Annotated in this window: 108 protein-coding genes, 5 tRNA genes and 2 pseudogenes (1 of these 115 running past the window's edge); 63 read left to right on the top strand and 52 right to left on the bottom strand. The window is 55.5% G+C overall.

Annotation, left to right across the window (positions count from 1 at the left end):
- The 5 genes from IM265_RS18685 to IM265_RS18705 form a co-directional block, all read right to left on the bottom strand.
- Positions 1–311: GTP-binding protein (locus IM265_RS18685; RefSeq protein WP_020686859.1), on the bottom strand; the 311-nt coding region annotated here is incomplete at its 3' end.
- Between the two features lie 118 nt (positions 312–429).
- Positions 430–505: transfer RNA gene (locus tag IM265_RS18690), tRNA-Thr, on the bottom strand.
- A gap of 6 nt (positions 506–511) precedes the next feature.
- A tRNA-Gly gene (locus IM265_RS18695) sits at positions 512–586 on the bottom strand.
- Positions 587–703: 117 nt separating this feature from the next.
- Positions 704–788, bottom strand: a tRNA-Tyr gene (locus IM265_RS18700).
- Between the two features lie 8 nt (positions 789–796).
- A tRNA-Thr gene (locus tag IM265_RS18705) sits at positions 797–872 on the bottom strand.
- 317 nt (positions 873–1189) lie between these two features.
- Here IM265_RS18705 and coaA point away from each other — a divergent pair.
- Positions 1190–2140, top strand: coding sequence for a type I pantothenate kinase (gene coaA, locus IM265_RS18710; RefSeq protein ID WP_032644951.1), 951 nt, complete (start codon positions 1190–1192; stop codon positions 2138–2140).
- 44 nt (positions 2141–2184) lie between these two features.
- Here the strand turns inward: coaA and dppF are convergent, their stop codons facing one another.
- The 9 genes from dppF to IM265_RS18755 form a co-directional block, all read right to left on the bottom strand.
- The gene (dppF, locus tag IM265_RS18715; protein ID WP_028015094.1) at positions 2185–3198 is read right to left on the bottom strand and encodes a dipeptide ABC transporter ATP-binding subunit DppF; all 1014 of its coding nucleotides are present in this window, start codon (positions 3196–3198) and stop codon (positions 2185–2187) included.
- Positions 3195–4178 (bottom strand): dipeptide ABC transporter ATP-binding protein, encoded by a 984-nt coding sequence (gene dppD, locus IM265_RS18720; protein WP_041911597.1) that lies wholly within the window; start codon positions 4176–4178, stop codon positions 3195–3197. The genes dppF and dppD overlap by 4 nt, the downstream gene beginning before the upstream one ends.
- A 10-nt stretch (positions 4179–4188) precedes the next feature.
- The gene (dppC, locus tag IM265_RS18725; RefSeq protein WP_028015093.1) at positions 4189–5091 is read right to left on the bottom strand and encodes a dipeptide ABC transporter permease DppC; all 903 of its coding nucleotides are present in this window, start codon (positions 5089–5091) and stop codon (positions 4189–4191) included.
- Between the two features lie 9 nt (positions 5092–5100).
- Positions 5101–6120: a dipeptide ABC transporter permease DppB gene (dppB, locus tag IM265_RS18730; protein WP_193031602.1), complete on the bottom strand. Its 1020-nt coding sequence runs from the start codon at positions 6118–6120 to the stop codon at positions 5101–5103.
- A 177-nt stretch (positions 6121–6297) separates the two neighbouring features.
- Positions 6298–7905: a dipeptide ABC transporter periplasmic-binding protein DppA gene (gene dppA, locus IM265_RS18735; RefSeq protein WP_028015091.1), complete on the bottom strand. Its 1608-nt coding sequence runs from the start codon at positions 7903–7905 to the stop codon at positions 6298–6300.
- 620 nt (positions 7906–8525) lie between these two features.
- Positions 8526–8602 (bottom strand) — tRNA-Pro (locus IM265_RS18740).
- Between the two features lie 91 nt (positions 8603–8693).
- Positions 8694–10388, bottom strand: coding sequence for a kdo(2)-lipid A phosphoethanolamine 7''-transferase (gene eptB / locus IM265_RS18745; RefSeq protein ID WP_063943229.1), 1695 nt, complete (start codon positions 10386–10388; stop codon positions 8694–8696).
- A 238-nt stretch (positions 10389–10626) separates the two neighbouring features.
- Positions 10627–11829, bottom strand: coding sequence for an MFS transporter (locus tag IM265_RS18750; protein WP_028015089.1), 1203 nt, complete (start codon positions 11827–11829; stop codon positions 10627–10629).
- Positions 11830–12065: 236 nt separating this feature from the next.
- Positions 12066–12608, bottom strand: a complete 543-nt coding sequence (locus IM265_RS18755) for a lipase (RefSeq protein ID WP_193031600.1) — start codon at positions 12606–12608, stop codon at positions 12066–12068.
- Between the two features lie 160 nt (positions 12609–12768).
- On the opposite strand from IM265_RS18755, the gene tag reads away from it, so the two are divergent.
- On the top strand, positions 12769–13350 hold the full coding sequence (gene tag, locus IM265_RS18760) for a DNA-3-methyladenine glycosylase I (RefSeq protein WP_193031598.1): 582 nt from the start codon (positions 12769–12771) through the stop codon (positions 13348–13350).
- Positions 13328–13774 (top strand): N-acetyltransferase, encoded by a 447-nt coding sequence (locus IM265_RS18765; protein WP_028015086.1) that lies wholly within the window; start codon positions 13328–13330, stop codon positions 13772–13774. Before tag ends, IM265_RS18765 begins: the two co-directional genes overlap by 23 nt.
- Here IM265_RS18765 and IM265_RS18770 read toward each other — a convergent pair.
- Complete coding sequence (locus IM265_RS18770) at positions 13737–16016, bottom strand: molybdopterin guanine dinucleotide-containing S/N-oxide reductase (protein WP_234424141.1); 2280 nt, start codon at positions 16014–16016, stop codon at positions 13737–13739. The genes IM265_RS18765 and IM265_RS18770 overlap by 38 nt on opposite strands.
- 211 nt (positions 16017–16227) lie before the next feature.
- Here IM265_RS18770 and IM265_RS18775 point away from each other — a divergent pair, with 211 nt between their 5' ends.
- From IM265_RS18775 to ghrB, 6 genes are all read left to right on the top strand, one after another.
- Entirely contained in the window at positions 16228–16890 is a 663-nt protein-coding gene (locus tag IM265_RS18775; RefSeq protein ID WP_008502762.1) for an OmpA family lipoprotein, read from the top strand.
- Between the two features lie 114 nt (positions 16891–17004).
- Entirely contained in the window at positions 17005–18021 is a 1017-nt protein-coding gene (locus IM265_RS18780; protein ID WP_028015084.1) for a LacI family DNA-binding transcriptional regulator, read from the top strand.
- 103 nt (positions 18022–18124) lie between these two features.
- On the top strand, positions 18125–18874 hold the full coding sequence (locus IM265_RS18785) for a sugar phosphate isomerase/epimerase (RefSeq protein ID WP_193031595.1): 750 nt from the start codon (positions 18125–18127) through the stop codon (positions 18872–18874).
- A gap of 3 nt (positions 18875–18877) precedes the next feature.
- The gene (locus tag IM265_RS18790) at positions 18878–19816 is read left to right on the top strand and encodes a sugar kinase (RefSeq protein ID WP_193031593.1); all 939 of its coding nucleotides are present in this window, start codon (positions 18878–18880) and stop codon (positions 19814–19816) included.
- Between the two features lie 117 nt (positions 19817–19933).
- Positions 19934–21214, top strand: a complete 1281-nt coding sequence (locus tag IM265_RS18795) for an MFS transporter (RefSeq protein ID WP_028015081.1) — start codon at positions 19934–19936, stop codon at positions 21212–21214.
- Positions 21215–21240: 26 nt separating this feature from the next.
- Positions 21241–22215: a glyoxylate/hydroxypyruvate reductase GhrB gene (ghrB, locus tag IM265_RS18800; protein WP_047366950.1), complete on the top strand. Its 975-nt coding sequence runs from the start codon at positions 21241–21243 to the stop codon at positions 22213–22215.
- Positions 22216–22273: 58 nt separating this feature from the next.
- On the opposite strand, the gene cspA is transcribed toward ghrB, so the two are convergent.
- Together cspA and IM265_RS18810 are read right to left on the bottom strand one after the other, a co-directional pair.
- Positions 22274–22486 carry an RNA chaperone/antiterminator CspA gene (gene cspA, locus IM265_RS18805; RefSeq protein WP_003860775.1) on the bottom strand — a complete coding sequence of 71 codons (213 nt, stop codon included), beginning with the start codon at positions 22484–22486 and terminating at the stop codon, positions 22274–22276.
- Positions 22487–22733: 247 nt separating this feature from the next.
- On the bottom strand, positions 22734–23444 hold the full coding sequence (locus IM265_RS18810) for a DUF3053 domain-containing protein (RefSeq protein ID WP_045260020.1): 711 nt from the start codon (positions 23442–23444) through the stop codon (positions 22734–22736).
- 331 nt (positions 23445–23775) lie between these two features.
- Between IM265_RS18810 and IM265_RS18815 the strand changes: the two genes are divergently transcribed.
- On the top strand, positions 23776–24063 hold the full coding sequence (locus IM265_RS18815; RefSeq protein ID WP_028015078.1) for an HTH-type transcriptional regulator: 288 nt from the start codon (positions 23776–23778) through the stop codon (positions 24061–24063).
- A gap of 38 nt (positions 24064–24101) precedes the next feature.
- Here the strand turns inward: IM265_RS18815 and IM265_RS18820 are convergent, their stop codons facing one another.
- Positions 24102–25721 (bottom strand): ABC-F family ATP-binding cassette domain-containing protein, encoded by a 1620-nt coding sequence (locus tag IM265_RS18820; protein ID WP_193031591.1) that lies wholly within the window; start codon positions 25719–25721, stop codon positions 24102–24104.
- 795 nt (positions 25722–26516) lie between these two features.
- Between IM265_RS18820 and IM265_RS22215 the strand changes: the two are divergent.
- Both IM265_RS22215 and IM265_RS18830 read left to right on the top strand, forming a co-directional pair.
- A pseudogene (locus IM265_RS22215) lies at positions 26517–26741 on the top strand (hypothetical protein); the annotation flags it as partial.
- Positions 26702–27079 (top strand): hypothetical protein, encoded by a 378-nt coding sequence (locus IM265_RS18830; RefSeq protein WP_301538619.1) that lies wholly within the window; start codon positions 26702–26704, stop codon positions 27077–27079. The pseudogene IM265_RS22215 and the gene IM265_RS18830, both read left to right, overlap by 40 nt.
- 93 nt (positions 27080–27172) lie before the next feature.
- Here IM265_RS18830 and glyS read toward each other — a convergent pair whose 3' ends face one another.
- The 3 genes from glyS to IM265_RS18845 form a co-directional block, all read right to left on the bottom strand.
- The gene (glyS, locus tag IM265_RS18835) at positions 27173–29242 is read right to left on the bottom strand and encodes a glycine--tRNA ligase subunit beta (protein ID WP_028015075.1); all 2070 of its coding nucleotides are present in this window, start codon (positions 29240–29242) and stop codon (positions 27173–27175) included.
- 9 nt (positions 29243–29251) lie between these two features.
- On the bottom strand, positions 29252–30163 hold the full coding sequence (gene glyQ, locus IM265_RS18840) for a glycine--tRNA ligase subunit alpha (RefSeq protein ID WP_003860141.1): 912 nt from the start codon (positions 30161–30163) through the stop codon (positions 29252–29254).
- 160 nt (positions 30164–30323) lie between these two features.
- Positions 30324–30629, bottom strand: coding sequence for a YsaB family lipoprotein (locus IM265_RS18845; RefSeq protein WP_028015074.1), 306 nt, complete (start codon positions 30627–30629; stop codon positions 30324–30326).
- 182 nt (positions 30630–30811) lie between these two features.
- Here IM265_RS18845 and IM265_RS18850 point away from each other — a divergent pair, with 182 nt between their 5' ends.
- On the top strand, positions 30812–31807 hold the full coding sequence (locus IM265_RS18850; protein ID WP_126300638.1) for an acyltransferase: 996 nt from the start codon (positions 30812–30814) through the stop codon (positions 31805–31807).
- Here the strand turns inward: IM265_RS18850 and IM265_RS18855 are convergent.
- The 4 genes from IM265_RS18855 to xylA all read right to left on the bottom strand — a co-directional run bounded on the left by IM265_RS18855 (position 31800) and on the right by xylA (position 36201).
- Positions 31800–32720 carry a GlxA family transcriptional regulator gene (locus tag IM265_RS18855; protein WP_045260023.1) on the bottom strand — a complete coding sequence of 307 codons (921 nt, stop codon included), beginning with the start codon at positions 32718–32720 and terminating at the stop codon, positions 31800–31802. The two genes, IM265_RS18850 and IM265_RS18855, sit on opposite strands and share 8 nt — an antisense overlap.
- Positions 32720–33259, bottom strand: a complete 540-nt coding sequence (locus IM265_RS18860) for an isochorismatase family protein (RefSeq protein WP_193031589.1) — start codon at positions 33257–33259, stop codon at positions 32720–32722. The genes IM265_RS18855 and IM265_RS18860 overlap by 1 nt, the downstream gene beginning before the upstream one ends.
- Positions 33260–33362: 103 nt before the next feature.
- Positions 33363–34817, bottom strand: a complete 1455-nt coding sequence (xylB, locus tag IM265_RS18865; protein WP_063437286.1) for a xylulokinase — start codon at positions 34815–34817, stop codon at positions 33363–33365.
- A gap of 61 nt (positions 34818–34878) precedes the next feature.
- Positions 34879–36201: a xylose isomerase gene (xylA, locus tag IM265_RS18870; RefSeq protein ID WP_193031586.1), complete on the bottom strand. Its 1323-nt coding sequence runs from the start codon at positions 36199–36201 to the stop codon at positions 34879–34881.
- A 371-nt stretch (positions 36202–36572) separates the two neighbouring features.
- Between xylA and xylF the strand changes: the two genes are divergently transcribed.
- The 4 genes from xylF to xylR all read left to right on the top strand — a co-directional run bounded on the left by xylF (position 36573) and on the right by xylR (position 41550).
- Positions 36573–37565 carry a D-xylose ABC transporter substrate-binding protein gene (xylF, locus tag IM265_RS18875; RefSeq protein ID WP_041911619.1) on the top strand — a complete coding sequence of 331 codons (993 nt, stop codon included), beginning with the start codon at positions 36573–36575 and terminating at the stop codon, positions 37563–37565.
- Positions 37566–37637: 72 nt separating this feature from the next.
- A complete protein-coding gene (locus IM265_RS18880; protein ID WP_182035305.1) occupies positions 37638–39179 on the top strand; it encodes a xylose ABC transporter ATP-binding protein in 1542 nt (513 codons plus the stop codon).
- Positions 39157–40338 (top strand): xylose ABC transporter permease XylH, encoded by a 1182-nt coding sequence (gene xylH / locus IM265_RS18885; RefSeq protein WP_193031584.1) that lies wholly within the window; start codon positions 39157–39159, stop codon positions 40336–40338. Before IM265_RS18880 ends, xylH begins: the two co-directional genes overlap by 23 nt.
- Positions 40339–40371: 33 nt before the next feature.
- Positions 40372–41550, top strand: coding sequence for a D-xylose utilization transcriptional activator XylR (gene xylR / locus IM265_RS18890; protein WP_182035309.1), 1179 nt, complete (start codon positions 40372–40374; stop codon positions 41548–41550).
- Positions 41551–41589: 39 nt separating this feature from the next.
- On the opposite strand, the gene IM265_RS18895 is transcribed toward xylR, so the two are convergent.
- The gene (locus tag IM265_RS18895) at positions 41590–42414 is read right to left on the bottom strand and encodes a protein bax (RefSeq protein WP_032644950.1); all 825 of its coding nucleotides are present in this window, start codon (positions 42412–42414) and stop codon (positions 41590–41592) included.
- Between the two features lie 314 nt (positions 42415–42728).
- Here IM265_RS18895 and IM265_RS18900 point away from each other — a divergent pair, with 314 nt between their 5' ends.
- The 7 genes and pseudogenes from IM265_RS18900 to IM265_RS18930 all read left to right on the top strand — a co-directional run bounded on the left by IM265_RS18900 (position 42729) and on the right by IM265_RS18930 (position 51039).
- Positions 42729–44759 carry an alpha-amylase gene (locus IM265_RS18900; RefSeq protein WP_193031582.1) on the top strand — a complete coding sequence of 677 codons (2031 nt, stop codon included), beginning with the start codon at positions 42729–42731 and terminating at the stop codon, positions 44757–44759.
- Positions 44760–44959: 200 nt separating this feature from the next.
- Positions 44960–46216 (top strand): valine--pyruvate transaminase, encoded by a 1257-nt coding sequence (gene avtA / locus IM265_RS18905; RefSeq protein WP_182035313.1) that lies wholly within the window; start codon positions 44960–44962, stop codon positions 46214–46216.
- A gap of 462 nt (positions 46217–46678) precedes the next feature.
- A complete protein-coding gene (locus tag IM265_RS22220; protein ID WP_193031579.1) occupies positions 46679–46921 on the top strand; it encodes a hypothetical protein in 243 nt (80 codons plus the stop codon).
- Positions 46918–47760, top strand: a complete 843-nt coding sequence (locus IM265_RS18915) for a collagen-like triple helix repeat-containing protein (protein ID WP_182035317.1) — start codon at positions 46918–46920, stop codon at positions 47758–47760. The genes IM265_RS22220 and IM265_RS18915 overlap by 4 nt, the downstream gene beginning before the upstream one ends.
- Before the next feature lie 90 nt (positions 47761–47850).
- Complete coding sequence (locus IM265_RS18920) at positions 47851–49569, top strand: ShlB/FhaC/HecB family hemolysin secretion/activation protein (protein WP_182035319.1); 1719 nt, start codon at positions 47851–47853, stop codon at positions 49567–49569.
- 44 nt (positions 49570–49613) lie between these two features.
- Positions 49614–49750: pseudogene (locus tag IM265_RS18925) on the top strand (class II aldolase/adducin family protein); the annotation flags it as partial.
- A 212-nt stretch (positions 49751–49962) separates the two neighbouring features.
- The gene (locus tag IM265_RS18930) at positions 49963–51039 is read left to right on the top strand and encodes a type I restriction endonuclease (protein ID WP_182035321.1); all 1077 of its coding nucleotides are present in this window, start codon (positions 49963–49965) and stop codon (positions 51037–51039) included.
- Positions 51040–51042: 3 nt separating this feature from the next.
- Here IM265_RS18930 and IM265_RS18935 read toward each other — a convergent pair whose 3' ends face one another.
- The 3 genes from IM265_RS18935 to IM265_RS18945 form a co-directional block, all read right to left on the bottom strand.
- Positions 51043–51450 (bottom strand): type II toxin-antitoxin system HicB family antitoxin, encoded by a 408-nt coding sequence (locus IM265_RS18935; RefSeq protein ID WP_193031577.1) that lies wholly within the window; start codon positions 51448–51450, stop codon positions 51043–51045.
- Between the two features lie 14 nt (positions 51451–51464).
- On the bottom strand, positions 51465–51650 hold the full coding sequence (locus IM265_RS18940; RefSeq protein ID WP_063943254.1) for a type II toxin-antitoxin system HicA family toxin: 186 nt from the start codon (positions 51648–51650) through the stop codon (positions 51465–51467).
- Positions 51651–51859: 209 nt separating this feature from the next.
- Complete coding sequence (locus IM265_RS18945; RefSeq protein WP_028015056.1) at positions 51860–52600, bottom strand: MipA/OmpV family protein; 741 nt, start codon at positions 52598–52600, stop codon at positions 51860–51862.
- Positions 52601–52717: 117 nt separating this feature from the next.
- On the opposite strand from IM265_RS18945, the gene IM265_RS18950 reads away from it, so the two are divergent.
- Positions 52718–53683, top strand: coding sequence for a LysR family transcriptional regulator (locus tag IM265_RS18950; protein ID WP_065365927.1), 966 nt, complete (start codon positions 52718–52720; stop codon positions 53681–53683).
- On the opposite strand, the gene aldB is transcribed toward IM265_RS18950, so the two are convergent.
- Positions 53680–55218 (bottom strand): aldehyde dehydrogenase AldB, encoded by a 1539-nt coding sequence (gene aldB / locus IM265_RS18955; protein ID WP_041911639.1) that lies wholly within the window; start codon positions 55216–55218, stop codon positions 53680–53682. The genes IM265_RS18950 and aldB overlap by 4 nt on opposite strands.
- Before the next feature lie 165 nt (positions 55219–55383).
- Here aldB and IM265_RS18960 point away from each other — a divergent pair, with 165 nt between their 5' ends.
- Positions 55384–56268, top strand: a complete 885-nt coding sequence (locus IM265_RS18960) for an ROK family protein (protein WP_193031575.1) — start codon at positions 55384–55386, stop codon at positions 56266–56268.
- Between the two features lie 3 nt (positions 56269–56271).
- Here IM265_RS18960 and selB read toward each other — a convergent pair whose 3' ends face one another.
- From selB to IM265_RS18985, 5 genes are all read right to left on the bottom strand, one after another.
- Positions 56272–58110 (bottom strand): selenocysteine-specific translation elongation factor, encoded by a 1839-nt coding sequence (gene selB, locus IM265_RS18965; RefSeq protein ID WP_193031573.1) that lies wholly within the window; start codon positions 58108–58110, stop codon positions 56272–56274.
- Complete coding sequence (gene selA / locus IM265_RS18970; protein ID WP_193031571.1) at positions 58107–59492, bottom strand: L-seryl-tRNA(Sec) selenium transferase; 1386 nt, start codon at positions 59490–59492, stop codon at positions 58107–58109. Before selA ends, selB begins: the two co-directional genes overlap by 4 nt.
- Positions 59493–59595: 103 nt before the next feature.
- Positions 59596–60204 carry a glutathione S-transferase gene (locus IM265_RS18975; protein WP_045630259.1) on the bottom strand — a complete coding sequence of 203 codons (609 nt, stop codon included), beginning with the start codon at positions 60202–60204 and terminating at the stop codon, positions 59596–59598.
- Positions 60205–60294: 90 nt separating this feature from the next.
- Positions 60295–61431 (bottom strand): HlyD family secretion protein, encoded by a 1137-nt coding sequence (locus IM265_RS18980; protein WP_028015049.1) that lies wholly within the window; start codon positions 61429–61431, stop codon positions 60295–60297.
- 2 nt (positions 61432–61433) lie between these two features.
- The gene (locus IM265_RS18985) at positions 61434–61790 is read right to left on the bottom strand and encodes a DUF3302 domain-containing protein (RefSeq protein WP_028015048.1); all 357 of its coding nucleotides are present in this window, start codon (positions 61788–61790) and stop codon (positions 61434–61436) included.
- 634 nt (positions 61791–62424) lie between these two features.
- On the opposite strand from IM265_RS18985, the gene IM265_RS18990 reads away from it, so the two are divergent.
- From IM265_RS18990 to trmL, 9 genes are all read left to right on the top strand, one after another.
- On the top strand, positions 62425–64332 hold the full coding sequence (locus tag IM265_RS18990; protein WP_028015047.1) for a PTS mannitol transporter subunit IICBA: 1908 nt from the start codon (positions 62425–62427) through the stop codon (positions 64330–64332).
- A gap of 102 nt (positions 64333–64434) precedes the next feature.
- Entirely contained in the window at positions 64435–65583 is a 1149-nt protein-coding gene (gene mtlD, locus IM265_RS18995) for a mannitol-1-phosphate 5-dehydrogenase (RefSeq protein ID WP_032644949.1), read from the top strand.
- On the top strand, positions 65580–66170 hold the full coding sequence (mtlR, locus tag IM265_RS19000; protein WP_028015045.1) for a mannitol operon repressor MtlR: 591 nt from the start codon (positions 65580–65582) through the stop codon (positions 66168–66170). The genes mtlD and mtlR overlap by 4 nt, the downstream gene beginning before the upstream one ends.
- 57 nt (positions 66171–66227) lie before the next feature.
- Complete coding sequence (locus IM265_RS19005) at positions 66228–66590, top strand: YibL family ribosome-associated protein (RefSeq protein ID WP_028015044.1); 363 nt, start codon at positions 66228–66230, stop codon at positions 66588–66590.
- Between the two features lie 271 nt (positions 66591–66861).
- On the top strand, positions 66862–68517 hold the full coding sequence (lldP, locus tag IM265_RS19010; protein WP_045630254.1) for an L-lactate permease: 1656 nt from the start codon (positions 66862–66864) through the stop codon (positions 68515–68517).
- Positions 68514–69287 carry a transcriptional regulator LldR gene (gene lldR, locus IM265_RS19015; protein WP_047366928.1) on the top strand — a complete coding sequence of 258 codons (774 nt, stop codon included), beginning with the start codon at positions 68514–68516 and terminating at the stop codon, positions 69285–69287. Before lldP ends, lldR begins: the two co-directional genes overlap by 4 nt.
- Positions 69284–70471 (top strand): FMN-dependent L-lactate dehydrogenase LldD, encoded by a 1188-nt coding sequence (lldD, locus tag IM265_RS19020; RefSeq protein WP_047363326.1) that lies wholly within the window; start codon positions 69284–69286, stop codon positions 70469–70471. Before lldR ends, lldD begins: the two co-directional genes overlap by 4 nt.
- Before the next feature lie 180 nt (positions 70472–70651).
- Positions 70652–71992, top strand: a complete 1341-nt coding sequence (locus IM265_RS19025; RefSeq protein WP_193031569.1) for an aromatic acid/H+ symport family MFS transporter — start codon at positions 70652–70654, stop codon at positions 71990–71992.
- A gap of 46 nt (positions 71993–72038) precedes the next feature.
- Positions 72039–72512, top strand: coding sequence for a tRNA (uridine(34)/cytosine(34)/5-carboxymethylaminomethyluridine(34)-2'-O)-methyltransferase TrmL (gene trmL, locus IM265_RS19030; protein ID WP_193031567.1), 474 nt, complete (start codon positions 72039–72041; stop codon positions 72510–72512).
- On the opposite strand, the gene cysE is transcribed toward trmL, so the two are convergent.
- From cysE to IM265_RS19055, 5 genes are all read right to left on the bottom strand, one after another.
- The gene (cysE, locus tag IM265_RS19035) at positions 72509–73330 is read right to left on the bottom strand and encodes a serine O-acetyltransferase (RefSeq protein ID WP_008502718.1); all 822 of its coding nucleotides are present in this window, start codon (positions 73328–73330) and stop codon (positions 72509–72511) included. The genes trmL and cysE overlap by 4 nt on opposite strands.
- Positions 73331–73404: 74 nt before the next feature.
- Entirely contained in the window at positions 73405–74424 is a 1020-nt protein-coding gene (gene gpsA, locus IM265_RS19040) for an NAD(P)H-dependent glycerol-3-phosphate dehydrogenase (protein ID WP_045630251.1), read from the bottom strand.
- The gene (gene secB / locus IM265_RS19045; protein ID WP_003860835.1) at positions 74424–74891 is read right to left on the bottom strand and encodes a protein-export chaperone SecB; all 468 of its coding nucleotides are present in this window, start codon (positions 74889–74891) and stop codon (positions 74424–74426) included. The genes gpsA and secB overlap by 1 nt, the downstream gene beginning before the upstream one ends.
- A 32-nt stretch (positions 74892–74923) precedes the next feature.
- A complete protein-coding gene (gene grxC / locus IM265_RS19050) occupies positions 74924–75175 on the bottom strand; it encodes a glutaredoxin 3 (RefSeq protein ID WP_028015037.1) in 252 nt (83 codons plus the stop codon).
- An 11-nt stretch (positions 75176–75186) separates the two neighbouring features.
- Positions 75187–75618, bottom strand: coding sequence for a rhodanese-like domain-containing protein (locus IM265_RS19055; RefSeq protein ID WP_014882007.1), 432 nt, complete (start codon positions 75616–75618; stop codon positions 75187–75189).
- 246 nt (positions 75619–75864) lie between these two features.
- On the opposite strand from IM265_RS19055, the gene gpmM reads away from it, so the two are divergent.
- The 3 genes from gpmM to IM265_RS19070 are packed head-to-tail and all read left to right on the top strand — an operon-like array spanning position 75865 to position 79638.
- On the top strand, positions 75865–77409 hold the full coding sequence (gene gpmM / locus IM265_RS19060) for a 2,3-bisphosphoglycerate-independent phosphoglycerate mutase (RefSeq protein WP_193031565.1): 1545 nt from the start codon (positions 75865–75867) through the stop codon (positions 77407–77409).
- Positions 77410–77442: 33 nt separating this feature from the next.
- Complete coding sequence (gene envC, locus IM265_RS19065; RefSeq protein WP_231940812.1) at positions 77443–78702, top strand: murein hydrolase activator EnvC; 1260 nt, start codon at positions 77443–77445, stop codon at positions 78700–78702.
- A gap of 3 nt (positions 78703–78705) precedes the next feature.
- Positions 78706–79638: a divergent polysaccharide deacetylase family protein gene (locus IM265_RS19070; RefSeq protein WP_074147980.1), complete on the top strand. Its 933-nt coding sequence runs from the start codon at positions 78706–78708 to the stop codon at positions 79636–79638.
- A 3-nt stretch (positions 79639–79641) separates the two neighbouring features.
- Here IM265_RS19070 and IM265_RS19075 read toward each other — a convergent pair whose 3' ends face one another.
- On the bottom strand, positions 79642–80442 hold the full coding sequence (locus IM265_RS19075; RefSeq protein ID WP_126818399.1) for a glycosyltransferase family 2 protein: 801 nt from the start codon (positions 80440–80442) through the stop codon (positions 79642–79644).
- A gap of 205 nt (positions 80443–80647) precedes the next feature.
- Here IM265_RS19075 and IM265_RS19080 point away from each other — a divergent pair, with 205 nt between their 5' ends.
- Both IM265_RS19080 and IM265_RS19085 read left to right on the top strand, forming a co-directional pair.
- Positions 80648–81853: a glycosyltransferase gene (locus IM265_RS19080; protein ID WP_193031563.1), complete on the top strand. Its 1206-nt coding sequence runs from the start codon at positions 80648–80650 to the stop codon at positions 81851–81853.
- Between the two features lie 15 nt (positions 81854–81868).
- Positions 81869–82783 carry a hypothetical protein gene (locus IM265_RS19085; protein ID WP_045260055.1) on the top strand — a complete coding sequence of 305 codons (915 nt, stop codon included), beginning with the start codon at positions 81869–81871 and terminating at the stop codon, positions 82781–82783.
- 26 nt (positions 82784–82809) lie between these two features.
- Here the strand turns inward: IM265_RS19085 and tdh are convergent, their stop codons facing one another.
- Both tdh and kbl read right to left on the bottom strand, forming a co-directional pair.
- Positions 82810–83838, bottom strand: coding sequence for an L-threonine 3-dehydrogenase (tdh, locus tag IM265_RS19090; RefSeq protein ID WP_006812404.1), 1029 nt, complete (start codon positions 83836–83838; stop codon positions 82810–82812).
- A 9-nt stretch (positions 83839–83847) separates the two neighbouring features.
- Positions 83848–85044 carry a glycine C-acetyltransferase gene (gene kbl / locus IM265_RS19095; RefSeq protein WP_045260056.1) on the bottom strand — a complete coding sequence of 399 codons (1197 nt, stop codon included), beginning with the start codon at positions 85042–85044 and terminating at the stop codon, positions 83848–83850.
- 215 nt (positions 85045–85259) lie between these two features.
- On the opposite strand from kbl, the gene rfaD reads away from it, so the two are divergent.
- The 6 genes from rfaD to IM265_RS19125 are packed head-to-tail and all read left to right on the top strand — an operon-like array spanning position 85260 to position 91448.
- The gene (gene rfaD, locus IM265_RS19100; RefSeq protein WP_041911658.1) at positions 85260–86192 is read left to right on the top strand and encodes an ADP-glyceromanno-heptose 6-epimerase; all 933 of its coding nucleotides are present in this window, start codon (positions 85260–85262) and stop codon (positions 86190–86192) included.
- A gap of 2 nt (positions 86193–86194) precedes the next feature.
- Positions 86195–87241, top strand: coding sequence for an ADP-heptose--LPS heptosyltransferase RfaF (rfaF, locus tag IM265_RS19105; RefSeq protein ID WP_193031561.1), 1047 nt, complete (start codon positions 86195–86197; stop codon positions 87239–87241).
- Between the two features lie 3 nt (positions 87242–87244).
- Complete coding sequence (gene rfaC / locus IM265_RS19110; RefSeq protein ID WP_047366919.1) at positions 87245–88228, top strand: lipopolysaccharide heptosyltransferase RfaC; 984 nt, start codon at positions 87245–87247, stop codon at positions 88226–88228.
- A 3-nt stretch (positions 88229–88231) separates the two neighbouring features.
- Positions 88232–89332 (top strand): glycosyltransferase family 9 protein, encoded by a 1101-nt coding sequence (locus tag IM265_RS19115; RefSeq protein WP_049137160.1) that lies wholly within the window; start codon positions 88232–88234, stop codon positions 89330–89332.
- A gap of 5 nt (positions 89333–89337) precedes the next feature.
- Positions 89338–90246 carry a glycosyltransferase family 2 protein gene (locus IM265_RS19120; RefSeq protein ID WP_193031559.1) on the top strand — a complete coding sequence of 303 codons (909 nt, stop codon included), beginning with the start codon at positions 89338–89340 and terminating at the stop codon, positions 90244–90246.
- On the top strand, positions 90234–91448 hold the full coding sequence (locus IM265_RS19125) for an O-antigen ligase (RefSeq protein ID WP_136344054.1): 1215 nt from the start codon (positions 90234–90236) through the stop codon (positions 91446–91448). The genes IM265_RS19120 and IM265_RS19125 overlap by 13 nt, the downstream gene beginning before the upstream one ends.
- 24 nt (positions 91449–91472) lie before the next feature.
- On the opposite strand, the gene IM265_RS19130 is transcribed toward IM265_RS19125, so the two are convergent.
- Complete coding sequence (locus IM265_RS19130; RefSeq protein ID WP_193031557.1) at positions 91473–92429, bottom strand: polysaccharide deacetylase family protein; 957 nt, start codon at positions 92427–92429, stop codon at positions 91473–91475.
- Positions 92430–92579: 150 nt separating this feature from the next.
- On the opposite strand from IM265_RS19130, the gene rfaQ reads away from it, so the two are divergent.
- From rfaQ to coaD, 7 genes are all read left to right on the top strand, one after another.
- Positions 92580–93650 (top strand): putative lipopolysaccharide heptosyltransferase III, encoded by a 1071-nt coding sequence (gene rfaQ / locus IM265_RS19135; protein ID WP_193031555.1) that lies wholly within the window; start codon positions 92580–92582, stop codon positions 93648–93650.
- The gene (locus IM265_RS19140; protein ID WP_041911666.1) at positions 93647–94774 is read left to right on the top strand and encodes a glycosyltransferase family 4 protein; all 1128 of its coding nucleotides are present in this window, start codon (positions 93647–93649) and stop codon (positions 94772–94774) included. The genes rfaQ and IM265_RS19140 overlap by 4 nt, the downstream gene beginning before the upstream one ends.
- Positions 94775–94776: 2 nt before the next feature.
- A complete protein-coding gene (locus IM265_RS19145) occupies positions 94777–95877 on the top strand; it encodes a glycosyltransferase (protein ID WP_041911667.1) in 1101 nt (366 codons plus the stop codon).
- 11 nt (positions 95878–95888) lie between these two features.
- Positions 95889–96878: a glycosyltransferase gene (locus IM265_RS19150; RefSeq protein WP_193031553.1), complete on the top strand. Its 990-nt coding sequence runs from the start codon at positions 95889–95891 to the stop codon at positions 96876–96878.
- Positions 96879–96944: 66 nt separating this feature from the next.
- On the top strand, positions 96945–98219 hold the full coding sequence (gene waaA / locus IM265_RS19155; protein WP_028015020.1) for a lipid IV(A) 3-deoxy-D-manno-octulosonic acid transferase: 1275 nt from the start codon (positions 96945–96947) through the stop codon (positions 98217–98219).
- Positions 98219–98989 carry a glycosyltransferase family 2 protein gene (locus tag IM265_RS19160; protein ID WP_193031551.1) on the top strand — a complete coding sequence of 257 codons (771 nt, stop codon included), beginning with the start codon at positions 98219–98221 and terminating at the stop codon, positions 98987–98989. The genes waaA and IM265_RS19160 overlap by 1 nt, the downstream gene beginning before the upstream one ends.
- A 3-nt stretch (positions 98990–98992) precedes the next feature.
- The gene (gene coaD / locus IM265_RS19165; protein WP_025758454.1) at positions 98993–99472 is read left to right on the top strand and encodes a pantetheine-phosphate adenylyltransferase; all 480 of its coding nucleotides are present in this window, start codon (positions 98993–98995) and stop codon (positions 99470–99472) included.
- A gap of 2 nt (positions 99473–99474) precedes the next feature.
- On the opposite strand, the gene mutM is transcribed toward coaD, so the two are convergent.
- From mutM to radC, 4 genes are all read right to left on the bottom strand, one after another.
- A complete protein-coding gene (gene mutM, locus IM265_RS19170; protein WP_028015018.1) occupies positions 99475–100284 on the bottom strand; it encodes a bifunctional DNA-formamidopyrimidine glycosylase/DNA-(apurinic or apyrimidinic site) lyase in 810 nt (269 codons plus the stop codon).
- 72 nt (positions 100285–100356) lie between these two features.
- Positions 100357–100524 (bottom strand): 50S ribosomal protein L33, encoded by a 168-nt coding sequence (gene rpmG / locus IM265_RS19175; protein ID WP_003024094.1) that lies wholly within the window; start codon positions 100522–100524, stop codon positions 100357–100359.
- A gap of 22 nt (positions 100525–100546) precedes the next feature.
- Positions 100547–100783, bottom strand: coding sequence for a 50S ribosomal protein L28 (gene rpmB, locus IM265_RS19180; RefSeq protein ID WP_002436699.1), 237 nt, complete (start codon positions 100781–100783; stop codon positions 100547–100549).
- Between the two features lie 218 nt (positions 100784–101001).
- The gene (gene radC, locus IM265_RS19185; protein ID WP_028015017.1) at positions 101002–101667 is read right to left on the bottom strand and encodes a DNA repair protein RadC; all 666 of its coding nucleotides are present in this window, start codon (positions 101665–101667) and stop codon (positions 101002–101004) included.
- Positions 101668–101841: 174 nt separating this feature from the next.
- Between radC and coaBC the strand changes: the two genes are divergently transcribed.
- The 3 genes from coaBC (at position 101842) to slmA (ending at position 104204) form a co-directional block, all read left to right on the top strand.
- Positions 101842–103053: a bifunctional phosphopantothenoylcysteine decarboxylase/phosphopantothenate--cysteine ligase CoaBC gene (gene coaBC, locus IM265_RS19190; RefSeq protein WP_028015016.1), complete on the top strand. Its 1212-nt coding sequence runs from the start codon at positions 101842–101844 to the stop codon at positions 103051–103053.
- Positions 103031–103489: a dUTP diphosphatase gene (gene dut, locus IM265_RS19195; protein ID WP_015570042.1), complete on the top strand. Its 459-nt coding sequence runs from the start codon at positions 103031–103033 to the stop codon at positions 103487–103489. Before coaBC ends, dut begins: the two co-directional genes overlap by 23 nt.
- Positions 103490–103607: 118 nt before the next feature.
- Complete coding sequence (gene slmA, locus IM265_RS19200) at positions 103608–104204, top strand: nucleoid occlusion factor SlmA (protein WP_028015015.1); 597 nt, start codon at positions 103608–103610, stop codon at positions 104202–104204.
- Positions 104205–104245: 41 nt separating this feature from the next.
- Here the strand turns inward: slmA and pyrE are convergent, their stop codons facing one another.
- The gene (pyrE, locus tag IM265_RS19205) at positions 104246–104887 is read right to left on the bottom strand and encodes an orotate phosphoribosyltransferase (RefSeq protein WP_193031549.1); all 642 of its coding nucleotides are present in this window, start codon (positions 104885–104887) and stop codon (positions 104246–104248) included.
- Positions 104888–104955: 68 nt separating this feature from the next.
- Positions 104956–105672 carry a ribonuclease PH gene (gene rph, locus IM265_RS19210; RefSeq protein WP_010426431.1) on the bottom strand — a complete coding sequence of 239 codons (717 nt, stop codon included), beginning with the start codon at positions 105670–105672 and terminating at the stop codon, positions 104956–104958.
- Positions 105673–105797: 125 nt separating this feature from the next.
- Here rph and IM265_RS19215 point away from each other — a divergent pair, with 125 nt between their 5' ends.
- Positions 105798–106661 (top strand): YicC/YloC family endoribonuclease, encoded by an 864-nt coding sequence (locus tag IM265_RS19215; RefSeq protein WP_193031547.1) that lies wholly within the window; start codon positions 105798–105800, stop codon positions 106659–106661.
- A 206-nt stretch (positions 106662–106867) separates the two neighbouring features.
- Positions 106868–107485, top strand: coding sequence for a trimeric intracellular cation channel family protein (locus IM265_RS19220; RefSeq protein WP_023334014.1), 618 nt, complete (start codon positions 106868–106870; stop codon positions 107483–107485).
- A 2-nt stretch (positions 107486–107487) separates the two neighbouring features.
- Here IM265_RS19220 and ligB read toward each other — a convergent pair whose 3' ends face one another.
- Positions 107488–109158 (bottom strand): NAD-dependent DNA ligase LigB, encoded by a 1671-nt coding sequence (ligB, locus tag IM265_RS19225; protein ID WP_193031545.1) that lies wholly within the window; start codon positions 109156–109158, stop codon positions 107488–107490.
- 251 nt (positions 109159–109409) lie between these two features.
- Here ligB and gmk point away from each other — a divergent pair, with 251 nt between their 5' ends.
- From gmk to recG, 5 genes are read left to right on the top strand one after another with little or no spacing between them, the layout of a single operon-like run.
- Positions 109410–110033, top strand: a complete 624-nt coding sequence (gene gmk, locus IM265_RS19230; RefSeq protein ID WP_010426438.1) for a guanylate kinase — start codon at positions 109410–109412, stop codon at positions 110031–110033.
- Positions 110034–110087: 54 nt separating this feature from the next.
- Complete coding sequence (rpoZ, locus tag IM265_RS19235; protein ID WP_000135058.1) at positions 110088–110363, top strand: DNA-directed RNA polymerase subunit omega; 276 nt, start codon at positions 110088–110090, stop codon at positions 110361–110363.
- Between the two features lie 19 nt (positions 110364–110382).
- Positions 110383–112497 (top strand): bifunctional GTP diphosphokinase/guanosine-3',5'-bis pyrophosphate 3'-pyrophosphohydrolase, encoded by a 2115-nt coding sequence (spoT, locus tag IM265_RS19240; RefSeq protein WP_045630233.1) that lies wholly within the window; start codon positions 110383–110385, stop codon positions 112495–112497.
- Between the two features lie 4 nt (positions 112498–112501).
- The gene (gene trmH / locus IM265_RS19245; RefSeq protein ID WP_028015010.1) at positions 112502–113191 is read left to right on the top strand and encodes a tRNA (guanosine(18)-2'-O)-methyltransferase TrmH; all 690 of its coding nucleotides are present in this window, start codon (positions 112502–112504) and stop codon (positions 113189–113191) included.
- Between the two features lie 3 nt (positions 113192–113194).
- Positions 113195–115276, top strand: a complete 2082-nt coding sequence (gene recG / locus IM265_RS19250) for an ATP-dependent DNA helicase RecG (RefSeq protein WP_048958508.1) — start codon at positions 113195–113197, stop codon at positions 115274–115276.
- Between the two features lie 2 nt (positions 115277–115278).
- Here recG and gltS read toward each other — a convergent pair whose 3' ends face one another.
- Positions 115279–115343, bottom strand: the 3' end of a protein-coding gene (gltS, locus tag IM265_RS19255; RefSeq protein ID WP_047366905.1) for a sodium/glutamate symporter. Its footprint extends 1138 nt past the window's final position; the window shows 65 of its 1203 coding nt (coding positions 1139–1203); its start codon lies beyond the right edge, outside the window — the gene reads right to left on this strand; its stop codon occupies positions 115279–115281.

Here is a 115343-nt window from a genome sequence, read left to right on the forward strand (position 1 = left end):
AGGATCGCGCCGTCCATCTGAGCAGCACCGGTGATCATGTTTTTAACATAGTCGGCGTGGCCTGGGCAGTCTACGTGTGCGTAGTGGCGAGTCGGGGTGTCGTACTCAACGTGAGAGGTGTTGATGGTGATACCACGAGCTTTTTCTTCTGGTGCGTTATCGATCTGGTCGAATGCACGAGCAGAACCACCGTAGGTTTTAGCCAGAACGGTAGTGATTGCAGCGGTCAGCGTTGTTTTACCATGGTCAACGTGGCCGATAGTACCGACGTTAACGTGCGGTTTTGTACGTTCAAACTTTTCTTTAGACATCGATTGTCCCTCTAAGACACGGATAAATCGGTGATATCACCACATCAACCAGGCGAAATGCCTGAATTGTTGAATACAGTAAAATTGAAACAGAGAGAAACGGGAAGGAGAAGTGAAGTGGTGCTGATACCCAGAGTCGAACTGGGGACCTCACCCTTACCAAGGGTGCGCTCTACCAACTGAGCCATATCAGCACGTATTGGAGCGGGCAGCGGGAATCGAACCCGCATCATCAGCTTGGAAGGCTGAGGTAATAGCCATTATACGATGCCCGCATCCTGAAACTCGGCTACCCAGTTCTTTCTGTAACAAAAAAAGAGATTTCTCTCTTTTTCAGTTTGAGCTGGCTAATTTTTCCAACCAGCTCCGGCGGCATTTACGCTGCCAGAAAGTGGTGGTGGGGGAAGGATTCGAACCTTCGAAGTCTGTGACGGCAGATTTACAGTCTGCTCCCTTTGGCCGCTCGGGAACCCCACCGGACTTGATGGTGCCGACTACCGGAATCGAACTGGTGACCTACTGATTACAAGTCAGTTGCTCTACCTACTGAGCTAAGTCGGCATCAAGTAGCGCGCATTCTATGGATACCTGCGCGGTCATGCAACTAAAAATTTGCATAAAACGTTCTTTCGCTCACATTTTATGCGAACGCAGCGCTAAGCGATGTAAAAGTAGCCATTCCGGGTCAAATAATCAACATACAGGCATGATTTACATCGCATACACCGTAGCGTGACGGCTTCCGCGTAACGCAGCGCTTTCCATCTTTTTTCTTATTATTCCCGCCATCTGGTGTTAACCTCCTGCCCATTGTCCAAAATTAACTGTGTGATGAGCCACGTCCCGGCAGCATAGCGCTGGCTCACTGAAGCATGCTTATGAGCAAAAAAGAGCAAACGTTAATGACGCCTTATCTTCACTTTAACCGCAGCCAGTGGGCTGCCCTGCGTGATTCCGTCCCTATGACGCTGACGGAAGGTGAAATCGCACGGTTAAAAGGGATAAACGAAGATCTGTCCCTGGAAGAGGTGGCAGAAATTTATCTCCCCCTCTCTCGCTTGCTTAACTTCTATATCAGCTCCAACCTGCGCCGTCAGGCGGTGCTGGAGCAGTTCCTCGGAACCAATGGTCAGCGCATTCCTTATATCATTAGTATTGCGGGCAGCGTGGCCGTGGGTAAAAGCACTACCGCACGCGTGCTGCAGGCGCTGCTGAGCCGCTGGCCGGAACACCGCAGCGTTGAGTTGATCACCACCGACGGCTTCCTGCACCCGAACGAGGTCTTAAAAGAACGCGGGCTGATGAAGAAGAAGGGCTTCCCGCTCTCTTATGATATGCACCGTCTGGTAAAATTTGTCTCTGACCTGAAATCTGGCGTGCCGCACGTCACGGCGCCGGTCTATTCACACCTGATTTACGACCGCATCCCGGATGGGGATAAAACGGTAGTCCAGCCGGATATTCTGATCCTTGAAGGTTTGAACGTGCTGCAAAGCGGCATGGACTATCCTCATGACCCGCATCATGTGTTCGTTTCGGATTTCGTCGATTTCTCTATTTATGTTGATGCGCCGGAAGATCTGCTGCAGAACTGGTATATCAACCGCTTCCTGAAGTTCCGCGAAGGGGCATTCACCGACCCGGACTCCTATTTCCACCACTACGCCCAGCTTTCTGAAGAAGAGGCGATTAATGTGGCCAGAGGGCTGTGGAATGAGATCAACTACGTGAACCTCAAAGAGAACATCCTCCCGACGCGCGAGCGTGCGAGCCTGATCCTCACCAAGAGCGAGAAGCACGCCGTCGACCAGATTCGCCTGCGAAAATAGTCAGGCAGACATAAAAAAACCGGCTTAGCGCCGGTTTTTTTTCGTTATGCGTGCGGCTTCTCGCCATTTTCATCCTGATCGACCGCAAAGCAGGCGACCAGCTGACCGCCATAATCCTTCAGCTGCGGCTGAAGCTGGGTGCACGGGCCAAAGCGGCGGCTGCAGCGCGCGTTGAAGGCACACCCCGGCGGCGGATTCAGCGGACTTGGCAGTTCACCCGTCAGCTTAATGCGCTCGCGACGATCGTCCGGGTTCAGACGCGGCGTCGCAGACAGCAGCGCCTGGGTGTACGGATGACGAGGATTACTAAAGATCTGCTCTTTGGTCCCCTTCTCCACGCAGCGCCCCAGATACATCACCATCACTTCATCGGCAATATGCTCTACCACCGACAGGTCGTGAGAGATGAACACATAAGACAGCCCCAGATCCTGCTGGAGATCCATCATCAGGTTCAGCACCTGCGCGCGCACGGACACGTCGAGCGCCGACACCGGCTCATCGGCAATCACCACGTCCGGGTCAAGCATCAGACCGCGTGCGATGGCGATACGCTGACGCTGGCCGCCGGAGAACATATGCGGGTAGCGGTCGTAATGCTCGGTTTTGAGGCCGACCTTCGCCATCATCGCCAGCGCTTTTTCACGGCGCTGCTCTTTGCTCAGATTGCTGTTAATCAGCAGGGGCTCTTCCAGGATCTGTCCCACTTTTTTACGCGGGTTCAAAGAACCGTACGGGTTCTGGAACACAATCTGGATTTTCTGGCGGCGCAGCTTCTGCGCCTGCGGGTCATGCTTGAGCAGATCCTGGCCCTGATAATAAAGCTCACCGCCGGTCGGGACTTCAATCATCGTCAGCAGACGGCCCAGCGTCGATTTCCCGCAACCTGACTCCCCCACCACCGCCAGCGTTTTACCGCGTTCGAGGGTAAATGACACGCCGTCCAGCGCTTTCACCAGGCGCTCAGGGGCAAAAATCCCCTTTTTCACCGGGTAGTGTTTTTTCAGGTCGATGGCCTGCAACAGCGGCTGCTGCGTGGTGGCCTGTTGCGTACTCATAGTGTTGGCCTCCCGGCATCATCGAGTGGGTAGTGGCATTTTGACTGTCGACCGTCGGCCAGCAGATTCAGCTCTGGCTCCTCAACGCGGCATTTGTCCGTGGCATACGGGCAGCGCGGATTAAGCAGACAGCCCTGCGGACGGTCGTACTTGCCCGGAACCACGCCCGGCAGCGACGCCAGACGCGCTTTGTCCTGAGCAAACTCCGGCAGCGCGCGCAGCAGTGCCTGCGTATACGGATGACGCGGCGCGCGGAAGATATCGTGCGAATTTCCGGTCTCAACCACCTGGCCCGCGTACATCACGATGATCTTGTGTGCCGCTTCGGCCACCAGCGCCAGATCGTGCGTAATCAGCACCAGCGCCATGTTCTCTTTCTGCTGCAACTCCAGCAGTAGCTCGATGATTTGCGCCTGAATGGTCACATCCAGCGCCGTTGTCGGTTCATCCGCAATCAGCAGCTTTGGTCGACAGGCAATCGCCATGGCGATCATCACGCGCTGGCTCATCCCACCGGAAAGCTGGTGCGGGTATACGTCCAGCCGCGATGCCGGGTCAGGAATACCCACCTGGTTCAGCAGGTCGATCGCGCGCTGGCGACGGGTTTTCTTGTTACCACCCTGGTGCACCTTAATCGCTTCCATAATCTGGAAGCCGACCGTGTAGCACGGGTTCAGGCTGGTCATCGGGTCCTGGAAGATCATCGCCACTTCGGCGCCCACCAGCTGGCGGCGCTGTTTCTCAGAAATGCGCTTAAGGTCCTGACCGTTGAACTGCAGGTTTTCCGCCATCACGCGGCCCGGGTAATCAATCAGCCCCATGATTGCCAGTGAACTCACCGACTTACCGGAACCGGACTCCCCGACGATACCAACCACTTCGCCCTGATTGACGCTGTAGCTGATGCGGTCCACGGCGCGAAACGGGGTGCCTTCGTCGCCGAAGTGCACCGATAATTTATCTACATTTAATAACGCCATCTCGTGCCTCTTACTGCTTCAGTTTGGGATCAAGCGCATCACGCAGGCCATCACCCATCAGGTTAAATGCCAGCACCGTCAGCAGGATTGCCAGACCCGGGAAGGTGACAACCCACCAGGCGCTTTGTGCGAACTGCAACACGTCGGAGAGCATGGTGCCCCACTCCGGTGTTGGCGGCTGCGCACCCATGCCCAGGAAGCCAAGAGCGGCCATATCAAGAATGGCGTTAGAGAAACCGAGCGACGCCTGAACGATCAGCGGCGCAAGGCAGTTAGGGAAGATATTAACGAACATCTGGCGCATCGCACCGGCACCCGCCACGCGAGAGGCGGTGACGTAGTCGCGGTTCACTTCCACCAGCACCGCCGCGCGTGTTAATCGCACGTAGTGAGGAAGCGCCACGAAGGTCAGCGCCAGGGCGGCGTTACCGATCGACGGGCCGAAGATCGCCACCAGCACCAGAGCCAGCAGCAGGCTTGGCAGTGCCAGCATGATGTCGACGATACGCATAATGATGTTATCAACGATGCCGCCGAAGTAACCGGCAACCAGGCCGAGGATGATCCCCATAATCAGGGAGAGCACCACCACCAGACAGCCAACCAGCAGCGACAAACGCGCGCCGTACATCAGACGCGACAGCACATCGCGGCCCACATCATCGGTACCCAGCAGGTGCGCCAGGCTACCGCCATCCTGCCATGCAGGAGGTGCCAGCAGCGCATCGCGGAACTGATCCGCCGGGTTATATGGCGCCAGAAAGTTCGCAAACACCGCAATCAGAATCATGATAGCGACATACACCAGCCCGACTACCGCGCCTTTATTGCGCTTGAAGTAGTGCCAGAACTCCTGCAGCGGCGTCATTGGAACCGGTGCAGCAACAGCTTTGTTTTCAGAAACCTGTGACATGATGGCCCCTTACTCCTTATGACGAATACGCGGGTTCACCACGCCGTACAGCAAATCGACCAGCAGGTTGACGAGGATAATCATCGTCGCGACCAGCAGCACCCCACCCTGCACCACCGGATAGTCACGGCGTTGCAGCGCATCAATCAGCCAGCGTCCGAGGCCCGGCCAGGAGAAGATGGTTTCCGTCAGGATCGCCCCCGCCAGCAGCGTACCCACCTGGAGGCCGATAACGGTCACCACCGGCAGCATGGCGTTACGCAGCGCGTGGACGATGATGACGCGCATGCGGGTTAAACCTTTGGCGCGCGCGGTACGGATGTAATCTTCACCCAGCACTTCCAGCATGGAGGAACGGGTCATACGCACGATCACCGCCAGAGGAATGGTGCCCAGTACCATGGCAGGCAGGATCATGTGCGCAACGGCATCAATGAAGTTGCCCTCCTCGCCCCAGATGGCCGTGTCGATCAGCATAAAGCCGGTTAACGGATTGGTATCATCAAGGAAGACCATATCGCTGACGCGTCCGGAGACCGGCGTCAGGTTCAATTGCACCGAGACCAGCATGATCAGCATCATGCCCCACCAGAAGATAGGCATGGAGTAACCGGTCAGCGCCAGACCCACGGCGGTATGGTCGAAAATAGAGCCACGCTTAACGGCAGCCAGTACCCCAACAGGAATACCCACCGCAGTGGCGAAAATCATGGCGCAGATGCCAAGCTCCAGCGTCGCTTTAAAACGCGGCACGAACTCGTCCCACACCGGAAGACGGCTTTTTAACGAAATCCCTAAGTCACCGTGCATCACGCCCCAGATATAGTGGAGGTACTGCTGCCACATCGGCTTATCGAGGCCGAGTTCAGCCAGCAGCTGCGCATGACGTTCAGGGGAGATACCACGCTCGCCCGCCATAATCATTACCGGGTCGCCGGGGATCATATGGACGAAGGCAAAAGTGAGAAGGGTGATACCGATAAACGTCGGGATAACAAGTCCCAGACGTCGGAGGATGAACTGCAACATAACCCGGATTCTCTCTGATGACGCACGGCCAGTGGCGTGACGTCTGTATTGCTCACAAATCTTATTCCCTCCCCTTTCAGAGAGGCAATAAAGCACTGCTGCCGGGTGGCGCTACGCTTCCCCAGCCTACATACCGTAGGCCAGTGCAAGCGCAGCGCCGCCTGGCGTTGCTTTTAATTATTCAACCGATACGTTTTCGAAGTGGTGTTTGCCCAGTGGATCAACCACGTAGCCCTTCACTTCTTTACGCACGGGCTCATACACGGTGGAGTGAGCAACAATCAGCGCCGGAGCCTGATCGTGCATAACAACCTGAGCCTGCTTGTAGAGTTCAATACGTTTGTTGTGATCGTCGGTCGCACGCGCCGGCTGGATCAGGTCTTCAAACGGCTTGTAGCACCAGCGAGAGTAGTTAGAGCCGTCTTTCGCTGCCGCACAGCTGAACAGGGTGGCGAAGAAGTTGTCCGGATCCCCGTTGTCACCGGTCCAGCCCATCATTACCGCCTGGTGCTCACCCGCTTTGGCGCGCTTCAGATACTCGCCCCACTCGTAGGTCACAATCTTGGCCTGAACGCCAATTTTCGCCCAGTCAGCCTGGACCATTTCCGCCATACGGCGTGCGTTCGGGTTGTACGGACGCTGTACCGGCATCGCCCACAGCTCGACGGTAAAGCCTTTATCCTGGCCCGCTTCTTTCAGCAGCGCTTTCGCTTTCTCAGGATCGTAACTGTAGTCCTTAACGTCGTCGTTATAGCCCCACATGGTTGGTGGGATCAGGTTCTTGGCAGCAACGCCCGCGCCCTGGTAAACGGCCTTGATGATCGCTTCTTTGTTCACCGCGTAGGTCAGCGCCTGACGTACTTTGACGTCATCAAACGGTTTCTTCTCGGTGTTGAAGGAGAGATAGCCTACGTTCAGGCCCGCCTGCTCCATCAGGTTGATGTTCTTGTCCTGCTTCATGCGCGCGATGTCTGCCGGGTTCGGGTACGGCATCACCTGGCATTCGTTTTTCTGCAGTTTAGCGTAACGTACGGACGCATCAGGCGTGATGGAGAAGACCAGACGGTCGATCTGCGGCTTGGTGCCCCAGTAGCCCGGGAACGCTTTATACAGAATACGGGAGTCTTTCTGGTACTGCAGCAGCTGGAACGGGCCGGTACCGATTGGGTTCAGGTCCACTTTTTCCGGCGTGCCGGCTTTCAGCATGTTGTCCGCATACTCTTTAGAGAGAATAGAGGCGAAGTCCATGGCCAGGTCAGCCAGGAATGGCGCTTCCGGACGGGTCAGCACGAACTGAACGGTTTTATCATCTACTTTTTTCACTTCGGCGATCAGGTCCGGCAGACCCATCCCTTCGAAGTATTCGTAGCTGCCGCCAGACACTTTGTGGTACGGGTTCTGGGCGTTTTTCTGACGGTCGAAGGAGAACACAACGTCGTCGGCGTTAAAGTCGCGCGTTGGTTTGAATTCTTTGCTGTCCTGCCACTTCACGCCCTGGCGCAGGTGGAAGGTATAGGTTTTGCCGTCTTCGCTGATGTCCCACTTCTCGGCCAGACCCGGAATCACTTCCGTGGTGCCGGTTTTGAATTCAACCAGACGGTTATAGATAGGTACAGAGCTTGCGTCGTAAGTCGTACCAGAGGTAAAGAGCTGTGGGTTAAAGCCTTCCGGCGAGCCTTCAGAACAGTAAACCAGGGTTTTTGCCTGTACGCTTGCTGCCACGGTCATAGCCACCAGGCTCAGACCAAGCTTCAGCATCCCTGACTTCTTCAAGGAAATACTCATTATTCTGCTCCAATGTGATGTTTTGCTTTGTTGTGTTACGCCGCCAGACCTTTATTTATTTTTTACCCGGTCCGGTCGGAGGTGCCCGAAGGCGTTAAAGGGATGGAGAATCCTTTCAGAAGAGCGTTTGAGTTGCAGCGCAGATCGTCCCTGAAATGCCCCTCATGCCCTACAATCTGTCAACAGAATGTGAAAACGTCAATACAGGTGACGGGGATTTGCACCGAGTGTGAGAAACCGCAAACAAAGATTAAAAAAACCCTGAACGCCAGTTTTCAGCAGGGAAATTTATGCTACTCGCCAACTTGCAGCACAAATATCTTCATATTTCGCAACAATCAGTGATTAACTTTTATTCAGAATGGGTAAATTTTCTTGCAGAATGGTGATTATCTGAGCACTAAATACCGCGAACGTTAAAACGCACAGCGAAAAATGCTGAGGTTATCCATAAGCAACGCGAAAAAAGATCAATCTATATATAAAAAAATACAATGGATTATGTCACAAAATCGTTAACAGGCAGGAAGAAGCGGGGATAAGGGGCATTTTACTGAATCAGGATGAGTAAGCCGTTAATGCAAAAAGGGCTAACCTTGCGGTTAGCCCTTTTCAGAATGTGGTCGGCGAGAGAGGATTCGAACCTCCGACCCACTGGTCCCAAACCAGTTGCGCTACCAAGCTGCGCTACTCGCCGAATGCGGAGCGCATCTTACTGCTGAGGTGCGCCCCCGTCAATCCCTTATTTTCAAAAAGCCATTCAACTGGCGATATTCTCGCCAGAGCAGCTACTGCGCGGCTTTTGCGGTGTTATCAGGGAGTTTACACCAGTTGTTGTTTTCGTTAATCCCACCGTTCGGTGAGGTATAGCCGAGGCAACCCATAATGGTGTCGTACAGCTCAACGTGACGACGCGGCACCTTCATTTCCGCCTCTTTCTTAAGCTGCGCAAACATCTTCGCTTTCTCCGGATTTTCAAGATACTTATCCGACATCCACATGATCATCGGCACGCGGAACTGCTCCGGCGGTGCCAGCTTGCGCGGCGTACCGTGCAGGTGCTCTTTCTCATTAATGGACTCACCGTGGTCTGCGGCGTAGATAACAATCGCTTTTTTATCACGCAGCTGGTCAATCACGCGGCTCAGGAAGGTATCCACATACAGAACGGAGTTATCGTAGGCGTTGATCAGCTCCTGCTTGCTGCAGTCTTTATTAATGCCTACGCACTCAGGCTGCCATTTCGCGAAATCGCGCGTGTAACGCTGGTAATAACTGTAATGCGACCCTTTGGTATGCAGAATGACGAGATGTTTGCCCTGCGGGTGATTCTTCAGAGACTGGGACATCTCCTCAAGCAGCAGCATGTCGTCCACGTTTTTCCCGCGGTTGCGAGGCTCGGCACCTATCTGCTCACGATACGCGATGTTATCTGCCAGCGTGTTGGTGTAGAACCACATCTCACTTTGCATGGCGAACAGATCGGAGCTAAATCCAAGCTGCTTCAGCACGGCAAAGACGTTTTGTTCTTTCAGCGTACGTTGCGGGTTATCGCTCGCCCCGCCTTCACGCACAAACATACAGCGCAACGAGAGCTTCGTGGCGGTGTCGCAGGAATAGCCGCGGTAAGCCACCAGATTCTTCTCCTGCTCCAGTTTCGGCGTGGTATCGCGGTCATAACCGAGGATACCCATATGATCCCAGCGCGTCGTTTCACCGATGACAAAGACTACGTAAGTATCATCCAGCCCGTCAGCCGGCGCCTGGTAGGTGAACTTTTTGGTCGGGTTAATCAGCGATTTCACATCGCTGGATTCGTCCGCCTGCGCCCAGGCGTAAAGACCTAACGCGGACAGCCAGTTGGACGGCAGATACGAGTTAGCCACCACGCCGCCATAGCTCGGCATATCCACGCCCGTCGCTTTTTCGATCCGTTTTTGCTGTTTTTCCATCAGGCGAATCGGCGCCCACACCAGCAGGCCCGCCAGCAGAACGACGGCGACGTTGCGGATGCGCTGTCCCCGGGTACGCAGCTGGCGTAACAGGGTATAACGGCAGGTATTACTCCAGATAAAGAAGAGCGGGATCAGGCAGGTCAAAATCGTCCATATGATGAACCCTTGACCCACCACCTCTTTCGAGAGGTCGATGTCCGTGGTCATCACCGAGGCGACAATACCGTAGCCAATGACCACGTTCATGAATGTCATGTAATAGCTTGCGGCGGCAGAGATAATCACCACCAGCGAGGCCAGAATTTGCCATGTACGTCGGCCAAAAAGTGAGAGCAGGCGTAACAGGAAGAAGGTTGCCAGGATAGAGCCAAACACTTCGATGACGGCAAAAATTCCATTTCTTACGCTGAGGTGTTCGAAATAACCTTCCACACGTCTGAACAGTACCGCGCCATTCAGAAACAAACCGATATAGACAGCCAGCATCAGACACAATCTTTGCTGGGTAAGAGACCTAATATATTTCATGCAAACAACCCTGGGGGAAGGGGTATAAAGACCCGCCGAATCTCAGTGAGAAAGCTGACAGAGTAAGTAGATGCGAGCGAAACCGTTATCAGAAACGTCTACAAGCGCGATAAGTAGACCACAGCGGGAAAGAAAAGTGGCAGCAGAGAGTGTGATCGAGGAAATTTTTTACAAAATAACAAGTCCGGAAGTGATGTTGAGATAAAAAAAAGAGGCCCTGAGGCCCCTTTTCATCGAATCATGCATGCGCTTCTTTATACACCTCGCGCTGCGGCTGTCGAATCGTTGTGGACAGCGCTAGCGAGATAATCAGCAAGGCAAATATCACGCAGAAGGTCACGTAGAAGCCACCGAACAGCGAGGCAATCAGCGACCCGCAGATACTGCCGATACCGAAGCCGAGATAAATGACGCCGTAGTTTTTCGCCAGATTGTTCAGGCCGAAGAACTCGCTTACCAGCGACGGGAAAACGGTAATGGTGCCGCCGAAGTTAAAGGCGACGCAGGCAATCGCCGCAAAGAAGGTCGCCTCGTTCAGCGGTGCAAACAGCAGCGCCGCCATGCCCACCAGAGAGATGACCTGCCCCAGCGTAATCACGCGGATGCGGGCGATTTTGTCAGACAGGATACCGAGCACCAGACGACCCGAGAGGTTAGCAATGGAGATGACCGTCACCGCATTCGCCGCCGTCGCGGCATCCAGTTTTACCATCCCCTGCGCGATATCCTTTGCCACACCGATGACATACAGACCGCTCATGCAGGCCGTCAGGAACATCACCGCCAGCATCCAGTACTGCGGTTTACGCATGGACTGCGCGAGGGTGAAATCGTTCTCCACCACGCCGTTAACGGATTTCACTTCCTGCTGCGGGGCATCTTTCATCAGCGTGGCGCCAAACAGAATCATCACCAGGACAATAGCCCCCCAGATCATGAACGTTTTTTCGAGGCCAACGGACGCCAGCAGTTGAGAGTCGATAAATTTAAAGCCAAGGCTGCCCAGGCCATAGGAGCCGATAGCAAACGCGGAGATTAAGCCTTTACGCTCCGGGAACCACTTCACGCAGTTCGACAGCGTCAGCAGGTAACCTGCGCCGTCCGCCAGCCCCACCAGCACGCCGGCGCTCAGCCACAGCATCATCAGGTTGCTGGAATGCGCCGTCAGGAAAAAGCCCAGGCCCAGCAGAATGCCGGAGGCCATGGTCACGCGCTTCACGCCGAAGCGTTCCTGAAGTTTGCCCGCCACGGAAGAGGAAATCGCTAATCCAAGACTCAGTAAGCCGAAGGAGAATGCCACCTGGCTTATCGGCGCGCCGAGCTTATCAGACAAGGCGCTGTTAAACAGACTCCAGGTATAGACCGAACCCAGTGCGAACTGAGTAATGATGGTGCCGAATAGCGTCAGCCAGCGCGTGCGGTTATAGGTTGAGGTGTTCATGGCAGTATCCTGCAAGAGAAATTAAGGAAGTTCGCTGAGGACACGATAAACAAAACCCCAAAACGCCAGGGGTAAAACGGCATGAAATGCAGGAGAAACGGAATGAAATGCCTGGAAGCGGGAATGAACGACCTTGCCGGAGAAGAAAACGTTTAAAGGTGAGTGACCACTATCACCACACCCCTCGCCGTTATTGTATTAAATATGTTACCGCAGCGTTTAAAAAAGTAACAACCCTAAAATTTGGCGCTTAAGCCCAGGGTATACAAATATTCTTCTTCCGACTGCTGGTTGTAGCTGATCTTCGCCCAGGGGTGTAAATCGCCGTACTGGGTATCAACACGCCACCCCAGCGAGTTCACGCTGGCATGCCAGAGGGGTTCGGTAAGCGACTGCGCGGTGGTTGTATCACTAAACGTATTTACCGTTGAGGGTGGAGTGCCCTCTGTGCGCCACGCCATGACCGGCCCGGTTGTGATATGCCCCGCCACGGGAAAATTCCAGCCAACGCTCAGAACGGTATCCGCATCCGAACCGGATGGGTCGTTCAGCGCAAAGCCCGCAGCATTCTGCGAATGGTTAATACGCTCCGCGAGAATATCTTCATAACGAGGTTGGTGATCGGCGTCCCATGTATAGCGTTCTGTCGTATTACTTTGTGCATCTGAAACGATATATTCCTGTTGCCACGCAAAAGCGGTGTTACATATAAGCAGGCAGGCTGAAACGCCCACCAGGCAAGAAGCAGCATGGCGACCACTGATTTTTTTTATCATCATCAAAGCGACTCCAGAAAGAGCCGAGTTCGGCGATATATGTCATTGTTCGAAGAGGTATTGGGGCATATAGCCCTGTATTAACTATTGTCTCTTTAGCAGACACGTCAAGCCGGGCAGATTGAAATTTTTGCGTTTATCGTATCAGGAAGGGAGATGACCTATGCAACGTTGCGGTTGGGTAAGCCAGGATCAGCTTTATATCGATTATCACGACAAGGAATGGGGCATACCGGAAACCGACGGTGAAAAACTGTTTGAAATGATTTGCCTTGAAGGCCAGCAGGCCGGTCTGTCGTGGATCACCGTTCTGAAAAAGCGTGAGAACTACCGCAATGCCTTCCACCGGTTCAATCCGGCTGCGGTGGCCGCCATGACCGACGACGACGTGGAAAGACTGGTTCTGAATCCCGGTATCATCCGCCATCGCGGTAAAATTCAGGCCATTATCGGTAACGCGAGGGCTTATCTGGCGATGGAGCAAAACGGCGAACCCTTCTCAGCATTTGTCTGGTCGTTTGTGGATAACGAGCCGAAGGTGACACGGGCCGCCACGCTTGCAGAGATCCCAACCTCGACCCCTGCCTCGGATGCCCTGTCGAAAGCGCTGAAAAAACGCGGCTTCAAGTTTGTGGGCACCACCATCTGTTACTCCTTTATGCAAGCCTGCGGGCTGGTCAATGACCATATTACGGGCTGCATCTGCCACCCGGAGGGCAACCATGATCCGCAAATGGCACAGTGAGAATACCGCTCAGCTCCTGAGACTGTGGCTTGAGAGCACCACCGAGGCGCATCCGTTTATCGACGCCGACTACTGGAAAGCGAACGAAGCGCTGGTGCGGGATGAATACCTTCCCGCCGCCGAAACCTGGGTCTGGGAGGAGAACGGTACGCCGCGCGGTTTTATCAGCGTCATACAGTCGCAGTTTGTGGGGGCGCTGTTCGTTACGCCAGCGTATATCGGAAAAGGCATCGGGCGCGCGCTGCTGAACCATGTTCAACAGCGCTTCCCGCACTTAACCCTGGAGGTGTATCAGAAAAACGTCCGGGCGGTGAATTTCTACCATGCTCAGGGCTTTCGCATTGAAGACAGCGCCTGGCAGGATGATACCCAGCACCCGACGTGGATCATGAGCTGGCAGGCGGATCAAACGCCGTTAAGGTAAGCTCGGGACCCTCATATTTCTCGACCCAGGCCAGCGCCGTGTTCCCTGCGCAACCATTCCCCAGCTTCGAGCTGGGGAGATCTTTGGTCAGCACGTTAACCGCCCCGTTTTTACAGATCCCACCTTCGGTGGGCTCAAGGTCGGGCCAGGCTCCCTGATGAATACAGATCACGCCTGGCTTAATCCCGTCGCTGACCACCGCCCCTGCCAGCACCTGTCCACGCTGGTTCCAGACGCGCACCACGTCACCGTCCGCAATCCCACGCGCTTTGGCGTCTAAAGTATTCAGCGTAATTGGCTCCCGCCCGGCGACCGCATACTGCTCGCGCAGAGAGGTGTAGTTAAGCTGACTGTGCAGACGATGCGCCGGATGGGCAGACAGAACCTGCAGCTGCTCCGGCTGAGCGTTGCCGTGCCACTCGTCCGGCTCCAGCCACGAAGGGTGTGGCGGACAATCGGCATATCCAAAGCTGGCGATGCGCTCGCTGTAGATCACAATCTTGCCGCTCTCGGTTTTCAGCGGATGGTTTTCCGGGTCGCGACGGAAATCGGCGAAACGGACAAATCGGGCGTTCTGTTCGCTTTCCGGCATTTCGAGAATCTGGTTCGCCTCCCAGAATTCAGCAAATGGCGGAAGCGTCACGCCCTGCGCCGCACCGCGCTGTCCGGCGATCTGGTAGAAACTCTCCAGCCACTGCAGGTCATTTTTCCCTTCGGTAAAGCGTTCGCGACCGCCCGCTTCCCAGAGCTCACTTAGTTCAGCAAACACGTCGAAATCATCACGCGCTTCATCACGCGGGGCCACCACGCGCTTCATCGGCACCATATGCTGGTTGCTGTAATCGCCGGTCATGGTGAGATCGTTACGCTCAAACGACGTGGTCGCCGGCAGCACGATATCGGCATGTTTGGCCGAGGCGGTCCAGAAGCACTCGGAAATCACCACCAGCTCCGGCTTTTGCCAGGCGCGGATCAGGCGATTGGTATCCTGATGGTGCGTGAAGTTTGCCCCGCCCGCCCACCAGACAAACTTAATGTCCGGGAAGTGGCGGTCCAGACCATTATGCTGATAAAAACCGCCCGGGTTTTCCAGGGCTTCAACGATTCTCGCCACCGGGATTTTATCCACGGCATCCACGCCGCCCTGCACCGAGCCTTGCAGGGACGCCAGCACCGCCGCTTTACGCGTTGGGTTACCGCCATTCGCAAAGTGATAGGAAAGACCAAAACCGCCGCCCGGCGTACCAATCTGTCCTAGCATCGCGGCAAGCGTCACCAGCATCCAGTGTTTCTGCTCGCCGAACTGCTGGCGCTGCATCCCCCAGCCGGACATTAACATCGTGGTATTTTTATGGAACAGTGCCGCCAGTTCGCGGATTTTAGCGGCTGGAACGCCACAAATTTCCGCGGCCCACTCTGCCGTTTTCACTACCCCATCAGATTCGCCCGTCAGGTAGTCGGCGAATTTGTCGAAGCCGGAGGTGCACCGGGCGAGGAAATCGCGGTCGTGCCAGCCGTTCTCCACCAGCGTATGGGCGATACCCAGCATCATCGCCACGTCGGTGCCCATATGAGGAGCAATCCACTCGGCGCTGTCGCCGAAGAAATCCATGGTTTCAGAACGCATCGGATCAATGCAGATGATGCGTTTGCCGCTTTTGCGCAGCGCGTCGAAATACCCAATCCCCTGCTCGTCGCTGGCATTCCAGGCAATTTTCAGCGTGTTCAGCGGGTTGGCGCTCCACAGCACCACCACGTCGGTGTGCTGCAGCACCAGCGGCCAGCTGGTCTGCTGCTGGTACACTTCGTTTCCTCCCACGACGTACGGCATGATCGCCTGCGCCGCGCCGGTCGAATAGTCTCCCAGATGACCGGTATAGCCCCCGGCCAGGCTCATGTAGCGCTGCAGCAGGGTCGCGGCCTTGTGCAGCACGCCGTTCGAGCGCCAGCCATAGGAGCCGGCAAAAATGGACGATGGGCCATAGCTGTCGCGAATGCGCTTATGCTGCGTATGGATCAGCGCCAGCGCATCGTCCCAGCTCACGCGAACAAACTCATCCTGACCACGGATCCCCTGCGGCTTATCCGGCGAGGCCAGAAAACCTTTGCGCACCATCGGCCAGCGCACGCGCGTTTTGCTGTGCACCTGATCGCGTACGACGGTCTGTAACGAATTGGGATGTTGTGTTGGCAGTGCCCCACGGGACGACAGAACATTTTCGCCATCGGTTTCGACCAGCATCGGCCCCCAGTGGGCGGCGGTCAGAATGGTTTTTGTTGAGGTGCTCAAGCGTGCGCTCCTGGTTGCGTGCAGGTTTACGGCCTTCTCGTTGAGGCCGTTTATGGTTTGTCACAAATTTCAGAGTCATACCCGGAATTTTCTCCGTATCTGGACGTCATAATCAACTGCCACGCTCGCCGTGGCAAAGAATAAAAAGGATTAAGGAAAGAAGATGAAAAAACGCGTACTCGTTATTGCCGCTCTGGTGAGCGGTGCACTGGCTGTTTCAGGCTGCACAACCAACCCTTACACCGGTGAGCGCGAAGCGGGTAAATCCGGCATCGGCGCAGGTATCGGCTCGCTGGTCGGCGCAGGCGTTGGGGCGCTCTCCTCCTCCAAGAAAGACCGCGGCAAAGGTGCGCTGATTGGCGCAGCGGCAGGTGCGGCGCTGGGCGGCGGCGTCGGTTATTACATGGACGTGCAGGAAGCGAAACTGCGCGACAAAATGAAGGGAACCGGCGTGAGCGTCACCCGCAGCGGCGATAACATCATCCTGAACATGCCGAACAACGTGACCTTTGACAGCAGCAGCGCCACGCTGAAACCTGCGGGCGCGAACACCCTGACCGGCGTGGCGATGGTGCTGAAAGAGTACAACAAGACCGCCGTGAACGTGATTGGCTACACCGACAGCACCGGCAGCCAGGATCTGAACATGCGTCTGTCTCAGCAGCGTGCCGATTCCGTGGCCAGCTCCCTGATAACCCAGGGCGTTGAAGCAAACCGCATCCGCACCAGCGGCATGGGCCCTGCCAACCCTATCGCCAGCAACAGCACGGCGGAAGGTAAAGCGCAAAACCGTCGCGTAGAGATTACGTTGAGCCCGATTCAGTAATCCCCGAGGGATAGGGCCGGGGTGAGAGCAACAGACCGCACACCCCGGCATGAACCACTTGCCATCGTTGATTTTCCCGCTAAGGTATTCTCACTAAATTCAGGGAAATCAGCGATGAGCAAACCAGCCCGGGCCACCATCAGCGACGTGGCGAAAGCCGCCAAAACCGGTAAAACCAGCATTTCGCGCTACCTTAACGGCGAGAAACATCTGCTGTCCGACGCATTGCTGGCGCGTATTGAACAGGCCATTGCCGATCTCGACTATCGTCCCAGCCTGATGGCGCGCGGGCTCAAACGCGGTCGCACCCGTTTGATCGGCCTTATTATCGCCGATATCACCAACCCCTACTCCGTCAACGTCCTCAGCGGTATCGAGGCCGCCTGCCGCGAGAAGGGCTTCACGCCGCTGGTCTGTAATACCAACAACGAAGTCGACCAGGAGCTGCACTACCTCGATCTGCTGCGCAGCTACCAGGTGGAAGGGATTGTGGTTAACGCAGTAGGCATGCGTGAAGAGGGCCTGAACCGCCTGCAGCAGTCCTCTCTGCCAATGGTCCTCATCGACCGTAAAATCCCGGAATTCGCCTGCGATGTCGTCGGGCTGGATAACACCCAGGCAGCCACAACCGCGACCGAGCACCTGATCGAACAGGGCTTCGAAGCGATTCTTTTCCTGAGCGAACCGCTGGGCATGGTAAATACCCGACGCGACCGCCTGGCGGCATTTCGCGCCACGCTTGCGCGTTATCCCGGTGCGATCGCCGAAAATGCCGAAACGCCGCTTCACGAAGCCGACCAGATCGACAACACCCTGCGCCAGTTCCATACCCGCCATCGCGGGATGCGCAAAGCCGTTATCTCCGCCAACGGGGCGTTGACGCTTCAGGTCGCCCGCTCGCTCAAGCGCATTGGCCTGCACTGGGGCAGCGATATCGGTCTGCTGGGCTTTGATGAGCTGGAGTGGGCGGAGCTGGCTGGCGTGGGTATTACGACCCTTAAACAACCCACCTGGCAGATTGGCTATGCCGCTGTAGAACAAGTGATTCGTCGTATTGAAGGCACCCGCGATGCCGTACGCGAGCAGGTCTTCTCCGGCGAGCTGATCGTTCGCGGCTCCACCGCCCGTTAATTCCCCCTTGTGATAGCGATCATAAATTCGACATCCTGATCTTTTCTTTGGAACCGGTTCCATCTAGCGTAATAGTATTGATATGTTGCGATGGAGTCCGAAGATGGGCAGGAAAATCATGGTGGTCACCGCCGCGTACGGCGCGGAACAGGTGCGACAGGCAGGCGGTCAGCGGGCGATGCTCCCCGTTATTGCAGGCGCAGGGGCAGACGGCGTGGAGATCCGCCGCGAACTGTTTAACAGCGAAGAGCTGCTGGCGCTGCCTGCACTGAGCGAATCCATCGAGCTAATGGGTCTGCTGGCGTGCTACTCCGCGCCCGCCGCCCTGTTTATGGCCGACGGCACCCTTAACCCGGACCTGCCCCGCTATCTCTCTGAGGCCAACACCCTTAACGCCCTGTGGCTGAAGGTTTCCCTCGGCCATTTCAGCGACACACATCCTCTCGACGCCCTGCGCGCCCTGCTGAATGCCAGCGGTATGGCGCTTGTTGTGGAGAACGATCAGACCGACTGCGGGCAGCTCGCGCCCATGCGGCGCTTCCAGGCCGCCTGTCGGGAAATGGCGTTGCCCGTCACGCTGACCTTCGACATGGGCAACTGGCTGTGGGTCGGCGACTCCCCCGAAGAAGCCGCACGTCACCTGGCCCCTGCGGTGAGCTATATCCACGTTAAAGCCGCCGTGCCGCATAAAGATAACTTCCGCGCCGTGGCGCCGGACCGCGCAGACGCGCGCTGGCTGGATCTGCTCGGCCAGCTGCCTGCAGGTGCACCGCGTGGTATTGAGTTCCCGCTGGAAGGGGCGGATTTAACCGCCGTTACCCGTCATTACGTCAACCTGCTGCGCGAGGAGTAAATCATGCACAAAACGCTGGATGCCATCACGATCGGCGAGGCTATGGCGATGTTTGTCGCGACCGAAACGGGCGAACTGAGCACGGTTGAGCACTTTATCAAACGCGTAGCGGGCGCAGAGCTGAACGTCGCGACCGGCCTGGCGCGTCTCGGTCTGAACGTCGGCTGGGTCAGCCGCGTGGGGGATGACAGCTTTGGCTATTTCGTTCTCGACTCGCTGAAAAAAGAGAATATTGATGCCGCAGGCGTCACCCTGGACGGACGCTTTCCTACCGGCTTTCAGCTTAAATCTAAAGTCGAAAATGGAACCGATCCCATCGTGGAGTATTTCCGCAAAGGTTCGGCGGCAAGCCATCTCTCAACGGAAGATTACCACGCCGGCTATTTTGCCTCCGCCCGCCATCTGCACCTGAGCGGCGTGGCGGCGGCGCTCTCTGACAGTTCCTATGAACTGCTGGACCATGCGGCAACGACCATGAAGTCGCTGGGCAAAACGATCTCTTTCGATCCGAATTTGCGCCCGGTGCTGTGGAAAAGCGAAGCGGAAATGGTCGAGAAGCTGAACCGCCTTGCGTTCCAGGCGGACTGGGTTCTGCCGGGCCTGAAAGAGGGGATGATTCTGACGGGTGAAAATACGCCGGAAGGCATTGCTGATTTCTATCTGAATCAAGGGGTAAAAGCGGTGGTGCTGAAGACCGGTGCCGATGGTGCATGGTTCAAAACGGCAGACGGCGAACAGGGCGCGGTCGCGGCGGTGAAGGTTGAGAACGTTGTCGACACCGTCGGCGCGGGCGATGGCTTTGCCGTAGGCGTCATTAGCGCCCTGCTGGAAGGCAAACCGCTGCAGCAGGCCGTCGCGCGGGGCAATAAGATTGGCTCGCTGGCGATTCAGGTGCAGGGCGACAGCGAAGGATTGCCAACGCGAGCAGAGCTCGGCGTTTAAATTCCCTCTCCCTGTGGGAGAGGGCCAGGGTGAGGGCAGCATGCCACACCAAATAATTAAGCCACCGTGTACCCTACAGACAACGGCGGTAACAACCTCAACAACAGAGGCAAGCCTATGAACAGTTCGACCAATGCAGTAAAACGCTGGTGGTACATCATGCCAATCGTGTTTATCACGTACAGCCTGGCGTACCTCGATCGTGCCAACTTCAGCTTCGCGTCCGCGGCGGGGATCACCGAAGACCTCGGCATCACCAAAGGTATTTCATCCCTGCTGGGTGCCCTTTTCTTCCTGGGCTACTTCTTCTTCCAGATCCCCGGCGCGATTTACGCGGAACGCCGCAGCGTGCGTAAGCTGATCTTCATCTGTCTGATCCTGTGGGGCGCCTGCGCGTCACTGACCGGCGTGGTGAACAATATTCCTGCCCTGGCCGCCATTCGCTTTATTCTCGGCGTCGTTGAGGCAGCGGTCATGCCGGCGATGCTGATTTACATAAGCAACTGGTTTACCAAATCTGAACGTTCACGCGCGAACACCTTCCTGATCCTCGGTAACCCGGTCACCGTACTGTGGATGTCGGTGGTCTCCGGCTACCTGATCCAGTCCTTCGGCTGGCGCGAGATGTTTATCATCGAAGGGGTACCCGCAATTATCTGGGCATTCTGCTGGTGGGTGCTGGTAAAAGATAAGCCTGCCCAGGCGAAGTGGCTTTCCGAAGATGAAAAAGCCGCGCTGCAGGCGCAACTGGATAAAGAGCAGCAGGGGCTGAAGGCGGTACGCAACTACGGCGAAGCGTTCCGCTCCCGCAACGTTATCCTGCTCTGCGCGCAGTACTTTACCTGGAGTATCGGCGTGTACGGGTTTGTGCTGTGGCTGCCGTCGATTATCCGCAGCGGCGGCGAGAACCTTGGCATGGTGGAAGTGGGCTGGCTCTCTTCCGTACCGTATCTCGCCGCGACCATCGCGATGATCGTTGTCTCCTGGGCGTCGGACAAGCTGCAAAACCGCAAGCTGTTTGTCTGGCCGCTGCTGCTGATTGCCGCTTTCGCCTTCATCGGCTCGTGGGCGGTGGGCGCGAATCACTTCTGGGCCTCTTATACCCTGCTGGTGATTGCCGGTGCCGCCATGTACGCCCCGTACGGTCCGTTTTTTGCCATCATCCCGGAAATGCTGCCGCGTAACGTCGCGGGCGGTGCAATGGCATTGATTAACAGTATGGGCGCTCTGGGGTCGTTCTGCGGATCCTGGTTCGTCGGCTACCTGAACGGTGTGACCGGCAGCCCATCCGCGTCGTACATCTTTATGGGGGTAGCGCTTTTCGCCTCCGTGTGGCTTACTTTGATTGTTAAGCCTGCTAATAATCAACAGCACCTCGTCGGCGCACGCCACGCCTGAATCCTTAAAAATCAACGGAGATTAGCATGAAGCCGTCCGTCATTTTGTATAAAGCTCTGCCGGAAGATCTGCAGAAACGCCTGGAAGAACACTTCACCGTTACGCAGGTGAAGAACCTGAGCCCGGAGACCGTGGCGCAGCACGCCGATGCGTTCGCCAGCGCCGAAGGCCTGCTGGGTTCAAGCGAAAAAGTGGATGTCGCCCTGCTGGAGAAAATGCCGAAGCTTCGTGCTACCTCAACCGTTTCCGTGGGTTATGACAATTTCGACGTGGATGCCCTGAACGCCCGTAAAATCCTGCTGATGCACACGCCGCATGCCCTGACGGAAACCGTGGCAGATACGCTGATGGCGCTGGTGCTCAGCACGGCCCGTCGCGTGGTGGAAGTGGCCGAGCGTGTGAAAGCCGGCGAATGGACGAAAAGCATTGGGCCGGACTGGTTCGGTGTGGATGTGCATGGCAAAACGCTGGGCATCGTGGGTATGGGGCGTATCGGGCTGGCGCTGGCGCAGCGCGCGCATTTCGGCTTCAACATGCCGATTCTGTATAACGCGCGCCGTCATCACAGTGAAGCAGAAGAACGCTTCAACGCGCGTTACTGCGAGCTGGATACGCTGCTGCAGGAAGCCGATTTTGTTTGCCTGATCCTGCCGCTGACGGATGAAACGCGCCATCTGATTGGCAAATCCGCGTTTGAAAAAATGAAGAAGTCCGCCATCTTCATCAACGCGGGTCGCGGCCCGGTGGTGGATGAGCAGGCGCTGATTGAAGCGCTGCAAAACGGCGAGATCCACGCCGCGGGTCTGGACGTGTTTGAGCAGGAGCCGCTTCCGGTGGATTCCCCACTGCTGAGCATGCCAAACGTCGTCGCCCTGCCACACATCGGCTCTGCTACCCACGAGACGCGCTACAATATGGCGGCGACGGCGGTAGATAACCTGATAGCCGCGCTTGCTGGAAAAGTAGACAGGAACTGCGTTAACCCGCAGATCCAACAGTAGAAACGAAAAAACCCGCCAGAAGGCGGGTTTTTGAATTTTGTGCTACTGGGTTGGAAGCTTACAGGCTTACAACGTTACCAGCTGCTGGGCCTTTAGCGCCGCTTTCGATGGTGAAGGAAACTTTCTGACCTTCGTCCAGAGATTTGTAGCCATCGTTCTGGATAGCAGAGAAGTGTACGAACACGTCTTTAGAGCCATCGTCAGGAGTGATGAAGCCGAAACCTTTATCAGCGTTGAACCATTTAACCAGACCAGTCATTTTAGCAGACATAGAAATTACCTTATTAACAAATATATTGTGCCTTCCGGCTTGATGGATTGCGTTACAGATTTTTAAGCGATGAAGGAAGGGTCACTACGAAGGGTATCTATGGATAACAATCTGGACTGCTTTACTAAACTGCTTTAGGTCTGTGTAACAAACCGACGCGAACAGTTATACCGATGTGGTAGAGGAATGACAAGCGTTATTTTCTGAATGCCGAAAAAAAACCCCGCCTGAGGCGGGGTTTTTCGGTTTATTCTGTGGCAGCGACTGCTGCGCCCCACGCCTGGCTAAAGGCCTGGTGCTGGGCGGCCAGCGGCCCAATCAGCGTATTGTACTGACTTGCCTGCTGCGAGGTTGGGAACTGAATGCCGTTGGCAACAAAGCTCACCTGTGTCCCCTGCTGCGAGATGAAATCCCCGACCTGAACCAGCTGCTGAGTGAAGACCTGCGCGGCCGGAATCAGCGGTTGTATCGCTTCAGACGGTTTCGTCACTACTTTCTCATACACTTTATCGAAGACCGGTTTGAGATCCTCGCCCTGCTTCAGCGCAGAACGTGACGCGTCAGCCTGCATTTTCGCATTTTGCAGCTGCTGGCTCAGCACGCCGAGCGCACCGTTGGACTGGCGCAGCGGCTCGCGCTGAGTCATATAATCCTGGGGAACACGGATGGCGTTCACGCTATCCACTACCGGGCGGATACCGGAGTCCATCGCCTGGCTCACCTGCTGTGAATACCCATAAAGAATGGCGTAATCGGACACAAAGGGGCCAAACTGTTTTTTCTGATCCGCAGTCAGCGTCGGCAACCGCTCGCCGCTGCGCATCACTGTATTCTGCAGAAAATCGATAAACGCTTTGCGCTGATCGCCTTCTTTATCAAAACACCCACTCAGGCTAACAACCATCAACAACGCCGCAATAGGCGCAAACCAGCGAGAGCAGGACTTTCCTGTCGCCATTTTATTACTCCTTTCACCCAAAAAAGCGCACACCGGCACACGCGTGCCCGACGCTGACAAGGATAGTCCAGGTCAGCCTTGCAAGATACTCTTTTCATGTAAAACGACTATTGCCGATTTATTTCTTACTATTTACAAAAAAATACCTGGCGAAGCCGACATATGGTTAATCAGGGAATTAGCATAACTATCCAGATAGCTGAATCGCGTAAAGCGATCGTTACCGCACGATTAATCACAGCCGTGACGATCCTTGGTTTGTATTAGGGACTATTCTTAATTGGCTCTCTGATGTTCTTGATCACGATGTGAGATTTAAGAGGAGTTCTCAATGGAATATAAAGATCCTGAGTTTGAGCTGCTGAGCAGTCTGGAACAGATCGTTTTTAAAGATGTACCGCAGGCCATTACCCTGCAACAAAAATCCAATCCCTTTACAGAATATGAGCAATTGCGCAAAGGGACAGGACTGAAAACTGAAGAATTCGCCAGAGCGATGGGTGTCAGCGTGGCTATGGTGCTGGAGTGGGAGTCAAAACGAGAGAAACCCACCCCAACCGAGTTAAAGCTGATGCGCCTGATTCAGGCCAACCCTGCACTCAGCAAACAGATAGCGTAGTAAAGTTTGAACGCCCCCGCCTCTGCGGGGGCTTGTGTTTAAAGGCTCTCGAAACGCCAGCCCGTCTCTTCCCACACCATCTCGTGCGTCAACGTTAACCCTTTTAAAAACGCATCATCGTGTGACACCACCAGCAGCGCGCCGGGGAAACCAGCCAGCGCCGCTTCAATAGCCTGCACTGAGGCCAGATCCAGATGGTTGGTCGGTTCATCCAGCAACAGGAGCTGCGTGGCCTCCCCGCGCCAAAGCACGCAGGCCAGCGCAGCCTTCAAACGCTCACCACCGCTCAGTTCCGCCAGCGGGAGCGAGACTTTGTCGGCCCCCAGCTGAAGCTGGGCTAAACGGGTGCGTAACATACCCTCTTCCAGGGGCGTATTGCCCAGGTTGAGGTGCGTCATGACCGACTGCGACAGATCGAGCCGGGAAAGATGCTGATCGAGATAAGCACAGCTGACCGACACCTTACAGGTTCCTGAGCGTGGACTAATGTCGCCGAGGATGGCTTTCAACAGCGTCGATTTCCCGCAGCCGTTCGGACCTTTTAGCGCCACCCGCATTGGCCCATCCATCCGCCAGCTAAGCGGAGGAACAGGCACATGCGGCAGCACCAGATCTTCCAGCACCAGCACCTGTTTACCTTCCGGGATCTGACTCCCCGGCAGGGTAAACATCACCGGGTTATTTTCTTCAACCCGCTCACGCGCCTTGTTTACCGCGGCATTCAGGGCTTCATTTTGCTCGCTGTGCTGTTTTTTCCAGGCGCCGATACGTTCCTTTGCCGCGCCTTTGTATTTGACGCGTTCAAACGACGCGATATTCAGGGTATCGACGGTGCGTAATGTTTTTGCCGAGCGCCGCTGGCTGTCGTCATGCTCTTTTTGCATACGAGCGCGGGTGCGTTTGCGCTCCGTGGCCGCATGTTCCAGCGCCGCGCGGGCCGCCTGCTGTTCGGCATCGCGCTGGGTTTGATAATCTGCATAATTCCCGCCGTAGCTGCGCAGGCCGCCGCTGCTCAGCTCAAGAATACGCGGCACCTGCGCCAGCAGCTCACGGTCATGGGAGGCGACGAGCACGCCGCCCTGATAACGGGCAAGCTGGTCGTAGAACCACGCCCGTCCTTGTCGATCCAGATGGTTAGTCGGTTCGTCCAGCAGCAGGAAATCCGCTTCAGCCGTAAATGCCCCGCACAGCAGCGCGCGAATACGCTCGCCGCCGCTGAGCTCACCGGCTGGCTTATCTGGATCAAACGGCGGAAGTTTCGCCCGGGCAAACCCCTCGCCCAGACGTTCAGCTAAATCCCAGAATCCATCAAGCATTTCCAGATCGTCAGGCTGGTAATCGCCGCTGTCGATACGCGCTCGCGCCGAAAAGATGGCCTCGTACCCGAGCAGCTCAGCCAGCGTCGTGTGCGGCAAAATGTCCTGCTGCTGAGCCACATAGACGTGTGTTCCGGTACGTTCAATATGCCCGCTTGCAGGCTCATCAAGCCCCGCAAGCAGACGCAGCAGACGCGTTTTCCCGCTGCCGTTACGGCCAACCAGAGCGCACAGAGACGGCTCCAGAGAAAAACTCAGCGGACCAAAAAGGGTATCGCCCGTCGCAAACTGACAGGAGACCTGATGCAAAATAAAAGAAGGGGACTGCGCAAAATGAGCCATAAGCACTCCTGAATGAAATCAAAATATCCCCTGCCCACGCGGTGGCGTTTAGCAAGGATCGAAATTCATCAGTCGTGTTTGTTCATTTTTGGGGGGCGCTCCAGAGCGAGAAATTTAACGGAGATAAGGATAGCGGTAATGGGTTGACCATTTCAAGGTTAAATTTTGGACGATTTGTACTCCCTCTCGCTTTGGGCTGAGGGATCCCCACCAAATATTGCTTGCACAGACGGCCCCCTCTCCCTTGAGGGAGAGGGCTGGGGTGAGGGGAAGCATACGACTCTGGTGGTCATTCCGTTCACTTTATGTTCCTTGCTACTCTGTAACGACAATACCCGTGAACGTGCCAGGGTGGCTCAGTCGCCACCACCCTGGCTACCCGGGCTCCCGGCGGTAAATCGCCGCTACGCGGTACCTTCGGCTTATTCCTTCCGGCTTATCGGGGACGGGCGGAGGTAACATCCCTGTAAAGCCCGCCCTCTCGGCGCATCCATGCGCCTCGCCCCGGCCTGCAGGAAACGCCTCAGCGATTTACAGCCGGACCATAGCGTCGCTGTAAGACCTCTGCCCACAGTATGCTTTTCATTGCGGTAATTTTGCGAGTCTCTTTCCAGAAATGGTAATATCCTCAGTGGCATAGCTCAAATCTATTGCCGCCTGTTTTGATGAGCAGTAAGTTCTCTTTGCACCTGCAAAATCAGGTGCCGGGTTTAGCATCCTGGCTTATCTTATCGGCGGCACATTATGTGCAGCATGCTTTGCTACATCTCAATGGTGGGCTGAGCAGGGGCATCGAAAGATGCGCCGGTATCCGATAAGGCCGGTAATGCTAACTCTGTTCAGTCCACCACCAGCGAAGTTAGCATTTCCGGTGGTCGAAGCTTTATCACTTATCGGAGGCTGCCAATATGGCTACTACCCCAACCCAAGCTCATTCTTTATTCACCCTGCCCTTTAACCACGCCACCGACTTCACCGAACTGGCGGATAACTGCGAACGTTTTACCGACGCACTGGTAGATTGCGAAGAACCCGCCCCAAAAATGGCGCTTTACGGCAGACTTTATGCCTGTCTGAATCTTCTGCAACCCACGCTTCTGGAACCTGTTCCGGACGCTTTAAAAGCCAGCCTGACCGTGAAGGAACTCCCGTCACGCGTTCCGGCTTTCGAACCCGAATGCGATCAGCTGGGGCGCTACTGTCAGGAGCTTACGCAGATGCTGATGAACGGCTCACTGCCGCGACAATCTGAAATCGTGATGGAAGATTTGCTGTGCGAGCTGGTCAGCTACTTTGCTGATACGCTGAAGGCACCGCGCTGGCTGCAGACAGACGAAGGCACAATCGCGATCGGCTAAACCTGCCGGATGGCGCTGCGCTTATCCGGTCTACAAAAGACCCATAAAAAAACCCGCCGAAGCGGGTTTTTAGCATGTGTTACAACGGGCACATTACTGCAACAGCGAAATATCCGCCACGCGCAGGAACAGCTCGCGCAGTTTTTCGAGCATGGAGAGACGGTTAATACGCAGTTCTTTATCTTCTACGTTCACCATCACTTTCTCGAAGAAGGCGTCGATCACGTCACGCAGCTCCGCCAGCTCCACCAGCGCTTCCTGGTAGCGACCTTCCGCGAAGTACGGCTCGAGCTTGTCGCGCAGCACCACAACCTGCATCGCCAGGGCGATCTCTTCCGGCTCTTTCAGCGTCGCGGCGTTTACGCGCTCGTTCAGCGTCTCGTCGGATTTCGCCAGGATGTTGGATACACGCTTGTTGGCCGCCGCCAGAGCAGATGCCGCTTCCAGCGTACGGAAGTGGGAAACCGCCTTCATACGCGCATCGAAATCAGCCGGACGGGTTGGACGACGCGCCAGCACCGCCTGAATGGTGTCGACGGTGTAACCTTCGTCCTGATACCACGCGCGGAAACGGCCGAGCATAAAGTCGATCACGTCATCCACAACGTTCGCGTTGGTCAGCTTGTCGCCGTACAGACGCACCGCTTCTTCGGTCAGGGTCTGCAGATCAAGGTTCAGGTTCTTCTCAACGATGATGCGCAGCACGCCCAGCGCGGCACGACGCAGCGCAAACGGGTCTTTATCGCCTTTAGGATGCTGGCCGATGCCGAAGATACCCGCCAGGGTGTCCATCTTATCGGCAATCGCTACAGCGCAGGCAACCGGGTTGGACGGCAGATCGTCGCCCGCAAAGCGCGGCTGATACTGCTCGTTCAGAGCTACGGCCACGTCTTCCGCTTCGCCATCGTGACGCGCGTAGTGCATGCCCATTACGCCCTGGGTGTCGGTGAATTCGAACACCATGTTGGTCATCAGGTCGCATTTGGAGAGCAGGCCCGCGCGGGTCGCGTGGTTAACGTCGGCACCGATTTCACGGGCGATCCAGCCGGACAGCTCCGCGATACGGTCGGTTTTGTCGCGCAGCGTACCCAGCTGCTGCTGGAACAGCACGGTCTGCAGGCGCGGCAGGTTATCTTCCAGACGCTTTTTACGGTCGGTATTGAAGAAGAACTCGGCATCTGCCAGACGCGGGCGCACCACTTTCTCGTTACCGGAGATAATCTGGCTCGGATCTTTCGATTCGATGTTCGCCACGAAGATGAAGTTTGGCAGCAGCTTGCCGTCGTTGGCGTAAACCGGGAAGTACTTCTGGTCACCCTTCATGGTGTACACCAGCGCTTCTGCCGGAACGGCCAGGAATTTCTCTTCGAATTTCGCGGTCAGCACAACCGGCCATTCCACCAGAGAAGTGACCTCTTCCAGCAGGCTGTCGCTCAGATCGGCATTACCGCCAATCTTACGCGCCGCTTCTTCCGCGTCCGCTTTAATTTTGGCTTTACGCTGTTCGTAGTCGGCAATCACTTTACCGCGTTCCAGCAGGATCTGCGGATACTGGTCGGCATTGTCGATGGTGAACTCTGGCTCGCCCATAAAGCGGTGGCCGCGGATCACGCGATCGGACGCCACGCCCAGAATGGTCGCCGGGATAACGGTGTCGCCCAGCAGCAGGGTCACGGTGTGTACCGGACGCACGAAGTGTACGTCAGACGCGCCCCAGCGCATCAGCTTAGGAATCGGCAGCTTCGCCAGAGAAGTGGCGATCATGTTTGGCAGCAGCGCTTCAGCGCTTTCGCCTTTCACGTGGGCACGGTACAGCAGCCATTCGCCTTTATCGGTGGTCAGACGCTCGGCCTGATCGACGGTGATGCCGCAGCCGCGCGCCCAGCCTTCGGCAGCCTTGCTTGGCTTGCCTTCCGCGTCAAACGCCTGGGCAATCGCCGGGCCACGTTTTTCAACTTCACGATCCGGCTGAGACGCCGCCAGATTTGCCACTTTCAGCGCCAGACGACGCGGTGCAGCAAACCACTCAATTTTACCGTGCGCCAGGCCAGCGTTATCCAGCTCGGCGGTCACGTTCGCAGCAAAAGATTCAGCCAGGCTGCGCAGGGCTTTTGGTGGCAGCTCTTCGGTGCCGATTTCCACCAGGAAAGTTTTCTCAGACATGGCCGCCTCTTATTTGTTTCGGTTGCACATCGGGAAGCCAAGGGCTTCACGGGACGCGTAGTAAGCTTCTGCAACGGCTTTGGTCAGAGTGCGAATACGCAGAATGTAGCGCTGACGTTCAGTCACGGAGATGGCTTTGCGGGCGTCCAGCAGGTTGAAGCTGTGGGCGGCCTTCAGAATACGCTCGTAAGCAGGCAGCGGCAGCGGAGTTTCCAGCGCCAGCAGCTGCTGTGCCTCTTTCTCGTACTGCTCGAAGCAGGTGAACAGGAAGTCCACGTCCGCGTATTCGAAGTTATAGGTGGATTGCTCCACTTCGTTCTGATGGAACACGTCGCCGTAGGTGGTTTTACCCAGCGGGCCGTCGCTCCAGACCAGGTCGTAAACGCTGTCTACGCCCTGAATGTACATGGCCAGACGTTCCAGACCGTAGGTGATTTCACCGGTGATTGGCTTACATTCCAGACCGCCAACCTGCTGGAAGTAGGTGAACTGGGTCACTTCCATGCCGTTCAGCCACACTTCCCAACCGAGACCCCAGGCACCCAGCGTTGGGTTTTCCCAGTTGTCTTCCACGAAACGGATGTCGTGGATGGTTGGATCCATACCCAGCTCTTTCAGCGACCCGAGATACAGTTCCTGAATGTTGTCGGGTGATGGCTTAATCACAACCTGGAACTGATAGTAATGCTGCAGACGGTTCGGGTTTTCACCGTAACGACCATCGGTCGGACGACGGGAAGGCTGCACATACGCGGTCGCCATTGGCTCTGGCCCCAACGCGCGCAGGCTGGTCATCGGGTGTGAAGTGCCGGCGCCGACTTCCATGTCCAAAGGTTGAACAATGGTACAGCCCTGACGAGCCCAGTAATCCTGTAAGGTCAGGATCAGGCCCTGGAAGGTCTTGGTATCAAACTTTTGCATAGTATTTCGTGCTGGATACGTGTGGTTTTAAATGGAAGGGACCAGTATACCCGCTGGCTGCAAGATATACAGTACGAAACGGGGTTGTTTAGGGAAAATTGGGAAATAAGCCTTCCGGCCAGAACGCTGGCGGCGTCTGGTTGTTGATTATGCGAGCAGGCTAGCGCATGGAGAGATGTAAAAACTGACCGTCCGCATCAAACGAGCAGACAAAGCCCTCTTTACGCGCAGTATACCCTCTAAGCTCATAGCTGCCCTGAAAGCGCTCGAATCCGATGACGTTAATTTTCTGAACGTCCGAGTTATAGCGCCGAGCGGCCCGCTCTTTACAGAGCGCTTCCATATTCAGCGAACGCTCCGGGCTTATTTTTCCCTGCTGCGCTTTTTGCACGGGGACTTCCTGTGGCGCACTGCATCCTGCCAGCATCAACAGCAGAAAGAGTGATGCCACACGCTTCATCATCATTTTTATTACCGTCCTGGTCAGCGGCTGTTATTTTTAGTATCAACACTTTTATAGATTAAGGTCTGCCATTCTGCGAATCTCGCGGTCTCCCGGCAAGCCTGCGCATAAAACTCAGAATTTTCCAAACGAAGACTTTTGGACAATGGGAGTCCCACTCACTTTACAGGGAATACGAGGAACTGATGCCGTCAAAAATTAACTGGATTGATAACCTGCGAGGAATAGCGTGTCTGATGGTGGTCATGATCCACACGACGACCTGGTATGTCACGAATGCCCACAGCATCAGCCCCGTTAACTGGGATATTGCCAATATCCTCAACTCCGCGTCGCGCGTCAGCGTGCCGCTGTTTTTTATGATTTCCGGCTTTCTCTTTTTTGGCGAGCGTAGCGCGCAGCCGAGGCACTTCATCCGCATCGCGGCCTGCCTGGGGTTCTACAGCGCCGTTGCCCTGCTCTATATCACCCTGTTTACCTCCATTAACGCCGGGTTATCCCTCAAATATTTGCTGCAAAAACCGGTTTTCTACCACCTGTGGTTCTTCTTCGCCATCATCGTTATCTATCTGGTCTCTCCGCTCATTCAGGTGAAAAACGTCAGCGGGAAAATGCTTCTGGCCCTGATGGTGGTGATTGGCATCGTCGCCAACCCGAACACGGTCTCGCAGAAAATCGATGGTTTCGAATGGTTGCCGGTAAACCTCTATATCAACGGCGACACCTTCTACTACGTGCTTTACGGCATGCTGGGGCGCGCCATCGGGATGATGGACACGCAAAAGCGCGGTCTGAACTGGCTCTGCGGAGCGCTGTTTATCGCCGGCGTGGCGGTGATTTCACGCGGGACGCTACATGAGCTTCAGTGGCGCGGCAATTTTGCCGATACCTGGTATCTGTATTGCGGGCCGATGGTCTTTATCTGTGCCGTATCGCTGCTCACGCTCGTTAAAAACACCTTGAACGCGCGTCCCCTTCCCGTGCTGGGCTTTATCTCGCGGCACTCGCTGGGAATTTACGGTTTTCACGCGCTGGTGATCCACGCCCTGCGAACAAGGGGCGTTGAGCTCAAAAGCTGGCCGGTGCTGGATATCGTCTGGATTTTTGCCGCTACGCTGGTTATCAGCCTGCTGCTGTCGATGCTGCTGCAAAAAATCGACGCGCGCCGCTTCGTCAGCTAACGCTGCGCTGCCGGGCGCGGTGGTACTGGCGCGGGGAGGAGAAGCCTGCCGCCAGCGAGGCCTGTTCCACGCCGCGCCCCTGCATCAGCCACTGCTCCGCCACCGCCAGACGCAGCTGCTCCAGATAATCGCGGACGCTAATCCCTAAATGCGTCTGGAAAAGCCGGGTGAGATGGCGCGGGCTGACGTGCGCCAGTGCGGCGATATCAGGCAAGCTCCACGTTTTTTGCGGCTCGGCGGTGAGCGCATCCTGCGCCCGATGGATCGCCGGATGAAGATGGTTGCGGTAGCGCAGCCACGGTGAAAGCTGGGGATCGTCACCGGAACGGCGGAACCAGACCACCATCTCGCGCGCCACGGCCAGCGCCTTTTCGGGACCGCACAGGCGGTTGATCATATGCAGCGCCAGATCGATGCCCGACGTGATCCCGGCGCTGGTCCAGATATTCTCGTCCTGTACAAAGATGCGGTTTTCTTTAATCGTCGCCGTGGGAGCCACAGTGCGTAAACGGCTGATAACGTCATGGTGGGTTGTGCACTGTTTGTTATTCAGCAGGCCCGATTTCGCCGCCAGCAGTGCACCAGAACAGACGCACATCACCGTGATATCCCGGCGCTGAATGACCGGCTGCAGGCGCATTAGCCAGTGCTGGATCTGCTGCGCCTGCGGCGTTGAGAACTGAACGCGGGAGTCGCTCACCCCCGGCAGGACCAGCAGACTCCCCGGAGGCAGACTTTCCGGCAACGGCTGGATGCCGCCCATCGTCAGGCCTATCGACGTCGGCACGTCCGGTTGCGGCCCAATGTAATGCAGACGAAACGCGTCGCCAGCCAGCACAAAGGTCTCCGCCGGGCCTGACATATCCAGTGCCAGTACCCCGGGTAACATCACGAACCAGACGTCGATGCGCATTACAGTGACTCCAGCGTCTCCGCTACCGTTTTAATTTCGGCAAAACGCCCGGCCAGTACCGTCTCGGTACGATGGCGAATTTCCGCTGCGCTCAGGGTAATGCCCTTGTACATCATGGGAAACGTCAGCGTTGCCTCGCTCACAAACGTCACAGCATAACCCAGATCGGATGCTACCCGAGCGGTGGTTTCACAGCATTGTTCCGTGCGAATGCCGCAGATAATCAGCTGGTTGATATCACGCTCGCGCAGCCAGCGGTCAAGCCCGGTATCCGTGAAGGCATTATGGACGTGTTTCTGGAAAACCACATCCGGGTGATGACGCAAAAAGGCCATCGGTTTGACATAGCCGCTTTGCAGCGTGAAGGGGCCGTCTTCATCCACATGAAAAATATCAACGACAGGAATACCGCGCGCCTGGCAGCCTTCAATCAGCCCCAGCATCGCCTGCTGAAAGGCAGGAATGTCGCCCTCCTGCCAGTAAGGGCGATGATGGAAGGACTGCTGAGTATCAATATTGATGAGTGCAATGCGTGACATGATAAATCTCCTCGCCAGTGGGTGTGTCACCATACTGGCAAGGAAAGAGAGGCACGCACAGACCAAAAAAGGACATCTTCGTGCCTCTGTCGGACAAGCGAGTTTATGACATCAGCGGCAGCAATTGCTGATAGATTTTGCGGAACACCTCGCGCCTTTCGGCATAACGGGCATGTCCTGCCGCGTCAGGCACATGCGCCTGTTCAAGCGTAAGCTGCGGCAGCAGCTGCGAAAGCGGCTTGTCCGGGTTCATAGCGATCTGCGCCAGACGCGCGGCGCCGAGCGCGGGGCCTACATCCCCTCCCGTGCGGAAATCCAGCTGCAACCCGCTGATATCCGCCAGCATCTGTCGCCAGTAAGGGCTTCGCGCGCCGCCGCCAATCAGGGTGACGCTCGCCGGTTTCAGGCCGCAGTCGTGCACCACATCCATTCCGTCGGCCAGCGCATACCCCACACCTTCCAGAACCGCACGCGCCAGCTCTGCCGGGCCGTGCTGATGGGTTAGGCCAAAGAATACCCCTTTCGCTTCCGGGTTGTTGTGCGGCGTACGCTCGCCAGAAAGATAGGGTAAAAACCAGACGGTACTCGCCGCGTCATCCGCCTGCTGCGCCGCCGAAATGAGTGCCGGAACGTCCGCCATGCCGGTAAGCTTCGCCGCCCAGTCCAGGCAGGATGCCGCGCTCAGCATCACCGACATCAAATGCCATTTTCCCGGAAGCGCATGACAGAAACTGTGCACAGCGCTTTCGGGATTGCTGCGATAGCCGTCGCTGACGGCAAAATAGACCCCAGAGGTTCCCAGCGACAGCATCGCCTGCCCCGCCTCAACCATCCCGACACCCACGGCACCCGCCGCGTTATCGCCGCCCCCGGCCACCACCGGTACGGCAGGCATATTCCAGCGTTCCGCAACGTCTGGCAGCAGCGTACCCGTCACCTCACAGCCTTCGAACAGCGCGGGCATATGTTCCCGGGTCAGATGGCAGGCATCCAGCATCGCCTCGCTCCAGTCGCGCTTCGCCACGTCGAGCCACATCGTGCCGGCGGCATCGGACATGTCGCTGGCGAAATCGCCTGTCATGCGAAAACGCAGATAGTCTTTTGGCAACAGGACTTTCGCCACCTGACGGAAAATCTCCGGCTCGTGGCGCTGTACCCACAAAAGTTTTGGTGCGGTGAAGCCCGGCATCATCAGGTTGCCCGTAATCTCGCGGGACGTGGGCACACGCGCTTCAAGGATTGCGCACTCTTCCGCACAGCGGCCATCGTTCCAGAGAATAGCCGGGCGCAGAACGCGATGCTGGCTATCCAGCAACGTTGCACCATGCATTTGTCCGGCAATGCCCAGCGCTTTCACGTCGCGCAGGCTGTGCTGCTCACCTAAGGCTTTCATCGCGCGATCCGTCGCCTGCCACCACTGCTCCGGGTCCTGCTCCGACCACAGCGGATGCGGGCGTGAAACCTGCAGCTTTTCAGTCTGCGTTGCTAACACGTCGCCCTGCTCGCTTAACAGGATGGCTTTCACACCCGATGTGCCAAGATCGATCCCGATATACATTGTGGTGACTCCTTTGACAGAAATGCCCGGTGGCGCTTCCGCTTACCGGGCCTGGATGCTGTTATTTATCGAACAGGTAGTGATTAACCAGGTTTTCCAGCAATTCCTGATGCCCGCTCTGGTGCTGCGGCGCCAGCTGCTGTTGTTCAGCGTACTTCGCGATGTCCGCAAGCGATAACTGACCCTTCAAAATTTGCTGGCCCAGCTCACTGTTCCAGCCGCTGTAGCGCTTCGCCACGCGCTTATCCAGCTCGCCGTCTTCAATCATACGCGCCGCCACTTTCAGCGCCAGCGCCATGGTGTCCATCGCGCCAATGTGGCCGTAGAACAGATCGTATTTGTCGGTGCTCTGGCGACGCACCTTGGCGTCAAAGTTAAGGCCGCCGGTGGTGAAACCGCCCGCTTTGACGATCTCGTACATCACCAGCGCATTCTCTTCCACGCTGTTCGGGAACTGATCGGTATCCCAGCCCAGCTGCGGATCGCCGCGGTTCGCATCTACCGATCCGAAGATGCCCAGCGCAATCGCAGAGGCAATTTCGTGATGGAATGAGTGGCCCGCCAGGGTAGCGTGGTTAGCCTCAATATTCACTTTGATCTCTTTTTCCAGACCAAACTGCTTCAGGAAGCCATACACGGTGGCGACATCATAGTCGTACTGATGCTTGGTTGGTTCCTGCGGTTTAGGCTCGATCAGCAGCGTGCCGCGGAAGCCGATTTTGTGCTTATGGTCGACAACCATCTGCATAAAACGGCCAATCTGCTCGCGCTCCTGGCGCAGGTCGGTATTGAGCAGGGTTTCATAGCCTTCACGGCCGCCCCACAGGACATAGTTTTCGCCGCCCAGCTGATGCGTAGCGTCCATTGCCGTCACCACCTGCGTAGCCGCCCAGCTAAACACTTCCGGATCCGGGTTGGTGGCCGCACCCGCACCGTAGCGTGGGTTGGTGAAGCAGTTTGCCGTACCCCAGAGCAGCTTCACGCCGCTTTGCTGCTGTTTTTCTGCCAGCACGTCCACCATCTGCGCAAAATTGTTCAGGTACTCTTTCAGCGACGCCCCTTCCGGCGATACGTCAACATCATGGAAGCAGTAGTACGGCACGTTCAGCTTGTGGAAGAACTCAAACGCCACATCGGCTTTGCGTTTCGCCAGCTCGATGGCCTCACCCGGCTGTTGCCACGGACGGTCAAAGGAACCCACGCCGAACATATCGGCGCCGTTCCAGCAGAAGGTATGCCAGTAACAGGCGGCAAAGCGCAGATGATCTTCCATGCGCTTACCCAGCACCAGCTCATCCGGATTGTAGTGACGAAATGCTAAAGGATTGGTCGTTTTTGGGCCTTCGTAACGAACGCGATCGAGTTGGTCGAAATAAGCTTGCATATTGAGCTCCATAATCAGGGTATGCGGCGAGTCGTTGATTCAGGAGTAATAGTGAATAGACATTTTGGGTTGCTCAATTACGTTATTTCACACTGCTATTGAGAGAATGCACAACTGTGCGCTGGCTCGCAAAATAATGCGCAGACAAACTATTTTTCGGCGCGCATTCCAGAATCAAATGTAATTAAGGCGTTACGAATTTTAAAATCCGATCGCGGTCATAAATTCAGAAATAAACCAAATATCGTAATGAGAAGATAAAAATCTGTAATTGCCAGCCCGCTTTTCCGCGTTAAAAATTTGCTGCGACCCAGCAGTGAATGTTTCTTTTATCTCAGCAACACATACCCCTACAAAAAGGCCTAATAATTATGAAGATAAAGAACCTGACCCTAACGCTCTGCACTACGCTCCTCCTTGTAAGCTTTGCAGGACATGCCAAGGAGGTCAAAATTGGTATGGCGATAGATGACCTGCGTCTGGAGCGCTGGCAAAAAGATCGCGATATTTTTGTGAAAAAAGCGGAATCACTCGGTGCGAATGTGTTTGTTCAGTCGGCTAACGGCAATGAAGAAACGCAAATGTCGCAGATCGAGAATATGATCAACCGGGGAGTCGATGTTCTTGTCATTATCCCTTATAACGGCCAGGTATTAAGTAACGTGGTGAAAGAAGCGAAGCAGGAAGGCATAAAAGTTCTCGCTTATGACCGCATGATTAATAACGCCGATATTGATTATTATATTTCCTTCGACAATGAAAAAGTGGGCGAATTACAGGCGCAAAGCCTGATCGACAAAGTGCCTCAAGGCAATTATTTCCTGATGGGCGGTTCGCCGGTGGATAACAACGCCAAACTGTTCCGCGAAGGGCAAATGAAGGTCCTTAAGCCGTACATCGACAGCGGCAAAATTAAGGTGGTCGGCGATCAGTGGGCCGACGGATGGTTACCAGAAAATGCCCTGAAGATTATGGAAAATGCGCTGACGGCCAATAACAACAAAATTGATGCTGTCGTGGCCTCCAACGATGCCACAGCAGGCGGGGCTATTCAGGCTCTGAGTGCCCAGGGACTGGCCGGTAAAGTCGCGATTTCTGGTCAGGATGCCGACCTGGCGGGCGTAAAACGCATTATCGCAGGTACTCAGACCATGACGGTCTACAAACCGATTACTGAGCTTGCCAATACGGCGGCGGAAATTGCCGTTGAGCTGGGCAACGGTAAGCAACCTAAAGCAGATGCAACGCTGAATAACGGCCTGAAAGACGTTCCGGCTCGCCTGCTCACGCCAATTGAAGTCAATAAAGAGAACATTGACGCCACCGTTATTAAAGACGGTTTCCACAAGAAGAGCGAACTGTAATCCGGCGCTGCCCCTGCTCTGCGGGGGCGCATCACGTTGTACTGTTCTTCCCTCGGGTTATGTGGAGCAGTTATGCCTTATTTACTTGAAATGAAAAGCATCACCAAGCGCTTCGGCGCGGTGAAAGCCGTCGACAACGTCAGTCTCCGGTTGAACCCTGGCGAAGTGGTTTCGCTGTGTGGCGAGAATGGTTCGGGCAAATCAACGCTGATGAAAGTCCTGTGTGGGATCTACCCGCACGGCAGTTACGAAGGCGAAATTGTCTTTGCTGGTGAAGTCATCCAGGCGACGCACATTCGCGACACCGAACGTAAAGGCATCGCCATCATCCACCAGGAGCTGGCGCTGGTGAAACATCTCACCGTGCTGGAGAACATCTTCCTCGGAGCCGAGATTTCCCGCCACGGCGTGCTGGATTACGACACCATGACGCTCCGCTGTGAAAAGCTGCTGGCGCAGGTGAGCCTCAACATTTCACCGGATACCCGCGTGGGCGATCTGGGCCTGGGGCAACAGCAGCTGGTCGAAATTGCGAAGGCGCTGAATAAACAGGTCAGGCTGCTGATCCTCGATGAGCCAACGGCGTCACTCACCGAACAGGAAACTGCGGTTCTGCTCAATATCATCCGCGATCTGCAAAACCACGGTATCGCCTGCATCTACATTTCGCACAAGCTGAACGAGGTAAAAGCCATTTCGGACACCATCTGCGTGATCCGCGACGGGCAACACATCGGCACGCGTGAAGCTGCGGGCATGAGTGAAGATGACATCATCACCATGATGGTGGGCCGCGAGCTGACCGCGCTCTACCCGAATGAGCCCCACAGTCAGGGCGATGAAGTGCTGCGCGTGGAAAACCTGACCGCGTGGCACCCCGTTAACCGCCACATTAAGCGGGTCAATAACGTTTCGTTTTCCCTTCACAGCGGCGAAATTCTTGGGATTGCTGGGCTCGTCGGTGCCGGGCGCACCGAAGCCGTGCAGTGCCTGTTTGGCGTGTGGCCAGGGCGCTGGGAGGGCACGATATATATAGACGGCCAGCCCGTGAGAATCGACAACTGCCAGCAGGCGATTGCCCGCGGCATTGCCATGGTGCCGGAAGACCGCAAAAAAGACGGCATCGTACCGGTCATGGCGGTGGGTAAAAACATCACCCTTGCGGCACTCGATCGGTTCTCCGGCGCGCTGAGCAGCCTGGATGATGCCGCCGAGCAGCAGTGCATCCTTCAGTCACTTGCCCGGCTGAAGGTCAAAACTTCCTCGCCGGGACTGGCGATTGGCCGACTGAGCGGTGGTAACCAGCAGAAGGCGATTCTGGCGCGCTGTCTGCTCCTCAATCCACGCATATTAATCCTTGATGAGCCGACGCGCGGGATCGATATCGGTGCCAAATACGAAATCTACAAACTGATTAATCAGCTTGTACAGCAAGGAATTGCCGTCATTGTCATCTCGTCTGAGTTACCCGAAGTGCTCGGTCTGAGCGACCGCGTGCTGGTCATGCACGAGGGGAAACTGAAAGCCAACCTGATTAACCAGAACCTGACGCAAGAGCAGGTGATGGAAGCCGCTTTAAGGAGCGAACGTCATGTCGAAAAGCAATCCGTCTGATATCAAAGTCGCTGTTCCGACGCCCGGCGCGTTCGTGGGGCTAAAAGCGCTGAACCTGCAGGTTTTCGTGATGATCGCGGCGATTATCGTCATCATGCTGTTCTTCACGTGGATGACGGATGGCTCGTACTTAAGCGCGCGTAACGTCTCAAACCTGCTCCGCCAGACCGCCATCACCGGCATCCTGGCCGTGGGCATGGTGTTCGTGATCATCTCTGCGGAAATCGACCTGTCGGTCGGGTCGATGATGGGTCTTCTCGGCGGCGTGGCGGCCATTTTTGACGTCTGGCTCGGCTGGCCGCTGCCGCTGACCGTGGCGGTGACGCTGGTACTGGGGCTGGTTTTAGGGGCCTGGAACGGCTGGTGGGTTGCCTATCGGAAGGTGCCATCGTTTATCGTCACCCTGGCGGGAATGCTGGCCTTCCGCGGGATCTTGATCGGTATCACTAACGGCACGACCGTCTCCCCGACCAGCGCGGCGATGTCCCAAATTGGCCAGAGTTACCTCTCGGACAGCATAGGCTTTACGATCGGCGTGGTGGGACTGCTGGCGTTTGTCGCGTGGCAGTGGCGTGGACGTATGCGCCGTCAGGCGCTGGGTCTTGCGTCGCCAGCGTCAACGTCCGTGGTAGGACGTCAGGCGCTGACGGCGGTCATTGTGCTGGGCGCCATCTGGCTTCTTAACGACTATCGCGGCGTTCCGACGCCGGTACTGCTGCTGGCGCTGTTACTGCTCGGCGGCATGTTTATGGCGACGCGCACCGCGTTTGGCCGTCGTATTTATGCCATCGGCGGCAACCTTGAAGCTGCTCGCCTGTCGGGTATTAACGTCGAACGTACCAAGCTGGCGGTTTTCGCCATTAACGGCCTGATGGTCGCTATCGCCGGGTTGATCCTCAGCTCGCGTCTGGGGGCAGGCTCTCCTTCCGCCGGTAACATCGCCGAGCTGGATGCTATCGCTGCCTGCGTCATCGGTGGCACCAGCCTCGCAGGCGGTATCGGTAGCGTGGCGGGCGCGGTCATGGGGGCATTTATCATGGCGTCGTTGGATAACGGGATGAGTATGATGGACGTCCCGACGTTTTGGCAGTATATCGTCAAGGGGGCCATTCTTTTACTGGCAGTCTGGATGGACTCTGCCACCAAGCGACGAGCCTGATAACCGCATTGTGACTTAATTGGGAAGCGAGCCATGTTTGAAAAGCGTCACCGCATTACGTTGTTATTCAATGCCAACAAAGCCTACGACCGTCAGGTGGTAGAAGGCGTGGGTGAATATTTGCAGGCGTCGCAATCCGAATGGGATATTTTTATTGAAGAAGATTTCCGCACCCGTCTGGAGAACATCAAAGACTGGCTGGGTGATGGCGTTATCGCCGACTATGACGATCCCATCATCGAGCAGCTGCTAACCGACGTCGACGTGCCGATTGTGGGCGTCGGCGGCTCGTATCATTCACCCGAACACTATCCGCCGGTCCACTACATCGCCACCGATAATCATGCCCTGGTCGAGGACGCCTTTCTCCATTTAAAGGAGAAAGGCGTCCATCGCTTCGCGTTTTATGGTTTACCCGCCACCAGCGGTAAGCGCTGGGCCGTGGAGCGTGAACATGCGTTTTGCCAGTTGGTCGCACAGGAGAAGTACCGCGGCGTGGTCTATCAGGGGCTGGAAACCGCACCGGAAAACTGGCAGCACGCGCAAAACCGCCTGGCGGACTGGCTGCAAACGCTGCCACCGCAAACCGGCATTATTGCCGTGACGGACGCCCGCGCCCGACACGTGCTGCAGGTCTGCGAACATTTGCATATCCCGGTGCCTGAAAAACTGTGCGTGATTGGCATTGATAACGAAGAACTGACCCGCTACCTGTCCCGCGTGGCGCTCTCCTCCGTAGCACAGGGCACACGTCAGATGGGCTATCAGGCAGCAAAGCTGTTGCACCGTCTGCTGGATAAAGAGGCTCTGCCGCTTCAGCGCCTGCTGGTTCCCCCCGTCCGCGTCGTTGAGCGTCGCTCAACCGATTATCGCTCCCTAAGCGACCCGGCCGTCATTCAGGCCATGCACTATATCCGCAACCACGCCTGCAAAGGGATTAAGGTCGATCAGGTGCTGGATTCGGTGGGCATTTCGCGTTCGAATCTGGAGAAGCGCTTCAAAGAAGAGGTGGGCGAAACCATTCATGCCGTCATTCATGCGGAGAAGCTGGAGAAGGCCCGCAGCCTGCTTGTCTCTACGTCACTGTCGATCAACGAAATCTCGCAGATGTGCGGCTATCCTTCGCTGCAGTATTTCTATTCGGTGTTTCGCAAAGAGTATGACACCACGCCGAAAGAGTACCGGGATCGCCACAGCGAGGTGCTGATCTAGAAAAGAAAACGCCTTCCAGTGGAAGGCGTTTTTTTGAGATTACATATGGGCGGCGATTAAGCGCTGGTTATCCTGGTACATAGCAAACAGATAGTTGTTATAGCTCTGTCCCTTCGTCGAATAACCTTTCAGCTTGTGGATCATCGTACTGGCCGTCACTTCCTGGTCCGCTTTACGCAGCTGAGCGCGTGATTTACGGAACGATGAGTAGGCCGGGTGCGTGTTCAGATTCACCACATAGGCGTTCACGGAATCTTTCACAGATTCAAACTGCGAATAGCCTTTCACCTTGCCAGGCGCATTCGTACAACGCCCTTTCGCACATTTCATGCCGAACAGGTTGTTGTTATTACGCGCCAGCTTAGAGGTTCCCCAGCCGCTTTCGGCTGCTGCCATGGTCGCTACCATGCTGCCTGGGATAATGTCCACACGCTCAAGGAGAGCATTCCACGGTACGCGACGCGTGTTACCGTTCCAGCTCAGTTTGTAGCGCTTCGTGATGTCTTTCAGACGCGCGCGTTCAGACGGCGACCAGCGGCTATCGTACTGTTTTGAAATTAACCAGTTACGATCCGCCGTAATCGCGGCATTTTGACTTGTTATGTAAGGCATTACCGTCCGGAGAAACGCTTTTTTTCTTGGTGTTCCGGAAGGGTATTTTCGCAAATCAGGAAGTGAACTACTCTTTGCACTATTGCGAGAATACTCTTGTTTACTGCTAACCTTACTACTTGTCGTCTTTATTACGTGGGCTTTCTTACTCGTTGTATCCGTGTGCGTCTTCGCAAGCACCCCACCCGAAAATGTCGTGGTGAGTAACATGAGTATCGCGGCCCCATATCGTCGAATGGGAGTCGATATCATTAGGTCTCCTGGTCGGATGTAATCATCCCAACACCTTATTTTTTTCACAAATTTGAGAGCGGAATCTCAAATCATATCAAAAATAGACTTCAAGAGCACGTATAGAAATAGTCCAAATCCGAAACTATGTCACCTGAAACTTGCTCATAAAAACATCATTCCTGAAAAAATGTGTGCGATATCGCAGATAACTGTCTCATTTCGCGCGGGATCACTCATCCTCACAGATCCTCCCGACAGAAAGCGATGGGGGATGAGTTTTTAACCACAACCTGATGGCACACTGGTCAAAAATGCCGCGACAGGAAAATGGAATGAAACGCACCGCATTAGCTTTTCTGATGTTACCCGCTCTGGCACATGCCGACTGGTCATCGCCGGGGTTTGACGCATTTCGCGCCGAAGGCACCGGGGTTTTCACCAGCCAGGCAAAGCTTGCGAAGGGTACGCGCCCTCTTACACTGAGTTTTGACAAGACGTGCTGGCAGCCCACAGGCGCGATAAAACTCAATGAGATGCTGTCGCTCAAACCCTGCGACGGGTCTCCGCCGCAGTGGCGCCTTTTCCGCGACGGTCAATACCAGATGCGGATTGATACCCGATCCGGGACGCCCACGCTGCTGCTGACAATTCAGAGCACCGCAGAACAGCCGGTTGCAAGCGTTATCCGCCAGTGCCCGAAGTGGGACGGTAAGCCGCTGACGCTGGACGTCAGCCATACCTTCCCGGAAGGATCCGTCGTGCGCGACTACTACAGCAAACAGACGGCCACCGTACAAGATGGAAAAATCACCCTGCAGCCAGCCGCCAACAGTAACGGCCTGCTGCTGCTCGAGCGCGCCGAAACCGACAAACCAGCGCCGTTTAGCTGGCAAAACGCCACGGTCTATTTTGTACTGACAGACCGCTATGTGAATGGCGACCCGGGCAACGACAACAGCTACGGTCGCCACAAAGACGGCATGCAGGAAATTGGCACCTTCCACGGTGGCGATCTTAAAGGGCTCGCCAGCAGGCTCGACTATTTACAGCAGCTGGGGGTGAACGCGCTCTGGATAAGTTCCCCGCTTGAGCAGATCCACGGCTGGGTAGGCGGTGGCACCAAAGGGGACTTCCCACACTATGCCTATCACGGCTACTACACCCAGGACTGGACGAAGCTCGATGCCAACATGGGCACCGAGGATGATCTGCGCCATCTTGTTGATGAAGCGCACAGGCGCGGCATTCGCATCCTGTTCGATATCGTCATGAACCACGCGGGCTACGCGACGCTTGCGGACATGCAGGAGTACCAGTTTGGCGCGCTGTATCTGCAGGGTGATGAGCTGAAAAAGACCCTGGGCGACCGCTGGACGGACTGGAAGCCGGGCGCGGGCCAAAGCTGGCATAGCTTCAACGATTACATCAACTTTAGCGACAAAGCCACATGGGAAAAATGGTGGGGCAAGAAATGGATCCGCACCGACATTGGTGATTACGACAACCCCGGCTTCGACGATTTAACCATGTCGCTGGCGTTCCTACCGGATCTGAAAACGGAATCCACCGCCCCTTCCGGATTACCCAACTTTTATCAGCACAAGCCCGATACCCACGCGAAAGCCATCCCGGGATATACCCCGCGCGACTATCTCACCCACTGGCTCAGCCAGTGGGTGCGCGACTACGGCATTGACGGTTTCCGGGTAGATACCGCGAAGCACGTCGAGCTTGCGGCCTGGCAACAGTTAAAGGACCAGGCTAGTCAGGCGCTGGCCGCGTGGAAAGGGGCCAACCCGGACAAAAAGCTCGATAACGCACCGTTCTGGATGACCGGCGAGTCCTGGGGTCACGGAGTGATGCAAAGCGACTATTACCGCCACGGTTTCGACGCGATGATCAACTTTGATTATCAGGAGCAGGCGGCAAAAGCGGTGGATTGCCTGGCCGATATGGATCTCACCTGGCAGCAGATGGCGGAAAAGCTGCAAAGCTTCAACGTGCTGAGCTATCTCTCCTCCCATGACACTCGCCTGTTCCGCGAAGGAGGCCAGCGCGCTGCGGAGCTGCTCCTGCTGGCACCGGGCAGCGTACAAATCTATTACGGTGATGAATCCGAGCGTCCGTTTGGCCCGACGGGGTCTGACCCGCTGCAGGGTACCCGCTCGGATATGAACTGGCAGGACGTGACGGGCAAGCAGGCCTTAACCGTCGCCCACTGGCAAACGCTGGGCCAGTTCCGTGCCCGCCATCCGGCGATCGGTGAAGGCAAGCAAACCACGCTGTCGCTGAAAGAGGGGTACGGCTTCGTACGCGAGCACAAGGGCGATAAGGTGATGGTGGTATGGGCGGGTAATCAATAATTATCCCCCCCTCACCCTGGGCCTCTCCCCGCATGGGGAGAAGGCCAGGGTGAGGGGTGAAACCCACCAGAACTATTCACTACACAAATCCCTCTCGGCCATACAAAACAACAAATCCGACCACATCTCCCGATTTGCACCAGCACAGTGCTAGCGTTATGGTTACCCACTTTCAAAATAAGCTCGATAGAACACCTGCTATGACGTTTTCACTTTTTGGCGACAAATTCACCCGCCATTCAGGCATTACTCGCCTGATGGAGGACCTCAACGACGGGCTGCGCACACCGGGCGCCATCATGCTCGGCGGCGGAAACCCGGCGCAAATTCCGGAGATGACAACCTATTTCCAGACGCTGCTCGCGCAGATGCTGGAAAACGGCAAAGCGACCGATGCGCTCTGCAATTACGACGGTCCACAGGGTAAAACCGAGCTACTGACTCTCCTTGCCAAAATGCTGCGTGAAGAGCTGGGCTGGGATATCGAACCACAGAATATTGCACTAACAAACGGCAGCCAGAGCGCGTTTTTCTACTTGTTTAACCTCTTCGCAGGGCGTCGTGCCGACGGCACCACCAAAAAGGTGCTGTTCCCGCTGGCACCGGAGTATATCGGCTATGCTGATTCCGGCCTGGAAGAGGATCTGTTCGTCTCCGCGCGCCCGAACATCGAGCTGCTGCCGGAAGGCCAGTTCAAATATCACGTCGATTTTGAACACCTGCATATTGGTGAAGAGACGGGGATGATCTGCGTATCGCGCCCGACGAACCCAACGGGCAACGTGATTACCGACGACGAACTGATGAAGCTGGATGTCCTGGCGAACCAGCACGGCATCCCGCTGGTGATCGACAATGCCTACGGCGTGCCGTTCCCGGGCATTATCTTCAGCGAAGCACGTCCGCTGTGGAACCCGAACATTGTCCTGTGCATGAGCCTCTCCAAGCTGGGTCTGCCGGGCAGCCGCTGCGGCATCATCATCGCCAATGAGAAAATCATCACCGCCATCACCAATATGAACGGCATTATCAGCCTTTCACCGGGCGGTATCGGCCCGGCGATGATGTGCGAAATGATCAAGCGCAACGACCTGCTGCGTCTGTCTAATGAAGTCATCAAACCGTTCTATTACCAGCGCGTTCAGGAGACGATTGCGACGCTTCGCCGCTACTTACCGGAAGAACGCTGCCTGATCCACAAACCTGAAGGAGCGATTTTCCTGTGGCTGTGGTTTAAGGATTTGCCGATCACTACAGAACTGCTCTATCAGCGACTGAAAAAGCGTGGCGTGCTGATGGTGCCGGGCGATTACTTCTTCCCGGGTCTGGATAAGCCGTGGCCGCATACCCATCAGTGCATGCGCATGAACTATGTCCCCGATCCAGAAAAAATCGAAGCGGGCGTTAAAATTCTCGCCGAAGAGATCGAAAAAGCCTGGCACGAAGGCAATTGTTAAAAAATAAGGCTCTTCAAATGAAGAGCCTTATTTTTCCGTGATCTGAATCTTAAATTAAGGATATATCCTGTAGTATTTTAGTTATCCTCGCCGTTAAGTTTCCTTAAGAATATTCCTTTAATTTACATTCGCTAACTACCCCTTCAATAATTAAGCAACAATTAAAGATCCTAACTTATTGTTATTTTGAATTAATCACCTGCAATACAGAAATATACCGTCCCTGGTGGCTTTCATGCATATTTTAAAATATTGCATATACTCACTAATACGCCGCTCGGCGTTCTTTTGCGTGGAGTATTCATATGCTACCTAATAATGTTAGTCGCATCAGCGCTATTGCTGTTGCGGTACTGCTCGCGTTCTCTCTTTCTGCCTGCAGTGGAAGCGGTGGCGGCTCTCATCACTCAACGGCCAAGAATAACCCTGCGACAGGAAGCAGCAGCGGCTCAGGTGATGGAAGTGGCTCAACCGCCAGTAATGGCGGTTCGGGCAGCAACGGTTCGGGTACCGGAACGGGTTCAGGTACCGGTACAGGCGCTGGTGGCGGAACGGGTTCAGGCTCAGGTTCAGGTTCAGGATCGGGGTCAGGCTCAGGCTCAGGAGGCAATGGCAGCGGAGGCACCGGAAATGGCAACACGGGCGGTGGCGGCACCACTACCGCTGGCGTCAATACGATACTGGGTGATGCCGGTAAAACAGTGACCAGCGTCGGATCGACGGTAGATGGTCTCGGAAGCCAGCTTCCAACGAATAATCCCGTCACGTCAACCGTCTCAACCACCGTTAGCGGCGTTGGCAGCGCCGTGTCCACCGTGGGGACAGGCGTCACGACTGGCGTTGGCGATCCAAACAACGCAAACGGTGTGGGTACAACGGTTAAAGGCGTGACCACGTCGGTCACCTCCCTGGGCAATACCGTTTCAACGGTAGGCACGGGCCTGGCGAGTTCCACTTCCGGAACACCGGTCAGCGGCGTAACCGGCCTGACGGGCAGCGTGGTCAACAGTACCGGGCAACTGGTCAGTAACACCGGCACGGGGCTCACTAACACGGTAAGCAGCCCTGCGGTCACTCAGATAACAACCGATACCACGACAGTGGCTAACAAGACGCTGGGCGGGGTACAGGGTGTGACGCAAAGCGTGGGCACCACGACGGGGCTCGGTACACCGGTCAACGGTCTGCTGACCCAGGTGGGTAACACCGTCAGCGGCGTGGGGACCAACGTCAGCAACAGTAATAGCGGGCTTAACGGTGTCGGTCAGGTCGTTCAAAATGTCGGCCAGACGGTGACGGATAGCGGTACGCTGGTCAAACCCGCCTCTTCAACAAGCGGAGGAGGATCGGGCTCTCTCACAGCCAATGCAAATGTGGCGGCCACGAACAACAGTCTGGGTGCAACGGTCAATACGACTCTCAATACCCTGACTGCGGGCGTTACGGCCAACGCAGCAACAACATCAAGCCAAAATACGTCAACATCGAATCCGGTTAACGGACTCAACACGTTAACCACCGGTCTGCTGACGCCAAAACAGTAATTTTATTATTGCCTATCTGCGCCCCTGGTTCAGGGGCGCTTTATACAGCGACACTCACCCCAACCGGGGATGACGAACAGGGATAGCGCGATGAAAAACCACTTCCTTTTTTCGCTGACGGGGCTGGTTGTGCTGAGCATGGCCCGCGCCGATACACTGCCCTCTATTATTAATCCCGATAACCCGGCGCAAGTTTCTCGTAATATTGCCCCCGAACAGACTGAGGCCGTCCCACAGCCGAAAGTCAAAATAGAAAAACCGCAGTCAACGCTGACGCCTGAAACGCCCATTACCATTAATCATATTCAGTTTATTGGCGGCACGCGTTATCCCTTAAAGGAATTACTTCAGCCCTTCAGACCTTACGCCGGAAAAACCGTGCCGCTAAAAACGCTCACGGGGCTGGTAAATAATATTACGGCGCGCTATAAGGCCGACGGTTTTCCGCTCTCCTATGCCTGGCTGCCGGATGATAATTTCCAGCAGGGAAATATTAAAATTGTTCTGGTTGAAGGGTATGTCGCTCACAGTGACATCACCAGTAATAACCCTCACATCGCCGAGCGTCTTAAACGATTGTCAGAAAAAATCATGGCGGAAAAACCCCTGTCTCAGGATACGTTCGATCGCTATAGCCAGCTGATGACCCGTACCCCAAACGTTCCGGTCACGGCCAACGCGCAGCTGCCAACCAATATCTATGGCGCGGCAGCGATGCAGATAACCGGTAATCAGGAGCGGAGCTGGAATATCGCCTCCACGATCGACACCCGTAAAGGGCAAGATTTAATGATGCTGAACGGCACGCTCAGCAACATGACAAGCTATGGCGATCAGTTGGGCGTGGCCACGCTTATGCCGTTAGATAGCAACACGCGAAAAAACTATGTCGGCCTGAACTGGCAGCAGTTTTTAAATGATGAAGGGCTGACGATGCAGCTCAAAGGCAGCTATTACCGTGAAGATCCGCGAGATTTTTCGCCCCTGCTCACTTTGCCGAATAATATCCAGGTCGATTCAAAGCAAAAAACAACGCAGTACAACGGCGGCGTGACGTTTGGCTATCCCCTGCTGCTGACGCAAAAATCCCAAATTAATCTGACCGGCGGTTTTGATTATACCGACCGCCAGGATGATTATGCTCTACAGGCCAGACTACAGGGCAAGACCTATAGTCTGGACTCCGTCAACCAACACGCGCGTTATCCTGCGCTGGAAGTGGGTATCAACGGTGCGCATCAATTCACCGCAGCCAGCATCAGCGGCCGACTCAACGTCCGTCAGGGTATTGATGCGATGGGGGCCGATATCGTCTCAGCCCCTAAACCCAATATGAATTTTACGCTCACAAAAAGCTACCTGGACGCTGCCTGGCTGTTTGCCGACAAGTGGCGGCTATCAACGTCCTGGGAGGGAGACTGGTCAAACAACACGTTGCCAGAGCCCGAACGCGTTAGCTTCGGTGCCCAGCGGTTTGGCCGTGGATACCAGGACAGTGAAGCAAGCGGTGATTACGGCTATGGCGGGCAGGTAGAACTGCGCTATATCCAGATGCGAAAAGAGAGTACCTGGCTTGCCACCATCCAACCCTACATCCTGGCCGATACCGCGCAGACCTGGTTTAACACCTCCGGTTTACCTCATCAGCGGCTCGGGTCAGTGGCGACCGGCGTGATGGTAGGCGATACCCGCCACTATACCATCACGGTTGAGGCGGCAAAGCCCGTTGGGGATGTTCCGACAGATAGCCGCAACAGAGACTGGCGCTACAGTCTGACGTTTACGTGGAATTTCAATAAAATGCAGTAAGCTTTTCAGCCCGAATACTGACAGGATCAACGCAGCATAGTGGGTGGGGCAACGTCAGCGCGGTAGACCGCGAAAGCGGCATGATGGTCATTAAACCGTCCGGTGTGGAATACGACGTGATGACGGCGGAGGATATGGTGGTGTGAACATCGCCACGGGCCAGGTTGTCGAGGGTAATAAAACATAAACAAGAAAAATAAAACATAACGATATATATATAATACTTAATAAACTAGACGGCATCAGCCTTATTTATCTGTTTTTAGTTTAACGAGTCTGTGATCTAAACCTCGGAAATATTTTTTTGCTGCTAATTAATTCTGGCTAGCATTGAATGACATGCATTTTAATGCTATTCCATCAAGACACACAGTAGAAAAATAAGGGTGTCCAATGGAATTTACAGAAAGATTAAATGCATTATCTACTAAAATCAGACAACAAATTGAAGTAATCAATACCGAAGAAGCAACAAAAACTGCGTTTGTGATGCCTTTTATTCATAATGTTTTAGGTTACGATGTTTTTGATCCTTCTGAAGTCACCCCTGAATTTGTATGTGATATAGGCACTAAAAAGGGCGAGAAAATTGATTATGCAATAATGAAAAATAATGATGTACAGATACTTATTGAATGTAAAAAAATTGGCGAGCCGTTAAATATTAATCATGCATCGCAGCTTTTTAGATACTTTCACGTTACAAATGCACGGATATCAATCTTAACAAACGGGCAAATATATAGATTTTATACCGATCTTGATGCACCTAATAAGATGGATGAGAAACCTTTTTTGGAAGTCGACCTACTTGATATTGATGAAAATGTTGTCCCTGAATTAAAAAAATTGACAAAATCATCATTTGATCTTGAATCAATTATTAATGCTGCTGGAGAATTGAAATACGTCAGTCAGATTAAAAGAATACTACATTCACAACTAAACAATCCTGAGGATGACTTCGTTAAATTCTTCGCATCCAGAGTATATGACGGGATGCTAACCCAAAAAGTAAGAGAGTCATTTCTAAATCTTACGAAAAAGGCCGCAAGCCAGTATATAAATGATCAAGTTAATGAGAGGCTTAAATCAGCTATTACTGGTATTACTCCTACCCCCATCGAACCTCCAATCGAAACACAGCCTCTCGAAGAAGACGATCATAAAGATGAAAATGATATCGTTACAACTTTAGAAGAATTAGAAGGTTTTCATATTGTAAAAGCAATTACTCGGACTGTACTGGAGGCACCGCGCATTACCCATAGAGACACAAAGAGTTATTGTGGAGTCCTTGTAGACGATAACAACCGCAAACCCCTTTGCCGATTGCATTTTAATCGCTCACAAAAATACATCGGTCTTTTCGATATAGAAAAAAACGAAACGCGCCATCCCATAGCGATGGTGGATGATATTTATATTTTTGAGGATATTCTAAAAGCAACCGCAGCTCTCTATAGTTAATTTTTACCCAGGCAGCACGCGACGTGCTGCCTCAGCCAGAAATGCGCTTCGATTACCGAACTGAGGATGCTCGCTGACAAAGGAATCAATCTTTACCAGCAAACGTCGAGGCATCGTGATGTTGATACGCTCGGCTCTGCCGTCAAACTGCCTCATATTAATATCCACCAGCAACCATTGCCCGCCCGTGAAGTCGTCAGGGTGATTTTCAAGGTGCACTTCGACATTCCCCGGAAGAGGCAATGCTTCATCCATTTCAAACAGCGCTTCGAAGTGCGCGGTGAGCGCCTCACGTGCATCCTGAAAAGCGTCGTCCAGGGAATCACCTGCAAAAAAACAGCCTGGAACGTCAGGAAAAAAGCCGCTGGCGCTACCGTCGGTGTCAGAATGAATGTAAGCCGGATAAAACATAACTACTCCTGATATCAGTGTTTAATTCCCGCCTGCCGCCATATCTGCGCGAGCGCGCCCGGTTTAATATCCTTCTTAGGATGTGGGACAGTAACCAGCCCTTTCTGTTCGGGATGGCGAAACTGATGATGGCTTCCTTTCGTTCTGACACATTTCCAGCCGTGGCCGATCAGAACGGTAATGACATCCGCACTTTTCACATCCCAGTCCTTCCATGATTATACACATGATACACACCATTGCTATCGGGTCGAAACACATTAGCGCATAAGGAACATCAGTGCAGCCGTGTTTTGGCGGAACAGGAAGAAGCATCGAGAAATGAAAAAGGAATACGTTGTATTGCAGATAAAAATGCAGGCAAGATCGTAGGCCGGACAAGGCAACGCCGTCGCCCGGCTTTACCGCATCAGAAGCGCCAGGTCAGGCCGGTCATTAGCGCGAAGCTATCATCGCGGTCGATCATCGGGCTGTTCTTCACGTCATCAGGCAACACGGTGTAGACCGCGCTGGCGTTGAGGTACAGCTTCTGGGTTAACTGATATTTAGCTACCAGACCAACGTAGGGCGTCCAGCTGTCGCCGGCGGTGTATTGATCCAGCCCTGAGCGGCGTGACTCGCTGCCGGATACGCCGTAGTAGTAGTCGTTATAGCTCTCGTCGCTGTAAAAAACACCGACAGAAGGCGTCAGGGTCAAACGCTCCATCCTGATTGGACGGAAGTAGGATACCTCGCCCACCACGCCGCCGCTTTCATCCGTGGCATCGCCTGAGACCGCCACTTTCAGAGAACCCCAGCTTTCGTGGCGGTAGTACGCACCGCCGAGGAACGCAGAGGCTTTACGCTCATCAAGCTGCTTCATCTGGTGGTCGTCGTTATCATCCGGATCAAAATGCAGCGGCATCCAGGATGCGGTCAGGCTGAGTTCATTTTTTGCGTCTTTCCACAGGATCCATCCGCCCGTGGTCTGGCGAACATAGAAACGATCGCCCTCATAGCTAATTAACGGCACCGCGGTGGTATTTTCGTTATAGCCTTTATAAGGAGACTCATTAAATACGGCCCCCGCGCCAAGTGAAAAGTCACCGGCCATTGCAGAAGAGGTTGCAAATAACGTGGCAGCAATCAGTAAATTGTATTTAATAGTCATGTGAAGTAATCCATTTATACGCCAAATAAGCGGGGCGAATAATAATGGTTCCAAATTTGCCGGTGCAACGCTGCAGTTTATATAATATTATATATAAAACCATATAGATGGGTGCGCATGATGAATAAATTACAGCTAAAGCCACGCGAGTTAAAAATAATCTCCGTCATCGCAGCCACCCACAGCATTGGTGATGCCGCCGCCCTGCTGGGCATGGCGCAGGCCAACGTCAGTAAATATCTCTCGGATTTTGAAACGCGGGTTGGGCTTAAGGTTTTTGAGCGCACGACCCGCCAGCTCGCTCTGACGCAGTTCGGTGAAGCATTACTCCCCTATATCGACGCCACGCTGGACAAAAACACGCAACTTATTAATTTCATTGCCGATTATAAGCATGAAAAGCGTGGAAAAGTCACGATTTACGCCCCAACGGGCATTGTGACCTATCTCGCGCGCCACGTGATCCACCAGATAAAGGACATCGGGGACATTCGTATTTCCCTGAAAACCTACAACCTGGACCGCAACGAATATTCAGAAGGTGTGTCCTTCCCGGATGACTGTGATATTTTAATTACCTATGCTCAGCCAAAAGATGAAAGTCTGGTCGCCAGCGTGTTAGCAAAATATTCCGTCACTGCATTCGCAACCCAGGAATATTTAAATAAACATCCTTTAACCGGACCTGAAGATTTAATTAATCACTCCTGTATTCTGATCGACTCCATGCTGGTCGATGACGCCAACATCTGGCGTTTTCGCATGCATGGCAGTGATGATGTGCATGATTATCGGGTAACCGGAAACTATATTTGCGACAATACCCAGACGGCCCTGGAGCTGGCAAGAAATAATCTTGGCATTGTGTTCGCGCCGAAAGAAAGCCTGAAGAAGGAATTAACGCAAGGCACGCTGGTCCCCTGTTTCCCGCATCAGGAAGAGTGGTGGCTCGATCTGACCGCCATCTTCCGCAAGCGCGAATATCAGCCCTGGCGCGTACAATATGTTCTGGATGGTGTCCTCAACTGTCTGCGCCAGCAAATTGCTCAGGCCGTCCATGGACGGCCTGAACTGGGCGATTAGAATAGCCCCAGCGGTTTATCGGAGTAGCTGACAAGTAGACATTTCGTCTGCTGGTAATGCTCCAGCATCATCTTGTGCGTTTCACGCCCGATGCCCGATTGCTTATACCCGCCAAATGCCGCGTGAGCCGGATAGGCGTGGTAGCAGTTGGTCCATACGCGCCCCGCCTGAATGCCTCTGCCCATTTTATAGGCCAGATTACCGTTACGGCTCCAGACTCCCGCCCCCAGGCCATACGGCGTGTCGTTGGCAATCTCCAGCGCCTCCTCCATCGTTTTGAAGGTAGTCACCGCCAGCACCGGTCCGAAAATCTCCTCCTGGAAGACGCGCATGTTGTTCTGCCCGAACAGGATCGTCGGCTCAAGGTAATACCCTTCCTGCAGATCCCCGCCGAGCACCTTACGGCGACCGCCGGTCAGGATATCCGCCCCTTCCTTCTTGCCGATATCGATGTAGTTGAGGATAGTCTCCAGCTGGCCATGCGAGACCTGCGCCCCCATCTGCGTAACGTTATCGAGCGGGTTACCGCTGCGGATAGACTCGACGCGGCGAATGGCCCTCTCCATAAAGCGCTCGTAGATGGACTCCTGCACCAGCGCGCGGCTTGGGCAGGTGCAGACTTCGCCCTGGTTAAAGGCAAACAGCGCAAACCCTTCCAGCGCCTTGTCGAAGAAAGCGTCCTCTTCCTCCATCACGTCCGCGAAGAAGATGTTCGGGGACTTCCCGCCCAGCTCGAGAGTCACCGGAATGATGTTTTGCGTGGCGTACTGCATAATCTGCTGGCCCACTTCCGTCGATCCAGTAAACGCCACTTTAGCGATCCGTTTTGAGGTGGCCAGATATTCCCCTATCTCACCGCCCGCGCCGTTCACCACGTTAATCACCCCCGGCGGCAGAAGATCGGCAACAATTTCCATCAGCAGCAGGACAGAGAGCGGGGTTAAACGCGCCGGTTTAAGCACAATGCAGTTCCCGGCGGCCAGCGCGGGCGCCATTTTCCAGCTCGCCATCAGCAGCGGGAAGTTCCACGGAATAATTTGCCCGACGACCCCCAGCGGCTCGTGGAAGTGGTACGCCACGGTGTCGCTATCTACCTCGCTTATTCCGCCCTCCTGCGCGCGAATACAGGAGGCAAAATAGCGGAAGTGGTCGATAGCCAGCGGCACGTCTGCCGCCATCGTTTCCCGGATCGGCTTGCCGTTATCCCAGGTTTCCGCCGTCGCCAGCAGCTCCAGGTTCTGCTCCATCCGGTCGGCGATTTTGAACAAAATGGCCGCGCGCTCCTGAACGGAGGTATGGCCCCATTTATCTTTCGCTTTGTGCGCCGCATCCAGCGCCAGATCGATATCCCGCTTGCCGGAGCTGGCAATCTCGCACAGCGGCTGGCCGGTAACGGGCGTCAGGTTGGAATAGTATTCGCCGTCGACGGGGGCCACCCAGTCGCCGCCGATAAAATTGTCATAACGGGGCTTCAGCTTGAGGGGAAAACCATACTCGCCGGGCTGGATACGCGAAGAGGGAGGATTGTTTGTCATGACCGTCTCCTTGCTGTTGGTGTACAACAAGGGTAGTCCCGGCTGGCGGTTTTCTCGCCAGTGGGTGACGGGTTTACGAGCCGTATCACGGATTACCGTACTTTACGTTTCGTTTCTGCCACTGAGCCATACTTAACAGCTCAAGGGCTCATGAGGAACGATGCGATGCAGCTGTTTATCGGTTTTGACGTAGGCGGAACCCACATCAAACACGGCGTGATTGATGAAAATGGCAAGGAGCTGACGACGGACGAGTACGATACTCCTGAGGATAAAAACACCTTCAAAAAGAAGTGGAAAGCGGTAGTTGAAGCGTATCAGGACGAACACGACATCGTCGGTATCGGCGTGAGCTTTCCCGGCCATATTAACCACCACAGCGGCGAAGCGGCAAAAGCGGGCGCGCTCGCCTATCTCGACGGCGAAAACCTGTGCGAACTCTTCGCCGGGCTGACCGACCTTCCCGTCACCGTGGAAAACGACGCCAACTGTGCGGCGCTGGGCGAGCGCTGGCAGGGCGCGGGTAAGGACTACGAGCATTTCGTCTGCATCACCATCGGCACGGGCATCGGTGGCGGGATTGTGATGGAAGGCGATCTTTATCGCGGGTCGCATTACCGCGCCGGCGAATTTGGCGTGCTGCCCGTGGGTAGTAACGGCGAACCCATGCATGACGTGGCGTCGGCCAGCGGCCTGATGAAAGCCTGCCGCCGCGCGCTGGCCGTATCAGAAGAAGAGATGCCTCACGGCGAGGAGCTGTTTAAACGCATGGAGAGCGACGTGCATCTGCGTGAGGCCATTGAGGAGTGGGCCCATTACCTCTCGCGCGGCGTTTACAGCGTAATCTCGATGTTCGATCCACAGGCAGTGCTGATTGGCGGCGGGGTAAGCGAGCAGGAGAAAATCTATCTCCTGCTCGATAAGTACCTGCAGCGATTCGAGGAGTGGGAGGCGCTCAAGGTGCCCATTCTGCCCTGCGAGCTGGGTAACCAGGCGGGAAGGCTGGGCGCGGTATGGCTGGCTAAGCAAAAACTCTCCCGCCGCACGTAGCGCTCAGGGGAACAGCTGCGCGTCGCGAAGCAGATGGTCATTACCCCGGCGACGCGTAAACCCGATGCGGTTGAAATATTCCAGGATCTGGATCGCCAGCTTGCGGCCAACGTTCAGCCGGTCGCGGAAATCGGCTGCGCAGGTGGAGCCGCGCGCCTGATCCAGTTCGCGGATCAGGTTAGCAAACGCCACAATGCGATCGTTACGGTAATAACGATCTTTCACGATCGCGACTATCAGCCCCTGCTGCGCCGCATGGCGCAATACCTGGCGCATCACCTGCTCGTCGGTGTTCGTTTCACGCGCCAGATCGCGAACCCACCACGGTTCATCGCCAAACAGCGAGGCCACTTTTTGCCAGATTGCCTCCTGCTCTGCGGTGAACCCGGCTTTGTGATCCGGCAGATGCAGCCAGCCGTGATGGCTTTTAATCACCCCGCTTTCGCGCATGTTTTCAATCAGCAGCAGCACCAGCGCATCGTCTTCCATCGGCAGCGCCATGCGTCGCAGGCGCTCGCGACCAGGACCGGGTTCATCCTGATGCTGTTCATGGTAAGTGGCGAGCGTGTTCAGGATCTTACGCTGCCAGTTTGCCGCAACCGGCGCATCGAGCAGGCTGTTGCCGGCCTGAATAAAGCCCGGCTGTTGGGTCAGCTGATGCAACCCTTCGCCGCTCAGCTGGCGTGCCCATGCAAAATCACTCAGGCTCACGGCCCCGCGCTCAAGATGCACCCGCAGCGCGGCGTTATCATCCTGAGCCTGCGCAAGCGCAGCCAGCCATTGCAGGTATTCAGGCTTACGCTTGCCGCGTCGCGGCGGGTTCAGCGTCACCACCCGCGCCCCGGCCAGCGTTTCCCGTGCGGAAATGTCCCGCAGTACCAGACGGTCGTTATCCGCCAGCCAGAGCGGCGAATCAAAAACCAGTTCGGCGAGAGCGTTTTCCAGCAGGGACACGCGCCCGGTGATATGGCTGGCCGCGTGGTGAATATGCAGCGGCTGCCATTGGGTCAGCGGGACGTTTGTCTGCAGGGAGACGATGACGCGTTCAGACGGCTCGGGCGGGGCGTCGGCCAGCAGCCAGTCGCCGCGGTTAAGCTGCTCTTTTTCCGCATCCCCGGCAATGTTGAGCGCGATCCGCTGCCCGGCGTGGGCGTGCTCCGCAGGCTGATTTTGCGCATGTAAGCCGCGCACGCGCATCGGTTTATTAACGCCCGTCAGCCAGAGGCTATCGCCCACCTTCACTTCACCGCTTAACTCCGTACCGGTGACCACCAGCCCCGCGCCTTTGACGGTAAACGCCCGGTCAATCGCCAGACGGAAGCGGTGATAGCTGGCGTGGTCTCGCGACGAAAGCTGCTGCAAATGGTGGCGAAGTTCGCCGATACCGCGCCCTTCTGTCGCTACGGTGACAAAAATCGGTGCATCGGCAAAACCATATTCCCGTAAGGTCGCCTGCACCGCTTCGCGCACCTCGCTGACGCGCGCGTCGTCAACGCGATCGGCTTTCGTCAGCGCCACGGTCAGCTGCGGGTTGCCTGTCAGCTGGAGGATCGCCAGATGCTCACGGGTTTGCGCCATCACGCCGTCATCGCAGGCCACCACAAGCAGGGCATGATCGATGCCCCCCACGCCCGCCAGCATGTTGGAAAGAAATTTTTCATGCCCCGGAACATCAATAAAGCCCAGCACGCGGCCATCGGGCTGGGGCCAGTAGGCATAGCCAAGATCGATGGTCATGCCGCGCTTTTTCTCTTCCGGCAGACGATCGGCGTTTATGCCGGTAATTGCCTGCAGTAACGTGGTTTTTCCGTGGTCGACGTGACCGGCGGTGGCAATAATCATTTCAACAACATCTCCAGAAATCGCTCTTCATCTTCAAGGCAGCGCAGATCCAGCCACATGCGGCCGTCGTAAATCCGTCCGATAACCGGCGTCGGCAGGCCACGCCAGCGCAACGACAGGGCCTCCAGGCGGCTACCGCGTCCGTCACGCGGGGTGAAGGTGAGCGCTTGACTCGGCAGCCTGTCCACCGGCAGCGAACCGCTGCCAATTTGCGACTGGCAGGGCTCAATGCGAACGTCAAAATCGGGGTAGTGCGGGGCAACGCGCGGCAGCAGCCGTTCGGCCTGGGCGCGAATCGAGGCGGCATCCCGGCTTAACAGGCGCAGCGTGGGCAGGCGGTCAGCCAGTTTCTCCGGGTGGAGATAGAGGCGCAGCGTCGCGTCCAGCGCGGCAAGGGTCATTTTATCGGCGCGCAGGGCGCGCTTGAGCGGGTGCTGCTGCAGCTGCGCAATCAGCTCGCGCTTGCCGACGATAATTCCGGCCTGCGGCCCGCCCAGTAGTTTATCGCCGGAAAAGCTGACCAGGCTCACGCCCGCGGCAATCATCTCTTGCGGCATCGGCTCTTTAGGCAGCCCGTACTGGCTGAGATCCACCAGCGAACCGCTGCCGAGATCGGCAATCACCGGAATATTCAGCTCGCGCCCAATCGCCGTCAGCTCGGCCTCTTCAACCGTTTTGGTGAAGCCTTCAATATGATAATTGCTGGTGTGGACCTTCATCAGCAGGGCGGTGTTTTCATTCACCGCCGCGCGATAATCTTTCGCATGGGTACGGTTAGTCGTACCCACTTCATGCAGCGTGCAGCCCGCCTGGCGCATCACGTCCGGGATGCGAAACGCCCCGCCAATCTCCACCAGCTCGCCGCGGGACACTACCACCTCTCTGCCGCTCGCGGTCGCCGCCAGCATCAACAGCACCGCCGCCGCGTTGTTATTCACAATGCAGGCATCTTCCGCACCGGTTAGCTGGCAGAGCAGATCCGCCAGCGCGCGATCGCGATGCCCGCGCCCGGCGCCGTCCAGATCGTACTCCAGCGTCACCGGCGAGCGCATGGCCTGCACGACCGCAGCCACCGCCTCTTCCGCCTGCTGGGCGCGTCCCAGGTTGGTGTGCAGCACGGTCCCCGTCAGGTTGACCACCGGGCGTAACGCGCTTTGCGCCTTCTCACCCAGCCGATGCTCAACTTCCTGCTCCCACGCTGCACACCAGTCGGGCAAGGCGTTTTCGGCCTGGATATGGCCTCGGGCTTCATCCTGAAGCAGACGTAACATCTCCACCGTCGCGGTATGGCCGAAGCGCTCAACGGCAGCGTGAATGCGGGGCTCGCGAAGAAGTCGGTCGGTCGCGGGGATCTGGCTGTACAGCGAATGATGAGTAGTCATGAAAGCGCCTGGCGAGTAAATATCTTCCCCCCTCCCGACGGGAGAGGGAGTTAACATGTGGAGGGATTGTACCGCCTCCGACGCCGAAGTGTTATAACCCGCGTCAAGCCTTTGGCGGTTCGGTGCGGGCAAAGCTCTCGCGGCTAAAGAGCGTTTCTGCGAGTTTCACCAGCAGCGGACGGTCAACGCACCAGCCAGGGGACACCCGGCGGAAGTTGAGATAGCCGATGGCGCAGGCGATGGCGATGGTTGCCAGGTCCAGGCTGTCGGTGTGGATCTTGCCCTCCCGGATAAGCTTTTCACACATATCCAGACTGCGGCTGATTTTTTCCCGCTGGCGCAGCAGCTCGCTTTCTGACTGCTGGGCGGCGGGCCTTGCCTGCTCGCGAACGGAGGTGAGTGCTGCATCCATAATGCCGTCGGCCAGGGCTTCAATTTGCTTCACCGCCAGCGCCGCTTTAGGGTCAGACGGCAGCATTGCCGGGGCGATGCCCAGCAGCTCGATATACTCCGCAATAATGGGGGAATCGAACCAGTATTCGCCCTCGTCCGTCACCAGCGCCGGAACTTTCCCCAGCGGGTTATACTGCGCGACGCCGTTTTCGGCGTTGTAGGGCTGTTCATTAACGAATTCAAATTCAATCCCTTTCTCCAGCAGGAGAATCGAGATTTTTCGCACGAAGGGACTGGTGTAGCTACCGATGAGTTTCATTGCCTGATCCTTGATGCCGGGAAAAAGTCAGTATGGATCAAGCGATGAAAAAAGGGCAGATATGCGTGTCGCATTCCCGCCCCGGAAGAATTAGTGATCGAGATAGAGGTAGTGCATCCAGCTGGTCATACGCAGCAGCACTTTACGCATCACCGAGACGTGGGCGAAATGATCCGAATAGACCGCCACCTGGGCATAAATACCGTCCGGCAAAGCATCGACGTCGGCGTTAGGCTCCAGTTCAATCAGCGCCTGTACCCCATCCGTACCCGGCGCAACGGTCAGTGCCTGCAAGGCACCCTGCGCCTGATACGACCCGCCCGGCACTACCGGCAGAACGCTGGTGAGCTTACCGGTGAACACCTGGCCCGGCAGCGCGTTAAATACCACTTCCGCTTCATCACCCGGCTTCAGACGCAGCAGCGAGTTCTGACGGAACTGGGCCACAATCTGGCGCTTCTGTTCAGGAATGAAGACCATCACCGGGCGCAGCGGCAGCGCGGCGGCATAGGTTCCCGGACGGATCAGCACCTGAGTGATGTAGCCATTGCTCGGCGCGCGCACCACGGTCTGATCGAGGTTGTATTTCGCTTCAGCAAGCTGGGCGCGTAACGAGGCAATCTGCGACTGCTCGCCGTTCACCATGCTGTCCAGCTGGCTTTGAATCTGCGTCTGTTCAGCAACAGAGCCTTTCACCATGGCATCCTGCGCCAGATAGTTCTGCCGCGCGTTATCAATATCGCTTTCAGAGAACGGATTCACCTTCGCCTGGCTGCCTTTGAGGTAGCGCTGATAATCTTTATATAGTCTATCGCGCTCAGCGGAGACGCGTGTCGTATTAGCAACCGCTTCTGAAAGCTGCGCTTTCAGAGTGTCGATATTGTGCGTCGCGGTCACCAGGTCCGCCTTCAGTCTGTCGACGCGCGCCTGATAACGGCCCGGATCCAGTTTAAATAACACTTCGCCTTTTTTAATGAGCTGGTTATTTTTATCGGTCACTTCAGTAACCACCCCCGTGACCTGCGGCGTAATCGGAATGGAAATTACCGCTTTTTGCGCCGTAAAGGTATACGGATGGTTATAGTTCATTAGCAGAATGAGTCCGGCAACAATAAACACCCCGCCTAACGTCGCGGTAGCAAGCGTCCACTGATTTACCGGAATACGGAATATTTTAAAGATTGCCCAGGCAAATGCCACATAGGTCAGAATAATTAACAGATCCATGATTAGCGCTCCAGCGTGTTTTTATCATCAGAGGGCTGAACCGCTGCCAGCTTGTGTTCTAACTCGGCCACGCGTTTGGCCAGCGCATCCATCCCCGGAACTTCATCAGGCTTAGTAATGTGGTTCTGCATGCCCCAGCCGCGATCTTCGCGGTACAGCGTGGCCCAAATCCACAGGAACGGCCAGATGGCATGGAGCGTAAACAGGCTGATCCAGCCAGCCGTATGAATAGCATCGGCATGGGGATGATTACGCTTTTTAGCCATATTATACGGGATGTCATGGATGGCGATGATTCCGTAAAAAAGAACCAGAAATACAAAAATCAACACGCCCAGCGCGAAATAGTTGAGAAACATAGTCTCCTCACTTAAACAACGTCAACTCATTACATTAATAAAACAGCACGCAGCCTAATTAATTTATTTTTAAATTTAAAAGGCACACTGATTATTTCAGAGCCGGGGAGTATCGGTTTTTATAATATCTCCACGCAAGTTTATAAGCGTGTCAAAATATATCCTGAATAATAATATACTCAACCTTACATTATGAGCGTAATTCAGATTTCAACTTTCCGCCATACTACATATGAAAACTGTTTTATTAGCTTTCCGTGTTACTCGAGGCCGTCCTGACGCCGATCTCAGTCGGAGAAATCCGCATAAAAATATTTTGTGAAACCAGTCACAATACGGAAACAAACACGCAAAAACAAAATGTGACATCAATCACATAAAGAGGTGATTTTTGCTCTATTTTTCGCCATCGTATTTTTTTTACTCGCCTATTTTGTGACTCAGATCACTTCATTCAACGCCACACCCCCTACATTTACGTGACATACATCACACAAAATTCCGCTATCTGGACAGTTGAACGATTCAGTGCCAGATTTCACAGCATCAGAACAGGGTCCGGCTACCTCTGCCGCCTCATTAACAATAAACCTCGGGCCGCAAGCCTAAGCGTAAACAGAAGAAGGGGTGTTTTATGTCATCCGATTTCAAGATCAAAGTTCAAAGCTTTGGTCGTTTCCTCAGCAACATGGTGATGCCAAATATCGGCGCGTTTATCGCGTGGGGTATTATCACCGCATTGTTCATTCCGACAGGGTGGTTGCCTAACGAAACGCTGGCGAAACTTGTTGGCCCAATGATTACCTATCTCCTGCCGCTGCTCATCGGTTATACCGGTGGTCGTCTGGTGGGCGGTGACCGTGGTGGCGTCGTGGGTGCCATCACAACCATGGGCGTGATCGTCGGTGCGGATATGCCGATGTTCCTCGGTGCGATGATTGCCGGTCCTCTGGGCGGCTGGGCGATTAAGAAATTCGACGTCTGGGTTGATGGCAAGATCAAGTCCGGCTTCGAAATGCTGGTGAACAACTTCTCTGCGGGCATCATCGGGATGATCCTCGCGATTCTGGCGTTCCTCGGCATTGGTCCGGCTGTTGAAGTGCTGTCCAAACTGCTGGCGGCGGGCGTTAACTTCATGGTGGCGCACGACATGCTGCCGCTGGCGTCTATCTTTGTTGAACCGGCGAAAATCCTGTTCCTGAACAACGCCATTAACCACGGTATCTTCTCGCCGCTGGGTATTCAGCAGTCTCACGATCTCGGCAAGTCCATCTTCTTCCTGATTGAAGCGAACCCGGGTCCGGGTATGGGCGTTCTGCTGGCGTACATGTTCTTTGGTCGCGGCAGCGCGAAGCAGTCTGCTGGCGGCGCGGCTATCATCCACTTCCTGGGCGGTATCCACGAAATTTACTTCCCGTACGTGCTGATGAACCCACGTCTGATCCTGGCCGTTATCCTCGGCGGTATGACTGGTGTGTTCACCCTGAGCGTGCTGGGCGGCGGTCTGGTCTCCCCTGCTTCTCCAGGCTCTATCCTGGCGGTGCTGGCGATGACGCCGAAAGGCGCGTACTTCGCGAACATCGCGGCGATCTGTGCGGCGATGGCGGTCTCCTTCGTGGTCTCTTCTATCCTGCTGAAAACCAGCAAGGTGAAAGAAGACGACGATATCGAAGCGGCAACCCGTCGTATGCACGACATGAAAGCCGAATCCAAAGGTGCGACCCCACTGGCGGCTGGCGATGTTTCTAACGACCTGAGCCACGTGCGTAAAATCATCGTTGCCTGCGACGCCGGTATGGGTTCCAGCGCAATGGGTGCCGGCGTGCTGCGTAAGAAAGTGCAGGATGCGGGCCTGACCAACATCTCCGTAACCAACAGCGCGATTAACAACCTGCCGCCGGACGTTGACCTGGTCATCACGCACCGCGATCTGACCGAGCGCGCTATGCGTCAGGTACCGCAGGCACAGCACATCTCGCTGACCAACTTCCTGGACAGCGGCCTGTACACCAGCCTGACCGAACGTCTGGTTGCCGCGCAGCGTCACGAAGACAACGAAGTGAAGGTGCGCACCAGCCTGCAGGACAGCTTTGACGAGAGCAACGCTCACCTGTTTAAGCTGGGCGCGGAGAACATCTTCCTCGGCCGTACCGCGAGCACCAAAGAAGAGGCGATTCGCTTTGCCGGTGAACAACTGGTGAAGGGCGGCTACGTTCAGCCAGAATACGTTGACGCGATGCTGGAACGTGAAAAACTGACGCCAACCTACCTGGGTGAATCCATCGCGGTTCCGCACGGTACGGTTGAAGCGAAAGACCGCGTGCTGAAAACCGGCGTGGTGTTCTGTCAGTATCCTGACGGCGTGCGCTTCGGTGAAGAAGAGGACGACATCGCCCGTCTGGTGATTGGTATCGCCGCTCGCAACAACGAGCATATTCAGGTGATTACCAGCCTGACCAACGCGCTGGATGATGAGTCCGTCATCGAGCGTCTGGCACAAACTGAAAGCGTTGAAGAAGTTCTGGCCCTGCTCAACAAATAGCAGCGCCTCTTCCCTCTCCCCTTCGGGGAGAGGGCTAGGGTGAGGGGGAAACGTTCCTCACCCCAGCCCTCTCGGGTAAAAACATTGATGAAGGTTAACACTATGAAAGCATTACATTTTGGCGCAGGTAATATTGGTCGTGGCTTTATCGGTAAACTGCTGGCAGACGCGGGCATTACCCTGACATTCGCCGATGTGAATCAGGTGGTTCTGGATGCCCTGAATGCCCGTCATAGCTATCAGGTTCATGTGGTGGGTGAAAACGAACAGGTTGAAACCGTCTCTGGCGTTAACGCGGTCAGCAGCATCGGCGACGACGTGATTGACCTGATCGCCAGCGTTGATCTGGTGACCACCGCCGTGGGTCCGGTGGTGCTTGAACGTATTGCTCCTGCGGTCGCGAAAGGCCTGACGAAGCGTAAAGCACAGGGCATTGAAACACCGCTGAACATCATCGCCTGTGAAAACATGGTGCGCGGCACCACGCAGCTGAAAGGCCACGTTATGGCGGCCGTGGCTGAGGAAGATAAAGCCTGGGTTGAAGCGCACGTCGGGTTTGTGGATTCCGCTGTAGACCGTATCGTTCCGCCTTCCGAATCCGCCACCAACGATCCGCTGGAAGTCACTGTTGAAACCTTCAGCGAGTGGATCGTCGATAAAACTCAGTTCAAGGGCGCGCTGCCGACCATTCCGGGAATGGAACTTACTGATAACCTGATGGCATTTGTCGAACGCAAACTCTTCACGCTGAACACCGGGCATGCTATAACCGCGTACCTCGGAAAGTTGGCCGGTCATCAGACCATTCGCGACGCGATCCTCGATGAGCAGATCCGCGCGGTGGTGAAAGGGGCAATGGAAGAGAGCGGCGCGGTGCTGATCAAACGCTACGGTTTTGATGCTGATAAACACGCAGCATACATCCAGAAAATCCTCGGTCGTTTTGAAAACCCGTATCTGAAAGATGACGTTGAGCGCGTGGGCCGTCAGCCGCTGCGTAAGCTGAGCGCGGGCGACCGCCTGATTAAGCCGCTGCTGGGTACGCTGGAATACGGTCTGCCGCACGCCAACCTGGTGAAAGGAATTGCTGCCGCGATGCACTACCGCAGCGAGCAGGACCCGCAGGCGATTGAGCTGGCTCAGCTGATTGATGACAAAGGGGCGCAGGCTGCGCTGGCGCAGATTTCCGGTCTGGACGCCAGCAGCGACGTGGTTGCGGAGGCGGTTAACGCATACAACGCAACCAAATGATGCAGAATCCGGCGCAGGTAAGCCTGCGCCCGAATAACAGATTGTCAGATATGCAGGCAATAATGGAACAAACCCAGGCCTTTGAAAATCGTGTGCTTGAGCGTCTGAATGCTGGCAAAACCGTACGAAGTTTCCTGATTGCCGCCGTCGAGCTGTTAACCGAGGCGGTGAATATCCTGGTGCTTCAGGTGTTTCGCAAAGACGACTACGCGGTAAAGTACGCTGTAGAACCGTTACTGGACGGAGACGGACCGCTGGGCGATCTGTCGGTGCGTCTGAAGCTGATTTATGGTCTTGGCGTGCTCAACCGCCAGGAGTATGAAGACGCTGAACTGTTAATGGCGCTGCGCGAAGAACTCAATCATGACGGTAATGAGTACACTTTTACCGATGATGAAATCCTGGGGCCGTTCGGCGAGCTGCACTGCGTCACCGCCCTGCCTCCTGCTCCCCATTTTGATAACAGCGACCCTGAACTGTACGCGATGCAAAAGCTGCGCTATCAACAGGTTGTCCGTTCCACTATGGTCCTCTCCCTGACTGAGCTGATTTCTAAAATCAGCTTAAAAAAAGCGTTTCAGAAGTAAGCCCGTTCACATTGGTGTATCCTTCCCTGTAATTCCCCCGATTTAGAGTCAATTGTCATGAAAGAAGTCGAAAAGAACGAAATTAAACGCCTGAGCGACCGTCTGGATCTGATCCGTCACCAGATGGCTGGCCTGTCTCTGGTTGATTCCGCCGAGAAATATGCCGAGCTGGAAAAAGAGTCCGCGAAGCTGGAAGCGGAAATCGAGCGCCTGCGCGAAGTGAAAGGCCAGAAGCTGAGCAAAGAAGCGCAGAAGCTGATGAACATGCCGCACCGCCGCGCGATCACCAAAAAAGAGCAGGCCGACATGGGCAAGCTGAAGAAAAGCGTCCGTGGTCTGGTGGTGGTACACCCGATGACTGAGCTTGGCCGCGAAATGGGCCTCAAAGAGATGACGGGTTTTTGTAAGACCGCATTCTGATTTCATGCCGGGTGGCGCTGCGCTTACCCGGCCTGTTCTTTTCCCCTTCGCGTGAATTGGTCCAACCAATAGCGCAATCAATCCTCCCCCGGTTCACAATTCCATCATTTCCGCTCACAAAACCATTGCCACTCCATAACATCTGGTTAACTATTCATTGTCATTAACCCTACAACACAATATTGGCAGGACCACCTTTACACAGTTTGTGACGCAGAGTTGAGCGGAGACTCACCCGCAGCACAGGCTGTCTGGTCCCCAGGAGACCTGCATGAGCCTCTGGCAACAAAACTACGACCCGGCCGGCAATATCTGGCTGTCGAGCCTGATCGCATCGCTACCGATCCTGTTCTTCTTCTTTGCGCTGATTAAGCTCAAGCTGAAGGGCTACCTCGCCGCGACGTACACCGTTGCCATCGCCCTGTTGGTGGCGCTGTTCTTCTACAAAATGCCGGTTGACCGCGCGCTGGCCTCCGTTGTATACGGTTTCTTCTACGGCCTGTGGCCGATTGCGTGGATCATCATCGCCGCGGTCTTTGTCTATAAAATCTCTGTAAAGACCGGGCAGTTCGACATCATTCGTTCGTCGATTCTCTCCATCACCCCGGACCAGCGTCTGCAGATGCTGATTGTCGGCTTCTCCTTCGGGGCGTTCCTTGAAGGCGCGGCAGGATTCGGCGCACCGGTGGCGATCACCGCCGCGCTGCTGGTCGGGTTGGGCTTTAACCCGCTGTACGCCGCTGGCCTGTGCCTGATTGTGAACACCGCACCGGTGGCGTTTGGCGCGATGGGGATTCCGATTCTGGTCGCGGGCCAGGTGACCGGGCTGGACAGCTTTGAGATCGGCCAGATGGTTGGCCGCCAGCTGCCGTTCCTGACCATTATCGTGCTGTTCTGGATCATGGCGATTATGGACGGCTGGCGCGGCGTGAAGGAGACCTGGCCTGCTGTGATGGTAGCGGGCGGTTCGTTCGCGATTGCCCAGTATCTCAGCTCAAACTTCCTCGGCCCGGAACTGCCGGACATTATCTCTTCCCTGGTGTCGCTGGTCTGTCTGACGCTGTTCCTGAAACGCTGGCAGCCGGTGCGTATCTTCCGCTTTGCGGACATGGGCGCGTCGCATGTGGATCAGACCCTCGCCCGCACGGGCTATACCGCAGGACAGATCGTCCGCGCATGGTCGCCGTTCCTGTTCCTGACCGCCACCGTGACGCTGTGGAGCATACCGCCGTTTAAAGCGCTGTTCGCTCCCGGCGGCGCGCTATACGACATGGTGATTAACATCTCCGTGCCGTTCCTCGACAAGATGGTTGCCCGTATGCCGCCGGTGGTGCACGACGCCACGCCGTATGCGGCAGTATTTAAGTTTGACTGGTTCTCCGCCACCGGGACCGCCATCCTGTTTGCGGCACTCCTTTCCGTGGTGTGGCTGCGCATGAAGCCTGCCGCCGCGGTACAGACTTTTGCGGCAACGATTAAAGAGCTGATGCTGCCGATCTACTCCATCGGCATGGTGCTGGCGTTCGCGTTTATCTCGAACTACTCCGGCCTGTCGTCGACGCTGGCGTTAGCGCTGGCGCACACCGGGCATGCATTCACCTTCTTCTCGCCGTTCCTCGGCTGGCTGGGGGTGTTCCTGACGGGTTCAGATACCTCGTCTAACGCTCTGTTTGCCGCCCTGCAGGCGACGGCTGCGCAGCAGATTGGCGTGTCGGACGTGCTGCTGGTCGCCGCGAACACCACCGGCGGCGTGACCGGCAAAATGATCTCCCCGCAGTCCATCGCCATTGCCTGCGCGGCGGTGGGACTGGTGGGCAAAGAGTCGGACCTGTTCCGCTTTACCGTGAAACACAGCCTGATATTCACCTGCATGGTGGGCGTGATCACCACCCTGCAGGCCTATGTCTTAACCTGGATGATCCCATGATAGTGATGCCCAGACGCCTGTCCGACGAGATTGCCTCTCGCGTGCGGGCGCTGATTGAAGAACAACAGCTGGAAGCGGGCATGAAATTGCCCGCCGAGCGCCAGCTTGCCGCCCAGCTTGGCGTATCGCGTAACTCATTGCGCGAGGCGCTGGCGACGCTGGTCAGCGAAGGCGTACTGGTGAGCCGTCGCGGCGGCGGCACCTTTGTGCGCTGGCAGCATGACGACTGGTCCGAGCAAAACATCGTTCAGCCGCTGAAGACGCTGCTGGAAAACGACCCGGACTACAGCTTCGACATTCTAGAAGCGCGTCACGCCATCGAAACCAGTACCGCATGGCACGCAGCGATGCGGGCAACCGAAGCCGACAAAGAGAAGCTCAAAGCCTGCTTCGAAGCCACGCAAAGCAGCGACCCGGACATCGCCTCCCAGGCGGACGTGCGTTTCCATCTGGCAATCGCCGAGGCGTCGCACAACGTGGTGCTGCTCCAGACCATGCGCGGGTTCTTCGACCTGCTGCAATCCTCCGTGAAGCAGAGCCGCCAGCGTATGTATCTGGTCCCGCCGGTCTTTGCCCAGCTGACCGAACAGCACGAGGCGGTGCTCAACGCCATTCTGGCCGGCGATGCCGAAGCCGCGCGCAAGGCGATGATGGCGCATCTCGGCTTCGTGCACACCACCATTAAACGATTTGATGAAGACCAGGCCCGACAGGCGCGTATTACCCGTCTGCCTGGCGACAGTGATATTTCCAGGGAGAACAAAGCATGATTATTTCAGCAGCCAGTGACTACCGCGCCGCGGCGCAGCGCATTTTGCCGCCGTTCCTGTTCCACTACATCGACGGTGGGGCGTATGCCGAATACACCCTGCGCCGCAACGTGGAGGATCTGTCAGAAGTGGCCCTGCGCCAGCGCGTGCTGAAGAATATGTCTGACCTGAGCCTTGAGACGAAGCTGTTTAACGAAACGCTCTCCATGCCCGTCGCGCTCGCGCCCGTCGGCTTATGCGGCATGTACGCCCGCCGGGGCGAAGTGCAGGCCGCCGCCGCGGCAGATGCCAAAGGCATTCCGTTTACCCTTTCTACCGTCTCGGTCTGTCCGATTGAAGAGGTCGCGCCGACCCTCAAGCGCCCGATGTGGTTCCAGCTGTACGTCCTGCGCGATCGCGGCTTTATGCGTAACGCCCTGGAGCGCGCCAAAGCGGCGGGCTGCTCCACGCTGGTCTTTACCGTCGATATGCCCACGCCCGGCGCGCGCTACCGTGATGCCCACTCCGGCATGAGCGGCCCGAATGCCGCCCTGCGCCGCTACTGGCAGGCGGTAACGCATCCACAGTGGGCGTGGGACGTCGGCCTGAACGGCCGTCCGCACGATCTGGGGAATATCTCGGCCTACCTTGGCAAACCGACCGGGCTGGAGGATTACATCGGCTGGCTGGCGAACAATTTCGATCCGTCGATCTCGTGGAAAGACCTGGAGTGGATCCGCGAATTCTGGGATGGCCCGATGGTGATCAAAGGGATCCTCGATCCGGAAGATGCCCGCGACGCGGTGCGTTTTGGCGCGGATGGAATTGTGGTCTCTAACCACGGCGGACGCCAGCTCGACGGCGTGCTCTCTTCCGCCCGCGCCCTGCCGGCCATTGCCGATGCGGTGAAAGGCGATATTGCCATTCTGGCCGACAGCGGCATCCGCAACGGGCTGGACGTGGTGCGCATGATTGCCCTGGGCGCCGACAGCGTGCTGCTGGGCCGCGCATATCTTTACGCCCTGGCGACGGCCGGTCAGGCGGGCGTGGCAAATCTGCTAAACCTGATCGAGAAAGAGATGAAGGTGGCGATGACCCTGACCGGCGCGAAGTCGATCAGTGAAATCAGCAAGGATTCGCTGGTGCAGGAGCTGAGTAAACTGCCGGCGGCGCTGGCTCCGCTGTCACATGGCGACGCGGCCTAATCCTCTCCCGTTACCCCACCTTTCCCATGCGTCCGATTTCCTCCTCGGGCGCTTTTTTTGTCGAAAATAACACCTGCGTAACATTCTGGATAAGAAAATTTGACACATCCCTCCCGTTCGCAATTGTATAGACAAGCAAATACAAGAACACAAAAACAACATCACATCGGAGGGGAGCGTATGACCTATTCAGGTAAGGTGGATATTCAGCAGGTGATCGACGAGAGTCCTTTTTCAGGGTTTCACTGGCTTCTTATCGTGCTGGGCTTTCTGGTTCTGGCGATCGATGGTTTTGATACGGCAGCGATGGGCTACATCGCGCCTACGCTGTCGGCGGAGTGGGGAATACATAAACAGGATTTGGGGCCAGTGCTGAGTGCGGCGCTGCTGGGGCTGTCGCTGGGAGCCCTTATTGCAGGTCCGGTATCGGACCGGATGGGACGCAAGCGCGTGCTGGTCTTTTCGTGCCTGTTCTTCGGCCTGGCGAGCCTGGGGACGGCCTGGGCGCAAAGCCTGAATACCCTGACACTCTGGCGCTTTCTGACGGGTCTCGGGCTCGGTGCCGCCATGCCAAACGCCATCACGCTGATCTCAGAGTTCGCCCCCCAGCGCTGCCGCGCCATGGCGATTAATACCATGTACTGCGGCTTCCCTCTGGGTGCAGCGGGCGGCGGTGCGATCTCTTCCTGGCTAATTCCCCACCACGGCTGGCGAAGCGTGCTGCTGACCGGCGCGATTGCGCCGCTGATTTTGACCGTGCTGCTGGCGCTGCTGCTGCCGGAATCGGTGAAGTTTCTGGTGCAGCGTGGGAAAGACGTCGCGCAGGTTCGCCGCATTGCCAGCCGGTTCAGCCGCAGTACGCTGGAGAGCGTTACGGGCTTTTTCCTGGCGGAAGAGAAAGCCGCGTCTAAAAAAGGAAGCGTGGGGCAGCTGTTTTCCATGCCCTGGCTACCCGGCACCCTGATGCTGTGGGTGACTTATTTTATGGGGCTGGTGATTTACTACGTCCTGCTTAGCTGGATGCCGACGCTGATGCAGGGGATGGGTTATGCCCTGGCGGCATCCGCCTGGCTCACCTCGCTGTTTACCTTCGGCGGCACCGCAGGCATTCTGCTCGCGGGCTGGATGATGGACCGCTGGGAAGCGCACAAGGTGGTCGCAGGTGGTTTTGTGCTGACGATGGGCCTGATTCTTTTGCTTGGCCTTGAGCATAACCATATCGCCCTGTTTGGCGGGCTGATTTTCCTGATGGGGATCGCGATGAACGGCGCGCAGTCGGGCATGCAAACCCTGGCCGCCACCTTTTACCCTACCGAGTGCCGCGCGACGGGCATCGCCTGGATGCAGGGGATCGGCCGCTTTGGCGGCGTGGCGGGCACCATGACCAGCGCCCAGCTTCTTTCCATGCAGTGGCAGGCAGACAGTATTTTAATGATCCTCAGCGTGCCCGCCCTGCTGGCCGCGGCGGCAACCGTCTACAAAATGCTGTACAGCCGCTCGCAGGAACCCGGCGTCGCGTAGTTCCTCTCTTTTCTGCTATTCTGCCCCCCGCAATTAAGGGGGCAGCATGCTTAACATCGTTTTATTCGAACCAGAAATTCCGCCGAACACCGGCAATATCATCCGCCTGTGCGCCAACACCGGTTTTCGTCTGCACATCATTGAGCCGATGGGCTTTACGTGGGACGACAAACGCCTGCGCCGCGCGGGGCTGGATTACCATGAATTTACCGCCGTGGTTCGCCATCACGATTACGCCGCGTTTCTGGAAGCAGAGAAGCCGCAGCGCATGTTCGCCCTGACCACCAAAGGCACGCCAGCGCACAGCGCCGTGAGCTATCAGGAGGGTGACTATCTGATGTTTGGCCCGGAAACCCGCGGCCTGCCGGCCACGATCCTCGATGCCCTGCCCGCTGAGCAGAAAATCCGTATTCCGATGATGCCGGACAGCCGCAGCATGAACCTGTCGAACGCGGTGTCGGTGGTGGTGTATGAAGCCTGGCGCCAGCTGGGTTACCCGGGCGCCATTCTCAGAGGTTAAATGCCGTCACCATACTCGAAGGTATGGTGAATGCCGTTGAAGTGCTGATCCATATCCATGGACGGCTTATCGCTGTCTGGCTTACCAACGATGCGCGCCGGTACGCCAGCGGCGGTGGTGTGCGGCGGCACGGGCTGGAGCACAACCGACCCTGCGCCAATCTTCGCGCCGCGCCCGACTTCGATATTGCCGAGGATTTTAGCCCCCGCGCCAATCATCACCCCTTCACGAATTTTCGGGTGGCGATCGCCGCTGGTTTTCCCGGTACCGCCCAGGGTAACCGACTGCAGGATCGAGACGTCGTCTTCAATCACCGCCGTTTCCCCGACAACGATCCCGGTGGCGTGGTCGAGCATGATCCCGCGGCCAATCTTCGCCGCCGGGTGAATATCAACCTGAAACGTCACGGAAACCTGGTTTTGCAGGAAGATCGCCAGCGCGCGGCGGCCTTCATTCCACAGCCAGTGGCCAATGCGGTACGCCTGCAGCGCGTGGAAGCCTTTCAGGTAGAGAAGCGGCGTAGAATATTTATCCACCGCCGGATCGCGCGTGCGTACGGCCTGAATGTCGCAGGCGGCAGACGCAATCATTTCCGGGTCAGCGGCGTAAGCCTCTTCCACCACCTCACGAATCGCAATCGCGGGCATGATCGAGGAAGCCAGCTTGTTGGCGAGCATATAGCTCAGCGCGCTGCCGAGATTTTCGTGCTTGAGTAGCGTCGCGTGATAGAAACTGGCCAGCATAGGCTCACAGTCGGCCAGCGCCCGGGCTTCGGCTTTAATGTTATTCCAGACGATATCCAGTTCTTCACACGGCATTGCTTACTCCAGACGATAGTTAATGACCAGCCAGTTCTGCGCTGGCTGGGTCATTCAGGTGACAACGGTTCCGACTAGTTACTGCTGCGCTCGTCCTTGCGCGCACGACCTAATAGGGTCAATGCTGCCTCGCGCGCATTTTTTCCGCAATACAATACCTGATAAATTTCCTCGGTTATTGGCATTTCGACACCAAACCGGTGCGCCAATTCACGGACTTCTTTGGTATTGCGGTAGCCTTCCACCACCTGTCCAATCTTCTCCTGCGCGCTTTTTACATCGCTGCCCTGTCCGAGCATCATGCCAAAGCGGCGGTTACGCGACTGGTTATCGGTACAGGTCAGCACCAGATCCCCCAGACCCGCCATCCCCATAAAAGTGGCCGGATCGGCACCCAGCGCTTCGCCCAGACGGGACATCTCGGTTAAGCCGCGGGTAATCAACGCCGTACGCGCGTTGGCGCCAAAGCCAATACCGTCAGACATCCCGGCCCCGATGGCAATCACGTTCTTCACCGCGCCACCCAGCTGCACGCCGATAAAATCGGGGTTGCTGTAGACGCGGAAGCTCTTGCCGCAGTGCAGCAGTTGCTGGAGATCGTCGGAGAAGGCCTGATCGGTGGATGCCAGCGAGATCGCCGTCGGCAGGCCCGCAGCCAGCTCTTTGGCAAAGGTCGGCCCGGAGATGACCGCCAGCGGGATCTCATCCCCCAGCGCTTCGCGGGCAACGTCCTGCAGCAGACGTCCGGTTTCCGCTTCCAGCCCTTTGGTCGCCCAGACGATACGCGCATCCGGGCGCATCAGCGGCTTGATCTGATTCAGCACGTCGCCAAAGACATGGCTTGGCACCACAATCAAAATGTTGCGGCTGGCCGCCAGCGCGGTTGCAAGATCGCTTTCCAGGTGCAGGGTGTCAGGGAACGGAACGTCCGGGAGAAACGCCACATTGCAACGGTCGCGCTGCAGCGTGGCGATATGTTTTGGATCGTGGCCCCACAGGACCACGTCGTGACCATTTCTTGCCAGCGTGATGGCAAGAGCGGTGCCGTATGAGCCGGCACCGATCACAGTCATTGACGCATTAACAGTGCTCATCAGGCATCCTGATGTTGTTCGGCACCTTCGCCAGCCTGCTGCTGCAGATAGTTCATGAACAGCGCATCAAAGTTCACTGGCGCAAGGTTCAGTTGCGGGAATGTACCGCGAGAAACCAGGCTGGTGATGCATTCACGGGCATACGGGAACAGGATGTTCGGGCAGTATGCACCCAGGCAATGCGCCATCTGGTTGCCTTCGATGCCGCCGATGGAGAAGATACCGCCCTGCTGTACTTCGCACAGGAATGCAGTTTCTTCGCCCAGAGAGGCGGTCACGGTCACACGCAGTACGACTTCATACACGTCATCCGCCAGCTGGGTGGATGCGGTATCCAGATCAAGTTTAACCTCTGGCTGCCAGTCTTTCTGGAAAACGTGCGGCGCATTTGGCGCTTCGAAAGAGACATCCTTGGTGTAGATACGCTGGATCTGGAAAGTCATTTCGGTGTTGTTTTGTTCTGACATGGAAATACCCTTTTTAATTGTCCTAAAGTCTCTTAGCTCAGCAGCGGATCGAGTCCACCACGGGCGTCGAGCGCATACAAGTCATCACAGCCGCCAATGTGCTGCGCATCAATAAAAATCTGCGGAACCGTCGTACGACCACTACGTTGGATCATCTCTTCGCGTTTGATCGCGTCACCGTCGATTGGCAGTTCCTGGAACGTGACGCCTTTGCTGCTCAGCAGCGCTTTCGCACGGTGGCAGAACGGGCACGTCGCTTTGGTGTAGATCTCAATATTGGCCATGACTGAACTCCTTATTTACCGCGAACCAAAGGAAGATTTTCCCCGCTCCAGCCGGAAATCCCTTCTTTCAGTACCGTTACGTTTTCGAAGCCCGCTTTGTAAAGCGCGCTGGCAGATTCCTGCGCCTGCATACCGGTCGCATCCACAACGATAATGGGCTGGGCTTTGTGTTTCTCAAGCTCACCAACGTTGTTGGCTTTGATTTCAGCTGGCAACAGGTTGATTGCGCCGGCAATGTGACCTTTACGGAAATCGTCACGCTGACGCAGATCGACAACGACGGCATCTTCTTTGTTAATCAGACGCGTCGCTTCACCACGGGTGATAACCTTAATCTTAGACGTCAGGCTCTTAAATGTGGTGAACAGCACAGCAGCCAGCAGGCCAATCCACGCGATGCTCAGTACCGGATGGCGGCTAACGAATTGCATAATTTCTTGCATGGAGGGTAACTACTCCCGACTAAGTGATAAAAAAACCAGGACAGGAGTATACCTGTGCGTTCTGGCAAATACAGCCAGCGACCATAACCTAATCCATTTTCTGCGGCATGCCACCTAAAAAAATGCCTCAAAATGGTCCGGTCAGCATCTTGCCCCCGCGTTTTCTTTGATCTTCTGCGGCTATTTGATCGATTCAGCTGTAGTAAAATTACGCAAATTTTGACTCTTGAGCATGAGGTTGTTGCAATGTCGGTTTCTAAAAAACCTATGGTACTGGTGATTCTGGATGGCTATGGCTACCGTGAAGACAGCCAGGATAACGCTATTTTCAACGCAAAAACCCCGGTCATGGATGCACTGTGGGCAAAACGTCCGCATACCCTGATTGACGCATCCGGTCTGGAAGTGGGCCTGCCTGATCGCCAGATGGGCAACTCCGAAGTTGGCCACGTTAACCTCGGCGCGGGTCGTATCGTGTATCAGGATCTGACCCGTCTGGACGTCGAAATCAAAGAACGCACCTTCTTCGCTAACCCGGTTCTCTGCGGTGCGGTTGATAAAGCCGTTGCGGCAGGTAAAGCGGTACACATCATGGGTCTGCTCTCCGCAGGCGGCGTGCATAGCCACGAAGATCACATCATGGCGATGGTTGAACTGGCCGCTGAACGCGGTGCGGAAAAAATCTACCTGCACGCCTTCCTGGACGGTCGCGACACGCCACCGCGCAGCGCAGAAGGGTCCCTGAAAGCTTTCGAAGACAAATTCGCTGCGCTGGGCAAAGGCCGCGTGGCCTCCATCATTGGCCGTTACTACGCTATGGACCGCGACAACCGCTGGGATCGCGTTGAACAGGCCTATGACCTGATGACTCTGGCAAAAGGGGAATTCCAGTTCCCGACTGCGGTTGAAGCGCTGGAAGCCGCTTACGCGCGTGATGAAAACGACGAATTCGTGAAAGCGAGCGTGATCCGCGCTGAAGGCCAGGCCGATGCCGCAATGGAAGATGGCGACGCGCTGATCTTTATGAACTTCCGCGCTGACCGCGCGCGCGAAATCACCCGTGCGTTCGTCAACAGCGACTTCGACGGTTTTGCCCGTAAGAAAGTGGTGAACATCGACTTCATCCAGCTGACCGAATACGCGGCAGATATCAACGCCCCTTGCGCTTACCCACCAGCCTCGCTGGCTAACACCTTCGGTGAGTGGATGGCGAAGAACGACAAAACGCAGCTGCGTATTTCCGAAACGGAAAAATACGCGCACGTGACCTTCTTCTTTAACGGCGGCGTTGAAGAGCCGTTCAAAGGCGAAGAGCGCATTCTGATCAATTCGCCGAAAGTCGCGACTTACGATCTGCAGCCAGAGATGAGCTCTGCGGAATTGACTGAAAAACTGATCGCGGCCATCGAAAGCGGCAAGTACGACACCATCATCTGTAACTACCCGAACGGCGACATGGTCGGCCATACCGGCGTAATGGAAGCGGCAGTGAAGGCGGTTGAAGCGCTGGACCACTGCGTTGAGCAGGTTGCGAAAGCGGTTGAGTCCGTTGGCGGCCAGCTGCTGATCACCGCCGATCACGGTAACGCCGAGCAGATGCGTGACCCGGCAACCGGTCAGGCGCACACCGCCCATACCAACCTGCCTGTTCCGCTGATTTATGTGGGTGATAAATCAGTGAAAGCAGTAGAAGGCGGTAAGCTTTCCGACATCGCGCCAACCATGTTGTCGCTGATGGGTATGCCGATCCCTGAAGAGATGACTGGTAAGCCGCTGTTCATCGTGGAATAATCGCTCCCCATGAGGGGAAAGGCGATTTTTTCAATCACATGGGTCGTGAAGCCGCTTAGGCTATCAGTCAGACCTCTGCTTTGCGCCAGCGCACTCAGCGCTGGCGTATTGCTGTGCGCCGCATCCGCCCACGCGGATGACCGCGACCAGCTGAAATCCATTCAGGCCGATATCGCCGCCAAAGAGCGTGCGGTACGCCAGCAGCAACAGCAGCGCGCCACCCTGCTCGCCCAGCTTAAGCAGCAGGAAGAGGCCATCTCCGCTGCCGCACGTAAACTCCGTGAAACGCAAAACACCCTCACCCAGTTGAACAAACAGATCGACGAGATGAATGCGTCGATTGCCAAACTGGAGCGCCAGCGTGATGCGCAGGAGCGCAACCTCGCAGCACAGTTGGATGCCGCATTCCGCCAGGGTGAGCATACCGGACTCCAGCTGATCCTCAGCGGTGAAGAGAGCCAGCGCGGCCAGCGTCTGCAGGCCTATTTCGGCTATCTGAACCAGGCGCGTCAGGAGACCATTGCACAGCTGAAGCAGACGCGTGAAGAGGTTTCCACCCAAAAAGCGGAGCTGGAAGAGAAGCAGAGCCAGCAGCAGACGTTGCTCTACGAACAAAAAGCGCAGCAGGCGAAACTTGAGCAGGCCCGTAACGAACGCAAGAAAACGCTGTCGGGTCTTGAGTCCTCCATTCAGGCAGGACAGAGCCAGCTGAGCGAAATGCGCGCCAACGAATCAAAACTGCGTAACAGCATTGCCCGTGCGGAAGCCGCAGCGAAGGCGCGCGCCGAAAAAGAGGCCCGCGAGGCGCAGGCGGTTCGCGACAAGCAGCAGGAAGCCTCCCGCAAAGGGACCACCTACAAGCCAAGCGAAAGCGAACGCTCCCTGATGTCGCGTACCGGCGGTCTGGGTTCCCCGCGCGGCCAGGCCTACTGGCCCGTTCGCGGCACTATTCTGCATCGCTATGGCGAACAGCTGCAGGGTGAGCTACGTTGGAAAGGGATCGTTATCGGTGCGTCTGAAGGTAGCGAAGTAAAAGCCATCGCCGATGGCCGCGTGATTCTGGCCGACTGGCTGCAGGGTTACGGGCTGGTGGTGGTGGTCGAGCATGGTAAAGGCGACATGAGCCTTTACGGCTACAACCAGAGCGCGCTGGTCAGCGTCGGCACCCAGGTGCGCGCCGGCCAACCCATCGCCCTTGTGGGCAGCAGTGGCGGTCAGGGCCGCCCGTCACTCTATTTCGAAATTCGTCGTCAGGGTCAGGCGGTCAATCCACAGCCGTGGTTGGGAAGATAAGTTTTGCTTCAATTTCGTCGAATGGTTCTCTCCGTCGTCAGCGCACTGGCGCTGGCTGCACCGGTATATGCAGGTAAACTCGCCATCGTGATTGATGACTTCGGTTATCGACCACACTATGAAAATCAGGTGCTGGCGATGCCGTCAGCCATCTCCGTCGCCGTCCTGCCGAATGCGCCTCACGCGCATGAAATGGCGACCAAAGCGCACAATAGCGGCCACCAGGTCCTCATCCATCTTCCGATGGCACCGCTCAGCAAGCAGCCGCTGGAAAAAGACACCCTGCGCCCGGATATGAGCAGCGATGAGATCGAACGCATCATCCGCGACGCCTACAACAAGGTGCCGTATGCCGTGGGTCTGAACAACCATATGGGTAGCGCGATGACCTCCAGCCTGTACGGTATGCTGAAGGTGATGCAGGCGCTGGAGCGTTACAATCTCTATTTCCTCGACAGCATGACCATTGGCAACAGCCAGGCGATGCGTGCCGCTCAGGGTACGGGTGTGAAGGTCATTAAGCGCAAAGTCTTCCTGGACGACTCCCAGAACGAAGCGGATATCCGCGTGCAGTTCAACCGCGCGGTACAGCTGGCGCGCCGTAACGGTTCGGCGATTGCCATCGGGCACCCGCATCCGTCTACCGTTCGCGTTTTACAGCAAATGCTGCCGACCTTACCTGCCGATATCACGCTGGTACGCCCGAGCGATCTGCTGAACGAGCCGCAGGTGGATACCTCTACGCCGAATTCTGCGCAGCCCGTCCCGACGGCACCGCGTAACCCGTTCCGCGGCGTGAAGCGCTGTGTACCGAAGCAGCCGCTAGAACCGGTCTACGCGACCCGCGTCTTCTCTGTCATCGGAGACAGCATCAGTAACAGTACGCTGGTGAAATACGTCCAGCAGCAGTGGCAGGGATGGGGCAAGAAAGCCTGACGCTTATTTCGCAATCTGAGAGCCCGTCTGCTCATTCGCAACGGGCTCTTTTTTCTCCTGATGCAAATACCAGGATTTGAAATACTTCAAAAAGCTGTAGGCTGTGGCATACAGTCCTGTCGCCACTCCCACTTTACCCTGACGCCAGGCGCCGCTAAACAAATACCATTTAAAAAAAGCCCCGATGGCACTGATGATGCCGCGCCCGATAGAGGGGCGTATTTTATGATATTGTACCAGACGGGTTGTATAACAATTTAATTTGTTAAAAAGCTCATGCAGAGTGGGAAACGTATCATGTTTTACATAGCCCGGAATACATTCACAACGGAGAAAACCTTCCACCTGATCGTCTACCGGTCTGTTATTAAATCGGGACTGTTTACGGTTAAAAAGACGTACAGGGTAATCAGGGGATGAAACAGGATAGATCGTCCGGACTTCTTTACCCAGAACAAACCAGTGGCGGCATATTCGCCATGCCGTTCCGGGGTCAGGCTCATCACCTGCTTTTAACGCTGAAATAGCATCAACTGTTTCCTGGTCAAGAATTTCATCACTGTCGATGCACAGGACCCAGTCATTGCTGGCTAAGGATATGGCATAATTCATCTGCTCGCCATGCCAGCCAAATTTTTTATAGACAGGGAGCAGTCCATAGCTCTCACAAATAAAACGTGTTTTGTCCGTACTGCCTGAATCTACAACGACGATCTCATCCGCTATTTTTAAAAGAGGCGGAATAACATCGTGCAATAATCTTTCAGAATTAAACGTTAATAAGCAGATCGTTATTTTAAACATGTTTCCACTCTCAACAACAGCATAAATGAATATGATTAATACTATATAAATGAGTGGAGATGATTAAAGTCCTGAATCACACTTTTCAAATAAGCACGCATGACGTTTTGTCTAATTCTGAAGTGCAATAAAATAGAAAAATCTATTTTATTTCAACAGATTCTTTATAATGCAGTCAGATGAAGGGTAGCACACGGATTCAGACATGCCGCACAAAAGTAAAATTCTCCTCCTGGATACGGGTAAAGAATGGGGGGGAGGCACCAACAGTATGCTTGAGCTCCTGAAGCGGATCAATCGCGATAAATTCGATATTACGTGTTGTTTTTACAGTGATTATAGCCGCGCTGAAGGTGAGACGATTGGTCAGGTGCTCAACAGCATCGGGATCCCGCTCATCGTGATCCCTCAGCGTCAGCAGCCGCTCTGGGCCAAATTACTGAAGGAAGCGGGACGTAGCCTGCTGTTTTTCTCACGCAGCGCCCGTAAGGCATTGACTCGTTACGTGGATATCCTGTGGCGAATCAGGCCTAACGTCAGCAAAATCGAGACGCTTTTCATGGAGGGCGGTTTCGATACGCTCTATATGAATAACCAACCCGGCTCAAATGAGGAAGGCTATCTCGCGGCAGCGAAACTGCAGGCGCGGTTGATTCAGCACTGTCGCATTGAACCTGTATTGACTCCACCGCTGGTGAAGCTGGTCAACGCACATGCCACAAAAATCATCGCCGTCTCGCACGGTGTTGAACGCGTGCTTCTTCAGCATGGCGTCCGGCCCGAGCTGTGTACGACGGTCAATAATGCCATCGACATCCACCAGCCTTTACCTGACCGACGCGCGATGCGCCAGCGTCTGAACATCGATGACGACACCTTTGTGTTCGGCAGCATTGGGTCGCTTATCCCTCGCAAGTCCAACCACCATACGCTGGAGGCGCTGGCCCAGTTCAACCAGAAGCACCCGCAGGCAAAATGGAAGATGGTGCTGGTCGGTGAAGGGGCTGAACGCGGCGCGCTGACGGCGCAGGCTGACGCGCTGGGGATTGCTGAGCACGTCATTTTTACCGGTTTCCAGAACACGCCTTTTGACTATCTCGCCACCTTTGACGCGTTTATTCTGGCTTCGAAGAGCGAAGGTTTGCCCCGCGTCGTGCTGGAGGCAATGCTGCTGAATATCCCGGTGATTGGCTCAAAGGTAACCGGCACGGCAGAATTGATCGACCATGAGTCGACCGGGCTGCTGTTCCCGTGGAGCGATGTGTCGCAACTTGCTCAACATCTGGATAATATCTGGCAGGATCCTGCTCTGCGCGCCCGGCTCGCCGCAGCCGCGCACCAGAATGTCTGCAACGTGTATGCCATTGAAAGCTATGTTAACGGTGTCGAGGCCGTTCTTGGCGCGCAATAACCAAACGAGAAGAACATGTTTAAATTCCTGAATGCTCGCTACCGCCACATTACCGGGCGTCATAACATTCCGTACGCTTCCCTTCCGGTCACGCGCGATCTCGTTGCGGTTGATTCCATCGTGATCCCTTGTACGGGCGCGGATTTCGTCGAAGAGGCGTTATTATCAGCGACCTTTGCAGAGCGTTACGCCACCGACGTCAGCGAGATTGTTATCGTCAGCGATCAGCCTGAATCCGCTTTTGGCGAACTGCCGCCAAAAACCCGCGTTGTGACCCTCACGCTGCCAAAACGTGAAGAGGGGTACCGCTATAAGCAGATCTACCTCAGCCGTCTGGTGAAGCTTAACGCTCCGCTTCAGGCGCGCGGTGAAGGGGTGCTGATGATCGACTCCGATCTCAACCTGCTCAAAATGCCCCAGATCAACATGGCCGATATGCACATCTACTCCAGCTTCCGTCAGGGCAAAATGATTGCCAAGCTGGACGGCGCCCCCGCAGAAAAAGTGCCGGCATATTACAAAGAAACGGTGCGCCCGTATCTGGTCGATCACGTTAACGGCGCGTTTCTTGCCGCAACCAAAAAGACCTGGCGTCGCATCTGCCCGCTGTGGCTGACGCTGTTCCAGGATACCTGGGAGCTGATGGACGACACGCAGCCGCCGACCGATCAGCTGCCGCTCGCTGCGCTGCTGGACATGCTGGATGTTAAAACGGTTAACCTGGGCGACTGGATGAACTGGCCGGTCTCCAAGAAGATCGGCGGTCAGGAAGCCGTTGTGCCGAAAGAGGTGATTGGCGCGCACGGGGGTTTCCCACTTTCCGAATGGCAGAAGTATCTGGAATCGCCGGATAACAAATTGCTGTTCAAAGGGCAGGACTATACCCGCAAGGTGCGCTACCTGACGGACGAAGAGAAAAAGAATCAGTAAAAAAGGGGCCTGAGGCCCCTTTTTGTTTACTTATCCCAGCTCAGGATCACTTTCCCTGACTGGCCGGAACGCATCGCGTCGAAGCCCTGCTGGAACTCATCGATGGAGAAACGGTGAGTGATAATCGGGGACAGATCCAGGCCGGACTGGATCAGCGCTGCCATCTTGTACCAGGTTTCGAACATCTCGCGGCCATAGATGCCTTTGATGAACAACCCTTTGAAGATGACTTTGTTCCAGTCGATGGACATATCTGACGGCGGAATGCCCAGCATCGCGATACGGCCACCGTGGTTCATGGTGTCCAGCATGGTGCGGAACGCCGGCGGCGCGCCGGACATCTCCAGACCCACGTCAAAGCCTTCGGTCATGCCCAACTCTTCCATCACGTCGGTCAGGCTCTCTTTCGAGACATCCACCGCGCGGGTGACGCCCATTTTGCGCGCCAGCGACAGGCGGTATTCATTCACGTCGGTGATCACCACGTTGCGCGCACCCACGTGCTTCGCCACGGCTGCCGCCATAATGCCGATTGGGCCGGCGCCGGAAACCAGCACGTCTTCACCTACCAGGTCGAAGGAGAGCGCGGTGTGTACCGCGTTGCCGAACGGGTCGAAGATGGAGGCCAAATCGTCAGAGATATTGTCCGGGATTTTGAAGGCGTTAAACGCCGGGATCACCAGGTATTCCGCGAAGCAGCCCGGACGGTTTACGCCCACGCCGACGGTATTGCGGCACAGGTGCGTACGGCCACCGCGACAGTTACGGCAGTGACCGCAGGTAATATGGCCTTCACCAGAGACGCGATCGCCAATGCTAAAGCCTTTGACTTCCTGGCCGATGCCGACCACTTCACCAACATATTCGTGACCGACAACCATTGGGACAGGAATGGTTTTTTGCGACCACTGATCCCAGTTGTAGATGTGAACGTCAGTACCGCAGATGGCGGTTTTACGAATTTTGATCAGCAGATCGTTATGACCGACTTCCGGCTCCGGCACGTCGGTCATCCAAATCCCTTCTTCCGCTTTCAGTTTGGATAACGCTTTCATCACACGTCCTCAGGCAATTACGCCCAGCTGTTTGCCGATGCGGGTAAAGGCTTCCACCGCACGCTCAATTTGTTCAGGCGAATGCGCCGCAGACATCTGGGTGCGGATACGCGCCTGACCTTTTGGTACCACCGGGAAGAAGAACCCGGTGACGTAAATCCCTTCTTTCTGCAGCTCGCGGGCAAACTGCTGCGCCACAACTGCGTCGCCCAGCATCACCGGAATGATCGCGTGGTCAGCGCCAGCCAGGGTGAACCCTGCGGCGCTCATTTTTTCGCGGAACAGACGGGCGTTTGCCCACAGGCGGTCGCGCAGCTCGGCGCCGGACTCAACCATCTCCAGCACTTTGATGGAGGCGGCCACAATGGCTGGCGCCAGGGAGTTGGAGAACAGGTACGGACGGGAGCGCTGACGCAGCCACTCAACCACCTCTTTACGCGCAGCGGTATAACCGCCGGACGCGCCGCCGAGCGCTTTGCCCAGCGTACCGGTGATGATGTCCACCCGGCCCATCACGTCACAGTATTCATGGGAGCCGCGGCCGTTTTCACCGACAAAACCGACCGCGTGGGAATCATCGACCATCACCAGCGCGTCGTATTTATCCGCCAGGTCGCACACGCCCTTCAGGTTGGCGATCACGCCGTCCATGGAGAACACGCCGTCGGTCGCGATCAGTACGTGCCGGGCACCCGCTTCGCGTGCCTCTTTGAGCCGCGCTTCCAGCTCAACCATGTCGTTGTTGGCGTAGCGGAAACGCTTCGCTTTACACAGGCGAACACCGTCGATGATGGAGGCGTGGTTCAGGGCGTCGGAGATAATCGCATCTTCTGCGCCGAGCAGGGTTTCAAACAGACCGCCGTTGGCGTCGAAGCAGGAGGAGTACAGAATCGCGTCTTCCATTCCGAGGAAGTTTGCCAGCTTTTGCTCAAGCTGCTTGTGGCTATCCTGGGTACCGCAGATGAAGCGCACGGAGGCCATGCCGAAGCCGTGGGTGTCCATGCCGTTTTTCGCGGCGGCAATCAGCTCAGGGTGATTCGCAAGACCTAAGTAGTTGTTCGCGCAAAAGTTGATCACATGGCTGCCGTCGGCAACGGTGATATCCGCCTGCTGGGCAGACGTGATAATACGCTCTTCTTTGAACAACCCTTCCGCACGTGCGGTGTCGAGGTCGCTGTTTAACTGTTTGTAAAAATCACCACGCATTGCAATTCTCCAGACTCGGCAAATTTTGGCACATATTACCCAAACCTATAGTTCATGACGAGATGACGCCGTATCTCTTCTCGTTTTTGCAGCATAAATCACGTGTACCCCTGCTGCATATCGGTGAATGGCTGAAGACCGGGCATTGTGATGATATGATATGAATATTAGCGTCCGGGATTGTCCCCGGGCTCAACACTTCAAAGGTTACAGTTATGATCATCGTTACCGGCGGCGCGGGCTTTATCGGCAGCAACATTATTAAGGCCCTCAATGATAAGGGCATCACCGACATTCTGGTGGTGGACAACCTGAAAGACGGCACCAAGTTCGTTAACCTGGTGGATCTGAACATCGCTGACTACATGGATAAAGAAGACTTCCTTATCCAGATTATGGCGGGTGAAGAGTTCGGCGAGATCGAAGCCATCTTCCACGAAGGCGCGTGCTCTTCCACCACCGAGTGGGACGGCAAGTACATGATGGATAACAACTATCAGTACTCTAAAGAGATCCTGCACTACTGCCTGGAGCGTGAAATTCCGTTCCTGTATGCCTCTTCCGCGGCAACCTACGGCGGGCGCACCTCGGACTTCATCGAATCCCGCGAATACGAACAGCCGCTGAACGTCTACGGCTACTCCAAGTTCCTGTTTGACGAGTACGTGCGTCAGATCCTGCCGGAAGCGAACTCACAGATTGTCGGCTTCCGCTACTTCAACGTTTACGGGCCGCGCGAAGGGCACAAGGGCAGCATGGCGAGCGTGGCGTTCCACCTGAACACCCAGCTGAATAACGGTGAAAGCCCGAAACTGTTCGAAGGCAGCGACGGCTTCAAGCGCGACTTCGTCTATGTGGGCGACGTTGCAGCCGTAAACCTGTGGTTCCTGGAAAACGGCGTCTCCGGCATTTTCAACCTGGGCACGGGCCGCGCGGAATCCTTCCAGGCGGTGGCAGACGCGACGCTGGCATACCATAAGAAAGGCAGCATCGAGTACATTCCGTTCCCTGACAAGCTGAAGGGCCGTTACCAGGCGTTCACGCAGGCCGACCTGACCAACCTGCGCGCAGCAGGTTATGACAAGCCGTTCAAGACCGTTGCCGAAGGCGTAACGGAATATATGGCCTGGCTGAACCGCGACGCGTAAGTATGAAGATTCTGGTGATCGGCCCGTCATGGGTGGGCGACATGATGATGTCGCAAAGTCTCTATCGCACGCTCAAGGCGCGTTATCCCCAGGCGATAATCGACGTGATGGCACCCGCATGGTGCCGTCCGCTGTTATCGCGTATGCCGGAAGTAAACGAGGCGATCCCGATGCCGCTCGGCCACGGGGCGCTGGAAATCGGTGAACGCCGCAAACTCGGTCATAGCCTGCGCGAGAAGCGCTATGACCGTGCGTACGTGCTGCCTAACTCCTTCAAATCCGCCCTTGTGCCCTTCTTTGCAGGCATCCCGCACCGTACCGGCTGGCGCGGCGAAATGCGCTACGGCCTGCTGAACGATGCCAGGGTGCTGGATAAAGAAGCCTGGCCGCTGATGGTGGAGCGCTACGTGGCGCTGGCCTACGACAAAGGCGTCATGCGCAGCGCGAAAGATCTGCCGCAGCCGCTACTGTGGCCGCAGCTTCAGGTGAACGAGGGGGAGAAATCCCACACCTGCAACGCGTTTGGCCTTTCGTCCGAACGCCCAATGATTGGCTTCTGCCCCGGCGCAGAATTTGGCCCGGCAAAACGCTGGCCGCACTACCACTATGCAGAGCTGGCGAAACAGCTGATCGACGAAGGCTACCAGATTGTGCTGTTTGGCTCGGCGAAGGATCACGAGGCGGGCAACGAAATTCTCGCCACGCTGAGCACCGAGCAACAGGCCTGGTGCCGCAACCTGGCTGGAGAAACGCAGCTTGAGCAGGCCGTTATCCTGATTGCCGCCTGTAAGGCCGTGGTCAGCAATGACTCTGGCCTGATGCACGTCGCCGCCGCGCTGGATCGTCCGCTGGTTGCGCTGTATGGCCCAAGCAGCCCGGACTTCACGCCGCCGCTGTCGCACAAAGCGCGCGTAATCCGTTTGATCACCGGGTACCACAAGGTACGCAAAGGCGATGCCGCTGAAGGTTACCATCAGAGCCTGATCGACATAACGCCGCAGCGCGTTCTCGAAGAACTCAACGCACTGCTGTTGAGCGAAGAAGGATAACGGATGCGGGTATTGATCGTTAAAACCTCCTCAATGGGTGATGTTCTGCATACGCTACCGTCGCTGACGGACGCCATGCGGGCCATTCCCGGCATCCGTTTTGACTGGGTGGTAGAAGAAGGCTTCGCGCAGATCCCCACCTGGCATGAAGCGGTTGACCGCGTGATCCCGGTCGCGATTCGCCGCTGGCGCAAAGCGTGGTTCTCCGCGCCGATTAAAGCTGAGCGTAAAGCCTTCCGTGAAACGGTGCAGGCGCAGCGTTACGACGCGATTATCGACGCGCAGGGGCTGGTGAAAAGCGCGGCGCTGGTCACGCGTCTGGCGCACGGCGTAAAGCACGGCATGGACTGGCACACCGCCCGCGAACCGCTGGCGAGTCTGTTCTATAACCGCCGCCACCACATCGCAAAGCAGCAGCACGCCGTAGAACGCACCCGCGAGCTGTTTGCGAAAAGCCTCGGCTATGCGAAACCGGAGGCGCAGGGCGACTACGCCATTGCGCAGCACTTTTTGCGCAATACAGATCCCTGTGCTCAGCCTTATCTTGTCTTTCTGCATGCCACAACGCGCGACGATAAGCACTGGCCGGAAACACACTGGCGAAGGCTGATTGAACTAATGCAACCCTCCGGTATCCATATTAAACTCCCGTGGGGCGCTGAGCATGAGCGGCAGCGTGCGGCGCGTCTGGCAGCAGGCTTTTCCCACGTCGAGGTGTTACCCAAACTCACGCTGGCGCAGGTTGCCGCAGAGCTGGCAGGCGCTAACGCCGTTGTTTCCGTGGATACGGGTTTAAGCCATTTAACCGCGGCGCTGGATCGCCCAAATATCACCCTTTTTGGCCCGACCGATCCCGGCCTGATCGGGGGCTATGGCAAAAACCAGCATCAGATGGTCAGCCCGACTCAGCAAACGAAGGATATCAGCGCAGATGCGATTTTTTCATTTTTACAGGGCAGCCGTTGGCTTTCCAACAGGGATATTTAACCCATGAGTTACGTATTTCTGCTGATTTTACTCTTTCCGGTGAAGCTTATCCGGAAGCTGTTGCGCAAAGAGACAGGGAAAAACCTGGTCATTCAGACAGCCAAAATCGGTGATTTTGTTAATGCAACGCCTCTTCTGGCCTGGCTGCAAAAAAGCGACGTACTCATCAGCCGCAGCGTGGGTGCGCTGGCGAAGCACGACGAGACGGTCGAAGAGATTTATTTTATTGAGCAGCATAAGCGTAACCTGTGGCGTAAGCTCTGTTTCGCCTGCAGGATCATGAACCGCTATGACAATGTCTATCTCCTGCAGCCTAACAGTGTGAATCTTTTTTTCGCCTCCGTTTGTAACGCCAAAAACAAGCAATTCTTAAGCACTTACACGCGCAGGTGGTATCACGGGATTTTCTATTCAACGGCCGATGGTACGGTTGACCACGGTAGAAAAACGTTAACAGTCACTAACTATCTTAAGCTGGCCGACCGCGCTCTGACCTGGCAAGACTCTCCAAAGCACGCCACAAAGCCACTGTTTAAACCCGCGACTTATCCGGCGATCCTTGACAAACCCGGCGCGGTCCGCATTGGCATCAGTATCGCCGCCGGGAATAAAGCCAAAACCGTTCCGCCTGTCATCTGGAAGCAAATTGCCGATCGTCTCGCCGACCTGCCCTGCGAGTTTTATGTCTTTGGCGCCCCGAATGAACAGTCCTGGATGGATGACATCACCCGCGCTTACGGTGAACTGCCCAACTTTATTAATCTGATTGGCAAGATCTCGCTTGAAGAGCTTCCGTGGGCAATTTCTAAAATGGATTGTTATATCGCCTCCGACTCGGGGAATGTCTACATCGCCGATGCGGTTGGCGTGCCGGTCGTCTTACTGTTCGGTCCGTGCTGTCACTACGAGCAGCGCCCGCTTGGCAACGTGTTGCTGATTGGCAACGATGACAATATTTGCTCGTATGTTTTTGAAACTCGTTATTATTTCTCGCAAGGCCGGGAAGAACTCTTCGCGGTAACAGATGAATCGCTGGACGAACTCAAACATTTCATTTGCGGGCTACCAACAGCAAAATCTGCCTTTGATGCTCAGGGAAACTAATTAATATGGCTTTTCTCAGCATCATTATTGCCGCACATAATGCCGAAAACACGCTTCACGCCACACTGGAAAGTCTGCAAAACGCGATTGAGAATGCAGGCGATGATGTAGAAGTTATTATCATTAATGACAGTTCTAACGATTCCACACAGGATATTATTGAGGCGTGGTTGCCAAAGCTTCCGCATGCGCAATGCCAATACGTTGAGTACCGTAACGTAGGGCATGTTCGAAACAGCGCAGTCTCGCTGGCGTCAGGCGATTACATCACGATGCTTGATAGCGACGATCTGTTAAAGCCGGGTAGCATCCGGGATGCCGTCGCCTTCCTGAAAGCAGAGCGTCCTGATATGTTGCTGACGCGCCTGCTGGAAATACGCGATATGCGGAAAATCACCTCCGCCTGGCAGGGATTCACGCCCGTCTCATTATCGCAAAATGATGCAATAAAGCGTTTCCTGCAGCACAAAGATTTTCAGGCGCATCTCATCGGGCAATTCGTACACCGCAGGCTATACGCAACCAACCCTATCCCTTCTATGGTCTGCTATGAAGATTTCGCGGTATTTCCCGGCATGCTGATGCAATCGCGTAAAATCTTCTTTCAGCGTCAGGGACACTATTTTTACGTCAAACGCAGCGACAGTTTGTCGAGCCGTCTTGACGCCAGCAAAATCGCCACGCTGATTGAATGTACGCTACAGATGGAAAATACATTCCCGCAATCATTTAAGCATCTTATTAATTGCCACTGGTTTGATATTTACAGTAATCACCGACAATATCTGACCGACCTGCAGCTCAAACTGGTTAAGGCGCGGGTAAATGCACTTTATTCTTTCTCTTTTTTCTTCTCCAGAGATGTACGTTTCAGCTACAAAAAAAGGGTCATTGAGGCATTATGGAAAAAGTAAAACTGCGGCTCTATCAGCTGACGCTGATTTTGAGCCTCATTTCGTTTGCACTGGCGCTGCTGAGCTCAGGTAAACAACGCGAATTTTTCTATATTGCGGTTTATGCCAGCATTATCGGCTTAGCTTGCGAATATAAAAAAATCACCCTGCGCCCCTTTTCAATCGCGCTCCCCATATTGCTGATTGGGCTACTCAATCTTGTCTGGTATATGGTGTACGAATACCATAGCGAAGGTTTAAACGCTTACAGCGATTATCTGGGTGCCAGTAAGAAACTGATATTAGCGAGCATTCTCGTTTTCTATCTTGACCGGTTTAAAACTTACGTCGATAAAAGCGCTTTCCAGAAGTACTTCCTGTACGCGGCAGGTACAGGGTTTGTCCTCGCCACGGGATATGGCTTGTGGCAGGCGACGCAGGGTATGGCACGTATAGAGATGGCCATCAATCGCGCCACCGTATCTGCCTATGTTTACTCCGTACTGTCACTGGCGCTGGTATACAGCCTTTATCTTCAAAAAAACAGAAAACTGTATGTAGTCGCGGGTCTTACCATCTTAATATCTTACTTCGTTATTCTTTTAACGGGGACGCGTGCTGCAATGGGATTATATTTGCTCCTTGCGATTGTACTCACGCTCTACCACTTCAGAAGAATTCATCTGAAATCAACGCTGATTTTTTTATGTATTGTGGCGGGCATTATTATCGTTAGCTACAAGCCGTTGATCTCGCCAAAGATAGTTCAAACGCAGATGGAACTGGAAAGCTACCAGCAGGGGCATGACGCGACGTCGCTCGGAGCGCGTTTTTCCATGTGGACAATTGGTATTCAGAACGGACTTGCGCACCCGCTGGGGCAGTCAGTCGAAGACCGTGAGGTATGGACACAGCAGTATGTGCAGCATGGGCATCCGCATCTCGCGGCCGCGCTCGAGTTTATCAGGGTACATTTACACAATGAATTTATCGAAAAATACTCTCTGCAGGGGCTTCCGGGTCTGGCGATATTACTCTTTTTCTTCGTTTCGATGATCGCTTACGCGCTTAAAAACCGAAATGGCCTGCTGCTGACAACGATGCTTCTTTTATTACTCTATGGCCTGACGGACGTCATTTTATTGAGCTCAGAAGCCCTAATATTCTTTGTTACTCTGTTTGCATTGAGTACTCCCTTCTCGCAAACCAGACAACATCAATAAGAGATAATGCCCGCCAGCCGGGCATTATTTTTTCTTGTATTGATAAAACTCCGCCAGCGTCATCCCCACCGTCTTATCGGATAGCCAGCTAAAAAGCGCTTCTAAATCCTGATATAACCCTTCAATCGCCGCCTCATCTTTAAAGGTCGGACTTCCGCCTGGCATAAATTCAGACGAGTGAAGCATAAACTCCACATAATCCTGTCCCTGCGACAGGCATTGCTGCGCGACCTGAATCATCTGCGACGCATTGCCACCGGTCGGTCGTAGCCAGTTCACGGAAGGCGAGCGGTATTTCCCGCGCAGACGATCATAGCCTTGCTTGATCGTGTTCAACCAGGCCGGATGTTTATACTGAATGCTCATCGGCACTTCGAGTAAGGGGCTCTTTCCCGCCCGGGAAATAGTATCTAAATCCATAAAATAGGCGTGGTCGGGGAAATGCTGATAATCCGTTCCGCCATTGCCCTGCGGAGCACCTTTCGCATTGCGCCAGTTCACGCGTGGCGTCACGGAGCAATCAACCTGGTAGCCCAGTTCAACGAGCAATTTTGCATAGCGGCTATCAAATGCCCAACGCCCGGCGCGGTGGCTCAGCATTTTGGTCTGGAATGTTTCTTCCAGCAGACGGGTCATGAACAGCACTTTCTCACGCATCACCTCGTCTGAAAATTCAATCAGATACGGTTGCCAGCGCCAGTCATCTCCCGTGAGATCGTGCTCAGGTGGGCTATTCCATGCATGAAGGTGCATACCCACCTCCCCCTGACCGCGAGCGATCGCGTCCCTGGCGAATTCAATGAAAACGGGCTCGATTGCCATCTCATAGTTTGTCAGCCATACGGGCTTAAAACCAAAACGCTCACAGAGGGCCTGGAACCGGGCCAGATAGCGCGCATTTTCCGTTTTAATGACGCGGTGATTCTGCCAGAGATTATCGCCCTCAGTATCAATCGTGATGATAAACGCTGGTTTTTTCATAATGAGTCCGCATGACAGGGAAGTTAGCGCTATGTTACGCACTCACCAAAGCCTGAGTAAAGCCTCCCTGGGAAATTCCTGAGATTATGGAGAAAGAGTGCAAGTCGCTACCAGGTCTATTAGAATTGCCAACAGTACAACGCCGATAAGATGATGATGAATAACTTACCTGACACGCCTGATTTGCGCATTCTACTGATCAAACTCCGCCATCATGGCGATATGTTATTGACCACCCCCGTCATTGATTCATTACGTCAAAAATGGCCACAAGCGCAAATTGACGTGCTGTTGTATGAAGAAACGCGCGATATGCTCGCCGCGCATCCGACGATTGGCACTATTTATGGAATCGATCGTAAATGGAAGCAACTGGGCACGCTAAAGCACCTTCAAAAGGAGTGGCAGTTACTCTGCGCGTTACGAAAGCAACATTATCATCTGGTGATAAATCTTGCCGATCAGTGGCGTAGCGCTATCGTCACCCGTTTCACTGGTGCGCCGGTTCGCCTCGGATTCGCCTTTAACAAACGCAACAATCCATTCTGGCGTTTCTGTCATAGCGATTTAGTCTCTGTTGCAAATCACAAATCCCTGCACACTGTCGAACAAAATCTCTCCATTCTGTCACCATTACAGGTCGCACCTGAGCCAGCTGTTACCATGGCCTACAGCGCAGAAGACTGGCACCACGCCCGCCAGCAGCTGGTGCAAAAAGGAGTGGGCGATAACTACATCGTCATTCAGCCGACATCACGCTGGTTCTTCAAATGCTGGGATGAAAGCAAAATGGCGCAAACCATCACCGCGCTGCAGCAGGATGGGCATATCGTTGTACTCACGGCCGGGCCGGATAAAAAAGAGCTGGCGATGATAGATCGCATACTCGCCGCCTCACCGAAAACGGGGGTCGTCTCGCTGGCGGGACAGCTAACGTTGCGCCAGCTGGCCTCACTCATCGACCACGCGTGTCTTTTTATTGGCGTTGACTCCGTTCCGATGCATATGGCCGCCGCGCTGCAGACGCCCTGCGTGGCGCTGTTTGGCCCTTCCAAACTGACGTTTTGGTCTCCATGGCAAGTCAACGGTGAAGTCATCTGGGCTGGCGACTACGGTCCCCTTCCCGATCCCGACGCTATTGATACCAAAACGAAAGAACGCTATCTCGACGCCATTCCTGTTGATGCTGTCGTCTCCGCTGCAAGGAGATATTTGTCATGAAACACCATCGTCTGGCGATTGTTCGCCAAAAGTATCGCCCTGATGGCGGAGCGGAGCGCTTCGTTTCACGTGCGCTCACCGCGCTGAGCAATCAGAATCTTGAACTCAACGTCATTACGCGTGAATGGCAGGGCGAGAGACAGGACGACTGGCATATCCATATTTGCGACCCGCGCAAATGGGGCCGAATTAGCCGCGAACGCGGGTTTGCCCATGCTGCCCGCGCGCTGTGGCAGCAACAGCAGTTTGATATTGTGCAAAGCCACGAGCGGATTCCGGGCTGTGATATCTACCGCGCTGGCGATGGCGTTCATCGCCGCTGGCTGCTACAGCGTGCGCGCATCCTGCCCGCCTGGCGCGCGAAAATGCTGATGGTCGACCGCTATCACCGCTACGTGATGCACGCCGAGCGTGAAATGTACCAAGCGCCAGAGCTGAAAGCGGTTATCTGTAATGCGGAGATGATCAAACGCGAAATCGTCGAAGACTTTGATATTGACGCAAAAAAGATACATGTGATTTATAATTCAATTGATTCCAGCCGCTTCGTTCCAGCCCAGGAAGCACAGCGTGCCGCGCTGCGTCAGCAATTTGGTTTGCCGGCCGATGCCGTGGTGTTCTGTTTTGTAGGATCGGGATTTGAACGAAAAGGATTGGCCAGCGCCATACGCGCTATCGCAGGAACTTCAGCCTGGCTGATTGTGGTTGGACAGGATAAAGCAGAACATCGTTATCGTGACCTCGCCCGTTCATTGGGCTGCGAAGGGCAAATCCGTTTCCTGGGGATGCAGAAAGAAACGCTGCCTTTTTATCAGCTATCCGATGGTTTACTGTTGCCAACGCTGTATGATCCCTTTCCAAACGTCATTCTTGAAGCGATGGCCTGCGGCTTGCCCGTCATTACTTCAGAGAGTTGCGGAGGCGCTGAATTTATTCAGCAAGGCCAGAACGGATTTTATTGTGACGCCCTGGATATCAACACATTGAAGGAGGCAATTGCAGCCACTCCTTCTCTGGGAAAAAATAACACGATGGGGCAAGCGGCACGTGAACGGGTAAAAGACGCCACCCCCGAAAAACTGTCAAGTCAGCTTATTTCGCTTTATCAAAAATTACTGGATTAAAAATGCGCATCCTAATGATTATTGATGGTTTACCCGGTGGGGGAGCTGAAAAAACAGTTCTTACACTTTCCAGCGGATTAACGGAAATGGGGCATCAGGTCTCCCTTTTCTCTCTGCGGAAAGTGTGTGATTACGCCATCCCGGAAGGCATTGATTATCAGGTGGTCCAGGATACCTGCAAAAAACCGTGGCGCAAGTTGACGGAGATCCCACGCCGAGCCCGCCTGCTGGATCAGGCAATTGAGCGGGCTGAGCGCAGCGGAAAATTTGACGTTGTGTTCTCTCATCTGCACAAAACTGACCGCATTGTGGCGCACTGCCGCGCGCTGGAGCGTGAAAAAGTCTGGTTCTGCGTGCATGGCATGTTCTCTTTCTCCTATCTTCGCCATCGCAGCGGGCTGTCGCGCTGGTTTAAGCATCTTAAAATTCGTCATACCTACGAAAACCGAAACGTTGTCGCCGTCTCAGGCGCCGTGCTGAAAGACCTTTCCGAGACCCTGGCTCTGAAACTCCGGCGTAAAGCGGTTATCCATAATCCTTTTGATATCCCTGAAATTCAGCGTCTGGCGGATGCCCCCTTCGAGATGCAAGGGAAGGATTACATCATCCATGTCGGCCGCTTCCATGAACACAAACGCCACGACCGTCTTTTACGCGCGTTCGCACAGAGCCAGCTCGACACTACGCTTGTCATGATGGGCAATGGTTCCGAAGCCAAAATTCAAAAGCTCAAACAGCTTGCCCGCGACCTGGGTATTGAAGACAAGACGGTTTTCCGTCCCTTCGACTCCAATCCCTACCCCTGGATTAAAGGGGCACGCCTCTTAGTGTTAAGTTCTGACTGCGAAGGTTTTGGTAATGTGCTGGTGGAATCCATTATCTGCCAGACGCCACCGGTCAGTACCAATTGTCCGGGTGGCCCCGCAGAAATCCTCACCGGCGCCTTAGCGCGCGGGCTGGCAGAGCTAAATGACGCGTCACTGGCAAAAACCCTGGTAGATATTTATACCGCCCCGCCGGTCGTTGGCGATGCAACGATTGCGTCGTTCGGTATCAATGCCATTTGCCAGCAGTACATTGCTTTGGTCGACAATCAAAAATAATCAGGTTTCTTATGCAAAATTCAGCGCCATTGTTAAGCGTGGTGGTTGCCGTTTATAACGGCGAAGCTTTTCTGGATCAGTTCTTTACCTGCCTTGTGAATCAACGCATCGACAGCATGGAAGTCATTATTGTCAATGATGGCTCAACTGACCGCTCGATGCAGATCGTCGAAAGCTGGCTTGAAAAACTGCCGCAGATGCAGGTGATTGAACAGCAAAACCAGGGCGTTTCCATTGCGCGAAATACCGGCCTGGCCGTTGCAACCGGTCAGTATCTCTCTTTCCCGGATATTGATGACGTCTTCAAACCTGGCATGTACCAGCGTCTGCTGGATATGGCCGTCACGCAGGATCTGGATGTCGCCACCTGCAACGGCAACTACGTCTGGGAAAATGATAAGAAACCGTCTCGACCTATCTTCCCCGAGGATAAACTCGCCTCAACGGGCGTTATGACGGGCCCAGCATGGTTAAAGATGGCGCTGGATTCACGTAAGTTCCTGCACGTGACCTGGCTTAATATCTATCGCCACGATTTTATTCGTAAACACAATTTCCATTTCGAACCCGGGCTGCGCCATCAGGATATCCCGTGGACCACCGAGGTGCTGCTTGCCGCAGAGCGCGTTCAGTACACCAGTGAACGCTTTTATGACTACTACATTCACTCTGCCTCGGTATCGCATACGCCGGATAATGACGACACGCTGATCCGCTCCGCGCGCCACTACATGAAAATCCTGCAGATGCTTGATGCCATTAACCAGCGTTACCCGGATAAAGTGAAAAATATCCCCGCCTGCCACTGGCAAATCGCCAAAGAGGGGCTGGGGATCATTCATACCTTCGACAACATGAAGGATGAGACAAAGAAAACAATGATTATCAAAGAGTTCTTCGACACCGGGATCTGGAAGCTTATCTGGAAAAGTGCCAAAAGCCCGCGTTTGCGCTGGCGCCTGGGCCGACGCTACTTCCGTTTAAAACGGTATCTGGCATAAGAGATAGCTTTACCTGGCTTAAATGCTTAGAATTTGCCCGCCGAAACTAAAAAGACGGATAATCGCTTGGAATTGTTGTATACCGCCCTGCTCTATATCATTCAGCCACTGGTGTGGCTGAGACTGTTGCTTCGTAGCCGTAAAGCGCCTGCGTATCGTAAACGCTGGGCTGAACGCTATGGCTTTTGCCGCAATAAAGTCGCCCCGGACGGTATTTTGCTGCATTCCGTTTCTGTCGGTGAAACGCTGGCGGCGATCCCGCTGGTTCGCGCTCTGCGCCACCGCTACCCATCTCTGCCGATTACCGTCACCACCATGACGCCAACCGGCTCAGAGCGCGCGCTATCCGCGTTTGGTAAAGACGTTCATCACGTCTACCTCCCTTACGATCTGCCCTGCGCTATGAATCGTTTCCTGAACACCGTTCGCCCGAAGCTAGTGATCGTGATGGAAACCGAGCTGTGGCCGAACATGATTTCCGCTCTGCACGCCCGTAAAATTCCGCTGGTGATTGCCAACGCGCGCCTGTCAGAGCGCTCGGCGAAAGGCTACGGCAAGCTGGGCAAATTTATGCGCCGCCTGTTGAGCAAAATCACGCTGATTGCCGCGCAGAACGAAGAAGACGCGGCGCGCTTTATCTCCCTGGGCCTGAAGCGCAACCAGCTTGCTGTGACCGGCAGCCTGAAATTCGATATTTCCGTTACCCCTGAACTGGCCGCCCGCGCCATCACGCTACGCCGCCAGTGGGCTCCGCGTCGCCAGGTCTGGATAGCGACCAGTACTCATGAGGGCGAAGAGGCGATCATCCTGCAGGCGCACCGTAAGCTGCTGGAAACCTTCCCGGACCTACTGCTGATTCTGGTGCCTCGTCACCCCGAACGTTTTAAAGATGCCCGCGAAATGGTGCAGAAAGGCGGCTTCAGCTTCACCCTGCGCAGCAGCGGAGAGATCCCTTCCGGCAGTACCCAGGTGGTGATTGGCGATACGATGGGCGAACTGATGCTGCTCTACGGCATTGCTGACCTCGCCTTTGTTGGCGGCAGCCTGGTGGAGCGCGGAGGCCATAACCCGCTGGAGCCGGCAGCCCACGCCATTCCTGTGCTGATGGGTCCACACACGTTTAACTTCAAAGATATCTGCGCTAAATTGCAGCAGGCCGATGGTTTAATTACCGTGACCGATGCGGACTCGGTCGTCAAAGAAGTATCGACCCTTCTGACGGATGAAGATTATCGCCTGTGGTATGGTCGCCACGCCGTCGAAGTGCTGCACCAGAACCAGGGCGCACTCACCCGTCTGCTGCAGCTTCTGCAACCTTATCTGCCTCAGCGGAGCCACTAATGTCTACGCGTCTGTCGGTCGTCATGATCGCCAAAAACGCCGCCGACCTGCTTCCGGATTGCCTGGCCTCCATCGCCTGGGCTGACGAAATTGTTATCCTCGACTCCGGAAGCACGGACAACACGGTGGACATCGCCCGGGCTGCGGGCGCAAAAGTCTTTACCGATACCGACTGGCAGGGCTACGGCATTCAGCGCCAGCGCGCGCAGGGTCACGCCACGGGCGATTATGTGCTGATGATCGACACCGACGAGCGCGTCACCCCGGAACTCCAGCAGGCCATTCAGGCGGTGCTTTCCTCACCCCAGCCTGGCGCCGTATACAGCATCGCGCGTCGTAACTACTTCCTTGGCCGCTTCATGCGCCACAGTGGCTGGTATCCGGATCGCGTAATCCGCCTCTACGAGCGCGGGCGCTTTCAGTACAACGACAATCTTGTCCATGAGTCACTGGCCTGCGACGGCGCCCAGGTCATCCCCCTGACGGGTGATTTGCTGCATCTGACCTGCCGTGATTTCGCCAGCTTCCAGCAAAAGCAGCTCAACTATGCCACCGCATGGGCGCAGGAACGCCACCAGCGCGGCAAGAAGGCCTCGCTGACAGGAATCTTCACCCACACGCTGGGCGCGTTTCTGAAAACGCTGCTGCTGCGCGGCGGCGTGCTGGATGGTAAGCAGGGCTGGTTACTGGCGGTAGTGAATGCCCAGTATACTTTCAACAAATACACCGAGCTGTGGGCGCTCTGCCGCGGCTACTCAGAGAAAACGTGAGCCATGAGCACAAAAGCGATTTATCCGGGTACCTTCGATCCGATCACTAACGGTCATCTTGACATCATTACCCGTGCAGCGTGCATGTTCGACAAGGTGATCCTGGCGATTGCCGCCAGCCCCAGCAAAAAGCCGATGTTTGATCTCAACGAGCGCGTGCAACTTGCCACCGACGCCATTTCGCACCTGCCGAATGTTGAAGTTGTCGGGTTCAGCGATCTGATGGCGAACTTCGCCCGCGCCCAGCAGGCCAATATTCTGATTCGTGGCCTGCGCGCGGTGGCAGACTTCGAGTATGAGATGCAGCTGGCGCACATGAACCGCCACCTGATGCCGGAGCTGGAAAGCGTATTCCTGATGCCGTCAAAAGAGTGGTCGTTTATCTCGTCCACGCTGGTAAAAGAGGTGGCGCGCCATCACGGGGACGTTACCCATTTCCTGCCGGATAACGTCCACCAGGCGCTGATGGAAAAGCTAAAGTAGTTCTATTTCTGACACTGGCGGCAGTAGAACGTGGCGCGCTGGGCGTGCTTCGTGGCAATAATCGGCGTCCCGCATGCCCTGCATGGCTCGCCCTTACGGCCATACACCTGCAGCTCCTGGGCAAAATAGCCTGGTTTACCGTCGCTTTGCAGAAAATCCTTCAGGGTGGTCCCGCCTTGCTCAATCGAGCGCAGCAGCACTGCTTTAATGACCCGAACCAGCAGCTCACACTCCTGCGCGGACAGCGACGAGGCCAGCCGATCGGGATGGATCCCGGCCGCAAACAGCGATTCACTGGCGTAAATATTCCCCACGCCGACCACCAGCTTGTTATCCATCAGCCAGGGCTTGATCGGGGTCTTTTTCTTCGCGCACTTCTCTTTCAGGTAGTCCGCATTAAACGCGTCTGAAAGCGGCTCAGGGCCCAGATGCGCCAGCACGTTGTGTCCTTCCAGCTCCTTCGTCCACAGCCACGCGCCAAAGCGCCGCGGATCGGTGTAGCGGAGCACTTTGCCGTTGCTCATTACCAGGTCGACGTGATCGTGTTTTTCCGCAGGCAATTCTTCGGTCAAGATGCGCAGGCTCCCGGACATTCCAAGATGGATAATGATCCAGCCGTCAGGCAGCTCCAGCAGCAGGTATTTCGCGCGGCGCTGCACGCTAAGGACGGGTTTGTCGCTTAACGCGTGGATCTCATCGGACACCGGCCAGCGCAGTCGTCCATTGCGAACGACGGCATGAAGAATAGTCGCGCCGACCAGATGGGGCTCAATGCCGCGACGGCTGGTCTCTACCTCAGGTAATTCAGGCATGGTTCCTCCGTTGAGATGCAGAATGCAAAAAACCCCGCAGTTGCGGGGTTTTTCAATACAAGGAGGCTAAAATTATTTGATTTTAGCTTCTTTGTACAGTACGTGCTGGCGTACAACTGGATCGAATTTTTTCAGTTCCAGTTTTTCCGGCTTAGTACGTTTGTTCTTCGTGGTGGTGTAGAAGTGACCTGTACCAGCAGAAGAAACCAGCTTGATTTTCTCGCGAATACCTTTAGCCATGATTTATTTCCTCTTTAAGTACTTAGTACTTTTCGCCACGGGCACGCAGTTCAGACAGAACTGTATCGATGCCTTTCTTATCGATTACACGCATACCTTTAGCAGATACACGCAGGGTGACAAAACGCTTCTCGCTCTCAACCCAGAAACGGTGAGAGTGCAGGTTCGGCAGGAAACGGCGTTTAGTCGCGTTCAGTGCGTGGGAACGGTTGTTACCGGTCACCGGACGCTTGCCAGTAACTTGGCAGACTCGGGACATGTCTATTCTCCAAAAATCAAATTAGCTCGAGCTTCGTATGGGGTATCGGCGCCTCGTCAGGCTTTACAGCCCGGTCATCGCGTAGTTCTAAGTGAACTCTCGATTGCCAGGCCCAAATGCCAAACCCGAGATTCTCAAAGGTGGCGTAGTATACGCTGACTCGGCGGTGTGCTCAAGTCCCGAACAGACAAAGATCCCGATGGATCGCGAGAAATAGCCTAAATCCAGCCATGTTCTGCAAAAGAAATGTACTCGCCGCGGCCAATTATCAGATGGTCCAGAACACGAATGTCCATGAATTGACAGCATTTGATAATGCGTTCGGTGATTTCTTTGTCAGCTCTGCTCGGTTCTGCACAGCCAGAGGGGTGATTATGCGCGAGGATCACCCCCGCTGCATTCACTTTTATCGCTTCACGCACAATTTCACGCGGATGTACCTCAACGTGGCTCAGTGTACCCGAAAACAGGCGGCTGTGCTTCAGTACCCGGTTCCTGTTGTCGAGAAAGATCACCATAAAGATCTCCCGCTCCAGACCAGATAGCTGGCTTTGCAAAAATTCGCGGGTCATGTCAGGGGTAAGGATCGGATCTTGCTCCTCCATCTGTACGTTATAAAATCGCCGGGCAAGTTCAGCAATACCCCGTAACTGGGCATACTTCGCGACGCCAATGCCTTCTACGTGCGTAAACGCCTCCAGTTCGGCTGTCAGCAAACCATGTAGTGAACCAAAATGGTCTATCAGATTTTTCGCCAGCGTAAATACCGTTTTTCCCTTCGTACCTGTACGTAAAAAGAGCGCCAGCAGCTCCTCGTCTTTTAATAACGCGACGCCATGACGCAGCATTTTTTCGCGCGGTAGCAGCAGTTCAGTCTCTTCCATGCCCGGCCTCCTTCTGTTTGCCATTATGCTGCCACAGGCAAATCCGGGGCTCGACGCTGAGGTTTCGTTCTTGCGTAGCGCCTCGCAAAGTGCATAAAGGACTTCATCACCCCCCTATTTGGGATTGTGGTAAAATGCCCGCTCTCTGGTGAAACCCAACAGGAAAGAATCATGATGAGCCTGGCCGGTAAAAAAATCGTTCTTGGCGTGAGCGGCGGCATTGCTGCCTATAAAGCGCCGGAGCTGGTGCGTCGTCTGCGCGAGCGCGGGGCGGACGTGCGGGTCGCGATAACCGAAGGCGGTAAAGCCTTTATCACCCCTCTGAGCCTGCAGGCGGTTTCAGGATACCCGGTATCTGACAGCCTGCTCGATCCGGCCGCCGAAGCCGCGATGGGGCATATTGAGCTTGGGAAATGGGCCGATCTGGTGATTCTTGCCCCTGCCACGGCAGATTTAATTGCCCGCGTGGCGGCTGGTATGGCGAACGATCTGGTTTCGACCATTTGCCTCGCGACGCCTGCGCCCGTCGCCGTTGTGCCCGCCATGAACCAGCAGATGTACCGCAATGCCGCCACCCAGCATAATCTGGAGACGCTGGCTTCGCGCGGCCTGCTTGTCTGGGGCCCGGACAGCGGCAGCCAGGCCTGCGGCGACGTTGGCCCGGGGCGTATGCTCGACCCGTTGACGATTGTGGATATGGCCGCCGCCCATTTTTCACCTGTCAACGACCTGCAACATCTCAACATCATGATTACCGCGGGCCCGACGCGCGAGCCGCTGGACCCGGTGCGTTACATCACCAACCACAGCTCCGGCAAAATGGGCTTTGCAATTGCTGCCGCAGCGGCAAAACGCGGTGCTAACGTCACGCTGGTCAGCGGCCCGGTCTCGTTACCTACGCCACCTTTTGTACAGCGTATTAATGTTACCACTGCGCTGGAGATGGAAGCCGCCGTGCAGGCTCATGCGCAACGCCAGCAGATTTTTATCGGCTGTGCGGCCGTGGCAGACTATCGCGCCGAGACCATCGCCGAGTCTAAAATCAAAAAGCAAGGCGATGAATTAACACTGAAAATGGTGAAAAACCCGGACATTGTTGCCGGTGTCGCCGCATTAAAAAGCCATCGTCCTTACGTTGTTGGATTTGCCGCAGAAACGAATAATGTGGAAGAATATGCCCGGCAAAAACGTACCCGCAAAAACCTCGATTTAATTTGCGCGAACGACGTATCGCTGGCCACGCAAGGATTTAATAGCGACAGCAACGCACTGCACCTTTTCTGGCAGGATGGAGATAAAATCTTACCGCTTGAGCGCAAGGAACTCCTGGGCCAACAATTACTGGACGAGATCGTTACCCGTTATGATGAAAAAAATCGACGTTAAGATTCTGGACCCGCGTGTTGGCGAGCAATTCCCGCTGCCAACCTATGCCACCTCCGGCTCTGCCGGACTTGACCTGCGCGCCTGTCTCGATGACGCCGTAGAACTGGCTCCCGGTGCCACTACCCTGATCCCGACTGGCCTGGCGATCCACATTGCAGACCCGTCTCTGGCGGCAGTGATCCTGCCGCGCTCGGGTCTGGGCCATAAGCACGGCGTAGTGCTGGGTAACCTGGTCGGCCTGATCGACTCCGACTACCAGGGTCAGCTGATGGTGTCCGTCTGGAACCGTGGTCAGGACAGCTTCACCATTGAACCGGGCGAGCGTATCGCGCAGATGGTTTTTGTACCGGTGGTACAGGCAGAATTTAACCTGGTGGCAGATTTTGATGCCACCGACCGTGGCGAAGGCGGCTTCGGCCATTCCGGGCGCAAATAACCGCCCGACACACGTATCTCGCAGCGCCATAACGCAATAACAAACCGCAAACGTCAGTTTGCGGTCGCTGTGTGGATGCCAGCCTGGCAAGTGCTTATTTTCAGGGGTATTTTGTAACATGGCAGAAAAACAAACCGCGAAAAGGAATCGTCGCGAAGAAATACTTCAATCTCTGGCTCTGATGCTTGAATCCAGCGATGGCAGTCAACGCATCACCACCGCCAAACTGGCCGCCTCTGTGGGCGTGTCTGAGGCGGCGCTGTATCGTCATTTCCCCAGCAAAACAAAAATGTTCGACAGCCTGATCGAGTTTATTGAAGACAGTCTGATCACGCGCATTAACCTGATTCTGAAAGATGAAAAAGATACCACCGCGCGTCTTCGTCTGATTGTGCTGTTAATTCTGGGCTTTGGGGAGCGCAATCCGGGTTTAACCCGTATCCTGACCGGCCACGCGCTGATGTTTGAGCAGGACAGGCTGCAGGGCCGCATCAATCAGCTTTTTGAGCGTATTGAAGCGCAGCTGCGCCAGGTGCTGCGCGAGAAGAAAATGCGTGAAGGCGAAGGATACAATACGGATGAGACATTGCTGGCAAGCCAGATTCTGGCGTTTTGTGAAGGCATGCTCTCCCGCTTTGTGCGCAGCGAATTCAAATACCGACCAACGGACGATTTTGACGCCCGCTGGCCGTTAGTGGCAGCGCAGCTGCAGTAGCACCGCAGGCCCGGTAAGCGTAGCGCCGCCGGGCAATTCAATTACACGCCAAACTCTTCGCGATACGCCCGCACCGCCGCCAGGTGATCCGCCATCTCTGGCTTCTCTTCCAGATACGCAATCAGGTCTTTCAGAGTGATGATAGAGGTCACTTTGCAGCTGTAATCACGCTCTACTTCCTGGATAGCAGAGATATCGCCGCGACCGCGCTCCTGACGATTAAGAGAAATCAGCACGCCAGCCAGCGTCGCACCGTTGGCCTGGATAATCTCCATAGATTCACGGATCGCGGTGCCTGCGGTAATCACGTCGTCGACCAGCATCACGCGGCCCTGCAGCGCACTGCCCACAAGATTACCGCCTTCACCGTGGGTTTTGGCCTCTTTGCGGTTAAAGCAGTACGGCACATCACGGTCATGGTGCTCCGCCAGCGCCACCGCCGTGGTGGTTGCAATCGGAATGCCCTTGTACGCCGGGCCAAACAGCAGGTCGAAATCAATCCCGGAATCCACCAGCGCTTCGGCATAGAAGCGGCCTAACAGTGCCAGATCGCGCCCGGTATTAAACAGCCCGGCGTTGAAGAAATACGGGCTCTTACGCCCGGATTTCAGCGTAAATTCGCCAAACTTAAGTACCTGTTTATTAATCGCAAACTCAATAAACTGGCGCTGATAAGATTTCATGGATTCGCTCCTTTGGTTTTTTCTGTCTTACAGGCAAAAAAAAGGCGACTCATTGGTCGCCTTTAAAATCAATTTTCTAACGCCGCTTTTTGCGTCGTTACAATGGATTCGATTCCCCCTCGGGCCAACGCCAGCAGGGAGAGAAGTTCTTCATGGGTGAACGGCTCACCTTCCGCCGTCCCCTGCACCTCAATGATGCGACCATCTTCGGTCATCACCACGTTCATGTCGGTCTCGGCGGCAGAATCTTCAACATATTCCAGATCGCAAAGCGCTTCACCATTAACGATCCCCACGGAAACCGCCGCGACCATCCCTTTCATAGGGTTGGTTTTCAGCTTACCGGCTGCAACCAGCTTGTTCAGGGCATCGGCCAGCGCCACACAGGCACCGGTAATGGACGCGGTACGCGTGCCGCCATCTGCCTGAATCACGTCGCAGTCCAGGGTAATAGTGAATTCACCGAGGATTTTCAGGTCAACGGCGGCGCGCAGCGCACGTGCGATCAGGCGCTGGATTTCCATGGTACGTCCACCCTGCTTACCCTTTGCCGCTTCACGGGCGTTACGGGTATGGGTCGCGCGTGGCAGCATGCCGTACTCGGCGGTGATCCAGCCCTGGCCCTGACCTTTCAGAAAGCGCGGAACGCCTTCTTCGATGGACGCGGTGCAAAGCACTTTGGTGTCACCAAACTCAACCAGCACGGAGCCTTCAGCGTGTTTTGTATAGTTACGGGTCAGGGTGACGGGACGCACCTGATTGGCGCTACGACCTGATGGACGCATGATGGATTCTCCGGCTTGAAACGAATGTGGCTGCGCATTATACGGATAAAGGACGCTTATTCCTATCCTGAGAAGCCCCCGAAAGCTATAATCCCCCCATCTCTCCTTTAAAAACGGGAATGTCTATGATCCGCAGTATGACCGCCTACGCCCGGCGTGAAATCAAGGGTAGCTGGGGTAGCGCTACCTGGGAAATGCGTTCGGTAAACCAGCGCTATCTGGAAACATATTTCCGTATGCCGGAACAGTTCCGCAGCCTTGAACCTGTGGTGCGCGAGCGTATCCGTACGCGTCTGACCCGCGGGAAAGTGGAATGCAACCTGCGCTTTGAGCCCGATGCCAGCGCACAGGGCGAGCTGATCCTCAACGAAAAACTGGCGAAACAGCTCGTGAATGCGGCGAACTGGGTCAAAATGCAGAGCGATGAAGGCGAAATCAACCCGGTTGATATTCTGCGCTGGCCTGGCGTCATGGCCGCCGGTGAGCAGGATCTGGACGCGATTGCCGCTGAAATTCTGGCAGCCCTCGACGGCACGCTGGACGATTTTATCGTTGCTCGCGAAACCGAAGGCCAGGCACTGAAAGCGATGATTGAGCAGCGCCTTGAAGGCGTCAGCGCTGAAGTGGCGAAGGTTCGCGCCCATATGCCGGAAGTGATGCAGTGGCAGCGCGAGCGTCTGGTCGCCAAGCTGGAAGAAGCGGAAGTTCAGCTGGAAAACACCCGTCTGGAACAAGAGCTGGTGCTGATGGCGCAGCGTATCGATGTTGCTGAAGAGCTGGACCGTCTGGAAGCGCACGTTAAAGAGACCTACAACATCCTGAAGAAGAAGGAAGCTGTAGGCCGCCGCCTGGACTTTATGATGCAGGAGTTCAACCGCGAGTCGAACACTTTGGCGTCTAAGTCTATCAACGCTGAAGTGACCAACTCAGCGATTGAACTCAAGGTTCTGATTGAGCAGATGCGCGAGCAGATCCAGAATATTGAGTAATCGCTTTTTGGATGGCGTCGGCTGACGCCATCCATTATTATTTCTAATCCGAATTCCCGCCTCTTTTCAAATTCAGCAGCCAAGTATCAAAGATATTCAACATGCATTGATTAAATTTTATAGGTGAAACCCAATCGCCTTAGAAAATCTCAATCGTGATCTTGCGCACAAATCGCTAACCTTTCCGCGTTCACACCGGAGGGTATATGCTGCTTCACATTCTTTATCTTATTGGTATCACCGCTGAAGCCATGACTGGCGCTCTCGCCGCCGGGCGTCGCCGGATGGACACCTTCGGCGTGATCATTATTGCCACTGCAACCGCCCTGGGCGGCGGTTCCGTGCGCGATATCCTGCTTGGCCATTACCCGCTCGGCTGGGTGAAACATCCTGAGTATGTGATTATCGTCGCAACGGCTGCCGTATTAACCACCATAGTGGCACCCGTTATGCCCCATCTGCGCCGCCTGTTCCTGGTGCTTGACGCGCTGGGGCTGATCGTCTTTTCTATCATCGGCGCGCAAATCGCGCTCGATATGGGGGAAGGCCCGGTTATCGCCACCATTGCTGCCGTGGTGACGGGCGTTTTCGGCGGCGTGCTGCGCGATATGTTCTGCAAGCGCATTCCTCTGGTCTTTCAAAAAGAGCTGTATGCCGGCATCTCCTTCGCCGCAGCGGTGCTCTACATTGCCCTGCAGCATTACGTTTCAAACCACGACGTGGTGGTCATCTCAACGCTGCTGTTTGGCTTTACGGCCCGCATGCTGGCGCTGCGTCTGAAGCTCGGATTGCCCGTGTTTCACTATAAGCACAGCGCCCACTGATCTCAGAACCCATTGATGTGCTGCTGAGCAAGCCACCTGACCAGCACATCGATCTCTGGCGCGTGCAGCCAGGCAACGATTTGCCGCGCCTTCTCCGCTCCCGTACCCGGCAAGGCCTGCCAGGCCTTTTCACTGCGTTCGCTCATCTTTTGCCACGACACATCTTCCAACGCCTTCAGCGAGGCCTGTGGCAGCGGAACACCCAGCGCCATAATCCAGCGGATAAAAGGCTGCTCATGCACCTGATTAAAGCGATGCCAGAGCGCCAGCCCGCGTGCGGCAGAGAATCCCGGCGTCGACTGCAGCTGCTCCTGCGTTAATAGCAGCCACGAAAAGAGATGTTCAAAATGATGCGCCTGCCAGAGTGTCCGCCAGCCTGACTCACCTAATCCTTCAATGTTGAATACCTGCTTTGAACTGAGCCACGTCAGCCGGGCAAAGAACTGTTCCATACACTCCGGCGAGGCATAAAAGCAACTCAGGGAGTGATAACACGAGGCCGGAGGCTCAGGTTTTTGTCTTTCCGCCCCTCGCCAGACCACCTTATCAAACCGGGGGATACCCTGCCCTGCCAGGCTGACCTGGATCTGATCGCCCGGGGCAATATCCAACCTCTGCCAGCGCCCAACCGAACCGAGACTCACTCGCTGCACCCGTTTATCGTCCAACTGCACAGGCTCAAGTGCCGCCACGACAGAAATTTTGCCCGTGCGCCCCACGGAAAAAAGAATATTCCTGACCTCTGCGACCTGTGCCGCAGGCGAATATTTCCACGCGATAATCCAGTTGCCTTCGCCGGGCAGCCAACTCTCCCCTGTAGGTGGCTCCGCAGACCGAACCACTATGCCATCCGTGGCAAAGGGCAATGCCGTGTTTTGCCAGGCCAAACGCTGTTTTTCAACAGCATCAACCGCTTGTACGGGCAACGTATAGCGCGCCGTCAGGGAAAAGCCTGCGCTGGACAGCTCAGAAAGCCTGTTTTCCATTCCCTTCGGTCCATCCGGCCAGGCCCAGATAAATATTCCTGTCTGGCTCAGAAGCGCGTTGTCCTTTTGTCGCATCATCGCACCCGCCACTTTTGCGCGAGCATTCATTCCGCCCATCTGCCGCTGGACGTGGTTTTCGCGTAACCAGAAAAGCTCCCCCTGTAAGACGCTGTTTGCAAGCGCGCCGGATACCTCCTTGGGCACGGACGGGATCAAACGCACGCGGGCCGTCCAGTCCTCGCCTTTTAACCCATTACCACGGCTGATGGCCCGCGCTAGCTTTCCGTTGCGATACACCAGCGTCACCGCCACGCCATCGACTTTTGGCTGCATCCAGAGATTTTTCCGGCCGTGCATCCAGTGACCCAGCGCTTCTTTGCTGGCTGCTTTACGTACCCCCGTATGGGCAACAGGATGTTTTACGTTTCCCTCCAGCGCAGGTAGGGCGCTCTCAGCAAAATCGTTGCCGAAACAGCGCTGCCACTGGGTTAAACGGCCGTTGAGCTGGTCATACACTTCGTCACTGACCTCGCTCACCCCCAGCTTCCAGTAAGCCTCATCCCAGCGTTTGATTTGTGCACTTAATGACGCAATCTCTTTTTCGGCTTTTGCCTGTGACCACACCGGGCACACCGCCGCCCCGTAACCACACCACAACAGCATTAACCCGCTTATCCACCGCCACATCGCTATCCCTCCTTTGCAATGCAGGAGGTATAACCTGACGTGAGAAACGACGCTAATAGCAACCTTTCACGTTGCGAGGCGCTATCCAGCGTTAATTTTTATTGCTGCAAACCGCAGGTAAAACCTGAAAACGGTACGCAAAATTCAATAATCCAGGGGAAAAAGTGTGACAAAGGCTACGTCACACAGCGGCGACGTGTATAATAAGCCCGTATGTAGGACTTCTTCGTTAACACATACAAAAGACTCTCATGGCTCAAGGCACGCTTTATATTGTTTCTGCCCCTAGCGGCGCGGGTAAATCCAGCCTTATTCAGGCACTGTTAAAAACCCAACCGTTGTACGACACACAGGTTTCTGTTTCTCACACCACGCGAGCGCCGCGTCCGGGTGAAGTGCACGGTGAACACTATTTCTTTGTGGATCACGACGAGTTCAGAGCGATGATCGGCAGAGATGCGTTTCTTGAACACGCAGAAGTGTTTGGTAACTACTACGGCACCTCGCGTGAAACCATTGAGCAGGTTCTGGCGACGGGCGTGAATGTGTTCCTCGACATCGACTGGCAGGGCGCACAGCAAATTCGCAAGAAAATGCCTGACTCGCGCAGTATCTTTATTTTACCGCCGTCGAAGGATGAGCTGGATCGCCGCCTGCGTGGCCGCGGTCAGGACAGTGAAGAAGTCATCGCAAAGCGTATGGAACAGGCAGTTGCAGAAATGAGCCATTACGCGGAATATGATTACCTTATTGTGAATGATGATTTTGATGCCGCGCTGAGCGATCTCAAAACCATTCTTCGCGCAGAACGACTGCGTATGAGCCGCCAGAAGCAGCGACATGACGCATTAATCACCAAACTGTTGGCAGACTGAACCCACTTTCAGTATCATGCCCAGTCATTTCTTCACCTGTGGAGCATTTTAAGTATGGCACGCGTAACTGTTCAGGACGCTGTAGAGAAAATTGGTAACCGTTTTGACCTGGTGCTGGTCGCCGCGCGTCGCGCTCGTCAGATGCAGGTGGGCGGTAAAGATCCGCTGGTACCGGAAGAAAACGATAAAACCACCGTTATTGCACTTCGCGAAATTGAAGAAGGTCTGATCAACAACCAGATCCTCGACGTGCGTGAGCGCCAGGAGCAGCAAGAGCAGGAAGCCGCAGAACTGCAGGCCGTAACCGCCATTGCTGAAGGTCGTCGTTAATTAAACCTGCGGGTCGCCCTTGTATCTGTTTGAAAGCCTGAATCAACTGATTCAAATCTACCTGCCTGAAGACCAGATTAAGCGTCTTCAGCAGGCGTATCTCGTTGCACGTGACGCTCACGAGGGCCAGACACGTTCAAGCGGTGAACCCTACATCACGCACCCGGTTGCGGTAGCCTGTATTCTGGCCGAGATGAAACTCGACTACGAAACGCTGATGGCCGCCCTGCTGCACGACGTGATCGAAGATACCCCTGCCACCTACCAGGATATGGAACAGCTGTTTGGCAAAAGCGTTGCCGAGCTGGTGGAAGGGGTCTCTAAGCTTGATAAGCTGAAATTCCGCGACAAGAAAGAGGCGCAAGCCGAAAACTTCCGCAAGATGATTATGGCGATGGTGCAGGATATCCGCGTCATTCTCATCAAACTCGCTGACCGTACCCACAACATGCGCACGCTGGGCTCACTTCGCCCGGATAAACGTCGCCGCATTGCCCGTGAAACCCTCGAAATTTACAGTCCGCTGGCGCACCGTTTAGGTATCCACCACATCAAAACCGAGCTGGAAGAGCTGGGCTTTGAAGCGTTGTACCCGAACCGCTATCGCGTGATTAAAGAGGTGGTGAAAGCCGCACGCGGTAACCGTAAAGAGATGATTCAAAAGATCCTCTCTGAAATTGAAGGGCGTTTGCAGGAAGCGGGAATCCCGTGCCGCGTCAGCGGTCGCGAAAAACATCTTTACTCCATCTACTGCAAAATGGTGCTCAAAGAGCAGCGTTTTCACTCGATCATGGATATCTACGCGTTCCGCGTAATCGTCCACGACTCTGACACCTGCTACCGCGTGCTGGGGCAGATGCACAGCCTCTATAAACCGCGCCCGGGGCGCATGAAAGATTACATCGCCATTCCGAAAGCGAACGGCTATCAATCTTTGCATACCTCGATGATCGGTCCGCACGGCGTGCCTGTTGAAGTGCAGATCCGCACCGAAGACATGGACCAGATGGCAGAGATGGGTGTAGCCGCACACTGGGCTTACAAAGAGCACGGTGGCGAAAGCAGCACCACCGCGCAAATCCGCGCCCAGCGCTGGATGCAGAGCCTGCTGGAGCTTCAGCAGAGTGCGGGTAGCTCGTTCGAATTTATCGAGAGCGTTAAATCCGATCTCTTCCCGGATGAGATTTACGTTTTCACCCCAGAAGGTCGCATTGTCGAACTGCCTGCGGGCGCAACGCCGGTCGACTTCGCCTACGCCGTGCATACCGATATCGGGCACGCCTGCGTGGGCGCGCGCGTCGACAGACAGCCTTACCCGCTGTCACAGCCGCTCTCCAGCGGCCAGACGGTCGAAATTATTACCGCGCCGGGTGCACGTCCGAACGCGGCCTGGCTGAACTTTGTCGTGAGTTCCAAAGCGCGCGCCAAAATTCGTCAGCTGTTGAAAAACCTCAAGCGCGATGACTCCGTGAGCCTGGGGCGTCGTCTGCTCAACCACGCGTTGGGCGGCAGCCGTAAGCTGGCAGAGATCCCACCGGAGCATATTCAGCGTGAACTCGACCGTATGAAGCTCACGTCTCTGGACGATCTGCTGGCGGAAATTGGTCTGGGTAACGCGATGAGTGTCGTGGTGGCGAAAAACCTGCAGCAGGGCGAAGCGACGCCATCTGCTCCAGGCGCATCCGGCCATGCTCATCTGCCGATCAAAGGCGCGGACGGGGTGCTGATCACCTTCGCAAAATGTTGCCGTCCAATCCCTGGCGACCCGATTATTGCGCACGTCAGTCCGGGCAAAGGGCTGGTTATCCACCATGAATCCTGTCGTAACATTCGCGGCTACCAGAAAGAAGCCGAGAAGTTTATGGCGGTCGAGTGGGATAAAGAGACGGCGCAGGAATTTATCACCGAAATTAAGGTGGATATGTTCAACCACCAGGGTGCCCTGGCGAACCTGACGGCAGCCATCAACACGGCCTCGTCCAACATTCAGAGCCTGAATACGGAAGAAAAAGACGGCCGCGTCTATAGCGCCTTTATCCGTCTGACCGCTCGCGACCGCGTGCATCTGGCGAACATTATGCGCAAGATCCGCGTCATGCCGGACGTGATTAAAGTCACCCGAAACCGAAACTAGGTTTATGAATTCACAACGTTATGCCCGTATCTGCGAAATGCTTGCCAGACGCCAGCCTGACCTGACGGTCTGCATGGAGCAGGTGCATAAACCTCATAACGTCTCTGCCATCGTCCGTACCGCAGATGCCGTCGGCGTGCATGAAGTGCACGCCGTCTGGCCGGGTCACCGGATGCGAACCATGGTCTCTGCTGCGGCAGGCAGTAACAGCTGGGTATCCGTCAAATCTCACCAGACGATTGGCGATGCCGTATCGCATCTGAAAGGACGCGGTATGCAGATCCTGGCGACAAACCTGTCCGATAAGGCCGTGGATTTCCGCGAAATCGACTATACCCGCCCGACCTGCATTTTGATGGGTCAGGAGAAAACCGGGATCTCCCAGGAGGCGCTGGATCTGGCGGATCGGGACATCATCATTCCGATGATCGGCATGGTCCAGTCCCTTAACGTCTCCGTGGCGTCCGCGCTCATTCTGTATGAAGCGCAGCGCCAGCGTCAGAACGCCGGGATGTACGAGCGCAGCAACAGCATGCTGCCGGAAGAAGAACAGCAGCGCCTGCTGTTTGAAGGTGGCTATCCGGTGCTGGCACGCGTTGCGAAGCAGAAAAAATTGCCTTACCCCCACGTCAACGCGCAGGGCGAAATTGAAGCCGATGCCGAGTGGTGGGCCACTATGCAGTACGCCGGGTAACCGATGAAAGGCCGCCTGCTGGATGCTATCCCGCTCAACAGCCTGACGGGCGTGGGCGCGGCGCAAAGCAATAAGCTGGCAAAAATTGGCCTGCACACCGTGCAGGATCTCCTGCTTCACCTCCCCCTGCGTTACGAAGACCGCACTCAGCTCTACAAGATTGGCGATCTGCTTCCCGCCATTTACGCCACCGTTGAAGGCGAAGTCCTGAACTGCAATATCACTTTCGGCGGACGCCGGATGATGACCTGTCAGATCAGCGACGGCACCGGCATCCTCACCATGCGTTTCTTCAACTTCAGCGCTGCAATGAAAAACAGCCTGGCGACAGGCCGCAGAGTGCTGGCCTATGGCGAAGCCAAACGCGGGAAATACGGCGCAGAGATGATCCACCCGGAGTACCGCGTGCAGGGCGATCTTAGCACGCCGGAGCTGCAGGAGACGCTCACGCCGGTTTACCCGACGACCGAAGGCATTAAGCAGGCGACGCTGCGTAAGCTCACCGATCAGGCCCTGGAGCTGCTGGACACCTGTGCCATTACCGAACTGCTGCCGCCAGAACTGGCTCAGGGGATGATGAGCCTGCCCGAGGCGCTGCGCACCCTGCACCGCCCGCCGCCAACGCTGCAGCTCAGCGATTTAGAAAGCGGTAAACACCCCGCTCAACGGCGTCTTATCCTTGAGGAATTACTGGCGCATAACCTGAGCATGCTGGCGCTGCGCGCCGGCGCGCAGCGTTTCCACGCTCAGCCGTTAAGCCCGAATGATGTGCTCAAAGATAAGCTGCTGGCCTCGCTACCCTTTAAGCCCACCGGCGCGCAGGCGCGCGTCACCGCCGAGATTGAGCGCGATATGGCGCTCGACGTGCCGATGATGCGCCTGGTGCAGGGCGACGTAGGTTCAGGTAAAACGCTGGTTGCCGCCCTGGCCGCCCTGCGCGCGATTGCCCACGGCAAACAGGTCGCGCTGATGGCACCCACCGAACTGCTGGCTGAACAACACGCCAACAATTTCCGCGCCTGGTTCGCACCGCTCGGGATTGAAGTGGGCTGGCTTGCCGGAAAGCAAAAAGGCAAAGCGCGTCTTGCGCAACAGGAGGCCATCGCCAGCGGCCAGGTGCAGATGATTGTCGGCACACACGCTATCTTTCAGGAGCAGGTGCAGTTTAACGGCCTCGCGCTGGTGATTATCGACGAGCAGCACCGCTTCGGCGTGCATCAGCGTCTGGCGCTGTGGGAAAAAGGGCTGCAGCAGGGCTTCCACCCGCATCAGCTGATCATGACCGCCACGCCGATCCCGCGTACCCTGGCGATGACCGCCTACGCCGATCTGGATACCTCTACCATCGACGAACTGCCGCCGGGCCGAACGCCGGTGACGACGGTCGCCATACCGGATACGCGCCGCAGCGACATCATTGACCGGGTGCGCAATGCTTGCACCCATGAAGGGCGTCAGGCCTACTGGGTCTGTACCCTGATTGAAGAGTCTGAACTGCTGGAAGCCCAGGCCGCCGAAGCGACGTGGGAAGAGCTCAAGCTGGCACTGCCCGAGCTGAACGTTGGCCTGGTTCACGGCCGCATGAAGCCTGCCGAGAAGCAGGCGGTGATGCAATCCTTCAAACAGGGGGAACTGCATTTGCTGGTCGCGACGACGGTCATCGAAGTGGGCGTTGACGTACCCAACTCCAGTTTGATGATCATCGAAAACCCGGAACGTCTGGGGCTTGCCCAGCTCCACCAGCTGCGCGGGCGCGTTGGCCGCGGCGCGGTAGCGTCTCACTGCGTGCTGCTTTACAAAGCACCGCTTTCAAAAACCGCCCAGATGCGACTGCAGGTGCTGCGCGACAGCAACGACGGCTTTGTGATTGCGCAAAAAGACCTGGAGATACGCGGCCCGGGCGAACTACTGGGCACGCGCCAGACGGGAAATGCTGAATTCAAAGTGGCGGATTTACTGCGCGATCAGGCCATGATCCCCGAAGTTCAGCGCCTTGCGCGCCATATTCATGAACGCTACCCCGAACAGGCGGCAGCGTTAATTGAGCGCTGGATGCCGGAAACCGAACGGTATTCCAACGCCTGATCTCAGGCAAATATCGGCAGCATCAGGTACAGCTTGATCACCAGCGCGTTGACGATATCAATGAAGA

The sequence above is a fragment of the Enterobacter cloacae complex sp. P17RS genome (genome assembly GCF_014895885.1).
In the GTDB taxonomy this organism is placed as follows: Bacteria; Pseudomonadota; Gammaproteobacteria; order Enterobacterales; family Enterobacteriaceae; genus Enterobacter; species Enterobacter bugandensis.

Coding starts and splice junctions, on each gene's coding strand:
- coaA (WP_032644951.1), top strand. CDS start 1,190: ATGAGCAAAAAAGAGCAAACGTTAATGACGCCTTATCTTCACTTTAAC.
- dppF (WP_028015094.1), bottom strand. CDS start 3,198: ATGAGTACGCAACAGGCCACCACGCAGCAGCCGCTGTTGCAGGCCATC.
- dppD (WP_041911597.1), bottom strand. CDS start 4,178: ATGGCGTTATTAAATGTAGATAAATTATCGGTGCACTTCGGCGACGAA.
- dppC (WP_028015093.1), bottom strand. CDS start 5,091: ATGTCACAGGTTTCTGAAAACAAAGCTGTTGCTGCACCGGTTCCAATG.
- dppB (WP_193031602.1), bottom strand. CDS start 6,120: ATGTTGCAGTTCATCCTCCGACGTCTGGGACTTGTTATCCCGACGTTT.
- dppA (WP_028015091.1), bottom strand. CDS start 7,905: ATGAGTATTTCCTTGAAGAAGTCAGGGATGCTGAAGCTTGGTCTGAGC.
- eptB (WP_063943229.1), bottom strand. CDS start 10,388: ATGAAATATATTAGGTCTCTTACCCAGCAAAGATTGTGTCTGATGCTG.
- IM265_RS18750 (WP_028015089.1), bottom strand. CDS start 11,829: ATGAACACCTCAACCTATAACCGCACGCGCTGGCTGACGCTATTCGGC.
- IM265_RS18755 (WP_193031600.1), bottom strand. CDS start 12,608: ATGATGATAAAAAAAATCAGTGGTCGCCATGCTGCTTCTTGCCTGGTG.
- tag (WP_193031598.1), top strand. CDS start 12,769: ATGCAACGTTGCGGTTGGGTAAGCCAGGATCAGCTTTATATCGATTAT.
- IM265_RS18765 (WP_028015086.1), top strand. CDS start 13,328: ATGATCCGCAAATGGCACAGTGAGAATACCGCTCAGCTCCTGAGACTG.
- IM265_RS18770 (WP_234424141.1), bottom strand. CDS start 16,016: ATGCTGGTCGAAACCGATGGCGAAAATGTTCTGTCGTCCCGTGGGGCA.
- IM265_RS18775 (WP_008502762.1), top strand. CDS start 16,228: ATGAAAAAACGCGTACTCGTTATTGCCGCTCTGGTGAGCGGTGCACTG.
- IM265_RS18780 (WP_028015084.1), top strand. CDS start 17,005: ATGAGCAAACCAGCCCGGGCCACCATCAGCGACGTGGCGAAAGCCGCC.
- IM265_RS18785 (WP_193031595.1), top strand. CDS start 18,125: ATGGGCAGGAAAATCATGGTGGTCACCGCCGCGTACGGCGCGGAACAG.
- IM265_RS18790 (WP_193031593.1), top strand. CDS start 18,878: ATGCACAAAACGCTGGATGCCATCACGATCGGCGAGGCTATGGCGATG.
- IM265_RS18795 (WP_028015081.1), top strand. CDS start 19,934: ATGAACAGTTCGACCAATGCAGTAAAACGCTGGTGGTACATCATGCCA.
- ghrB (WP_047366950.1), top strand. CDS start 21,241: ATGAAGCCGTCCGTCATTTTGTATAAAGCTCTGCCGGAAGATCTGCAG.
- cspA (WP_003860775.1), bottom strand. CDS start 22,486: ATGTCTGCTAAAATGACTGGTCTGGTTAAATGGTTCAACGCTGATAAA.
- IM265_RS18810 (WP_045260020.1), bottom strand. CDS start 23,444: ATGGCGACAGGAAAGTCCTGCTCTCGCTGGTTTGCGCCTATTGCGGCG.
- IM265_RS18815 (WP_028015078.1), top strand. CDS start 23,776: ATGGAATATAAAGATCCTGAGTTTGAGCTGCTGAGCAGTCTGGAACAG.
- IM265_RS18820 (WP_193031591.1), bottom strand. CDS start 25,721: ATGGCTCATTTTGCGCAGTCCCCTTCTTTTATTTTGCATCAGGTCTCC.
- glyS (WP_028015075.1), bottom strand. CDS start 29,242: ATGTCTGAGAAAACTTTCCTGGTGGAAATCGGCACCGAAGAGCTGCCA.
- glyQ (WP_003860141.1), bottom strand. CDS start 30,163: ATGCAAAAGTTTGATACCAAGACCTTCCAGGGCCTGATCCTGACCTTA.
- IM265_RS18845 (WP_028015074.1), bottom strand. CDS start 30,629: ATGATGATGAAGCGTGTGGCATCACTCTTTCTGCTGTTGATGCTGGCA.
- IM265_RS18850 (WP_126300638.1), top strand. CDS start 30,812: ATGCCGTCAAAAATTAACTGGATTGATAACCTGCGAGGAATAGCGTGT.
- IM265_RS18855 (WP_045260023.1), bottom strand. CDS start 32,720: ATGCGCATCGACGTCTGGTTCGTGATGTTACCCGGGGTACTGGCACTG.
- IM265_RS18860 (WP_193031589.1), bottom strand. CDS start 33,259: ATGTCACGCATTGCACTCATCAATATTGATACTCAGCAGTCCTTCCAT.
- xylB (WP_063437286.1), bottom strand. CDS start 34,817: ATGTATATCGGGATCGATCTTGGCACATCGGGTGTGAAAGCCATCCTG.
- xylA (WP_193031586.1), bottom strand. CDS start 36,201: ATGCAAGCTTATTTCGACCAACTCGATCGCGTTCGTTACGAAGGCCCA.
- xylF (WP_041911619.1), top strand. CDS start 36,573: ATGAAGATAAAGAACCTGACCCTAACGCTCTGCACTACGCTCCTCCTT.
- IM265_RS18880 (WP_182035305.1), top strand. CDS start 37,638: ATGCCTTATTTACTTGAAATGAAAAGCATCACCAAGCGCTTCGGCGCG.
- xylH (WP_193031584.1), top strand. CDS start 39,157: ATGTCGAAAAGCAATCCGTCTGATATCAAAGTCGCTGTTCCGACGCCC.
- xylR (WP_182035309.1), top strand. CDS start 40,372: ATGTTTGAAAAGCGTCACCGCATTACGTTGTTATTCAATGCCAACAAA.
- IM265_RS18895 (WP_032644950.1), bottom strand. CDS start 42,414: ATGATATCGACTCCCATTCGACGATATGGGGCCGCGATACTCATGTTA.
- IM265_RS18900 (WP_193031582.1), top strand. CDS start 42,729: ATGAAACGCACCGCATTAGCTTTTCTGATGTTACCCGCTCTGGCACAT.
- avtA (WP_182035313.1), top strand. CDS start 44,960: ATGACGTTTTCACTTTTTGGCGACAAATTCACCCGCCATTCAGGCATT.
- IM265_RS18920 (WP_182035319.1), top strand. CDS start 47,851: ATGAAAAACCACTTCCTTTTTTCGCTGACGGGGCTGGTTGTGCTGAGC.
- IM265_RS18930 (WP_182035321.1), top strand. CDS start 49,963: ATGGAATTTACAGAAAGATTAAATGCATTATCTACTAAAATCAGACAA.
- IM265_RS18935 (WP_193031577.1), bottom strand. CDS start 51,450: ATGTTTTATCCGGCTTACATTCATTCTGACACCGACGGTAGCGCCAGC.
- IM265_RS18945 (WP_028015056.1), bottom strand. CDS start 52,600: ATGACTATTAAATACAATTTACTGATTGCTGCCACGTTATTTGCAACC.
- IM265_RS18950 (WP_065365927.1), top strand. CDS start 52,718: ATGATGAATAAATTACAGCTAAAGCCACGCGAGTTAAAAATAATCTCC.
- aldB (WP_041911639.1), bottom strand. CDS start 55,218: ATGACAAACAATCCTCCCTCTTCGCGTATCCAGCCCGGCGAGTATGGT.
- IM265_RS18960 (WP_193031575.1), top strand. CDS start 55,384: ATGCAGCTGTTTATCGGTTTTGACGTAGGCGGAACCCACATCAAACAC.
- selB (WP_193031573.1), bottom strand. CDS start 58,110: ATGATTATTGCCACCGCCGGTCACGTCGACCACGGAAAAACCACGTTA.
- selA (WP_193031571.1), bottom strand. CDS start 59,492: ATGACTACTCATCATTCGCTGTACAGCCAGATCCCCGCGACCGACCGA.
- IM265_RS18975 (WP_045630259.1), bottom strand. CDS start 60,204: ATGAAACTCATCGGTAGCTACACCAGTCCCTTCGTGCGAAAAATCTCG.
- IM265_RS18980 (WP_028015049.1), bottom strand. CDS start 61,431: ATGGATCTGTTAATTATTCTGACCTATGTGGCATTTGCCTGGGCAATC.
- IM265_RS18985 (WP_028015048.1), bottom strand. CDS start 61,790: ATGTTTCTCAACTATTTCGCGCTGGGCGTGTTGATTTTTGTATTTCTG.
- IM265_RS18990 (WP_028015047.1), top strand. CDS start 62,425: ATGTCATCCGATTTCAAGATCAAAGTTCAAAGCTTTGGTCGTTTCCTC.
- mtlD (WP_032644949.1), top strand. CDS start 64,435: ATGAAAGCATTACATTTTGGCGCAGGTAATATTGGTCGTGGCTTTATC.
- mtlR (WP_028015045.1), top strand. CDS start 65,580: ATGATGCAGAATCCGGCGCAGGTAAGCCTGCGCCCGAATAACAGATTG.
- IM265_RS19005 (WP_028015044.1), top strand. CDS start 66,228: ATGAAAGAAGTCGAAAAGAACGAAATTAAACGCCTGAGCGACCGTCTG.
- lldP (WP_045630254.1), top strand. CDS start 66,862: ATGAGCCTCTGGCAACAAAACTACGACCCGGCCGGCAATATCTGGCTG.
- lldR (WP_047366928.1), top strand. CDS start 68,514: ATGATAGTGATGCCCAGACGCCTGTCCGACGAGATTGCCTCTCGCGTG.
- lldD (WP_047363326.1), top strand. CDS start 69,284: ATGATTATTTCAGCAGCCAGTGACTACCGCGCCGCGGCGCAGCGCATT.
- IM265_RS19025 (WP_193031569.1), top strand. CDS start 70,652: ATGACCTATTCAGGTAAGGTGGATATTCAGCAGGTGATCGACGAGAGT.
- trmL (WP_193031567.1), top strand. CDS start 72,039: ATGCTTAACATCGTTTTATTCGAACCAGAAATTCCGCCGAACACCGGC.
- cysE (WP_008502718.1), bottom strand. CDS start 73,330: ATGCCGTGTGAAGAACTGGATATCGTCTGGAATAACATTAAAGCCGAA.
- gpsA (WP_045630251.1), bottom strand. CDS start 74,424: ATGAGCACTGTTAATGCGTCAATGACTGTGATCGGTGCCGGCTCATAC.
- secB (WP_003860835.1), bottom strand. CDS start 74,891: ATGTCAGAACAAAACAACACCGAAATGACTTTCCAGATCCAGCGTATC.
- grxC (WP_028015037.1), bottom strand. CDS start 75,175: ATGGCCAATATTGAGATCTACACCAAAGCGACGTGCCCGTTCTGCCAC.
- IM265_RS19055 (WP_014882007.1), bottom strand. CDS start 75,618: ATGCAAGAAATTATGCAATTCGTTAGCCGCCATCCGGTACTGAGCATC.
- gpmM (WP_193031565.1), top strand. CDS start 75,865: ATGTCGGTTTCTAAAAAACCTATGGTACTGGTGATTCTGGATGGCTAT.
- IM265_RS19075 (WP_126818399.1), bottom strand. CDS start 80,442: ATGTTTAAAATAACGATCTGCTTATTAACGTTTAATTCTGAAAGATTA.
- IM265_RS19080 (WP_193031563.1), top strand. CDS start 80,648: ATGCCGCACAAAAGTAAAATTCTCCTCCTGGATACGGGTAAAGAATGG.
- IM265_RS19085 (WP_045260055.1), top strand. CDS start 81,869: ATGTTTAAATTCCTGAATGCTCGCTACCGCCACATTACCGGGCGTCAT.
- tdh (WP_006812404.1), bottom strand. CDS start 83,838: ATGAAAGCGTTATCCAAACTGAAAGCGGAAGAAGGGATTTGGATGACC.
- kbl (WP_045260056.1), bottom strand. CDS start 85,044: ATGCGTGGTGATTTTTACAAACAGTTAAACAGCGACCTCGACACCGCA.
- rfaD (WP_041911658.1), top strand. CDS start 85,260: ATGATCATCGTTACCGGCGGCGCGGGCTTTATCGGCAGCAACATTATT.
- rfaF (WP_193031561.1), top strand. CDS start 86,195: ATGAAGATTCTGGTGATCGGCCCGTCATGGGTGGGCGACATGATGATG.
- rfaC (WP_047366919.1), top strand. CDS start 87,245: ATGCGGGTATTGATCGTTAAAACCTCCTCAATGGGTGATGTTCTGCAT.
- IM265_RS19115 (WP_049137160.1), top strand. CDS start 88,232: ATGAGTTACGTATTTCTGCTGATTTTACTCTTTCCGGTGAAGCTTATC.
- IM265_RS19120 (WP_193031559.1), top strand. CDS start 89,338: ATGGCTTTTCTCAGCATCATTATTGCCGCACATAATGCCGAAAACACG.
- IM265_RS19125 (WP_136344054.1), top strand. CDS start 90,234: ATGGAAAAAGTAAAACTGCGGCTCTATCAGCTGACGCTGATTTTGAGC.
- IM265_RS19130 (WP_193031557.1), bottom strand. CDS start 92,429: ATGAAAAAACCAGCGTTTATCATCACGATTGATACTGAGGGCGATAAT.
- rfaQ (WP_193031555.1), top strand. CDS start 92,580: ATGATGATGAATAACTTACCTGACACGCCTGATTTGCGCATTCTACTG.
- IM265_RS19140 (WP_041911666.1), top strand. CDS start 93,647: ATGAAACACCATCGTCTGGCGATTGTTCGCCAAAAGTATCGCCCTGAT.
- IM265_RS19145 (WP_041911667.1), top strand. CDS start 94,777: ATGCGCATCCTAATGATTATTGATGGTTTACCCGGTGGGGGAGCTGAA.
- IM265_RS19150 (WP_193031553.1), top strand. CDS start 95,889: ATGCAAAATTCAGCGCCATTGTTAAGCGTGGTGGTTGCCGTTTATAAC.
- IM265_RS19160 (WP_193031551.1), top strand. CDS start 98,219: ATGTCTACGCGTCTGTCGGTCGTCATGATCGCCAAAAACGCCGCCGAC.
- coaD (WP_025758454.1), top strand. CDS start 98,993: ATGAGCACAAAAGCGATTTATCCGGGTACCTTCGATCCGATCACTAAC.
- mutM (WP_028015018.1), bottom strand. CDS start 100,284: ATGCCTGAATTACCTGAGGTAGAGACCAGCCGTCGCGGCATTGAGCCC.
- rpmG (WP_003024094.1), bottom strand. CDS start 100,524: ATGGCTAAAGGTATTCGCGAGAAAATCAAGCTGGTTTCTTCTGCTGGT.
- rpmB (WP_002436699.1), bottom strand. CDS start 100,783: ATGTCCCGAGTCTGCCAAGTTACTGGCAAGCGTCCGGTGACCGGTAAC.
- radC (WP_028015017.1), bottom strand. CDS start 101,667: ATGGAAGAGACTGAACTGCTGCTACCGCGCGAAAAAATGCTGCGTCAT.
- coaBC (WP_028015016.1), top strand. CDS start 101,842: ATGAGCCTGGCCGGTAAAAAAATCGTTCTTGGCGTGAGCGGCGGCATT.
- dut (WP_015570042.1), top strand. CDS start 103,031: ATGATGAAAAAAATCGACGTTAAGATTCTGGACCCGCGTGTTGGCGAG.
- slmA (WP_028015015.1), top strand. CDS start 103,608: ATGGCAGAAAAACAAACCGCGAAAAGGAATCGTCGCGAAGAAATACTT.
- pyrE (WP_193031549.1), bottom strand. CDS start 104,887: ATGAAATCTTATCAGCGCCAGTTTATTGAGTTTGCGATTAATAAACAG.
- rph (WP_010426431.1), bottom strand. CDS start 105,672: ATGCGTCCATCAGGTCGTAGCGCCAATCAGGTGCGTCCCGTCACCCTG.
- IM265_RS19215 (WP_193031547.1), top strand. CDS start 105,798: ATGATCCGCAGTATGACCGCCTACGCCCGGCGTGAAATCAAGGGTAGC.
- IM265_RS19220 (WP_023334014.1), top strand. CDS start 106,868: ATGCTGCTTCACATTCTTTATCTTATTGGTATCACCGCTGAAGCCATG.
- ligB (WP_193031545.1), bottom strand. CDS start 109,158: ATGTGGCGGTGGATAAGCGGGTTAATGCTGTTGTGGTGTGGTTACGGG.
- gmk (WP_010426438.1), top strand. CDS start 109,410: ATGGCTCAAGGCACGCTTTATATTGTTTCTGCCCCTAGCGGCGCGGGT.
- rpoZ (WP_000135058.1), top strand. CDS start 110,088: ATGGCACGCGTAACTGTTCAGGACGCTGTAGAGAAAATTGGTAACCGT.
- trmH (WP_028015010.1), top strand. CDS start 112,502: ATGAATTCACAACGTTATGCCCGTATCTGCGAAATGCTTGCCAGACGC.
- recG (WP_048958508.1), top strand. CDS start 113,195: ATGAAAGGCCGCCTGCTGGATGCTATCCCGCTCAACAGCCTGACGGGC.